The 98,016-nt window shown below is 72.2% G+C and carries 71 protein-coding genes, 1 tRNA gene and 1 riboswitch; of the genes, 54 read left to right on the forward strand and 18 right to left on the reverse strand.

All coding sequences use genetic code 11. The features are described from left to right. Nucleotides 1-112: 112 nt before the first annotated feature. The 4 genes from ABZX65_RS29945 to ABZX65_RS29960 form a co-directional block, all read right to left on the reverse strand. Nucleotides 113-2,842, reverse strand: coding sequence for an SUKH-4 family immunity protein (locus ABZX65_RS29945; protein WP_355346838.1), 2,730 nt, complete (start codon nt 2,840-2,842; stop codon nt 113-115). Between the two features lie 8 nt (nt 2,843-2,850). Further along, on the reverse strand, nt 2,851-3,864 hold the full coding sequence (locus tag ABZX65_RS29950) for an HNH endonuclease (protein WP_355346841.1): 1,014 nt from the start codon (nt 3,862-3,864) through the stop codon (nt 2,851-2,853). A gap of 217 nt (nt 3,865-4,081) precedes the next feature. Further along, entirely contained in the window at nt 4,082-4,885 is an 804-nt protein-coding gene (locus ABZX65_RS29955; RefSeq protein ID WP_355346844.1) for a hypothetical protein, read from the reverse strand. Nucleotides 4,886-5,061: 176 nt separating this feature from the next. Beyond that, nucleotides 5,062-5,823, reverse strand: a complete 762-nt coding sequence (locus ABZX65_RS29960) for a hypothetical protein (protein WP_355346847.1) — start codon at nt 5,821-5,823, stop codon at nt 5,062-5,064. Between the two features lie 426 nt (nt 5,824-6,249). Between ABZX65_RS29960 and ABZX65_RS29965 the strand changes: the two genes are divergently transcribed. The 7 genes from ABZX65_RS29965 to ABZX65_RS29995 all read left to right on the forward strand — a co-directional run bounded on the left by ABZX65_RS29965 (nt 6,250) and on the right by ABZX65_RS29995 (nt 17,177). Beyond that, on the forward strand, nt 6,250-6,759 hold the full coding sequence (locus ABZX65_RS29965) for a YwqJ-related putative deaminase (protein ID WP_355346850.1): 510 nt from the start codon (nt 6,250-6,252) through the stop codon (nt 6,757-6,759). Further along, complete coding sequence (locus tag ABZX65_RS29970) at nt 6,756-7,253, forward strand: SUKH-3 domain-containing protein (RefSeq protein WP_355346853.1); 498 nt, start codon at nt 6,756-6,758, stop codon at nt 7,251-7,253. Before ABZX65_RS29965 ends, ABZX65_RS29970 begins: the two co-directional genes overlap by 4 nt. Nucleotides 7,254-7,723: 470 nt before the next feature. Then, nucleotides 7,724-8,512 (forward strand): ABC transporter ATP-binding protein, encoded by a 789-nt coding sequence (locus tag ABZX65_RS29975; protein WP_188285264.1) that lies wholly within the window; start codon nt 7,724-7,726, stop codon nt 8,510-8,512. Continuing rightward, a complete protein-coding gene (locus tag ABZX65_RS29980; protein ID WP_355346857.1) occupies nt 8,509-11,076 on the forward strand; it encodes an FtsX-like permease family protein in 2,568 nt (855 codons plus the stop codon). Before ABZX65_RS29975 ends, ABZX65_RS29980 begins: the two co-directional genes overlap by 4 nt. Nucleotides 11,077-11,338: 262 nt before the next feature. After that, nucleotides 11,339-14,878, forward strand: a complete 3,540-nt coding sequence (gene mfd, locus ABZX65_RS29985; protein WP_355346860.1) for a transcription-repair coupling factor — start codon at nt 11,339-11,341, stop codon at nt 14,876-14,878. A gap of 121 nt (nt 14,879-14,999) precedes the next feature. After that, nucleotides 15,000-16,094, forward strand: coding sequence for a glycoside hydrolase family 19 protein (locus tag ABZX65_RS29990; protein ID WP_355346863.1), 1,095 nt, complete (start codon nt 15,000-15,002; stop codon nt 16,092-16,094). A 174-nt stretch (nt 16,095-16,268) separates the two neighbouring features. After that, on the forward strand, nt 16,269-17,177 hold the full coding sequence (locus tag ABZX65_RS29995) for a hypothetical protein (RefSeq protein WP_355346866.1): 909 nt from the start codon (nt 16,269-16,271) through the stop codon (nt 17,175-17,177). Between the two features lie 31 nt (nt 17,178-17,208). On the opposite strand, the gene ABZX65_RS30000 is transcribed toward ABZX65_RS29995, so the two are convergent. Then, nucleotides 17,209-18,891 (reverse strand): DUF2079 domain-containing protein, encoded by a 1,683-nt coding sequence (locus ABZX65_RS30000; protein WP_355346869.1) that lies wholly within the window; start codon nt 18,889-18,891, stop codon nt 17,209-17,211. A gap of 260 nt (nt 18,892-19,151) precedes the next feature. On the opposite strand from ABZX65_RS30000, the gene ABZX65_RS30005 reads away from it, so the two are divergent. The 3 genes from ABZX65_RS30005 (at nt 19,152) to ABZX65_RS30015 (ending at nt 32,077) form a co-directional block, all read left to right on the forward strand. After that, nucleotides 19,152-19,724, forward strand: a complete 573-nt coding sequence (locus tag ABZX65_RS30005; protein WP_355346872.1) for a hypothetical protein — start codon at nt 19,152-19,154, stop codon at nt 19,722-19,724. 279 nt (nt 19,725-20,003) lie between these two features. Beyond that, complete coding sequence (locus tag ABZX65_RS30010) at nt 20,004-30,875, forward strand: LamG-like jellyroll fold domain-containing protein (protein ID WP_355346875.1); 10,872 nt, start codon at nt 20,004-20,006, stop codon at nt 30,873-30,875. A gap of 953 nt (nt 30,876-31,828) precedes the next feature. Further along, entirely contained in the window at nt 31,829-32,077 is a 249-nt protein-coding gene (locus ABZX65_RS30015) for a hypothetical protein (protein ID WP_355346878.1), read from the forward strand. 181 nt (nt 32,078-32,258) lie between these two features. On the opposite strand, the gene ABZX65_RS30020 is transcribed toward ABZX65_RS30015, so the two are convergent. Continuing rightward, on the reverse strand, nt 32,259-33,020 hold the full coding sequence (locus ABZX65_RS30020; protein ID WP_355346881.1) for an SMI1/KNR4 family protein: 762 nt from the start codon (nt 33,018-33,020) through the stop codon (nt 32,259-32,261). A gap of 445 nt (nt 33,021-33,465) precedes the next feature. On the opposite strand from ABZX65_RS30020, the gene ABZX65_RS30025 reads away from it, so the two are divergent. The 14 genes from ABZX65_RS30025 to ABZX65_RS30090 all read left to right on the forward strand — a co-directional run bounded on the left by ABZX65_RS30025 (nt 33,466) and on the right by ABZX65_RS30090 (nt 47,378). Beyond that, a complete protein-coding gene (locus ABZX65_RS30025; protein WP_355346884.1) occupies nt 33,466-34,083 on the forward strand; it encodes a hypothetical protein in 618 nt (205 codons plus the stop codon). A 204-nt stretch (nt 34,084-34,287) separates the two neighbouring features. After that, nucleotides 34,288-34,845: a hypothetical protein gene (locus ABZX65_RS30030; protein ID WP_355346887.1), complete on the forward strand. Its 558-nt coding sequence runs from the start codon at nt 34,288-34,290 to the stop codon at nt 34,843-34,845. A gap of 99 nt (nt 34,846-34,944) precedes the next feature. Then, nucleotides 34,945-35,727, forward strand: a complete 783-nt coding sequence (locus ABZX65_RS30035; protein ID WP_355346890.1) for an HNH endonuclease family protein — start codon at nt 34,945-34,947, stop codon at nt 35,725-35,727. A gap of 466 nt (nt 35,728-36,193) precedes the next feature. Then, entirely contained in the window at nt 36,194-36,955 is a 762-nt protein-coding gene (locus ABZX65_RS30040) for a glycoside hydrolase domain-containing protein (RefSeq protein WP_355347025.1), read from the forward strand. 181 nt (nt 36,956-37,136) lie between these two features. Further along, nucleotides 37,137-37,805 (forward strand): SurA N-terminal domain-containing protein, encoded by a 669-nt coding sequence (locus tag ABZX65_RS30045; RefSeq protein ID WP_355346893.1) that lies wholly within the window; start codon nt 37,137-37,139, stop codon nt 37,803-37,805. A gap of 72 nt (nt 37,806-37,877) precedes the next feature. Next, nucleotides 37,878-38,951: a nucleoside triphosphate pyrophosphohydrolase gene (locus ABZX65_RS30050; protein WP_355346896.1), complete on the forward strand. Its 1,074-nt coding sequence runs from the start codon at nt 37,878-37,880 to the stop codon at nt 38,949-38,951. A 5-nt stretch (nt 38,952-38,956) separates the two neighbouring features. Then, nucleotides 38,957-39,667 (forward strand): endonuclease V, encoded by a 711-nt coding sequence (locus tag ABZX65_RS30055; protein WP_355346899.1) that lies wholly within the window; start codon nt 38,957-38,959, stop codon nt 39,665-39,667. Between the two features lie 102 nt (nt 39,668-39,769). Next, nucleotides 39,770-41,074: a cytochrome P450 gene (locus ABZX65_RS30060; protein WP_355346902.1), complete on the forward strand. Its 1,305-nt coding sequence runs from the start codon at nt 39,770-39,772 to the stop codon at nt 41,072-41,074. A 297-nt stretch (nt 41,075-41,371) separates the two neighbouring features. Beyond that, the gene (locus tag ABZX65_RS30065) at nt 41,372-42,424 is read left to right on the forward strand and encodes a transglycosylase family protein (RefSeq protein ID WP_355346905.1); all 1,053 of its coding nucleotides are present in this window, start codon (nt 41,372-41,374) and stop codon (nt 42,422-42,424) included. A 305-nt stretch (nt 42,425-42,729) separates the two neighbouring features. Next, nucleotides 42,730-42,913: riboswitch (cyclic di-AMP (ydaO/yuaA leader) on the forward strand. A gap of 3 nt (nt 42,914-42,916) precedes the next feature. Continuing rightward, nucleotides 42,917-43,645 (forward strand): transglycosylase family protein, encoded by a 729-nt coding sequence (locus tag ABZX65_RS30070; protein ID WP_355346908.1) that lies wholly within the window; start codon nt 42,917-42,919, stop codon nt 43,643-43,645. 168 nt (nt 43,646-43,813) lie between these two features. Further along, the gene (gene eno / locus ABZX65_RS30075) at nt 43,814-45,094 is read left to right on the forward strand and encodes a phosphopyruvate hydratase (protein ID WP_355346911.1); all 1,281 of its coding nucleotides are present in this window, start codon (nt 43,814-43,816) and stop codon (nt 45,092-45,094) included. A 138-nt stretch (nt 45,095-45,232) separates the two neighbouring features. Further along, nucleotides 45,233-45,727 (forward strand): septum formation initiator family protein, encoded by a 495-nt coding sequence (locus tag ABZX65_RS30080; protein WP_355346914.1) that lies wholly within the window; start codon nt 45,233-45,235, stop codon nt 45,725-45,727. A gap of 41 nt (nt 45,728-45,768) precedes the next feature. Beyond that, nucleotides 45,769-46,371, forward strand: a complete 603-nt coding sequence (locus ABZX65_RS30085) for a DUF501 domain-containing protein (RefSeq protein ID WP_355346917.1) — start codon at nt 45,769-45,771, stop codon at nt 46,369-46,371. After that, nucleotides 46,368-47,378, forward strand: a complete 1,011-nt coding sequence (locus tag ABZX65_RS30090; RefSeq protein ID WP_355346920.1) for a Ppx/GppA phosphatase family protein — start codon at nt 46,368-46,370, stop codon at nt 47,376-47,378. Before ABZX65_RS30085 ends, ABZX65_RS30090 begins: the two co-directional genes overlap by 4 nt. Here the strand turns inward: ABZX65_RS30090 and ABZX65_RS30095 are convergent. Continuing rightward, nucleotides 47,375-48,142 carry a class I SAM-dependent methyltransferase gene (locus ABZX65_RS30095; protein WP_355346923.1) on the reverse strand — a complete coding sequence of 256 codons (768 nt, stop codon included), beginning with the start codon at nt 48,140-48,142 and terminating at the stop codon, nt 47,375-47,377. The genes ABZX65_RS30090 and ABZX65_RS30095 overlap by 4 nt on opposite strands. 442 nt (nt 48,143-48,584) lie before the next feature. Between ABZX65_RS30095 and ABZX65_RS30100 the strand changes: the two genes are divergently transcribed. From ABZX65_RS30100 to ABZX65_RS30115, 4 genes are all read left to right on the forward strand, one after another. Further along, nucleotides 48,585-51,326: an NACHT domain-containing protein gene (locus ABZX65_RS30100; RefSeq protein WP_355346926.1), complete on the forward strand. Its 2,742-nt coding sequence runs from the start codon at nt 48,585-48,587 to the stop codon at nt 51,324-51,326. Between the two features lie 333 nt (nt 51,327-51,659). Then, a complete protein-coding gene (locus ABZX65_RS30105; RefSeq protein WP_355346929.1) occupies nt 51,660-53,048 on the forward strand; it encodes an NAD(P)/FAD-dependent oxidoreductase in 1,389 nt (462 codons plus the stop codon). Between the two features lie 311 nt (nt 53,049-53,359). Beyond that, a complete protein-coding gene (locus tag ABZX65_RS30110) occupies nt 53,360-54,679 on the forward strand; it encodes a cyclopropane-fatty-acyl-phospholipid synthase family protein (protein WP_355346932.1) in 1,320 nt (439 codons plus the stop codon). A gap of 274 nt (nt 54,680-54,953) precedes the next feature. After that, nucleotides 54,954-55,039 (forward strand) — tRNA-Leu (locus tag ABZX65_RS30115). Between the two features lie 408 nt (nt 55,040-55,447). Here the strand turns inward: ABZX65_RS30115 and ABZX65_RS30120 are convergent. Then, nucleotides 55,448-56,317: a bifunctional DNA primase/polymerase gene (locus tag ABZX65_RS30120; protein WP_355346935.1), complete on the reverse strand. Its 870-nt coding sequence runs from the start codon at nt 56,315-56,317 to the stop codon at nt 55,448-55,450. A gap of 231 nt (nt 56,318-56,548) precedes the next feature. Here ABZX65_RS30120 and ABZX65_RS30125 point away from each other — a divergent pair, with 231 nt between their 5' ends. Beyond that, nucleotides 56,549-58,528, forward strand: coding sequence for a hypothetical protein (locus ABZX65_RS30125; RefSeq protein ID WP_355346938.1), 1,980 nt, complete (start codon nt 56,549-56,551; stop codon nt 58,526-58,528). A 106-nt stretch (nt 58,529-58,634) separates the two neighbouring features. Next, nucleotides 58,635-59,537: a Bax inhibitor-1/YccA family protein gene (locus ABZX65_RS30130; RefSeq protein WP_355346941.1), complete on the forward strand. Its 903-nt coding sequence runs from the start codon at nt 58,635-58,637 to the stop codon at nt 59,535-59,537. A 98-nt stretch (nt 59,538-59,635) separates the two neighbouring features. Here the strand turns inward: ABZX65_RS30130 and ABZX65_RS30135 are convergent, their stop codons facing one another. Continuing rightward, a complete protein-coding gene (locus ABZX65_RS30135) occupies nt 59,636-59,869 on the reverse strand; it encodes a DUF4287 domain-containing protein (RefSeq protein WP_188285479.1) in 234 nt (77 codons plus the stop codon). A gap of 122 nt (nt 59,870-59,991) precedes the next feature. Here ABZX65_RS30135 and ABZX65_RS30140 point away from each other — a divergent pair, with 122 nt between their 5' ends. After that, on the forward strand, nt 59,992-60,315 hold the full coding sequence (locus ABZX65_RS30140; protein ID WP_355346944.1) for a hypothetical protein: 324 nt from the start codon (nt 59,992-59,994) through the stop codon (nt 60,313-60,315). A gap of 64 nt (nt 60,316-60,379) precedes the next feature. On the opposite strand, the gene ABZX65_RS30145 is transcribed toward ABZX65_RS30140, so the two are convergent. The 3 genes from ABZX65_RS30145 to ABZX65_RS30155 all read right to left on the reverse strand — a co-directional run bounded on the left by ABZX65_RS30145 (nt 60,380) and on the right by ABZX65_RS30155 (nt 63,918). Next, complete coding sequence (locus ABZX65_RS30145) at nt 60,380-61,108, reverse strand: hypothetical protein (RefSeq protein ID WP_355347028.1); 729 nt, start codon at nt 61,106-61,108, stop codon at nt 60,380-60,382. 388 nt (nt 61,109-61,496) lie between these two features. Continuing rightward, nucleotides 61,497-62,726, reverse strand: coding sequence for an acetyl-CoA C-acetyltransferase (locus ABZX65_RS30150; RefSeq protein WP_355346947.1), 1,230 nt, complete (start codon nt 62,724-62,726; stop codon nt 61,497-61,499). Nucleotides 62,727-62,865: 139 nt separating this feature from the next. Further along, nucleotides 62,866-63,918: an SGNH/GDSL hydrolase family protein gene (locus ABZX65_RS30155; RefSeq protein ID WP_355346950.1), complete on the reverse strand. Its 1,053-nt coding sequence runs from the start codon at nt 63,916-63,918 to the stop codon at nt 62,866-62,868. A 256-nt stretch (nt 63,919-64,174) separates the two neighbouring features. Between ABZX65_RS30155 and ABZX65_RS30160 the strand changes: the two genes are divergently transcribed. Further along, nucleotides 64,175-65,563: a cystathionine beta-synthase gene (locus ABZX65_RS30160; RefSeq protein ID WP_355346953.1), complete on the forward strand. Its 1,389-nt coding sequence runs from the start codon at nt 64,175-64,177 to the stop codon at nt 65,561-65,563. 397 nt (nt 65,564-65,960) lie between these two features. Here ABZX65_RS30160 and ABZX65_RS30165 read toward each other — a convergent pair whose 3' ends face one another. Beyond that, on the reverse strand, nt 65,961-66,386 hold the full coding sequence (locus ABZX65_RS30165) for a hypothetical protein (RefSeq protein WP_355346956.1): 426 nt from the start codon (nt 66,384-66,386) through the stop codon (nt 65,961-65,963). 90 nt (nt 66,387-66,476) lie between these two features. Here ABZX65_RS30165 and ABZX65_RS30170 point away from each other — a divergent pair, with 90 nt between their 5' ends. From ABZX65_RS30170 to ABZX65_RS30190, 5 genes are all read left to right on the forward strand, one after another. Next, nucleotides 66,477-67,829: an AMP-binding protein gene (locus ABZX65_RS30170; RefSeq protein WP_355346959.1), complete on the forward strand. Its 1,353-nt coding sequence runs from the start codon at nt 66,477-66,479 to the stop codon at nt 67,827-67,829. Nucleotides 67,830-68,008: 179 nt separating this feature from the next. After that, entirely contained in the window at nt 68,009-70,165 is a 2,157-nt protein-coding gene (locus ABZX65_RS30175) for an MMPL family transporter (protein ID WP_355346962.1), read from the forward strand. A 300-nt stretch (nt 70,166-70,465) separates the two neighbouring features. Next, complete coding sequence (locus tag ABZX65_RS30180; RefSeq protein ID WP_355347031.1) at nt 70,466-71,293, forward strand: hypothetical protein; 828 nt, start codon at nt 70,466-70,468, stop codon at nt 71,291-71,293. Nucleotides 71,294-71,425: 132 nt separating this feature from the next. Continuing rightward, the gene (locus ABZX65_RS30185) at nt 71,426-72,292 is read left to right on the forward strand and encodes a MurR/RpiR family transcriptional regulator (protein ID WP_355347034.1); all 867 of its coding nucleotides are present in this window, start codon (nt 71,426-71,428) and stop codon (nt 72,290-72,292) included. Nucleotides 72,293-72,552: 260 nt separating this feature from the next. Then, complete coding sequence (locus tag ABZX65_RS30190; RefSeq protein WP_355346965.1) at nt 72,553-73,149, forward strand: hypothetical protein; 597 nt, start codon at nt 72,553-72,555, stop codon at nt 73,147-73,149. Nucleotides 73,150-73,418: 269 nt separating this feature from the next. Here ABZX65_RS30190 and ABZX65_RS30195 read toward each other — a convergent pair whose 3' ends face one another. Next, a complete protein-coding gene (locus tag ABZX65_RS30195; protein ID WP_355346968.1) occupies nt 73,419-74,744 on the reverse strand; it encodes a diaminopimelate decarboxylase in 1,326 nt (441 codons plus the stop codon). A gap of 173 nt (nt 74,745-74,917) precedes the next feature. Here ABZX65_RS30195 and hutU point away from each other — a divergent pair, with 173 nt between their 5' ends. From hutU to hutI, 4 genes are all read left to right on the forward strand, one after another. Then, nucleotides 74,918-76,585 (forward strand): urocanate hydratase, encoded by a 1,668-nt coding sequence (gene hutU, locus ABZX65_RS30200; protein WP_355346971.1) that lies wholly within the window; start codon nt 74,918-74,920, stop codon nt 76,583-76,585. Between the two features lie 157 nt (nt 76,586-76,742). Beyond that, complete coding sequence (locus tag ABZX65_RS30205) at nt 76,743-77,939, forward strand: allantoate amidohydrolase (RefSeq protein ID WP_355346974.1); 1,197 nt, start codon at nt 76,743-76,745, stop codon at nt 77,937-77,939. After that, nucleotides 77,930-79,270, forward strand: a complete 1,341-nt coding sequence (locus ABZX65_RS30210; RefSeq protein ID WP_355346977.1) for a formimidoylglutamate deiminase — start codon at nt 77,930-77,932, stop codon at nt 79,268-79,270. The genes ABZX65_RS30205 and ABZX65_RS30210 overlap by 10 nt, the downstream gene beginning before the upstream one ends. A gap of 128 nt (nt 79,271-79,398) precedes the next feature. After that, the gene (gene hutI, locus ABZX65_RS30215; RefSeq protein ID WP_355346980.1) at nt 79,399-80,628 is read left to right on the forward strand and encodes an imidazolonepropionase; all 1,230 of its coding nucleotides are present in this window, start codon (nt 79,399-79,401) and stop codon (nt 80,626-80,628) included. Nucleotides 80,629-80,735: 107 nt separating this feature from the next. Here hutI and ABZX65_RS30220 read toward each other — a convergent pair whose 3' ends face one another. Further along, nucleotides 80,736-81,587: an RNA polymerase sigma factor SigF gene (locus tag ABZX65_RS30220; RefSeq protein WP_355346983.1), complete on the reverse strand. Its 852-nt coding sequence runs from the start codon at nt 81,585-81,587 to the stop codon at nt 80,736-80,738. 229 nt (nt 81,588-81,816) lie between these two features. Between ABZX65_RS30220 and ABZX65_RS30225 the strand changes: the two genes are divergently transcribed. The 10 genes from ABZX65_RS30225 to ABZX65_RS30270 all read left to right on the forward strand — a co-directional run bounded on the left by ABZX65_RS30225 (nt 81,817) and on the right by ABZX65_RS30270 (nt 92,320). Next, nucleotides 81,817-82,185: an STAS domain-containing protein gene (locus tag ABZX65_RS30225; protein ID WP_355346986.1), complete on the forward strand. Its 369-nt coding sequence runs from the start codon at nt 81,817-81,819 to the stop codon at nt 82,183-82,185. Between the two features lie 141 nt (nt 82,186-82,326). Then, nucleotides 82,327-82,830, forward strand: a complete 504-nt coding sequence (locus ABZX65_RS30230; RefSeq protein WP_355346989.1) for an ATP-binding protein — start codon at nt 82,327-82,329, stop codon at nt 82,828-82,830. Nucleotides 82,831-83,192: 362 nt separating this feature from the next. Beyond that, nucleotides 83,193-83,936: a peptidase gene (locus ABZX65_RS30235; RefSeq protein ID WP_355346992.1), complete on the forward strand. Its 744-nt coding sequence runs from the start codon at nt 83,193-83,195 to the stop codon at nt 83,934-83,936. A gap of 198 nt (nt 83,937-84,134) precedes the next feature. After that, nucleotides 84,135-85,424 carry a beta-xylosidase gene (locus ABZX65_RS30240; RefSeq protein WP_355346995.1) on the forward strand — a complete coding sequence of 430 codons (1,290 nt, stop codon included), beginning with the start codon at nt 84,135-84,137 and terminating at the stop codon, nt 85,422-85,424. A gap of 144 nt (nt 85,425-85,568) precedes the next feature. Continuing rightward, nucleotides 85,569-86,876 carry a DUF916 domain-containing protein gene (locus tag ABZX65_RS30245; protein WP_355346998.1) on the forward strand — a complete coding sequence of 436 codons (1,308 nt, stop codon included), beginning with the start codon at nt 85,569-85,571 and terminating at the stop codon, nt 86,874-86,876. Between the two features lie 25 nt (nt 86,877-86,901). Beyond that, nucleotides 86,902-88,143 (forward strand): hypothetical protein, encoded by a 1,242-nt coding sequence (locus ABZX65_RS30250; RefSeq protein ID WP_355347036.1) that lies wholly within the window; start codon nt 86,902-86,904, stop codon nt 88,141-88,143. Then, the gene (locus tag ABZX65_RS30255; RefSeq protein WP_355347001.1) at nt 88,140-89,474 is read left to right on the forward strand and encodes a hypothetical protein; all 1,335 of its coding nucleotides are present in this window, start codon (nt 88,140-88,142) and stop codon (nt 89,472-89,474) included. The genes ABZX65_RS30250 and ABZX65_RS30255 overlap by 4 nt, the downstream gene beginning before the upstream one ends. A gap of 242 nt (nt 89,475-89,716) precedes the next feature. Continuing rightward, a complete protein-coding gene (locus ABZX65_RS30260; protein WP_355347039.1) occupies nt 89,717-90,091 on the forward strand; it encodes a VOC family protein in 375 nt (124 codons plus the stop codon). Nucleotides 90,092-90,364: 273 nt separating this feature from the next. After that, nucleotides 90,365-91,039, forward strand: coding sequence for a response regulator transcription factor (locus ABZX65_RS30265; protein WP_188285980.1), 675 nt, complete (start codon nt 90,365-90,367; stop codon nt 91,037-91,039). Between the two features lie 12 nt (nt 91,040-91,051). Further along, a complete protein-coding gene (locus tag ABZX65_RS30270; RefSeq protein WP_355347004.1) occupies nt 91,052-92,320 on the forward strand; it encodes an ATP-binding protein in 1,269 nt (422 codons plus the stop codon). A 77-nt stretch (nt 92,321-92,397) separates the two neighbouring features. Here ABZX65_RS30270 and ABZX65_RS30275 read toward each other — a convergent pair whose 3' ends face one another. Continuing rightward, nucleotides 92,398-92,964, reverse strand: coding sequence for a GtrA family protein (locus ABZX65_RS30275; protein ID WP_355347007.1), 567 nt, complete (start codon nt 92,962-92,964; stop codon nt 92,398-92,400). A gap of 269 nt (nt 92,965-93,233) precedes the next feature. On the opposite strand from ABZX65_RS30275, the gene ABZX65_RS30280 reads away from it, so the two are divergent. The 3 genes from ABZX65_RS30280 (at nt 93,234) to ABZX65_RS30290 (ending at nt 96,226) form a co-directional block, all read left to right on the forward strand. Further along, nucleotides 93,234-94,388, forward strand: coding sequence for a 5-(carboxyamino)imidazole ribonucleotide synthase (locus ABZX65_RS30280; protein ID WP_355347010.1), 1,155 nt, complete (start codon nt 93,234-93,236; stop codon nt 94,386-94,388). Continuing rightward, nucleotides 94,381-94,920 carry a 5-(carboxyamino)imidazole ribonucleotide mutase gene (gene purE / locus ABZX65_RS30285; protein ID WP_355347013.1) on the forward strand — a complete coding sequence of 180 codons (540 nt, stop codon included), beginning with the start codon at nt 94,381-94,383 and terminating at the stop codon, nt 94,918-94,920. The genes ABZX65_RS30280 and purE overlap by 8 nt, the downstream gene beginning before the upstream one ends. Nucleotides 94,921-95,032: 112 nt before the next feature. Next, nucleotides 95,033-96,226 carry a dipeptidase gene (locus ABZX65_RS30290; protein WP_355347016.1) on the forward strand — a complete coding sequence of 398 codons (1,194 nt, stop codon included), beginning with the start codon at nt 95,033-95,035 and terminating at the stop codon, nt 96,224-96,226. 24 nt (nt 96,227-96,250) lie between these two features. Here the strand turns inward: ABZX65_RS30290 and ABZX65_RS30295 are convergent, their stop codons facing one another. Both ABZX65_RS30295 and ABZX65_RS30300 read right to left on the reverse strand, forming a co-directional pair. Continuing rightward, entirely contained in the window at nt 96,251-97,177 is a 927-nt protein-coding gene (locus ABZX65_RS30295) for a lysylphosphatidylglycerol synthase domain-containing protein (protein ID WP_355347019.1), read from the reverse strand. A 341-nt stretch (nt 97,178-97,518) separates the two neighbouring features. Then, a complete protein-coding gene (locus ABZX65_RS30300) occupies nt 97,519-97,887 on the reverse strand; it encodes a VOC family protein (RefSeq protein ID WP_355347022.1) in 369 nt (122 codons plus the stop codon). Nucleotides 97,888-98,016 lie beyond the last annotated feature (129 nt).

Consider the following 98,016-nt stretch of genomic DNA (forward strand, 5'->3'; position numbering starts at 1 on the left):
ATGACCGCCTGGGACCTGAAGACCGGTCCGTGGATCACCCGTTACACGCCCGCGGCGCCCGGTCCCGGCCCGGCGCGGCGGTACAGCCGTCGGCCGGGCCCTCAGTGGGCCGTTACAGCAGTCCGTCCCACATCTGCTCGATGAGGACCGACCACCAGTGGTCGGGCGAGGCGATGGCCGCCGGGTCCTGCGCGGCGAGCTGCGCCTGGAAGTCCACCGTCCAGCGGCCCGCCTGATCGGGCGTCAGCCCGATCCGCAGCCGCCACATCCGGCCCAGCAGCGCCAGGCAGCGGGCGAATTCCGGCAGGCTCGAATTGACGAACTGCGGCGGCGCGGGCTGCCCGCCCGGACCGGCCTCCAACGGCACCGCCACGATGTGCGCGGTGCCGTACTGCACACAGAGCTGACGGCCGAAGTCATTGCCCATCACCAGATACGAGCCCGCGTCCGACGCCGCCTGCACGCCGCGCTGCTGGGCCAGCTCCGCCAGCGTCGGCACCGGCTGGCCCGGCTGGGCCTGCGCCCAGAAGAACGGGCCGAAGTCCACCGGCAGCCCGGCCCACACCAGGGTCTGCGCCACGATGTCGGGCACGCCCTGCCGGGACACCGCCCGCTGGTCGAAGCGGAACAGTCCCTGCGGCCCGAAGGCCGACGCCAGTTCCTGCCCGATCACGTCGAGCGGCACCGGCGGCACCCGCAGCACACTGTGCGGGTCGGGCATCGGGACCCGCTGCGGCTGCGGGCGCGCGGGCGCGCCCGCCACCTGGTGCAGCTCGCCCTGGTGCGTCAGCAGATGCTGGACGCCCTGCTGGCGGCTGGCGTGGTCCCTGCCGTACGGCGCGGTGTGGCTGATCCGCACCTGCGGCCAGGTCTCGCGGATCATCCGCGTGCAGTAACCGCCGGGCAGGTCGCACGACTCCAGCTCGGTGTGGAGTTCGAGCACCTGCTCGGGCCGCACGCCCATCGAGCGCAGCTCGTGCAGGATCTGCCACTCCGGGTGCGGAGTGCCGGGCGCCGAACGCCGGATGAGCTGCTGCTCGCTGCCGTCCTGGCCGCGGTAGCGGAGCACCGCCATGTAGCCGGGGCCGACCGTGGGCACCGCCGTCGGCTGCGGGTAGCCGTAGCCGGGCGGCGGGGGCGGGGCCATGCCGCCGCCACCGGGCGGGGGCGGCGGACCCATGGGCGCGCCGCCGGGACCCGCGAGCATCGTGGCCGCGTAGTGCGGGTCGTTGCCGCCGGGCCGGCCGGGCGCGCCGGGGCCCGAGCCGGGCGCCTGGGGTCCGGGCGGACCCGAAGGCCCTGCCAGCATCGTGGCCGCGTAGTGCGGGTCGTTGTTCCCCGCGGGCGGCGGGGGCGGCGACATGCCGGGGCCGGGCGGCGGCGGGGGCGGTCCCGTCGGACCGGTGGGTCCGGGAGGTCCGGGCGGGCCGCCGGGGCCCGCGAGCATGGTCGCCGCGTAGTGCGGGTCGTTGCCGCCGGGACGACCGGCGGCGGGCGGCGGCGGTCCCTGCGGGCTCTGACCACCCGGCGGATTCTGCGGTACGAGCTGCGTCGGGAGGTAACCGCCCGCAGGAGCGGCGGCTCCCGGCGGGGGCGGCGGCGCGTCCGGGCTGCGGACCGGACCGCCCGAGGGCGGCGGCACATGGCCGCGGGCGGCCTTCGCCGTCTCCAGGTCGGCGATGTCGGCGGCACCGCGACCGGGGCCACCGGGCGGAGGCACGGATCCGGCGCCGAGGCCGCCGGGCGGCGGCAGCGGCACCGCGGGTCCGCCGGGCGGCGGGAATTCCGAACCCCCCACGGTGTGCGGCACGCCGGGCCTGGCGGGCGGCACGGGAGCCTGCGGCTCCACGGGCGGGGCGATCCGGGTCTTGGGCAACCCGCTGCCGCTCGGCAGCAGTTCGGTGCGGGCCTGCTCGGCCTCGGGGTCCTGCGCGAGGTCCACCTGGTCGGAGCCGCTGATCGGCGGCGCGAAGACGGTCGCGGGCACCGGGACCGACTGGCCCTCGCCGCTGTCGCTGGTCGTCTTGCCCGCCCAACTGCCGCCGGGCACGGCCGGTTCCGCGGGCGCCGAGGGCGTCGCGGGCGCGTCGGCCGCCGGGGCCGGGCGCCGGTAGTCGATCCCGCCGGACGCGGCCGGTGCGACGGGAGCGCTGTCAGCGGGCGCGGGGGAGGGCGTCGAGGCACCGGACGACCCGGAGGAGGCGGGCCGCCGGTAGTCGATCCCGCCGGAGCCGGAGCCGGAGCCGGAGCCGGAGCCGGAGCCGGGCGCGGAGCCCGTACCGTCGCCCGGTCCCGAGGCGGGTCCCGAGGCCGCCGCCAGGCCGTACCCGCCGTCGGCGTCGGCCGCCGGGGCACGGTCGGCCGGGGCGCCGTCGGACCCGGGGGCGGCGGCGTGCCACGCGGGAGCGTCGGCGCCCGCGCCCGCGGCGATACCGGCACCGTTGGTCCGGCTCGACCGGCGGTTGTCGGGGATGCCCATCTTGTCGGCCGCGTCCTGGAGCCACTGCGGCGGGCTCAACAGGAAGGACGTGGCCTCCAGGTCGATGCGTTGCGGCGGGTCGGGCACCGCGTCGTTCGGCACCGGGCCGTACTCCTCCTCGTAACGCCTGATGAGTTCGCCGACGGGCAGGCCGGGCCACAAGGTGGCCTCGCCGCTGTCCTTGGCTATGACGACGCGGACGTCGCCGCCGTCGCCCGCGGACGGGCCGCCCTCGCGCGGCTCCGACCAGACGACGAAGCCGAGGTCGAATTCGCGGACCCGGATCTCCCGGGCCTCGTACGCGGGGACGTCGCCGTTGATCCAGCGCTCCGCCCGCTCCTGGGCCTGCGCGAAAGTGACCATGTCCGGCCTCATCCCTCCACCGGGACGGCGCTGGCGAAGCCCCCGTCCACCATCAGGTTCGCGACGGTCTCCAATTCCGGCGGATTGCCCGCGAGCCGGAGCAGGAACGCGTCGAGTGACTCACCGCAGGGCAGCAGCAGTTCGGCGACCCGGTCGGCGGGGGCGGCCCAGCGGTCGCCGTCGCGGACGTCGTCGTACGCGCAGAACCAGACCGAGCCGGTCCGCTCGCCCTTGACCTTGACCGCGAGCAGGCCGCCCTGGAGGTAGGAGATCGCCAGGAAGTCCTTGGTCAGGTGGTCGCGCAGGCACTTGTTCACGTACACCAGGTCGTTGACCGCGGCGTCGTCGCGGACGGTGAAGAACGGCTGGTCGATCAGCAGGCCGAGGTCCGGGTCGAGCGCGACGCCGCTCGGGGCGCAGCCGCCCGCCGCCTTCAGGAAGGTGCGGTAGCCGCCGGGCAGCCGGTAGCCCAGCTCCTCCTCGACGTCACGGACCTGCGACTCGGTGACCGCGACCGGGTCCTTCGGCAGTCCGAAGTGCACCGGGCGGGTCTCCTGGAGCGGCCGGGTGCCGCGCTTGGCGTGGTCGGCGGAGGAGGCGGCGAGGCCCCCGTGGTGCCGCAGCAGCGCCTTGACCTCGACCGGTATCAGCTCCATCCGGCGGGTCCCGATGACGTGGTGCCAGGTCCAGCCGTGCGGGGTCGCGACGGGGGAGAGGCTGCCCCACAGCTCGTGGCCCGAGGCGTGCAGCGCCGCGTTCGCCGACACGTAGTCGGTCAGCCGCAGCTCGTCTATCCCGAAGCCCTCGGGGGGCTCGGCGATCTCCGCCACCGCCCGCGCGTACGGCGCGAAGTCCGGAATCCCGTTGTCGTCCACCCAGACACCCTGGGGATGGCGGGCGGCGCGTACCGGGTCGGGAAAATGCACGACCTGTCCGGCGTAGGCCGCGTTCGGCGGCGGCACGATACGTCCCCCGGCCCGCGGACCGGGAGGTGCGCCCAGCCCTTGCCGACCTGTCGTCATGGCGGTTGCCCCCTGCTGCGTCTGGCTGATGACCACAGCCTAGGGCCTCACCACCAGGGCAGAGCCAGGGCCTGTGGATAACTTGCCTGATCCGCCTGCCGCCGGGCCCGCGTCGGCAGCCGCCGATTCCGCGTCGACTCCGCCTCGACTCCGCGTCGGCGGCTGTCGGCCCCCGCGTCGGCCCCGCGTCGGCAGCCGCCGGGCTCAGCCGCCAGGCTCAGTCGCCGGTCGCCGCCGCCCGCAGCTTCTCCGCCTGCTTCAGCGCGATCGCCGCCCGCAGCGTCGCCGTCTTGTGGTCGGCGCGCACCGTCTCGTACGCGGCCGTGGCGCCGCCGGACCTGACCACGGTGACCAGGACGACGCCCGCCGCGCCGCGCGCGGTGTCGGCGATCGTGTACGCCACCTCCTGGTCGCCCAGCGCGGGCCGGCCCGCGGGCGGCGCCACCGGCCGGACGGTGTAGGAGGTGACCCCGCCGTCGCGGGTGGCCTTGAAGCCGCGGCAGGTCTTCAGCGCCGTGGTCAGCTCGTCCAGCACGGTCTCGGCGGTGCCGGGAGCGTAGGAGGCGATCACCTCCAGGCTGATCGCCTTCGCGTTCTTGTCCTTGTCCGCGGTGTCGGTGACCATCGCGCCGGTGTACACCTGCCGCGTGTGCTTGGGCCGGCTGCTCCACTGGTCGGCGACCGGCTGGCAGGCCGCGTTGTCGACCGTCGTGGCCGGGCCGAGGAGCTGCGTCTTGCTGCCCGCGGGCAGCACCTGGACGTGGGGGACGTCGGAGGACGTGAGCAGCGCGGAGGTGAGCTTGGCCGTCGACACCGCGCCGGACGCGCGGACCGGGCCCGGCTCCTTCTTCGCCTTGTCGTCGCCGCCCCCGCCGCCCCCGCAGGCCGCGGTCAGCGCGAGCACCGGCACCAGGGCGGTGGCCGCCAGTACGGCGGTCCGCGTGTGCGGGCCGCCGCGTCGCAGGTCAGCGGCCGACTCCCGGCTACCGGTCAGTAGGCGACTGCGTGCACGTATCGGCATCTGGTGTTCCCCTGTGTTGTGTCCGTCCCCGGGATCGCACGGGCGACGGTCCGTTGCCGCGCGACTTTACGGCACCAGGGGCGCGATTTCGCCTGTGGGGCCGCTCACAAAGAGGCGCGCGAAAGCGGCCCCGGGGTGTGCCCCGAGACGGTCCCCGCAGGCCCTTCAGCGGACGGTCACTTCGCCTGCGCCGCCTTCAGCTTCTCGCTCTGCTTGCGCGCGACGTCGATGGGCAGGGTGCCCGCGCCGCCCGCCGACTTCACCGACAGGTACGCGGTGATGGTGTCGCCGGTCCGCACGACGCTCACCAGGGCCGCGCCGGACTTCTTGTCCGCGGTGTCGGCCATCACATAGGAGACGGCCTCGTCACCGGTCGGCACCGCGGGGCCCTTGGCGATGGTGAACGGCGTCTTGGTGCCGGTGTTGTCCGTCGCGGTGAAGCTCTTGCAGGTGCCCAGCGCCGTCTTCACCGACTCGATGACCTTCTCGGCGTCACCGGGCGCGTGACTGGCGACCAGCATCTGGTTGATCGCGTCGGGGGTGGCGCTCGACGTCGTCTTCGCGAAGGCCGCGCCGACGAACGCCTTGCGCGGGATCTTCGGCTTGCTGCTGGTGATGTCGGCGAGCGGCTGGCACGCGGGCTTGTCCGCGGTGAGCGTGGAGGTGTCGGCGGAGTCGTCGGTCTGCGAGACCTGGATCGTCCAGCCGGGCACGTCGGCCTCGGCGATCAGCGCCTTGGTGAGCTGCGCCTTGGTGAGCGCCGAGCCGTCCGACGGACTGTCGGCGCCGCTCGTCGGAGCGGAGGCCGAGGCGGAGCCCGTGGCCTTGCCGCCCTTGCCGTCGGCGTCCTTGGAGCCGTCGGACGAGCCGGAGCAGGCCGCGGCGAGGACGAGGGCGGGGAGCACGGCGGCGGCCAGGCGGAGCCGGGTCTTGCGCATGGGGGGTCACGTTCCCTGATCGGCGGCAGCGGGTCCGCGGGCGCGGACCGACTGCCGATACTCCCGCCATGTCGGGCGCGCGTCCATGCCGCGCCGAAGCTGTGTCGCGGCTGTGCGTGCCTGACGCCCCCGCGGGGCGCGCCCCCGCCGCCGACATGTGTTCGGGTAGCGCCGGCCGGGGACCGGCCGTCACCCTGCGTCGACCGTCCGCGCCCGTACGACGATCGCCCGCGACCGTATGGCGGCCGGTTTTGTGCACATGCTGTGCCCGCGCTGCCGACGCTCCGTCACACGACGGTGACATGGCCCACACACGATGGGCGCGGTGCCGCGTCCGGCTTCCCGTCGCATGGCCTGTTTGGCACTCTGAACGACATACGGGGGATCGCCCGCCCAGGCGGGCGGATGGAGGGACGCACACAGATCATGACAAGTCAGACCCAGGCGGCGGGGGCCGCCGATCCGCGCTTGAGCTGGAGCGGTTCGGACGATCCGGTGGGCCCGCCGGTGCTGCGGCACCGCAGGGACGGCATCATGCCCGCGGTCGCCGCGGCGCTGCTGATCCGCGACGACGTGCTGACCTGCACCGGTGCCAAAGGCGAGCAACCGCCCGTACTGCACCCGATCGTTCAGGACTTCCTGGACGCGCTGCCGGTCGCGCAGCGGGAACGGTTCGCCGGGCGCTGTCCCGAACCGGTGCTCATTTCACGCCACTTGACGGCAGTCGAGGCAAACCGGGGCAAGCGTGCGTCCCGCAAGCCGCTCACCCAGGGTGAGGCCCGCAAGGCGCTGCGCGGGGCGAAGCTCACCTCGCGGCGCATCCGGGAGGACGGCGACCCGACGCACGGCGCGTACGCCCCGCCCTGCCGCTCGTGCGCGCCGCTGCTGTCGCACCTGGGGGTCAAGCCGGTGGATCCGGCGGCCGAAGGAGTATGAGCATCCCGATGGCGGGCACCACCCGTTTCCCGGTCGGCGTCGACGCCGCGCTGCGCGCCGCGGGCTGGCGGCCGGGGCGCTGGGACATCAAGCAGGCCGAGTTCTGGGCGGACCGGCTGCGGGCGTACGAGTCGCCGGGCGGCCACCGGCACGCCGTCTTCCCCGCCGCGGTCGAGGCGTGGGCGGAGTTCGGCGGCCTGCTGATCCCCGGCGCCTCGGGTCCCGGCCGGCAGATCGCCCCCACGGCCATCGCCGTCGACCCGCTGCGCGGCCTGCACCTGGCGCGGACCTTCGGCGATCTCGGCCGCGCCCTGGAGACCGACATCAGCCCGCTCGGCGAGGAGCCCGCGTCCGGCGCGCTGCTCGCGATCGACGCCGAGGGCCGCGTCTACACCGTCGACCACACCGGCGACTGGTACGTGGGCCCCGACATCGACCGCGCGCTGACCGCCCTGATCGGCGGCGTACGCCCGGTGCGCCTCACGATGCACTGACCTTCGCCGGGTTGAGCCGCAATGCACTGACCTTCGCCGGGTTGAGCCGCGAAGCACTGACCTTCGCCGGGTTGAGCCCCGAAAGACCGGCTCACGGCGAACCCGTCCACGACGGACCGCCCGCGTCCGCGGCCGTGGACGCGGGCGTCCCCCGGGCCATGACGACCCCTCAACTCCCGTACGTGTAAAGGACACCTTCGCGCGGTCGCGGCGACGTCCCCGACACGGGGATGAGCCTCAGGTAGCAGACCCCTAGGGGGAGGTACCTACTTTTGGTGGCCATCGGTTCGTACCGGCGGATGACGATCCCGGGCCGTCCGTTCCATACGGTCATGAGGCGGGGTGGGGATAGCCCCACCCACAAGACGGAGACCTCCCCCATCGTGCCGGGGGACGGCGCTCCGACAAGCTGAGCACACCGGCTCAACAGGGCCTGGTCAGGGCCCGCATCGACCTCACAGGAGATTCACGTGACAACGGCAGTGACGATTCCCAAGTCCGGGGGCAGCGGAGAGCGTCCGGCCGTTGCCGCAGCAGGCCGAGCGGTGACGAAGGCGTACGGCAGCGGCGAGACGCGCGTCCTGGCGCTCGACGCGGTGGACGTCGACATCGCGCGCGGCCGGTTCACCGCGATCATGGGCCCCTCGGGCTCCGGCAAGTCCACGCTGATGCACTGCCTGGCCGGGCTGGACACCGTGTCCGAGGGCCGGATCTGGATCGGCGACACCGAGATCACCACCCTCAAGGACAAGAAGCTCACCCAGCTCCGCCGGGACAAGATCGGCTTCATCTTCCAGTCCTTCAACCTGCTGCCGACGCTCAACGCGGCGGAGAACATCACGCTGCCCATGGACATCGCGGGCCGCAAGGTGGACCGCGACTGGTTCGACCGGGTGGTGGAGACCGTCGGTCTCGCCGGGCGCCTCAAGCACCGCCCCACGCAGCTCTCCGGCGGTCAGCAGCAGCGCGTCGCGGTCGCCCGCGCCCTCGCCGCCCGTCCCGAGATCATCTTCGGTGACGAGCCGACCGGAAACCTCGACTCCCGCGCCGGCGCCGAAGTCCTCGGCTTCCTGCGCAAGTCGGTGGACGAACTGGGCCAGACCATCGTGATGGTCACCCACGACCCGGTCGCCGCCTCCTACTCCGACCGCGTGCTGTACCTGGCGGACGGCCGGATCGTCGACGAGATGCAGAACCCGACCGCCGACGGCGTCCTGGAGCGCATGAAGTCCTTCGACGGTCGCGGGAGGACCTCGTGACCGTCCTGAAGACATCGGTGCGCAACTTCCTCGCGCACAAGGGACGCATGGCGCTGTCCGCCGTCGCCGTCCTGCTCTCGGTGGCGTTCGTGTGCGGCACGCTCGTGTTCACCGACACCATGACCGCCACCTTCGACAAGCTCTTCGGCTCCACCGCCTCCGACGTCACCATCAGCGCCAAGAAGGTCGACGACGCGCAGGAGACCGGACGGCCCGACACCGTGCCCGCCTCGCTCCAGCAGACCCTGCTCAAGGTGCCGGGCGTCGCCAAGTCCTACCCCGACGTCACCAGCGACCAGGTGACGGTCGCCGACGCGAACAACAAGAGCATCAGCCCGACCAGCGGCGCCCCGACCATCGTCAGCAACTGGGACCCGACCGAGACCAAGGCCGTCGAGCTGTCCTCGGGCAACACCCCGCGCGGGCCCACCGACGCGGTGATCGACGCCGACACCGCCGACAAGCACCACCTGAAGATCGGCGACACGCTGCGGGTCATCGCCGCCCCCGGCGACTTCCACGTCACGATCTCCGGCATCGTCACCTTCAAGACCACCAACCCCGGCGCGGCCGTCATCTACATCGAGACCGCCACCGCCCAGGCCAAGCTGCTCGGTGACAGCCACGCGTACACCGGCTACGGCCTGACCGCCGCCAAGGGCGTCACCGACGACCGCCTCAAGGCGGACGTCACGACGGCCATCGGCGCGGGCAAGTACACCGTCGACACCGCCGCCGAGACCAAGAAGAAGGACAAGGACGACGTCGGCAGCTTCCTGAACTTCATGAAGTACGCGATGCTCGGCTTCGCGGGCATCTCGGTCCTGGTCGGCATCTTCCTCATCGTCAACACCTTCTCCATGCTGGTCGCCCAGCGCACCCGCGAGATCGGCCTGATGCGGGCCCTCGGCTCCAGCCGCAAGCAGGTCAACCGGTCGGTGCTGGTCGAGGCGGTGCTGCTCGGCGTCGTCGGCTCGGTGCTCGGCATCGGCGGCGGCATCGGCCTGGCCATCGCCCTGATGAAGCTCATGGGCCAGGCGGGCATGAAGCTCGACACCTCCGAGCTGACCATCAAGGCCACCACCCCGATCGTCGGCCTGGCCATCGGCGTCATCGTCACCGTGATCTCCGCCTACATCCCGGCCCGCAGGGCCGGACGGATCTCCCCGATGGCGGCGCTGCGCGACGCGGGCACCCCCACCGACGCGAAGTCCGGCCGGATCCGCGCCGCGATCGGCGTCCTGGTCTGCGCGATCGGCGCCGTGGCACTGGTCGGCGCGGGACAGTCGGACAAGGCGTCCTCCGGCGGCGGACTGCTGGGGCTGGGCGTGCTGTTCAGCCTGGTCGGCTTCGTGATCATCGGCCCGCTGCTGGCCGGTGTGATCGTACGAGCGGTCAGCGCGGTCATCCTGCGGTTCTTCGGACCGATGGGCCGCCTCGCGGAGCGCAACGCGCTGCGCAACCCGCGCCGTACCGGTGCCACCGCCTCCGCGCTGATGATCGGCCTCGCGCTGGTCGCCGGCATGTCGGTGGTCGGCTCGTCCATGGTGGCCTCCGCCGACGACCAGCTCGACAAGTCGGTCGGCGCGGACTTCATCCTCCAGCCCGACGGCGGCCAGCCGCTGACCCCCGCCCTGGTGGCGGCGATCAAGTCGGCCTCCCACATGGAGCACTTCACCGAGTACGCGGGCGTCAACGCCAAGGTCACGCTGCCCGACGGCAAGACGGTCACCAAGCAGTTCAGCGCGGTCAGCCCGACCTACGCCGACGACCTGCGGCTCAAGACGGTCAAGGGCGATCTGAAGGACGCGTACGCGAAGAACGGCATGTCCGTCAACGAGGCGTACGCCAAGGACCACCACATCAAGATCGGTGACGAGCTGCCGGTGACGATGATCGGCGGCACGCCGACCAAGCTCCGCGTCAACGTCATCACCAGCGACGACACCACGGTCGACCACGGCGCCTGGTACACCAACCTGGCCACCGCCAAGCAGTACCTCCCGGCGGACAAGCAGCCGCTCGACCAGATCATGTTCGCCAAGGCCGTCGACGGCCAGGCCAAGGAGGCGGGCGCCTCGCTCACCGCGGCCGTCAAGGACTACCCGCAGCTCAAGGTCCGCGACCAGTCCGACTTCAAGGACCTCATCCACAAGCAGGTCAACCAGCTCCTGTACATGATCTACGGGCTGCTCGGCCTCGCGATCATCGTCGCCATCCTGGGCGTGGTGAACACCCTCGCCCTGTCGGTGGTCGAGCGCACCCGGGAGATCGGCCTGATGCGGGCGATCGGCACCTCCCGGCGCCAGCTGCGCCGGATGATCCGCCTCGAATCGGTGGTCATCGCGCTCTTCGGCGCGCTGGTCGGCCTCGGTCTCGGCCTCGGCTGGGGCACCACGGGACAGAAGGTGCTGGCCTCCCAGGGGCTCGGCGTCCTCCAGATCCCGTGGACGACGATCATCCTGGTCTTCATCGGCTCCGCGGTCGTCGGCCTGCTGGCCGCGCTGCTCCCGGCCTTCCGGGCGGGGCGGATGAACGTACTGAACGCGATCGCCACGGACTGACGCCGCCGGTCGCACCGGCCGGTGGCGCAGGTCACCACAGACGCGGCCCCGGAAGCGCAACCCCCCGCGCTCCGGGGCCGCCCGCGCGTCCCGCACCCCGGTCCGCCCCCCGCCGGGCGTCCCCGCCCACGGGCTCCGCGGCCCCGCGCCTCACGCGATGGCCTGTGGCTGTCGGCGGTACGTCGTACGCTGGAGGTACCCCCGGCCCGTGACACGTGTCGGGTGCTTCGCGTTGCCTCTGCCCCGGGACGGAAAACCCCTCATGAGTCTGAACGGTCTGGTCGACGTCGTCGTCGAGGACGCCGCCCTCGCGGAAGCGGTGGAGGCCGCCGCCTCCGGCGCCCGGCCGATGGTGGACCTGGTGGGGCCGCCCGCCGCGCGTCCGCTGGCCATCGCGGCGCTCGCGGCCCGCGCGCACCGCACCGTACTGGCGGTCACGGCGACCGGCCGCGAGGCGGAGGACCTGGCCGCCGCGCTGCGCACCCTGCTGCCGCCGGACGCCGTCGCCGAGTACCCGGCGTGGGAGACGCTGCCGCACGAGCGGCTGTCCCCGCGCAGCGACACCGTCGGCCGCCGCCTGGCCGTCCTGCGCCGCCTGGCGCACCCGCGGGCCGACGACGCGGCGACCGGACCCGTACAGGTCGTGGTCGCCCCCATCAGGTCCGTGCTGCAACCGCAGGTCAAGGGCCTGGGCGACCTGGAGCCCGTCGCCTTGCGGACCGGGCAGAGCGCCGACCTGGGCACCGTCACCGAGGGCCTGGCGGCAGCCGCGTACTCCCGCGTCGAGCTGGTCGAGAAGCGCGGCGAATTCGCGGTGCGCGGCGGCATCCTCGACGTCTTCCCGCCGACCGAGGAGCACCCGCTGCGGGTGGAGTTCTGGGGCGACGACGTCGAGGAGATCCGCTACTTCAAGGTCGCCGACCAGCGCTCCCTCGAAGTCGCCGAGCACGGCCTGTGGGCGCCGCCCTGCCGCGAGCTGCTCCTCACCGACCAGGTGAAGGAGCGGGCCGCGGCGCTGTCGGTCGCCCACCCCGAGCTGCACGAACTGCTGGACAAGATCGCCGAGGGCATCGCGGTGGAGGGCATGGAGTCCCTGGCCCCGGTGCTGGTCGACGACATGGAGCTGCTGCTCGACGTGCTCCCGGCGGGCAGCATGGCCGTGGTGTGCGACCCGGAGCGGGTCCGTACCCGCGCCGCCGACCTGGTGGCGACCTCCCGCGAATTCCTGGAGGCGTCCTGGGCGGCGTCGGCCGGCGGCGGCGAGGCGCCGATCGACCTGGGCGCGGCCTCGCTGTGGTCGATCGCCGACGTCCGCGACCGGGCCCGCGAGCTGGGCGTCCCCTGGTGGTCGGTGAGCCCCTTCGCGGCCGACGAGGCCGACGACCTGGCCGCCGACACCCTCAAGCTGGGCATGCACGCGCCCGAGCTGTACCGCGGCGACACCGCCCGCGCGCTCGCCGACACCAAGGGCTGGCTGGCCGACGGCTGGCGCACCGTCTACGTCACCGAGGGCCAGGGCCCGGCCGCCCGCGTGGTGGAGGTGCTGGGCGGCGAGGGCATCGCGGCCCGCCTCGACATCGAGCTGGCCGACCTCGCGGCGTCCGTGGTCCACGTGGCGACCGGCTCCATCGAGCACGGCTTCATCGACCCGGCGCTCAAGCTCGCGGTGCTCACCGAGACCGACCTGTCGGGGCAGCGCTCGTCCACCAAGGACATGGGCCGGATGCCGTCCCGGCGGCGCAAGACCATCGACCCGCTCACCCTCCAGGCGGGCGACTACATCGTGCACGAGCAGCACGGCGTCGGCCGCTATGTGGAGATGGTGCAGCGCACCGTGCAGGGCGCCACCCGCGAGTACCTGCTGGTCGAGTACGCGCCCGCCAAGCGCGGCCAGCCGGGCGACCGGCTCTTCGTCCCCACCGACCAGCTCGAACAGGTCACCAAGTACGTCGGCGGCGAGGCCCCCTCGCTGCACCGGCTCGGCGGCGCGGACTGGACGAAGACCAAGGCGCGGGCGAAGAAGGCGGTCAAGGAGATCGCCGCCGACCTGATCAAGCTGTACTCGGCGCGGATGGCCGCCCCCGGCTACACCTTCGGGCCCGACACCCCCTGGCAGCGCGAGCTGGAGGACGCCTTCCCGTACGCGGAGACGCCCGACCAGCTCACCACGATCGCCGAGGTCAAGGAGGACATGGAGAAGTCCGTCCCCATGGACCGGCTGATCTGCGGCGACGTCGGCTACGGCAAGACCGAGATCGCCGTGAGGGCGGCCTTCAAGGCCGTGCAGGACGGCAAGCAGGTCGCCGTGCTGGTGCCGACCACGCTGCTGGTGCAGCAGCACATGGGCACCTTCGCCGAGCGGTACGCGCAGTTCCCGGTCAAGGTGCGGGCGCTGTCGCGGTTCCAGACCGACAGCGAGGCCAAGGCCACCATCGAGGGGCTGCGGGACGGCACCGTGGACCTGGTGATCGGCACCCACCGGCTCTTCTCCTCCGAGACGAAGTTCAAGGACCTGGGCCTGGTCATCGTCGACGAGGAGCAGCGCTTCGGCGTCGAGCACAAGGAGCAGCTCAAGAAGCTGCGGGCCAACGTGGACGTGCTGACCATGTCCGCCACCCCGATCCCGCGCACCCTGGAGATGGCGGTCACCGGCATCCGCGAGATGTCCACCATCACCACCCCGCCGGAGGAGCGGCACCCGGTGCTGACCTTCGTCGGCCCGTACGAGGAGCGGCAGATCGGCGCCGCGATCCGGCGTGAACTGCTGCGCGAGGGCCAGGTCTTCTACATCCACAACCGGGTGGAGTCGATCGACCGGGCGGCGGCGCGGCTGCGCGCCATCGTGCCGGAGGCGCGGATCGCCACCGCGCACGGGCAGATGGGGGAATCGCAGCTCGAACAGGTCGTGGTCGACTTCTGGGAGAAGCGGTTCGACGTGCTGGTGTCCACCACGATCGTGGAGTCGGGCATCGACATCGCCAACGCCAACACCCTGATCGTGGAGCGCGGCGACACCTTCGGGCTCAGCCAGCTCCACCAGTTGCGCGGGCGCGTCGGCCGCTCGCGCGAACGCGGCTACGCGTATTTCCTGTACCCGCCGGAGAAGCCGCTGACCGAGACCGCGCACGAGCGGCTCGCCACCATCGCCCAGCACACCGAGATGGGCGCGGGCATGTACGTCGCCATGAAGGACCTGGAGATCCGCGGCGCGGGCAATCTGCTGGGCGGCGAGCAGTCCGGGCACATCGCGGGCGTCGGATTCGACCTGTACGTACGGATGGTGGGCGAGGCCGTCGCCGACTACCGCTCGGCGCTGGAGAGCGGCGGCGAGCCGGAGGAGACGCTGCTCGACGTCAAGATCGAACTGCCGGTGGACGCGCACGTCCCGCACGACTACGCGCCGGGCGAGCGGCTGCGGCTCCAGGCGTACCGGGCCATCGCAGCGGCCAACACGGCCGAGGACATCGCGGCGGTCCGCGAGGAGCTGACCGACCGCTACGGCAAGCTGCCGGAGCCGGTGGAGAATCTGCTGCTGGTGGCGGGGCTGCGGATGCTGGCCCGCAAGGTCGGCGTCAGCGACATCACCCTCCAGGGCGTCAACGTCCGCTTCGGCCCGGTGGAGTTGCGCGAGTCGCAGGAGCTGCGGCTGAACCGGCTCTACCCGCGCACGGTGCTCAAGCACGCGACGAAGCAGATCCTCGTCCCGCGTCCGACGACGGCGCGGATCGGCGGCAAGCCGGTGGTGGGCCGCGAACTGCTGGAGTGGACGGCGGAGTTCCTGACGACGGTGCTGGACAACTAGGGCTGTTCCAGCCGGTTTCCCACCGCCCGGCGGACGTTCAATGGTCTGGACCTTGACAGGTCCAGACCATTCCGCTTGAGTCTGTCCCGACCCCACTCGAACCCCCACAAGGAGTGGTCACGTGTCGAGACAACGGCTCATAGCGTTCCTCACCGCACTCGCGGTCGCGATAGGAATCGCCATCCTCGTACCGCTGGCGTCCACCGCCTCCGCCGCGGGCTGCTCCACCGCGTGGAACTCGTCGTCGGTGTACACCGGCGGCATGGGCGCGTCGTACAACAGCCACAACTGGCTGGCGAAGTGGTGGACCCAGGGCGAGACGCCCGGCGCCGCCGACGTCTGGTCGGACCAGGGCGCCTGTACCGGCGGTTCGGGCGGCACCGGCGGCACCACGGGCGGCACCGGCGGGACCTGCAACTACCCGGCGTGGGTCCAGGGCCACAACTACGTCGCCGGTGACATCGTCAAGTACAGCAACGGCAACTACTACAAGGCCTCCCACGACAACCCGGGCTACGACCCCACCATCAGCACCTGGTACTGGGACCCGTTCGGCTGCAACGGCGGCGGTACGACCACCCCGCCCGGCAACCCGAGCGGATTCGTCGTCACCGAGGCCCAGTTCAACCAGATGTTCCCGAACCGGAACTCCTTCTACACCTACAGCGGCCTGACCGCGGCGCTCAGCGCGTACCCCGGTTTCGCGAACACCGGCAGCGACACGGTGAAGAAGCAGGAGGCCGCGGCCTTCCTCGCCAACGTCAGCCACGAGACCGGCGGCCTCGTCTACATCGTCGAGCAGAACACCGCGAACTACTCGCACTACTGCGACACGAGCCAGTCCTACGGCTGCCCGGCCGGACAGTCCGCGTACTACGGCCGCGGGCCGATCCAGTTGAGCTGGAACTTCAACTACAAGGCCGCGGGCGACGCGCTCGGCATCGACCTGCTGCACAACCCCAACCTGGTGCAGACCGACTCGGCCGTCGCCTGGAAGACCGGCCTGTGGTACTGGAACACCCAGACCGGCCCCGGCACCATGACCCCGCACAACGCCATGGTCAACGGCGCCGGATTCGGTGAGACCATCCGCAGCATCAACGGCAGCATCGAGTGCAACGGCGGCAACCCCGCGCAGGTGCAGAGCCGGGTCAACTCCTACCAGAGCTTCGTCTCGATCCTCGGAGTCCCGGCGGGCAACAACCTGAGCTGCTGACCCGGCGTCGTCCCACGGACGCACGCAAGGCCGTACGCACGCAAGGCCGTACACACGCAAGGCCGTACACAGGTAAGGCCGTACGCGGGTAAGGCCGTACGCGCCCAGCCCGTACGCACGCTTCATCCGACGCGCCCCGCTCACCACGAGCGGGGCGCGTTAGTGTGAGCGGCTGTGACGATCACCGGAGCGGGGACGAACGTACGGCCGCTGGCGGCGGGACAGCGCGCGCGGCTGCTGGTCGGGGACATCGACGGCGGCGAGCCGCGCCTGGTGTACGAGACGGCGGACAGCGCGCTGGAGGCGCCGAACTGGTCGCCGGACGGCCGCTGGCTGGTCTTCAACCAGGACGGGCTGCTGCTGCGGATCGCCCCCGGCGGCGGGGCGCCCGAGGTCATCGACACCGGCGGCATCACGGACGCCAACAACGACCATGTGCTCTCGCCGGACGGCGGCACGGTCTATCTGTCGGCGGGCGACGGGCACATCCACGCCGTGCCGTTCGAGGGCGGACCCGCGCGCCGGGTCACCAACGACCGCGGCCCCGGACCCTTCCGGCACTTCCTGCACGGCGTCTCGCCCGACGGCCGCACGCTGGCGTACGTGGGCGTCGAGCCGTACGGCGGCGACGAGTGGGGCTACCGCAACATCTTCACCGTCCCCGCGGCCGGCGGCCCCGACACCCGGCTGACGGACTCTCCCGCGCCCGCGGACGGCCCGGAGTTCAGCCCCGACGGCGCCTGGATCTACTTCAACTCCGAGCACGGCGCGACCGTCCCCGGCCACGCCCAGCTCTTCCGGATGCGGCCGGACGGCACCGAGTTGACGCGGCTCACCTCGGACGCGCGCGTCAACTGGTTCCCGCACCTGTCACCCGATGGACGACACGTCCTCTACATCAGCTTCCCGCCCGGCACCGAGGGGCACCCGGCCGACCGCGACGTCGTCCTGCGCGTCATGGACCCGGACGGCGGCGCCCCGCGTGACGTCCTGGCCTTCCCCGGCGGCCAGGGCAGCCTCAACGTCAACAGCTGGGCCCCGGACAGCCGCCGCTTCGCCTACGTCGACTACCCGACGGCCTGAGCCGGTCCCGCTGCGCCCGACGCGTCCGGCCCTAGCCGTTCGGCGGGCTCGTCCGGTGCATGATCACATAGCCCTCGGCGTTGACGATCTGCTGATATTCGGCGTTCGGGTGGAGCTGCTTGGCGTAGGTGAGCGGATCGGGCACCCAGCCGGAGGAGTTGTCGATCACGATGTAGTCCGGGCTGATGCCCTGCGTGTCGCCGACCCAGTACACCGTGGTCCGGTGGACGAGACGGCTGATCGGCCCGACGTTCGCCTCCACCGAGGAGCCGCTGGGCACCGTTTCGAGCAGCTTCTCCACGGCCTTGGTGTGCGCGTCGACCTTGTAGGTGTCGGAGTGGCTGAGCGAGGCCAGCGGCATCGTCAAGGTGAGCGCCAGCGCGGCGCCCGCCGCCGCCGCGGGCAGCCCCGAGGCGTAGGAGCGCAGCCAGGGCCGCGGGCTCCTGCGGGAGAGCGCCGCCGCGTCCACGAGGGCGAGGAAGACCACCGGCATCAGCACCGCGCTGTAGTGCCAGTCGGTGCCCCAGTAGTGGTCGTCGTGCGAGATGAACCGCCAGCCGATGGTCGGCAGCGCGGCCAGCAGCAGCGGCGAACGCAGCGCCAGCAGGCCGGTGGTCGGCAGCAGAATCCACAGCAGGGTGTGCACGGCGGTGCCGAACGGGATGTGCCCCGGCATCGGCGCCCCGTTGCCGTTCAGCTTGTTCCAGTAGTCGTATCCGCCCGCGCTGTTGAACGCCGGGATGATCACCGCGAAGGCGAGCGCGGAGGCCAGCACCCCGAGGCTGACCAGCCCCAGCGCGTACGGCCCGTACCGCATGCCGTCGCTGAGCCGCGACGGCTCCTCGGCCCGCGTCCCGCTCCCGTCGGCCTCCGGGGCCTCCGGGGCCTCGCCGCCGTCGGCGCGCGGCGCCGGGACGACGTCCTCGCCCCGCGCGGCCCCGGACCCGCCGACGGCCCCGGACCCGCCGACCGCTCCCGCCCCTGACGGCGCCCCGGACATGGCCTCGGACCCGGCGTCCGGCTCGGTCTCCTTGCGAGTGCGCAGCCACACGATCGCGCCGATCGCGGCGGCCGTGACGCCCATGTCCTCCTTGACGAAGATCAGCGGGAGCGCCCACCACATCGCCGGCGCCCACTTCCTGCGCAGCACCGCCTCCAGCGAGAACGCCAGCAGCGGCATCGCGAAGGCGATCTCGTGGAAGTCGAACTCGACCGCCCGCTGCACGCCCCACGACAGCCCGTACGCCACGCCGACGGCCAGTCCGCGCCCGCGGCCCAGCAGATGGGCGGCGCCCCGGGTCACGGGCACGATCGACAGCGCGAACAGCAGCGCCTGCGCGACCAGCAGCGTCACCGGGCTCGGGAACACCCGGTAGAAGGGGGCGATCAGGGCGGTGATCGGACTGAAGTGGTCACCGAGGATGTTGAAGCCGGGGCCCTTGAGGTCGGCGACCGGCGCGTGGAAGTGCGCGTAGGAGCCGACCGCCTGCTCGAAGATGCCCAGGTCCCACGACATCGTGAGCATCCGCCGGTAGCGGGTGACCGACAGCGCGAGGAACGCCGCGAAGAAGACGGTGGCCAGCAGATACGGGTCGACGCGCGGCCCGATGCCGCCGAGCCTGAAGCCGGTCGTCGGCGCGTCGTCGACCGTGGTGCCGCCGGGCGCGGCGGCTCTGGTGTCCTGCGCCGGTATGACGGCCTCGGCCCTGTCCATCGTCGGTCCTCCCGCGGAAGCTGGGTCGGGGTCTGCCGGAAAAGATACGGGACGCGGCTGTGCCGGGGGCACTCCTGAACCCGCCATCCCCACTCACCTCCGCCACTCGCGTCCCGGCACCACGGGCCCGCCGCTCCTGGCGGACCGGCGCGGCCCCGCGGTGTCCGTCCCGTATGCACCGTTATGCGGTGCTTCACCGCGAGAAAGATACCCCTCGGCCGCCGCTGTCCCGGCGGCCCGCGCCGCATATGCTGCCCGCCGTGAAAACGTGGACGAACGCGCATCGGCTCTGGATACTCCTCGCGGGCGCCGCGGCCGTGGCGGTGGCCGCCACCGTGACCGCCCTGGTCCTGACGTCCTCCGGCCCCGGCAAGGAGCGGGCCCTGCCGCCGGCCCGGGCGCGTACGTACACCGACCAGCAGGCGTGTCTGCTCACCGGGGAGCGCGGTCTGGCGGACCCGGCGGCGGCGCCGGTGTGGGCGGGGATGCGGGACGCCTCGGCCGGGACGCACGCGAAGGTCAGCTATCTGGCGATGGCGGGGGAGCAGAGCGCGGCGGCGGCCGGGCCCTATCTGGCGACCCTGGCCGACCGCAAGTGCACGGTCGTCCTGACGGTCGGCGCGGGCCCCGACGGCGCGGTCCCGGCGGCGGGACCGAAGTTCCCCGGCACGCGCTTCGTCGTCGTGGGGGAGAAGGCCGTGGGGAAGAAGGCGGGCGGTACGGGCGGTACGGCTGACGCGCCCGGTGCGAATGTCACCGCCGTGCCCGGGGGCTCCGCCGCGAGCACGCGCAAGGCGGTCGAGGCCGCCGTGACCGACGCGCTGCGTCACTGAGGCGTCGCTGAGACGTCGCTGAGGCGTCGTTGAGGGGGTCCGCCGGGAGGCCCGCGCGGGCTTGACCTCTCTTGCCCAAAAGCAGGGCGAAAGGCGGACCAAACCCCTCCATCGTAAAGATCGTTCCCGGAACGAACCGGGACAGGGGTCACAAGTCGCCGCGCTTGATGATGTACAGGCAAAGAGTGTCCCCGGATCGTCCCCACGATCTATCCGCGGGTGAGGAAAACGGTCACGATCGGCAAGTTTTCTGTGTCGATCCTGTCAGGAGCCTGTGCCGTGCGCGCATCCTTCGCCCGTCGTTCGTCCCGGAGAACAACCCTCCGTCGCCGGTGGCTGCGTGCCACCGCGATGCTGTCGCTGATCGCGCTGGCACTCGTGCTGACCACGGAGCAGGCGGCGGCGGACGGGGCGACCCTGCCCGCGCTGTCGATGCCCAGCCTCGCCTCGCTCACCGCGTGGCTGAAGCACCCCCACTGGGGGCGCGTGCCGCAGCAGGAGAGCGGCACCGCCGCCGGGCACAGCCACCGGGCGACCGCGGACTCCACCCGCGCGCACGTCGGCGCGGGGCACAGGCCCGGCAAGGCGCCCGGCGAACTCGACGCCTACCACCCGTTCCGCAAGGCGTCCACGTCCGGCCGCAGTGGTGTCGTCGGCGGCTACTCCGCCCGCACCAGCAAGCGGAACGCGGCGAAGTCGACCGACACCGTCACGGTGTTCGACAACGCGGACGGCACGCACACCCGCCGCGTGTCGCAGACGCCGGTCAACTACCGGGACGCGCACGGCGCCTGGCAGCCGATCGACACCAGCGTGCACCGCCGGGCCGACGGCCGCCTCCACGAGGCGGCCAACTCCCTCGGCGTCGACTTCGCGCCGCGCTCCTCCGCGCCGGACCTCGCCACCTTGCGCACCGACGCCGCGCACTCCGTCGCGTACGGCCTGTCCGGCGCGGCCGACGTCACCGCCGCCGTGTCGGGCGACCGGGTCACGTACCCGGACGCCCTGCCGCGCACCGACCTGGTCGTCGCCCCGTCCGCGACCGGCGTCAAGGAAGCCGTCGTCCTGCACGCGGCGAGCGCCGCCAACTCCTGGCTCTTCCCGCTCAGGCTCCAGGGCCTGACCCCCGTCCAGGTCAAGGACGGCTCGGTCGAACTGCGCGACGCCGCGGGCAAGGTGACCGCCCGGATACCGCGCGCCTACGCCTACGACTCCAAGGTCGACCGCCGCTCCGGCGAGCCGACGACGACCTACGCGGTCGACTACCGGCTGGTCGCCGACCACGGCGGCACCGCCCTGAAGGTCACCCTCGACCCGGCGTGGCTGCACGACCCCGCGCGGGTCTTCCCCGTCACCGTCGACCCCAGCATCGTCGACGGCTGGACCACCACCTACGCCGAGTCCGGCAACCCCGCGGGCGACCACTCCTTCGAGCAGACCGTCAAGATCGGCTCGTACGACTCCGGCACGCACTCCGCCAACACCTTCGTCAACCACTGGTACGGCGGCTGGGACGGCTCCAAGGTCACCGTGACCGCCGCGTCGCTGCACCTGTTCGAGACCTGGGCCTCCACCTGCACCGCCGAGCGCTTCGACGTCGCGCTGATCACCGCGCCGTGGACCCCGACCGGCGTCACCACCTACCCCGGCCCCTCGCACGGCGCGTCCATCGGCAACCTCACGCCCAGCGTCCCCATCGCCTGCGCCAACACCGCCGCCGACCCCACCAAGGGGAACGCGGTGGAGGTGCCGCTCACCACCGCCTCCATCCAGGGCTGGATGAACGGCACCACCCCCGACTACGGCCTCGCGGTCTACGCGGCCACCACCGACGCCCTGCACTGGAAGCAGTTCGGCTCCTTCGCCGACGCGGGCAAGGGCCCGTACATCGACGTCACGTACACCGGCACCACCCCGCCGCAGGTCTACCAGCAGTACCCCAACGACAACGAGGTGGAGTACACCACCACCCCCCAACTGACCGCCTGGTCCGGCGGCGCCAACTCGCAGGCGAACACCACCACCAAGTACGACTTCCAGATCTACGACAACACCAACACCAAGGTCGTCGACTCCGGACTGCTCACCACCGGCTCCTGGACGGTCCCGGCGGGCAAGCTCAAGTGGGGCCAGAGCTACTCCTGGACGGTGCAGTCGCAGGACGCGGGGCTGTACTCCGGCGCCACCTGGTACCAGATGGCGATCCAGGTCCCGCAGCCGCTGATCACCTCGGGGCTGTCCCAGAACAGCAGCGACCACGGCTACGACCCGTCGATCGGCAACTACACCACCTCCGACACCGACGCGACCGTCTCCACCGTCGGACCGAGCCTCGACGTCGACCGCGACTACAACTCCCGTGACCCGCGCTGGACCGGGGCGTTCGGCGCGGGCTGGTCGAGCATCTTCGACGCCCGCGCCACCGAGCAGTACAACCCGGCGGGCGCCGTCGTCTCCAACGTCGTCACCTACCCGGACGGCTCCCAGGTCGGCTTCGGCAAGAACGGCGACGGCAGCTACTCGCCGCCCGCGGGCCGCTTCGCCACCTTCAAGGCCGTCACCGGCGGCTACACGCTGACCGACAAGAACGCCACCGTCTACGCCTTCACCCAGTCGCTGGGCTCCGGCGCGTACGGCATCACCTCGGTCACCGACGCCAACGGCCGCGCCGTCACCTTCACCTGGACCAGCGGCCACGTCACCACCATGACCTCGGTGACCTCCGCCCGCGCCCTGCACCTGACCTGGCAGACACCCACCGGCGCGAGCGCCGCGCACGTCGCCACCGTCGTCACCGACCCGGTCACCGCGGCCGACCCGAACTCCGCGCAGACCTGGACGTACGGCTACACCAACGACCAGCTCACGAAGGTCTGTTCGCCGATCTCCAGCACGCAGTGCACCGCGTACAACTACACCGCGGGATCGCAGTACCAGAACGCCGCGCTCGACCTCGACCCGCGGGCGGTGTGGCCGATGTCCGAGGCGTCGGGCACCGTCGGCAAGGACGCGGTCCTCGCCAACCAGGGCACCAAGAACCTCGCGTACAGCGGCGTCACCTACGGCCAGGCGGGCCCGCTCACCGGGTCGGCCGCCACCGCCATCGGGTTCAACGGCACCAGCTCGTACGCCACGCTCCCGTTCGACATGGGCAACAACACCGACTCCGGCGCCCTGTCGCTGTGGTTCAAGACCTCCGCCGGGCCCGGCGTGCTCTACTCCTACGCCTCGCAGCCGGTCACCGCGGGCGACTCGCCCGGCGGCTACACCCCGGCCGCCTACGTCGGCACCGACGGCAAGCTGAAGGCCGAATTCTGGTACAGCGGCGGCATCGCGCCGATCAGCACCACCGCCTCGGTCGCCGACGGCAAGTGGCACCACATGGTGCTGTCCGCCGCAGGCAACAGCCAGACGCTCTTCCTGGACGGCGCCAAGGTCGGCTCGGTGTCCGGCTCGATCTCCATCCAGCCCGGCATCGCCTTCGGCAAGAACCAGCCGTACAACACCCTGGGCGCGGGCTTCCTCGGCGGGGCCTGGCCCGACCAGCCGCACTCCAGCACCACCGACAAGACCGGCTACGCCACGTACTTCAACGGCGCGATCGCCGACGCCGCCTGGTACGACCGCCCGCTGGTCGCCGCCGACGCGAGCGCGCTGCGCACCTACGGCACCCACGCCGCGAGCCTGCTGAGCACGGTCACCCGGCCGTCCGCCAAGACGTACCACGCCATGACGTACGACCCGGCGACCACGGCGCTGACCCAGCTCACCGACGAGAACGGCGGCGTCTGGAAGCTCGGCGCGCCGACCGTCACCGGCTCCAGCCAGACCTACCGCGGCGCGGTGCTCGGCGGCGCGCCCGCCACGTACTTCCGGCTGGGCGAACCCGCGGGCGCCACCACGGCGCTGGACGAGACGCGCGGCGGGACCGGTACGTACAACGCGGTGACGCTCGGCGCGACCGGGCCGTTCAGCGACCAGAAGGCCGCCACGTTCAACGGGACCAGCTCCTGGGTGAAGGTGCCCGACACCGTGACCGGGGACACCGCGGCCTCGGCCGAACTGTGGTTCAGCACCACCCACGGCGGCGCGATCCTGCTCAACACGCAGAGCGCCGCGATCGGTTCGACCGTCTCCTCCACGACACCGCAACTGTGGATCGGCAGCGACGGCAAGCTCTACGGCGGCTTCTACACCACGTCCGGCTCGGTGCAGATGGGCACCACGGGCACCGTCACCGACGGCAAGTGGCACCATGTGCTGCTCAGCGCCGGAGCCACCAGCCAGACCCTGTACCTCGACGGCGCGCAGGCCGCGACCAAGACGGCCACGGCCGCGCTGTCCAACAGCGCCAGGACCACCGCCTACATCGGCGCGGGCACCACCGGCTCCGGCTGGACCGGCCTGACCAACGGCACCGTCGCCTACTTCAACGGCACGCTCGCCGACGTCGCCACCTACCGCACCGCGCTGACCGCGCAGGACGCCGAGAGCCACTTCCAGGCGGGCAAGAACTCCACCGGCCTGCTGCCGGTGGAGACCGTCAAGGTCACCTCCCCGGCGAACAAGGTGACGACGTACACCTACGACGTCGTCAACAACGAACGCCAGCTCACCGAGACCGACGGCCTCGGCAACAGGACCAGCTTCGGCTACGACACCGGCGGCTACGAGCACACGGTCACCGACCCCAACGGCGCGATGACCGTCACCGGCCACGACGTCCGCGGCAACGTCGTCTCCTCGACCACCTGCCAGAATCAGGCGGCCAAGGTCTGCTCCACCGAGTACTACACGTACTTCCCCGACGACACGACGGAACAGCTCACCACCGCCGACCCGCGCAACGACGTGCTGCTCACCGAGCGGGACGGCCGCTCCTCCTCGGCGACCGACCCCACGTACCTGACCTCGTACACCTACGACGCGTTCGGCGACGAGACCGCGGTGACCGGACCGCCGGTCGCGGGCTTCCCCAACGGGCGCGCCTCGACCACCGTGTTCAGCGACGGCACCGCCACCTACCCCGCCGCCGACAGCGGGAACGTGCCCAAGGGCCTGCCGGTGCGGTCGGTCTCGCCCGGCGGAGCGGTCAACTCCGTGTCCTACTTCCACAACGGCGACGTGGCCTCCTCCACCGACGCGGTGGGCCTGGTCACCAGCTACACCTACGACGGCCTCGGGCAGGTGCTCACCAAGAAGGCCGTCTCCGACACCTACCCCGCAGGTCTGACCACGTCCTACACGTACGACAAGGCCGGGCAGATCACCGAGGAGGACGACCCGCAGCTCACCGACCGGGTCACCGGCGCCACCCACGCGGCGGCCACCACCACGGTCTTCGACGCCGACGGCGACATCACCTCGCAGACGGTCAAGGACCTCAGCGGCGGCGACGCGCCCCGGACCGAGACCCAGACCTACGACGCGTACGACCACGTCCTCACCCAGACCGACGCCAACGCCAACGCGGGCGGCGCCAACGGCGGGACGACGACGTACACGTACGACACGTCGGGCAACAAGACGCAGGAAGTGTCCAAGTCGGGCACGGTCACCAACTACACGTACGACGACAACGGGCACCTGCTGACCCAGACGCTCCAGTACACCGGCGACCCGGTCAGCCCGCAGGCCGCCACCACGCTGACGGAGTCCTCGCGGGCGTACGACCCGGCGGGCCGGCTGGCGTCGGTGACCGACTCGATGGGCGCCACGACGTCGTACACCTACACCGACAACGGCCTGGCGGTCACCGCGAGCAAGAAGAGCGCCGACGGCACGGCCTCGACGGTGCTCCAGACCACCACGTACGACGCGGCCGGGAACCAGTTGTCGCAGACCACCGACAACGGGCAGACGGTCGTCAACTTCACGGTGGACGCGGCCTCCAGGACCACGAGCACCACCGTGGACCCGACCGGCGTCGACCGGGTGACCAGCGTGTCCTTCACGCCGGACGACCAGGTCGCCACCCAGAACGAGCACGACTCCTCGGGCTTCGACCGCACCACCTCCTCCACCTACGACGCGGCGGGCAACACCCTGACCGAGACGCTGCACGGCGACGCCTCGGGACACCCCTCCGCCTGGTGGAAGCTCGACCAGACCACCGGCTCCACCGTCACCGACACCTCGGGCAGCGGCTACACCGGCGCCGCCTCGGGCGTCACCTGGGGCGGCGACGCGGCGACCTTCGCGGGCACCTCCGGCCAGCAGATCGCCACCAACGGCCCGGTGCTCAACACCGCCGGGTCCTACACGGTCTCCGCCTGGGTCAACATGGCGTCGCTGCCGACCCACAACGCGACGATCGTCGCCCAGGGCGGCACCACGGCCAGCGCCTTCTACCTCCAGTACAACTACGCGCACACCAGCGCGCCGCTGTGGAGCATGGAGCAGACCAGCGCCGACACGGCCGCGCCGACCTTCCCGTCCGCGTACTCCACCGCCGTGCCCAAGACCAACACCTGGACGCACGTGGTCGGCGTGTACAACGTCGCCAACGGCGCCAGCCAGATCTACGTCAACGGCGCGCTGTCCGGCAGCGGCACCAACACCGCGCCGTGGTCCGCGAACGGCCCGCTGACCATCGGCGCGGGCAAGTACAACGGGGCGCCGACCGACTTCCTGCCCGGCGCGGTCTCCAACGTGCAGGTCTACCCGCGCGCGCTGACCGGCACCGAGGTCAACACGCTGTACGGCAACGGCCGTACCGGCGGCACCGTCGGTTCCTCCACCGAGCAGACCACCCGCTACACGTACGACAAGCGCGGGCTGCCGAAGTCGATGACCGACGCGGACAACTTCACCACCGACTACTCCTACGACGAGGCGGGGAATCTGGCGGTCACCACCGCACCCGCCGTCCAGGTCGAGACCGGCGGCGGCCAGCCGGTCACCCAACGGCCGGTCACCACCAGCGGATTCGACACCTTCGGCGAGGCCGTCGAAGAGGTCGATCCGACCGGCAACCAGACCACCACGGTCTACGACGCCAACGGCAACAAGGTCTCCGAGACCCTGCCGCCGTACACCCCGGCGGGCGCGTCCGCCCCGCTGGCGGCCACGTCGACCTGGTCGTACGACTCCGACGGCAACCAGATCTCCTCCACCACGCCGGGCGGGAAGACCACCGGCTTCCTGTACGACCAGCTCGGCGACCTCGCGCAGGTCACCGAGCCGGACGGCACCAAGCTGCACACCACGTACGACACCAACGGCGACCAACTGTCGGTGACGGACGGCACCGGGGCCGTCACCCAGGCCACCTGGGACTACCTCGGCCGGCAGGTCACCGCGACCACGCTGGAGCGCTTCCCCTCCAACCGGGTGCTGACCACCACCAACTCGTACGCGGTGACCACCGGGAATCCGTACGGCGCGAATCTGGCGTCGACCACGACGCCCGCCGGGGTCACCACCACCTACGGGTACGACCGGGCCAGCGAGGTCACCTCGGTCACCGACGGCGCGGGCAACACCACGAAGTACACGTACGACTTCATGGGGAACCGGCAGAAGACGATCCAGCCGGACAACACCTGGACCGAGACCGACTTCGACGTCGCGGGCAACCCGACGCTGAGCACCCAGTACGACGCCGCCAACACGCAGCTCAGGCAGACCCACCAGGTCTACGACGGCGTCGGCAACCTCACCGCCTCCACGGACGCGAACGGCAACACCAGCCACTTCACGTACGACGCGGCGGGCACCGTCACCCAGGAGATCCAGCCGGTCACCGCGACCACCTCGATCACCACGTCCTTCGGGTACGACGCGGCGGGCAACAGGACCCGGTTCACCGACGGCCGCAACAACTCCTGGCTGTACGGATACACCCCGTGGGGCCAGCAGGAGACGGTGAAGCAGCCGGCCACCGCCCAGTACGGCTCGGCGGCCGACTCCACGACCACCAACGTCTACGACCTCGACGGGCAGTTGGTCTCCAGCACGCTGCCCGGCGGCGTCACCCACACGATGACGTACGACCAGCTCGGCAATCTGAAGACCGCCTCGGGACAGGGCGCCGACGCCGCCACCGCGACCCGCAGCTTCACCTACGACCACGACAACCAGGTGACCGCCGCCGACACCGCGGAGGCGGGCACCACCGGCGCCAAGGACCACCAGGCCGCCACCCACGAGACGTTCAGCTACGACGACCGCGGCGACCTGACGTCGGCGGGCGGCTCCGGCGGCTCGTCCAACTTCACCTACAACGACGACGGTTCACCGCTGACCCGCTCGGACGCGGCCGGCACCACCTCCTACGGATACGACACCGCGGGCCGGCTGTCCACGCTCAACGACGCGGCCTCCGGCACCGCGCTCACCTACGGCTACAACACGCTGAACCAGACCGCGTCGGTCAAGTACGGCGCGAGCGGCCAGACCCGCACCTTCACGTACAACACCGCGCACGACCTCACCGGCGACACCCTGACGCAGGGCGCCAGCACACTGTCGGCCATCACCTACGGCTACGACAGGAACGGCAACCTGACGTCGAAGAACACCGTCGGGGTCGCGGGCGCCTCCAACAATGTCTACACCTACGACCAGGCCGACCGCCTCAGCTCGTGGAACAACGGCACGGCCACCACGAACTACTCCTACGACGACTCCGGCAACCGCACCCGCGTCGGCGCCGACGTCTACACCTACGACGCCCGCGACCAGCTCACCTCGGACGGCGTCCACAGCTACGCGTACTCCGCGCGCGGCACCATGACCTCGGACACCTCCACCGCCAACGGCCAAGTCGCCTACTCCACCGACGCGTACAACAACCAGATCACCGCGGGCACGCACTCGTACACGCTCGACGCGTCGGGCCGGAACATCACCGACGCCAACTCGGCCGACCAGTCCTCGCGCGCCTTCCAGTACTCGGGCGCCGACAACACCATCGCCGCGGACGGCAACTACAGCTATACGTACGATCCCGGCGGCTCGCTGATCGGCATCAACGGCGGCACCGCGCCGGGCACCGGCCAACTGGCCCTGACCGACAGCCACGACGACGTCATCGGGAACTTCGCGCCGGGGGCGACCACCCTGGCCGGTTCCACGACGTACGACCCGATGGGCAAGGTCACCGCCAACAACGGGCTCATCGGCCACCTCGGCTTCCAGTCCGGCTGGACGGAGGCCGACACCGGCAAGGTCGGCACCGCGTCACGCTGGTACAACCCGGCGACCGGCACCTTCATGAACAAGGACTCCGCGTCCGTCAACCCGGTGCCGAACGAGGCGGCGGCCAACCCCTTCGCGTACGTCGGCGACAACCCGCTCGACGGCACCGACCCCTCGGGCAACTGGGGCCTGGGCAGCGTCTGGCACGCGGCGAGCCACGCCGTCAGCCACGCGGTGAGCAGCACCTACCACGCGGCCACCTCGTACGCCTCCAGCAGTTGGAGCTCCTTCAACTTCTACGCCTCGTACGCCTATTACCACTACACGCCGCCGATCGTGCACAAGGTCGTGCACGCCGCCAAGCGCGTGGTGAAGAGGGTCGTCCACCACGTGCGGGACGTCTACCGCGCCACCGTCCGCTACACCCGCCGCGTCTACCACTACGCGGCGCGCAAGGTGAAACGCGTCGTCCACGCCGCCGTGCACGCCGTCCACTCGGCCTACCACGCGGTCAAGAAGGTCGCGAAACGCGTGGTCCACGCGGTGAAGAAGACCGCCAAGGCGGTGGCGAAGGCATCCAGAACCGCGTATCACGCCACCGTCAAGGCCGTGAAGACCGCGGCCACCTACGCCAAGCACCATGCGGCGGCCATCACGTCCTTCGTGGTCTCCACCGCCGTCTTCATGGGCTGCGAGGCGGTCACGGCGGGCGTCGGCTCCATCGGCTGCGCGGCGGTCGCGGGCGCGGCCGGGTCACTGGTCGAGCAGGGCTTCAAGTGCGCCGAGGCGGGCGGCGCGGCGTGCAGCGCGGGCGCCTTCGCGACCTCCGCCGTGACGGGCGCCGTCGCGGGCGCGATCGGCGGGGCGCTCGGGTCGCTGGGCGGCAAGGTGCTCAGCAAGTTCGCCCCCAAGGCGATGGAGGCCGTCGGCGGGCTGTTCGGCAAGGGCGCCACCGAGGCCGAGGAGGCGGCGGCGGGCGACGCCACCCAGACCGCGGCGCGCCAGGGCGAGTCGGGCGCCGCCAAGTCGGCCACCGACAGCGGGACCTGCCACAGCTTCACGGCCGGCTCCCGTGTCCTCATGGCGGGCGGCGGCACCAAGGCCATCGACCGGATCAAGGTGGGCGACTCCGTCGTCAACTCGGTGCCGGGTGCCTCCGGCACGCAGAGCCACAAGGTCACCGCGGTGATCGTGACGACGACGGACCACGATTTCGTGGACGTCGGGGTGAAGCCGGTCGCGGCCAACGCCGTGACGTCCGCCGCGAAGAAGGTGGTCCGGCGCGCGGCCCTCGGCCTCGCGGCCTCCGCGGCGGTCCTGGGCGCCCTGGGCGCGACCCACCACGCGGCCGACTCCCACCCGGCCACGGCCCCGGTGGCGGCGGTCTCCCCGGCCGCCCCGACGCCGGCGAACGGCCACCTCACCACCACCTTCCACCACCCCTTCTACGACGAGACCCAGTCCGCCTTCGTCGAGGCCAAGGACCTCCACCAGGGCGACCTCCTCCAAACCCCCACCGGCACCGCCCAGATCACCACCGTCCGCCTCTTCCACGCCCACACCACCACATACGACCTGACGATCGGCGACCTCCACACCTACTACGTGGAGGCCGGCGCCACGCCGGTCCTGGTCCACAACTGCAATGAAAAGCTCGCTGACCTCCCGGTCCATGAGAGGCCGACGCGTTTTTATGCGAAGGCGAGTGAGATGTTGGACCGCATCCAGGGGAACCCTGCGACTCGCGAGCAGATGTATGGCAGCGCCGATGCAGGGCATGGCGGTGTGACTTCGCTGAGTAATGCCGACCTGATCCGATTCGGCGGGCCGAATGGGCGTGAACCCATTACCGGGTTCAGGGATTTCGCTCCTGGGGATGATATAAATCTTCCCGGATCCCGGCTGCATATCGCTGACGGGAATAACAGAACCGAGGAAATAAGGAACCGCGTTCTGGATGGGCGGATGCACCCGGATACACTCATTGAAATGATGATTGGAGGGAACTAGTGGAGGCGTGGGCTGTCCGACTGGAGTCCTCCGTACGCTTCACGGCGTACGTGCTGCGTGGGGATGGTGAGCTTCCCGAGAGGACCTGGGTATGCCTGCGGTCCCCTGAGTCACTGCCGCCGGTGTCCTGGCTCGGTTGTTGGAGCACTCAGGAGAGGGTCGATGCTGGCCAGGTGGGACAAGTGCTGGACGCCATCCAGCAATCGATTGAGGAGCCCGTGGCTGTTGGTCCTTATGGGCCAATAGTCAGAGCTTCGATCTACTTCGATTCTTGGGATTCTTGGGGAGGTGGGTCTCCGCGTCCGATTGTTGGGTTCCGGCCGTGGGAATCCAATCCGAGAGGGATCGAAGAAATAGGAATTAAATCTCTCGACTTCTCGCACGGAGGCGTGCGGGTCGAGGTTTGAGATGCCTTGCTGGGACGATTCCCTGTAGGGATTTCTGAGGAATTACACTGCTGCCCCCACCGGAGAATCCGGTGGGGGCAGCAGTGGTCTGGGAGGGGGTTTGACGGCAGCGCTGACGGCAACGTCAGCGGACGATCAGGCTCCAGCACTTCATAGAACAGCGCGAGGGGCCGTACCTGGGCTGAACCGTATGATGGCAGTAGTTGAAGGCAACAACCACGGTTTTCCCGCAAACCACGGACGTCAGCGGAACGCAAAACGCACGCTGACCAGAGACGCTTGGCTCTTATACCTATTCGCGGGGCGCTTCGCTACTTTGGTGATCGAGTCCCTTCCATCAATGGCAACCTTATCGAGGATAATCGGGCCACTTTCATGCGCTCACGGGTCAAGGCATGCCAGCGGAAGAGGCAATCTTCACGCATGACCGGGGAAATTGGCTACGAGAAACGGCTTCGGTGCGCTACGGTCTCTTGAACGTGTTTGGCGAGCCAGGGGCACGCTCCACGGTCGAGCCAATCTTTACGAGACCTCAGGGGTGCAAGGGTGTCCATCGATGACTGGGTCGCAGAGGCAGGCCGCATGCAGCGGGAAGGGGCATTGATTATCGACATCGCTGCCTTTCTTCGGGCGTTCGGGGAGAATGGCGGAAGGAAGATTAACGCGGCATCCGCTCTCGGCAAAGAGTATGGCTGGTCAGTAAAAATGAAGCTTGAATTGCTGAGCTGGACCGAAGGTGGCACCACGGACCAAGAGCTGATATCCCTTGTTCCGTCCTGGTTTCCTGGCGGCTAATTTAATCTCAATTATCCCACTGGGTCGGACCGCGTCGTGGAGAAGACCTTTGCCCTGCTCCACCACTTCAAAGGACTTGCTGTTCGGTGGGAACGCCGCACCGAACTTCACGACGCCTTCGGATCTCTGGCCCGCAGCCCCATCTGCTGGAGACGTCTTAACAGACCCGCATCATGACGCTTCAGAAGGGCAGCGGCTCGGCGTCCAGCGGCTCGGCGTATCCCAGGGCCCACCGGCCGGGGACGGTCTCGCAGATCGCCTCCAGGTCGCCCATGGTCCGGCCCCGGACGTGCAGCCAACTGTGGGCGCCCAAGCCATCCTGGCGCAGCAGCTTTCCCGGGGCGGAGAACCAACGCACTGGAAAGTCCTCCGGCCCTGTCCACATCGGATAATCGGGCAGCGCGACCCGCTGGAAGCGGTCAGGCACCGTCCCAAGCAGGTCCGCCGGCAGCTCGCACGCGTTGTACAGCCGACCTCCGCTGCCGAACAGTGCCTCGCTCAGTACGAGCTCGACGCAGGCCAGAGACACCCGGTCCAAGAACGGCACCCAGCTGTGCCGCGCCTGGACGAATACCGGCGGATCGTCTTGCTCAAGGTCGCGCAGGCGCACGCCCCAGAAGGCGCAGCCCTGGTTTTCGCTACGGAAGACGAGGACACCGCCGCACTCGTCATGCACGAACATCTCGGCGGGCGGCAGCAGCGGATCCTGGTTGGCGATCAGGCCGGACCGCCTACCCAGGAGCGTGTAGACCTCGCGCAGCGCGGCCGGCAGGGAGCAGCCGAGCGTCGCCTCGGCTTGCGCCAGTTCCGCTGCCGGCGTGCCGTCATCCTCGGTCAACGGTTCGTCCCAAGCAGCGGCGAAGCCGCGGACAAAGGCCCACGCCCGCCCCCGGTCGGTGACTCCGCCGTAGAGAGCCTGGGCCACGTCGAACACGCCGGTCATGCCGCGAACCGTACCGGAAGCACGCGGCGCATCACCCAGAGACGATCGGGCCGCCAGCGAGAGCAGCCCTACCGGGCGGGTCCGAAGTCCTGGTAGAGCACCGAGGCAAGCATGAAGCCGACGGACACTACGACCTGACCGCACTCGCCAAGATCGTGTGACGAATTCTAAGCGGTCAGAGCACTAGCGCGACTCCGTTGCCTGCTTGCGGTCCTGGGGGATTTCACAGGTTGCATCAACCACGAGGTGTGAACGTGACAGTGGAGGTGAACCCGTGAGCGCGGTGGATGCGGCGACCGTCAAGCGGGTTGCCAAGGACTGGGCGGCTCGGTACCCAGGGTTCGATGTCGGATGGTGATCGTGTGACGAGCGCTCAAGGACGGAATTCGTTGTCGGTGCCGGGAGGACCGGGTAGGTGGGCGGAACGGTGAGTCGGTCGGACGGGTTGAGTAACGAAGGGCTGTCGGCGCAGGTCGCGGCCATGGGGCGGGGGCAGCGCTGCCAGGCGGCGTATTTCGCCCTGCGGCGACTGCGGGGGCCGTTGGTCGGTATGGCGATGCCCGAGGAGTGGGGAGTGGACCCGGCGGCGCTCGGGGAACTGCTCCGGGCCGGGGCGGACGTGGCGGACGGCGGGAGCGGTGCGGAGTTCGCCCGGGCGGTCGCCGCGTTGACCGCCGCCCCGCTGTTCGAGTCGGAGATCGAGCCGGAATTCGCCGAGAGCTTCCAACTGGAAGCTCTCAACGGCTGGTTGATGCTCGCGGACGCCCTCGGCGAGATGAGCGAAGCCGACACCGAGCGCATCATCGACCTCGCGCGCGCGATGGCGGTCTACCTCGACGACTACAGGGCGGGATCGCTCACCGAGATCGACCAACGGGTCTACGGTCCAGGGCACTTCGGCGCACGGAACCTCGCCGTCGAGGCCGAATGTCACGACGCCGTTCTCGCCGCCCCGGCCGGTGCGGATCTCCTGAGGTCCCCTGTCGGCCGACGCCTTGAGGCCGCCTGTGATGAGTACAGCGGCCAACTGACCGCTGTCCTGCGGGTGTTCGCGGCGCGATGACGCGCGGAGACGGAGGACCCGTCCTGCCGGAACGACTTTCTTCGTTCATGTGACGACCCGGAGGAAGAGCGGTCTGCTTGGCTGGCGAGGAGCGCCGGAGGCAGACCGGCGACCTGGCTCCCGTATGAGAGCCGTACGGGAGGGGGAAGCGTGGGACCGGGACGGTACAGGAGTCGGCGCGGAGGTATGTGCGGAGATTCCGGGATGTCATCGAGTGAAGGTCGGGGGGCGGAGGCGGTGACGGGGGAGTTCGCGCGGAGCGCGACGCGGGAGCAGGCGGCGGTGTTCGGGGCGGCCTGTGCCGAGCGGGCGGCGGCGATCTTGTTCTGGGTGGTGGCCGGGGACGGGCGTACGGCGGATCTGGAGGCGTACGCAGCGGAGTTGGAGGCGCTGTGGACGCCCGGAACGCTGACGGAGGGGCGCGGGCGCATCGAGGGGATGCGGGAACTGGTCGAGGGCGACGGGGCGTCGGGGGCGCGGGCGTTCGCGTATCAGGGGGCGGTGGCGCTGCACACGGCCATGGGCGCGGAGCCGGTCCTCGGGTGCTCGTCGGTCCTGCGTGACATGGCGTTCCGGCTCGGGCGGCGCTGCGGCGCCGATCTGCTGACCGGGGAGGACGAGACACAGCGGCGGGACATCGCCGACCTGACGTCAGGGGCGGCGGACGGCGCGATCCGCGAGAGGTCACGGGAGGCGGGGCGGCGCTGGCTGGCCCTGGCGGCCGGTCAATTCGGCGGGCGGCCTGGGGAGACGGGGAGATGAGGACGACGTAAGTGGGGCACGCCGGGGCAGGCGTGATTGTGTAGGGGCAGGGGGGGCGGTGCCGTTGCGTCCCCGGACGACGACCTCCGAGGTGCGTACATGGACAGACGGATATCCCGGCGCCTCGCCTGCGCCGCGACCCTGCTCGCGGTGATCGGCGTGGCGGGGTGCAAGGACACGACGCTCGGCGCCGACCCGACGGGCAGCGCGAACCCGTCGGGAGCGGCGGGCCCCGCGGCCGGCAACGGGCGGGCGGTGAGCCCGCTGGACAACCCGGACGGGACGAAGGCCGGTCTGGCCGCGATCACCTCGGACGCCGACAAGAAGAAGGCGCGCGACCTGATCGCCAAGGTGAAGACCAAGGGCCGCGGCCCCAAGACGGGTTACTCGCGGGCGCAGTTCGGCGCCGCGTGGATGGACTCCGCGCCCTCCGTCCCCTTCGCGCACAACGGCTGCGACACGCGTAACGACCTGCTCAAGCGGGACGGCGACGACGTCCACTACAAGGGCACGTCCAAGTGCGTGATCGCGACGATGACGCTCAACGACCCGTACACCGGCCGGGTCATCAAGTGGACGAAGACCAAGGCCACCACGGTCCAGATCGACCACGTGATGCCGCTGTCGTACGACTGGCAGATGGGCGCGGCGCACTGGAGCAAGGACAAGCGGGAGTCGATCGCCAACGACCCGCTCAACCTCATCCCGGTCGACGGCCCGTCCAACGGCTCGAAGAGCGACTCGGGACCGGCATCCTGGCTGCCGCCGAACAAGCAGATCCGGTGCTCGTACGCGGTCCGGGTCGCACAGGTCTCGATCAAGTACCAACTGCCGGTGACCAGCGCGGACAAGGACACGATGCTCGCGCAGTGCGGAGGGTGACGCCGGGGGGCCGCGGTGTGATTGTCAACGGCGCGCGGCCCCGCCATACTTTGCTGGCCGCGCGCACCGCGATCACTCCGATCGCCTCTGGTGGATCGCGCCGCCCGAGCCCCCAGAGGACCCCGTGTCGAACAGCCGTCGCCTGCCCAAGCCGATGCGGTACCGCGTCATCGCGACAGTCGCCGCAGTGATCGTCGTCGGGGGCGGCGGCGCACTCGCCGTGGGCGCCACGTCCGGCGGCGGTACGGGCGGGTCGGCGGCGGCCGGCCAGGCCGCCAACCGGTCCGCCGACGCGAACGCCCCGCAGGGCGCGACGAGCACCCTCAACGCACCGAACGGCGCCAAGAACGCGGCCCCGAAGGGCTCCCCGGCCGGCACCCCGAGCGGCAGCCCCTCCGCGTCGCACGCCCCGGCCGCCGCCCAGACGGCCAAGCCCGGCAACCCGGTCGCCTCGGTCCCCGGCTCCCTGCCGTCCGTACCCCGCCAGACCCGCCGTCCGGCCGCGCCGTTCAGCGGCTTCGTCCGCACCTTCACCGGCCTCGCCTTCGACACCTGCACCGCGCCCAGCGCGAGCAAGATGGCGTCCTGGAAGAGCGGTTCGCCCTACGGCGCCGCCGCGGTCTACATCGGCGGCGCCAACCGCGGCTGCGCACAACCCCAGTTGACGTCCTCGTGGGTGACGACCGTCAGCGCGGCGGGCTGGAAGCTCATCCCGATCTACGTCGGCGCGCAGCCGCCCTGCCAGACCGGCAACAGCCCCGAACGGCTCACGGTAGCCAACGCGGCCACGCTCGGCGCGCGCGACGGCGCCGACGCGGTGACGAAGGCCGCGGCCCTCGGTATGCGCCCGGCCAGCGCGCTCTACCTCGACATGGAGCCGTACGCCGTCTCCGACACCTCGTGCAACAACGCCGTCCTCACCTACGTCCAGGCGTGGGACCGGGCGCTGCACACCGGCGGTTACCTAGCGGGCTTCTACGGCTTCAGCTCGTCCAGCGCCGCTGCCGTGGCGGCGGCCAAGGCGACCATGGACGACATGCCGGACGCCTTCTGGTACGCCAAGTACGACGGCGTCAACAGCACCACCTCCGGCTTCCCGTTCGCCGCGAATCTGTGGACCGGGCACCGGCGCGGGCACCAGTTCCTGGTCAACTCCAAGGAGACCTACGGCGGCGTCACGCTGACCGTGGACCGCGACGCCTGGGACGCCCCGGTCGCCGTCGTCTGACGGCGGGGCGGTGAGGGTGGCGGGGACAAAGGCGCCAGGGCCCACCGGGTGCGCGGCGGCCCGGCCGCGAGGCGTACTCTCCCCCGCGAGGAGAGCCGTTTGCGCCGAGTGCTGGAAATCGGCGGGCCCCGGTCCATATCCTCGTACTCGATCATCGCTTCAGTACCGCTAGGTCGTTCCCATGCCGGGAGGCACCATGGTCCGCCGCCGCACCGCCGTCTCGATCGCCGCAGCCGCGCTGCTGGCGGCATCGCCCGCCCTCACCGCGTGCGGTTCGGGACCCGCGCACCCGGGGGCCGCGGCGGTGGTCGGGGACCAGAAGATCTCGATCGCCACGCTCCAGCACGAGGTCGACCAGGTGCGCGACGCGCAGAGCAAGTCGCCGCAGGCGGCGCAGCTCATCGGGCAGAGCGGCAAGCTGCCGCAGCAGACGCTGAGCATGCTGGTGCAGAACAAGGTGATCGACAAGGCCGTGTCCGACGCCGGGCTCTCGGTCAGCACCGCCGAGGTGCAGCAGTCGCACGCGCAGGCGTTGCAGCAGTTCGGCGGCGACGAGAGCCAGTTCGAGGCGGCGCTGCTCCAGCAGTACGACATCGTGCCGTCCGGCATCGACACCTTCCTGCGGACCAACATCGCCGTCGGCAAGCTGATCCAGAGCCTCGGCTTCCAGCCCGGCAGCGACACCGGGAACGCGGCGGCCATCGCCGTCATCTCCAAGACCGCGAAGTCGCTCGGCGTGGACGTCAACCCGCGCTACGGCACCTGGGACGCCAAGAAGGCCATCGTCGGCGCCACCAACGAGCCGTGGGTCGTGACCAAGACGGCGACCCCGGCGGACCCGAGCGCGTAAGCGGACCCGGCCGCGCGGTCCGTGCAGCGGCCGCCCGCAGGGCATGTCGGTGGTCCGGGGTACGTTCGAGGGGTGAACGACGTAGACGACGCGAACGCGCCCGGGCGGCTGGTGCTGCTCACGACCAGCCACCGGGTCGCGCCGGGACAGCTCTCCTGGCCCGCCTGGCAGACGCTGCGCGAGGCCGACCTCGTGGTCTGCGCCGACCCCGAGCATCCGCAGCTCCCGTATCTGCGCGAGGCGGGGGTACGGGTCGAGCTGGCGACGCCCGGCGGGCGCGAGCTGGTGGACGCGACGGCGGGCGGCCGTACGGTCGTCTATCTGCCGCCCGGCGGCGGCGCGGGCGACCCGGCCGTCACCGACGAACTGGCCAGGCTCGGCGGCTCGGGACGGGTCGCCATGCCCGACCTGGAGCTGCTGCCCGGCTCGTACGACCTGCCCGGCGCCCGGCTGCTCGACCTCGTCCAGGTGATGGACCGGATCAGGGCCGAGTGCCCGTGGAGCAGCCTGCGGACGCACGAGGACCTGGCGAAGTACGGCATCGAGGAGATGTACGAGCTGGTCGAGGCGATCGAGGAGGGGGACCGCGCGGCGGTGCGCGAGGAGCTGGGCGACGTCCTGCTCCAGGTCGTCTTCCACGCGGCCATCGCGGAGGGCGACCCCGAGGAGCCGTTCGGCATCGACGACGTGGCCGGGGGACTGGTGGACAAGCTCGTCCACCGGCACCCGCACATCTTCGGCGACGAGGTCGCCGAGACCCCCGAGCAGGTGCGGGCGAACTGGATCCGCCTCAAGGGCGTCGAGAAGTCCCGCGACTCGGTCACCGACGGCGTGCCCCTCGCCTCGCCCGCCCTCGCCCTGGCCGCCAAGCTCGCGGGCCGAGCCCGGGAGGCCGGCCTCCCGCTCCCGGCCGACGGCACCCCGGCCGACGACACCCCCGGCCCTGGCACCCCCGCCCCCGGCGCCCCCGCCACCGACGAGACCGCCCTCGGTGACCACCTCCTCGCCGAGGCCGCCGCCGCCCAGGCCGCGGGCCTCGACCCGGAAGCCGCCCTGCGCCACGCGGCCCGCCGCTACCGCGACGCGATCCGTACGGCGGAGCGGACCCGGACCGCCGAGCCACCCCGTACGACCGAGGCGGGCTAGCCCCGATGCGCGTCGACGTGCCGCACGCGTGGCCGGCCGACGAGGCGGAGGCGCTGGCGCTCCAGGACCGGCTGCGCCCGCTGGCCGACCACCGCGGCCCCGGACCGGCCGCGCCCCGCCTGGTCGCCGGGCTCGACGTCGCCTACGCGGGCGACGGACGCGGCACCGGGGACCTCGTCGCGGCGGCCGTGGTGGTCATCGACACCGCGACGCTCGACGTGGTCGAGCGCGCCACGGCCACCGCGACCACGACCTTCCCGTACGTGCCCGGACTCTTCGCCTTCCGCGAACTGCCCGTCCTCGTCGAGGCGTTGCGCACCCTGCGGGCCACCCCCGACCTGCTGCTCTGCGACGGCCACGGCCTGTCCCACCCGCGCCGCTTCGGCCTCGCCTGCCACCTGGGCGTGCTCACCGGCCTGCCGACCGCCGGAGTCGCCAAGACCCCGTTCGTCGGCCGCTACGACCCCGACGCCCTCGCCCCGGAGCGCGGCGCGTACGCCGACCTCCTCGACGGCGGCGAAACCGTCGGCCGCGCCCTGCGCACCCGGACCGGCGTCAAGCCCGTCTACGTCTCCACCGGCCACGGCATCGACCTCGCCACCGCCTGCGCCCACACCCTGACCCTCGCCCCCGCCTACCGCCTCCCCGAAACCACCCGCCAGTCCGACCGCCTGAGCCGCGTCGCCCTGGCGTCCACAACCTCAGAGAGCCTCTGACGCCCCCGCCCCCGCCCCCGCCCCCGCCCCCCCCGCCCCCGCCCCCGCAACGGCCAGGTCCCGGTGAGCCGGGAACGCGGCCGGGCCGGATAGCGTCGGCGCATGACCGACCCCACCACCGACCCCACCGCCGACTCGCCCACCGGCCCCACCCCCGCCCCCACCGACGGCGGCCCCACCCTCTTCACGTGGGAATTCGCCACCGACCCCTACCCCGCCTACACCTGGCTGCGGGAGCACGCGCCGGTGCGGCGGACGACGTTGCCCAGCGGGGTGGAGGCGTGGCTGGTGACGCGGTACGCGGACGCGCGGGAGGCGCTGGCGGAGGGGCGGCTGAGCAAGAATCCGGTGCATCACGCGGAGTCGGCGGGGGCGAAGGGGAAGACCGGGATTCCGGGGGAGCGCAGCGCGGATCTGATGACGCATCTGCTGAACATCGATCCGCCGGACCACACGCGGCTGCGCCGCCTGGTGTCGAAGGCGTTCACCCCGCGCAGGGTCGCGGAGTTCGGGCCGCGGGTGCAGGAGCTGACGGACCGTTTCATCGACGGCTTCGCGGCGAGCGGCGAGGCGGACCTCATCCACGACTTCGCCTTCCCGCTGCCGATCTACGCGATCTGCGACCTGCTGGGCGTGCCGCCGCAGGACCAGGACGACTTCCGGGACTGGGCGGGGATGATGATCCGGCACGGCGGCGGCCCGCGCGGCGGAGTGGCGCGGTCGGTGAAGCGGATGCGCGCGTATCTGGTCGAGCTGATCCACCGTAAGAGAGAAGACCCGGGCGAGGACCTGATCTCCGGTCTGATCCGGGCGAGCGACCACGGCGAGCACCTGACCGAGAACGAGGCCGCCGCCATGGCCTTCATCCTGCTCTTCGCCGGTTTTGAGACGACTGTCAACCTCATCGGCAACGGGGTGCACACCTTGCTCCGCCACCCGGAGCAGCGCGCCCGCCTCCAGGAGTCGCTGGCCGCGGGCGAGACCGGCCTGCTGGAGACCGCGGTGGAGGAACTGCTGCGCTACGACGGCCCGGTGGAGCTGGCCACCTGGCGTTACGCGACCGGCGACCTGAGCCTCGGCGGTCAGTCGATCGCGGCGGGCGACCCCGTACTGGTGGTACTCGCGGCGGCCGATCGCGACCCCGCGCGCTTCAACGCGCCCGATACCGTCGATCTGGCCCGGCGTGACAATCCCCACCTCGGTTACGGCCACGGCATCCACTACTGCCTGGGCGCGCCGCTGGCCCGGCTGGAAGCCAGGACGGCGCTCGCGTCCCTTCTCACCCGCCTCCCCGACCTGCGGCTGGCGGCGGATCCGGCCGAATTGCGCTGGCGCGGCGGACTGATCATGCGCGGACTGCGTACGCTGCCGGTGTCGTTCACCGCCGAGGCCGCACAACAGAAGTGACGGCGCGTCACGGTCGTGATCGCGACGTGATGATCGCTACACCGACTTGTGATCCGTTGGCCAACACCGCTACGTTCTGCGGTCAACGCGAGAAGCGCGGTCGCTCGTACGGGCACGGTGCGTACGGACGGCCACCTCTCGCGGACGGCTCGCGCCAGACGCGGCGGACGTCACGGAAGCGGAAGCGGAAACAGCAGCAACAGCACCAGCAACGTCGGCGGGCTCCGGCCCGCTCCCCGCCGCCGTCACGTCACGCACCGCGCTCCGGCGCGTAAGGCTTACGAGAAAGGCGACCGCATGCTCTCGTCCGGGAACGGCCGGCACCGCCGACCGCGACAGGCCCCGGCGGCCATGGTGACCGTCGCGGCGACCGGCGCGGGGATCGCACTCCCGCTCCTCGGCGCGGGGGCCGCGCACGCCGCGGACTCCAGCACGTGGGACAAAGTCGCGATATGCGAGACCGGCGGCCTGTGGAGCGCCGACCCGAGCAACGGCTTCTACGGCGGCCTGGCGATCACCCAGGACACCTGGAACGCCTACGGCGGCCAGGCGTACGCGCCACGCCCCGACCTCGCGTCCAGGACGGAACAGATCGCCGTCGCCGAGCGGATGCTCGCCGACCTCGGGCCGAACGCCTGGCCCGGCTGCGAGGACGGTACGGGGCTGCTGGACGCCGTGACGCCGCCCGTGGCGGGCGGCACGCCCGCGGCCACCCCCACCACCCCGGCGCCGTCCGCCTCGACCCCGCCCTCCGGCGACGCCACGACCGGCGGCTCCGGCGGCACCGGGGGCTCGAACACCGACCCGTCGCTGCCGACGATCATCCCGACCGCGCCGGGGACGGACACGCCCACCGGGCCCGCCGACGGCTCGACGGTCACCCCGGTGACGCCCACGGCGCCCACCGCCCCCGTCACCCCCACGTCGCCCGGTGACGGCTCGCGGACCACTCCGGGCTCGCCCACCGCCGACGCGCCCGCGACGCCCGGCACGGGCCGCCACGCGAAGCCGTACGTGCCCACCGACGCCGAGCTGGCCGCGGCCGACCAGGCGACCCGTACGGAGCTGACCGCCGTCACGGACGCGGACGCGGGCGCGGACAGCGGTACGGACACCGGCAAGGGCTCGGACGACGGCAGCACCGGAGCCACCGGCGCCAGCGACACCGGACACAGCGCCGACGGCGGCCACGACTACACCGTCGCGTACGGCGACTCGCTCGCCGGTATCGCCTCCAGCCACCACGTCCAGGGCGGCTGGAGCGGTCTCTACGACGCCAACCGGCAGGTGATCGGCCAGGACCCGAACCTCATCAAACCGGGTCAGATCCTGACACTTGACCTCGGCTGAGGGCTCCGCGTCTTCCTGACCGTCCGTCACGGCCGCGGGGGCAAACCGGACGAACCGTACGACGTCCTCCGCGGCCCGTGTGACAAGCCTCTCGCCCGCCCCTGTGACCGCCCGCTCGCAGAGCGCTGAAACCGGCCCCTGTGACCTGCGATTCTCTGAACCCGCCCTGGGGGCGGGAGCGGTGCGCGGGCGGAACGCGGATGTTTGTCCTTTCCGGCGCCTGTGCTTAGCGTCGTCATCGCTCGCCACAGCGGGCCCCGCCGGTCAGGAACGCCGAGTCCTGCCGCCGACCGACGGGAACAGTCGACGCGAAAGCGCCGTAGGCAGGAGCGGGGGACCCAAGGTCTTTCGCCGGTCACGTTCGTACGGCACGCAGCCTGCGGAACGCACCGGCTCGGGGTTAAGCACGGAATCCGCGGTCGCGGATCCGGCCGGGCAACTCACGCCCGAACCCGACAGCTCACCTCGCAGGCGTCGGTGAGGACACGAACCATGGCTAAGCACCGCCGTACGTCCAAGCTCGTCCGCATCGCCGCGCTCGCCGGTGTCACCGGCACCGCGATCGCCGTACCGCTCCTCGGAGCCACCTCCGCCTCCGCCGCCTCCGTCTCCACGTGGGACGCCGTCGCCCAGTGCGAGTCCGGCGGCAACTGGTCCATCAACACCGGCAACGGCTACTACGGTGGCCTCCAGTTCTCGCAGTCGAGCTGGGAGGCCGCGGGCGGCACCCAGTACGCCGCGCGCGCCGACCTGGCCACCAAGGACCAGCAGATCGCCACCGCCGAGAAGCTGCTCGCCATGCAGGGCCCGGGTGCCTGGGCCTGCGCCGGCGCCGGCAACCTGACCTCGGGCGGCTCCGCGGCGAACGTCGACACCTCGTCGCCGTCGTCGTCCTCCTCCTCGTCGTCGTCTTCCAGCTCTTCCAGCTCCTCCGGCTCCAGCAGCTCAGACTCCTCGAACACCGGCTCCTCCGACAGCTCCTCGCAGCCGTCGCAGCAGCAGAGCACCCCGGCCCCGGCCGAGACCTCCGCGCCGGTCACCCACCACAAGAGCCACGGCAAGGGCAACGGCGAGTACACCGTCGTCTCCGGCGACTCGCTCTCCAAGATCGCCACCGCGCACCACGTCTCCGGCGGCTGGCAGCACCTGTTCGACCTGAACAAGGACATCGTGCAGGACGCCAACCTGATCTACCCGGGCCAGCACCTGCACCTGGGCTGAGGCCACGGGATGTGATCCCCGGCCGGGCACGTACTCTCCCCCGAGCGTGCCCGGCCGGGGCCTTTTTCCGTCTCAGGGTCCGGGCTCGGTACCGGGCGCGACACCGAAGACGGTTAGGCTCAGGTCGAAAAAGACAGAGACATCTCAGAAGGACTGAAGGAGACACTCGTGCCGTCCATCGACGTCGTCGTAGCCCGGGAAATCCTCGACTCGCGAGGCAACCCCACCGTCGAGGTCGAGGTCGGCCTCGACGACGGCAGCACCGGCCGCGCGGCGGTCCCGTCCGGCGCCTCCACCGGCGCATTCGAGGCCCTCGAACTCCGCGACGGCGACAAGAACCGCTACCAGGGCAAGGGCGTCGAAAAGGCCGTCCTCGCCGTCATCGAGCAGATCGGCCCGGAGCTGGTCGGCTACGACGCCACCGAGCAGCGGCTGATCGACCAGGCGATGTTCGACCTGGACGCCACGCCCGACAAGTCCTCGCTCGGCGCCAACGCGATCCTCGGCGTCTCGCTCGCCGTGGCGCACGCCGCCTCCGAGGCGTCCGACCTGCCGCTCTTCCGCTACCTGGGCGGCCCGAACGCGCATGTGCTGCCCGTGCCGATGATGAACATCCTCAACGGCGGCTCGCACGCGGACTCCAACGTCGACATCCAGGAGTTCATGATCGCCCCCGTCGGCGCGGAGTCCTTCTCCGAGGCGCTGCGCTGGGGCGCCGAGGTCTACCACACGCTCAAGGGCGTGCTGAAGACCAAGGGCCTGTCCACCGGCCTCGGCGACGAGGGCGGTTTCGCGCCGAATCTCGGCTCGAACCGCGAGGCGCTCGACCTGATCATCGAGGCCATCAAGCAGGCCGGGTACGCGCCCGGCCAGGACATCGCGCTCGCGCTGGACGTCGCCGCCTCCGAGTTCTACAAGGACGGCAAGTACCAGTTCGAGGGCAAGGAGCGCTCGGCCGCCGAGATGACCGAGTACTACGAGGACCTGGTCGCCTCCTACCCGCTGGTCTCCATCGAGGACCCGCTGTTCGAGGACGACTGGGCGGGCTGGAAGGTCCTCACCGAGAAGCTCGGCAGCAAGGTGCAGATCGTCGGCGACGACCTGTTCGTCACCAACCCCGAGCGCCTGCAGAAGGGCATCGACAACGACACGGCGAACGCGCTGCTGGTGAAGGTCAACCAGATCGGCTCGCTCACCGAGACGCTGGACGCCGTCGAGCTGGCCCAGCGCAACGGCTACAAGTGCATGATGTCGCACCGCTCCGGCGAGACCGAGGACGTCACCATCGCCGACCTGGCCGTCGCCACCAACTGCGGCCAGATCAAGACCGGCGCCCCGGCCCGCTCCGAGCGCGTCGCCAAGTACAACCAGCTCTTGCGGATCGAGGAGATCCTGGACGACGCCGCCGTGTACGCGGGTCGCTCGGCGTTCCCCCGCTTCAAGCACTGAGCCGTCCGTTTCCGGGCCCCGGCCTCCGTACGTCCCCGCACCCGGTCCCGTACCGTGGGCGGGGACGTACTGGCGTGCGCGCCCGTACGGCAGCGTGTGGACGCGACGGCGTGCGAGGACGGCGAGGGGAGACACGGCGTGGGGGCGGATCGGTTCTCCACCTCGGCCCGGCTGAAGGCCATCGGCCAGGAGGCGCAGGCCCGGGTGTACCGGGCGGCGGCCAAGCGGCGCCCGCCGCGGCGCAACAAGCTCACCGGCCGCGCGGCGCTGCTCGCCCTGGTGCTGTGCGCCCTGGTCGTGGCGCTCGCCTACCCGACACGGCAGTACATCGCCCAGCGCTCCGACATCGCCGACCAGCGCCGCGAGGCCCAGAAGGCCCGCCAGCGGGTCGAGGAGCTCCGCGAGGAGAAGGCGCGCTGGCAGGACCCGCAGTACGTACGGACGCAGGCCCGCGAGCACCTGCACTTCGTCCTGCCCGGCGAGACCGGCTACAACGTGGCGGCGCCGGCCCCGACCGGGGACGCCGCCGCCGACCACCGGACGACGAACGAGGCCGCCGCACACCGCCCCTGGTACGACAATCTGTGGGACAGCCTCGACCACGCCGACGCCGCCGCCGCGCCCCGGCACTGACCCCTCGCTTCCCGCGTACCGCCCCCGACCTAGAACGGCCCATGACGAAGCACCCCGAGCCCACCGCCCCCACCCCGCCCACCGACGCGGACGTCGCCGCGTTCACGGCGCAGCTCGGCCGCCCGCCGCGCGGCCTGCGCGCGATCGCGCACCGCTGCCCCTGCGGCAACCCGGACGTGGTCGAGACCCAGCCCCGGCTGGAGGACGGCACGCCCTTCCCGACGCTGTACTACCTGACCTGTCCGCGCGCCGCGTCCGCGATCGGCACGCTGGAGGCCGACGGCGTGATGAAGACGATGACCGCCCGGCTCGCCGAGGACGAGGAACTGGCCGCGGCCTACCGCGCGGCCCACGAGGACTACATCGCGCGGCGCGACGCCATCGAGGTCCTGGAGGGCTTTCCCAGCGCGGGCGGCATGCCGGACCGCGTCAAGTGCCTGCACGTGCTCGTCGGCCACTCCCTGGCCGCGGGCCCCGGCGTGAACCCGCTCGGCGACGAGGCCATCGCCATGCTGCCCGAGTGGTGGGCGAAGGGCCCGTGCGTCGCCCCCGCGACGGAGACCGTAACCGGGACCGGGACCGGGACCGGAACCGCGACGGGGACCGGGACCGGGACCGCCCCCGAGACGGAGGAGTCCGCGTGACGACCGGTACGGCGACCGACGGGCCGCGGGGCACGACCGTCCGCGTGGCGGCCGTCGACTGCGGGACGAATTCGATCCGGCTGCTCGTCGCCGACGTCGACCCCGCGACCGGCGCGCTGACCGACCTCGACCGCAGGATGCGGATCGTCCGGCTCGGCCAGGGCGTGGACCGCACGGGGCGGCTGGCCCCCGAGGCGCTGGAGCGGACCTTCGCGGCCTGCCGCGAGTACGCGGAGGTGATCGCGGAGCACGGCGTTAGCGCGGACCGCGTCCGCTTCGTGGCGACCTCCGCGTCCCGCGACGCGGAGAACCGGGACGACTTCGTACGCGGAGTCGTCTCCCTCCTCGGCGTCGAGCCCGAGGTGATCAGCGGCGACCAGGAGGCCGCCTACTCCTTCACCGGCGCCACCCGCGGCCTGACCGGTGCCGAGGCCCTGGACACGCCGTATCTGGTGGTCGACATCGGCGGCGGCTCCACCGAGTTCGTCCTCGGCGACGGCACGGTCACCGCCGCCCGCTCGGTCGACATCGGCTGCGTCCGTCTGACCGAACGGCACCTGGTGGCGGACGGCGCGGTCGTCGACCCGCCGACCGGCGACCGGGTGGCCGCGATCCGCGCCGACATCGACGCCGCCCTGGACGAGGCGGCCCGCGCCGTCCCCCTCGACCGGGCCCGTACGCTCGTGGGTCTGGCCGGGTCGGTCACCACCGTCGCGGGCATCGCGCTCGGCCTGGCCGCGTACGACTCCGCCGCGATCCACCACTCCCGTATCACCGTCGAGCAGGTCGCGGAGATCACCGCCCGGCTGCTGGCCGCCACCCACGCCGAGCGCGCCGCGATCCCCGTGATGCACGAGGGCCGCGTGGACGTGATCGGCGCGGGCGCGCTGGTGCTGCTGCGGATCATGGAGCGCACGGGCGCGAAGGAGGTCGTGGTCAGCGAACACGACATCCTCGACGGGATCGCGTACGCCGTGGCGGAGTCGGCGGGCCGGGACAGGCCCTAGCCGTCTCTGCGGAACAGGGCCGTCCAGAGGAAGGGCTCCCCGAAGTGCGGGGAGTCCTTCGGCTCGGCGCGCATGCGGCGCAGTTCGACCTCGGTCAGGCCGGAGAAGATCCAGCGCAGCGACTCGGGGGTGTAGCCGAGGCCGCCGTGCAGCCGCGCGTCCCGGTAGAAGTCCGAGTCGGGCAGTTCCGAGCCCATCGCCCCCGCGGCGAAGCAGGTGAGCGCGAGATGGCCGCCGGGGGCGAGCACGCGGTCGAGCAGTGCCAGGTAGCTGATCCTGCGGTGCGGCGGCAGATGGTGGAAGCAGCCGGAGTCGCAGACCAGGTCGTACGGCCCGCTCAACGCGCCCGTGCCCGCGCCCATGCCGTCGCCGTCATCGCCCTCGCTCAGCGCGAAGGCGTCCCCTTCGTGGAAGCGGATTCCCTCCACCCCGGCCGCGCGCGCCCGCTCCCGCGCCCATCGCACGGCGGCCGGTGACAGGTCGACGGCGTCCACCTCGAAGCCGCGCCGCGCCAGCAGCACCGCGTTGCGCCCCGGCCCGCACCCCAGGTCCAACGCCCGTCCCGGCCGCACCACCTCCCGGTCCAGGCAGGACACCAGGTTCTCGTCCGGCTTGTCCACGAAGAACGGCACTCCGCGTTCCCGGTCCCCGTAGAACCCGTCCCACCACCCGGCGGCCCCTGCCGTCCACCGGTCCGCGTCCCCGGCGAACAGCCCGTCCAGCAGCCTCAGTACGTCCTCCACCGACCTGATGTCCCGCTCCACGCCAGCCCCCTCTTCTCCGGTCTTCTCCGGCGTTTCCGACAGGGAGAACGCTAGGCCCATCGGGCATGAAAGCCCAGGTCAGAGCCTTTGTGGCGACCCCTTCACGCGCCGCCTGCGGGCCTGGCCCGACCCGGCTGGGGGAGTCCGCCGGGGGGCCGCCCGCACGTCCCCGGCGGCACCGCGGAAGCCCGGCGAAGGGCCTCCCGGGGCGAGCGCCGGCACACTTTCTCAGCTGAATTCCGTCCGCGCGGCTGCCGCCGCCGTCTCGATGACCGTCACGATGTCCTTCCCCTTCTTCTCTGTGTACGTGACGAGTTGAGCCGGAGCGCGGACACCGCCTCCAGCACGCGGGAAGATGCTGGACAGTGTTGGACAGGGTTGGACGGGGTTGGACGGGGTCGGGCAGGGCTGGACAGGGTTGGGCAGACCGGAACGGCGGGGCATGGATCAGTCGGAGGACCTGTCGGCGGCGGCCGACTTCGCGGTGTGGCTGGCACGATTACGGGCCCACGCGGGCGACCCGTCGCTGGCCGTCCTGGCCCGGCTGACCGGCGCCGTACCGCGCGGCCGCCCCGTACCCAAGTCCACGCTGGGCCGGGCGTTGCAGGGCGAGAGCCTGCCCTCGGTTGACGACGCCGTCTCGATCGCGGTGGCCTGCGTCCTCCACGAGGGCGGCGGCCGGGAGCGCGCGGAGGCCGTCCGGCGCGAGTGCCGCGAGCGGTGGGTGCGGGCCAAGTCGGCCGAGCGGGAAGCGACGTTGACGGCGAAGGCCGCGGCGGACGGGGAACCGGCGCCGTCGGCCGCGGCCGTACGCACCGCGGCCGAGCAGGCGTTCCTCGCCAAGTACCACCCGTGCGTGGAGACGTTGCTGGACACGATGGAGCTGTTCGGTGTGACACTGCGCCGTTCGGACTTCCGCTACCGGATGAGCACGTCGTACATCAGCCTCACCGTCCAGGGCGAGGGCAGCGCCCAGCGCGTGCAGGAGGCGATCCACGCCGCCAAGCGGGTGCTGATCAGGGGAGACGCCGGTTCCGGCAAGACCACGCTGCTCAAGTGGCTTGCCGTGGGGGCCATTCGGGGCGATCTGCCGGAGCCGATGGGCCGGTGGAACGGCGCGACGCCGTTCTTCCTCCCGCTGCGGCACTTCGCCGAACGGCCGCTGCCCGCCCCCGAGGACTTCCTGACCTACGCGGCCAGGACGCTCGCCGACGTCGCGCCGGACGGCTTCGTCCGGGACGCGCTGGACTCCGCGCACAGCCTGGTGCTGATCGACGGCGTGGACGAACTGCCCGCGAGCCGCCGCGACGAAGTCCGCGACTGGCTGCGCGAGTTGACCAGCGGATACCCGGACTGCCGGTATGTCGTCACCTCGCGGCAGGCGGCGGTGACCGAACGCTGGCTCGCCCCGATGGGCTTCGCCTCCTTCGAACTGGCCCCGATGAGTCCGTCGGACCAGAACCAGTTCATCGAGCACTGGCACACCACCATGCGTTCCACCGCCGAGGACGCGGAGGAACGGGCGCGCCTGACGACGTACGAGCACGCTCTCGTGCGCAGCCTGTCCGAGCGGCGCGAGCTGCGCAGACTCGGCGGGAACCCGCTGCTGTGCGCCCTGCTCTGCGCGCTGCACTGGGACCGGGACATGCAGCTTCCCGACGACCGGGTCAAGGTGTACGACGCGGCGCTGGAGATGCTGCTGGTCCGCCGCGACCAGCAGCGGAACATCGCGGTGGAGGGCCCGCGGCTGCGCAGCGGAGTCCAGGAGATGCTGCTGCGCAGGCTCGCGTACTGGATGATCCGCAACGACCTGACCGAGATCTCCTTCGCCCAGCTCACCGGGCGGGTGGCCGCGTACCTCGCGGACTCGGCGCAGTACCCCGAGGAATCCGCCGCCGTGGCCCGCCAACTGCTGGAGCGGTCGGGGCTGTTGCGCGCCCCGGCGCACGACTCGGTGGACTTCGTGCACCGCACCTTCCAGGAGTACCTGGCGGCGGACCAGCTGCTCAACGACGGCGATCTGGCCCTGCTGATCAAGCACGCGCACGAGGACCAGTGGCAGGACGTCGTGGTGATGGTGTCCGGGCGGGCGCGGGACTCCGAGCGCGATCACCTGATCAAGTCCCTGTTGAAACGGGCCCGTCGGGACAAGGCCCACCGGCTGCGGCTGACCGTTCTCGCCGTGGACTGCGTCGGCGACGGCACCGCGATCGACCCGCGCGTCGTCGACGAGGCGAGACGGCGGGCGGCGGAGCTGATCCCCCCGCAGAATCCGGCGCAGGCCGCGGCGCTGGCGAACCTCGGCGAGGTGGTGCTCGATCAGATGCCCGGCCCCCGGCCCGAGTTGGCGCCCGGCGTGGTGCGGGCGATCCTGGAGACCTGCCGCCTGGTCGGCGGGCCCTCCGCCATGCGGCTGCTGGCCCGTTTCGCCGCGGTCCCCGACCTGGAGACCGAGCGGCGGCTGGTCGGCATGTGGCCCGACTTCGACACGGCGGAGTTCGCCCATGTCGTGCTCTCCGAACTGTCCTGGCTCGGGCCCCTGACGGTGGGGCCGCACGAGTTGCCCCATCTCCACCGGCTGACCGGCGTCACGGACCTCACGGTCGACGGCGCCGCCGACAGCTACGCGGTCGTCCGGCGGCTGCGGAATCTGCGCTCACTGCGTCTGGTCGACCCCGAGCCGGGCCTGTCCGGCCTCGAGTTGCCCCCCGCCCTGCTGGTGCTGTCGCTCGACGGTTCCGTCCGGCACGACCGGTTCCCGGCGCCGACGGCGCCGGGCGTCCAGGAGCTGTGGTTCGACGACTGCGCCTGTCCCGACTGCGGCCTGAGCGCGTGGCGCATGGCGGGGCTGTGGCCCGCCGAAGCGCGGCGCGCGGTATGGCTGCTGTCGGTGCGGGCCGCCCCGGCCACGCTCGATCCGCGGCTGCTGGCGGAGCGCTTTCCGGGGCTGTCCGTCCTCGCGGTCAGGTCCGACATGGTGTTCGGTGTCGGCGAGGTCGCGGACTACCTCAAACGGCTCCGCGAGTGCTTCCCCGCGCTGACCGAATTCCGGCTCTACTCCCACGGCGACGACGGGCTCGACCAGCAGCTTCAGGAGGCCGGCTTCCTGCACTGGACCCATACGATGGAGGCCGCGCCGGGGACCCGGACGACCCACGTCTTCACCCGCACGGGGGCCGGATGACCCGGCCGGAGGACCCTCCTCCGGAAAAGCTTTGTGAAACTCTTCACATGAAGTTCCCGCCCCGCGGCCCAAATTTTCCAAGGTGACCGCGTGTCAAACCCCCTGAATCCTTGGCGGGAGAGTGTTTCGGCGGTGTGACGGGCGTCGGAACGACGGATGAGCGGTGATCGATCAGCGCTGCTCAGAGGCGGTGGCCGGAGCGGGCGGTGCGGAGGAGTCCGCGCAGGTCAGATAGGCCCTGGTCATGAAGCCGGGCAGGATAGCACAGGGTGTCCAGTACCTTGTGAAGGGGCTCACGAGCACCCCCCTGGGACGTGCTGAATACTTGTCGCCATGAGCACCACGGAGCGTCCACGGATCCTCGTAGTAGGCGGCGGTTACGTCGGCCTGTACGCGGCGCGTCGCATCATGAAGAAGATGCGGTACGGCGAGGCGACCGTCACAGTCGTCGACCCGCGCTCGTACATGACGTACCAGCCCTTCCTTCCTGAGACTGCCGCCGGCAGCATCTCCCCGCGGCATGTCGTCGTCCCGCTGCGACGCGTCCTGCCCGGGGCCGAGGTGCTCACCGGCCGGGTCGTCGACATCGACCAGGACCGCAAGGTCGCCTCGGTCGAGCCGCTCGTGGGCGAGTCCTACGAGCTGCCGTTCGACTACCTGATCATCGCGCTCGGCGCGGTCTCCCGTACCTTCCCGATTCCCGGCCTGGCCGAGAACGGTATCGGGATGAAGGGCGTGGAGGAGGCGATCGGCCTGCGCAACCACGTCCTGGAGCAGCTCGACAAGGCCGACTCCACGACCGACGAGGACATCCGCCGCAAGGCGCTGACCTTCGTGTTCGTCGGCGGCGGCTTCGCGGGTGCGGAGACCATCGGCGAGGTCGAGGACATGGCCCGCGACGCGGCCAAGTACTACCCGAACGTGAAGCGCGAGGACATGCGCTTCATCCTGGTGGACGCGGCGGACAAGATCCTCCCCGAGGTCGGCCCGCAGCTCGGCACGTGGGGCCTGGAGCACCTGCGCGAGCGCGGCATCGAGGTCTACCTCAGCACGTCGATGAAGTCCTGCGTCGACAAGCACGTGGTGCTCGCCAACGGCCTGGAGGTCGACGCCTCCACCATCGTGTGGACGGCCGGTGTGAAGCCCAACCCGGCGCTCGCCCGCTTCGGTCTGCCGCTGGGCCCGCGCGGTCACGTGGACACCGCCCCCACCCTCCAGGTGCAGGGCAGCGACTACATCTGGGCCGCGGGCGACAACGCCCAGATCCCCGACCTCGCCGCGGGCGAGGGCGCCTGGTGCCCGCCGAACGCCCAGCACGCGCTCCGCCAGGCGAAGGTGCTCGGCGACAACGTGGTCTCCGGAATGCGCGGCTTCCCGCAGCAGGAGTACAAGCACGCGAACAAGGGCGCCGTCGCCGGTCTCGGCCTGCACAAGGGCGTCGCGATGATCGTCTTCGGCAAGGCCAAGATCAAGGTCAAGGGCCGGCTGGCCTGGTACATGCACCGTGGCTACCACGGCATGGCCGTGCCGACCTGGAACCGCAAGATCCGGGTCTTCGCCGACTGGACGCTCGGCATGTTCCTCAAGCGCGAGGTCGTCTCGCTCGGCGCGATCGAGAACCCGCGCGAGGAGTTCTACGAGGCCGCCCGCCCCGCTCCGGTTCCGGCCGCGGCGGTGCCGGCTCCCGCCGAGAAGACGGCGGAACCCGCCAAGGCGTCCTGACGCGCCGCGGCGCGCGCGCCGCACCCGCTGCACCGTCCGAAGGGCGCCCGCCATCCGTGGTGCGGGCGCCCTTCGGCGTACCCGGCGCCGTTTCCGGGACCTGCCCGCGCGGCCTGCCCCCGAGCCGCCGGACGTCCCGCCGAGAGCCGGTCGGGCGGCGCCTCGCCGCCCGTCCCGCGCACTCGCGCGGCGTCCTCCGCTTCCGCCGCGCGGCGCCCGCGCCGCCGCCGGTGAGCGGCCCGGAAAAAATGCATGTATCCGCAACGTAGATTCGTCAGCGGAGACTGTCTTTCAGTCGTACGCTCGGAAGCATGGCTGACGCGGCTCACAGAATCGTCGAACTCGCCGACCACGCCCTCTCGACTCCGTTCCCGTTGCGCGTGCGCGCCTGGGACGGCAGCGAGGCCGGGCCGCCCGGCGCCCCCGTCCTCGTCATCCGGCGCCGCCGCGCGCTGCGCCGACTGCTGTGGAAGCCCGGCGAGCTGGGCCTGGCCCGCGCCTATGTCTCCGGCGACCTCGATGTCGACGGCGACTTCTACGAGGCGCTCGGCCTGCTGTCCGGGCTGTTCTGGGAGCGCGAGGAAGGGCCCGCGCAGAGTACGGCCGCCGCCGTGCGCCGTACCGCGGGCGTCCTGCGCGACCCGGCGAACTACCGCGTCGCCCGCGCGGCCCTCGCGCTGGCCGGGCCCGGGCTGCCGCCCCCGCCGCCGCCCGAGGAGGTCCGCCGCCGTACCGGCATCGCCCACAGCAGGCCCCGCGACAAGGCGGCCATCGCCCACCACTACGACGTGGGCAACGACTTCTACTCGCTGGTCCTCGGCCCCTCGATGGTCTACTCCTGCGCGGTGTGGGAGGGCGAGAAGACCACGCTGGAGGAGGCGCAGTCCGCCAAACTCGACCTGGTCTGCCGCAAGCTGGGCCTTCGGCCGGGGATGCGGCTGCTGGACGTCGGCTGCGGCTGGGGGTCGATGGTGCTGCACGCCGTCGAGCACTACGGCGTCCACGCGACCGGCGTCACGCTCTCCACCGAGCAGGCCGCCTTCGCCCGCAAGCGGATCGCCGAGGCCGGGCTCACCGACCGTATCGACATCCGCGTCCAGGACTACCGGGACGTCAAGGACGGCCCCTACGACGCGATCTCGTCCATCGGCATGGCCGAGCACGTCGGCAGCGAGCGCTACCGCGAGTACGCTCAGGCGCTGTACGGACTGCTGCGGCCGGGCGGGCGGCTGCTCAACCACCAGATCGCGCGCCGCCCGCTGCGCGACGAGGAGTCGTACCGCATCGACGAGTTCATCGACCGGTACGTCTTCCCCGACGGGGAGCTGGCGCCGGTCGGGTCGACGGTGGCCCGGCTGGAGGAGGCCGGGTTCGAGGTGCGGGACGTCGAGGCGCTGCGCGAGCACTACGGGCGCACGCTGCGCGCCTGGGTGCGCAATCTGGAGGACGCCTGGGGCGCCGCCGCGCGGGCCACGTCGGCCGGGCGCGCCCGGGTCTGGCGGCTCTACATGGCGGCCTCCGCGCTGGCCTTCGAGCGCAACCGGATCGGGGTCAACCAGGTCCTCGCGGTGCGCACCGCCCCCGACGGCGACCCCGGCATGCCCGCGACCCGCACGGCGTGGCTGAGCTGAGCCCGGTTGCGTTGAGTCCGGTTGGGTTTGGGTGGTGCTGAGGTGAGTTGAGCGGGCCCGGCTGAGCGCGGAGGGCGAGATCCGGTCGCGGAGAGCGATTTCGCGTCACTTGTGCGTGGCGACTGATACTGCTGTGAACGGTGCCTGTTCAGCCCAAGAACCCTGGAACTCGTACTAACACCCCGTCAGTAACCCCTAAAATAAGACAACATGGCCGGTTGGGCGCCCTGTTCGGGATCTCCAACCCCGATACGCTTTTCACTGCGCCTCGCCGGCCCGGATGGTGGAACGCAGACACGGCGAGCTTAAACCTCGCTGCCCCTCGGGGGCGTGCCGGTTCAAGTCCGGCTCCGGGCACCACCGCCCTCACCGGCGGTGACCCCGCTCCACCCAGAGGACCGCCCGGTGGGCACCGTGCCAGCACGGTGCCCCCACGCCCCCCGGAGCCGACGGGCGCTGCCCCCCCCGCGTGAGGCGGGCCTCAGCGGATGCGGCCGCGGCGGCCGGTGACGGCCAGGGCTATGGCGATGACTATGGCGGCGATGACCGCGGCGACGATCAGGATGTGCAGCATGCGGGCCCCCATGGTGTGAGCTGGTGTACACGTCATGCCCGGGAAGGCCGGTGCGTACCCCGGTCGCGGGCAGCCGGTCGGCAGCCGTACGACCCGACCGGTGCGAGGTCCGCACCCCGCGCCGGGGTGCCGGAGGGCAGATGGAGCCGCCGGGGTGCCGGGGCGTCGGGGTGTCGGGGTGCCTCGTTCCGGGGTTACGGGTGCGGGGAGGTACGCGGGCGGGCCGCCGAGGCCACCGTTGCCGCCGCCTCGCGCTCGCTCAGCCCGGTGTGCACCGCCGCCGTCACCAGCGCCGGTGCCAGCGCTTCGCCGAGACCGGCGTCGTACGCCCGGCACGCGGCCCAGAACAACCGGCCGTTGCGCTCTCCTTCGTGTGAATCCAGGACGAAGCGGACGAGCGCGGCGGCACGTTTCTCCGCGGGGTGGCGCGGCGCGGAGGCATCGCGGGGCGGCGCGACCGGCGGTGGCGGCGCGGCGAGCAGCAGCAGCGCGGACGGCGCGGGCGCCAGCGGATGGCCCGCGGTGCCCGGCGCCAGCAGATAGCGGCCCGCGACCGTACGCGAGCCGGGGCCGACCACGTAACCGCCCTCGCCGCGCACGTCGATGCCCGGCGCCAGGCGGCCCGCCGAGTTGGGGACCTGCGTCGGCGCGGTCAGCCACAGGTGGCGTCCGCCGCTGGGGGTGAGCACCGTGACCGTGTCGGGCACGGCGAAGCCGTGGGCGGCGGCCAGGGCGGTGAGCGCCGCGACGCCGTCGGCGCCGTGCTTGACGTCGAGGTCGAGGCCGATCAGATGGTGCGGCGCCCGGCCGCAGGCGATCCCGTACCCCGTCGCCCAGGGCGCGGCGGCGAACAGGGAGCGAATCCGGGCCGGGTCGGTGCTCGCGTCGTACACACCGTGTCCCGGACGCCCGCACGCGCCCCGGCAGTCACTCGTACGGGGCTCGTCGCGGTGCGGTGAGCGGATGGCGGGCAGTTTGGTCCGGGACAGCGGGATCACCGGCAGGCCGCGCGCCGCGGTGAGCAGGGCGGCGTGCAGCGCGCGGGTGTGGTCGGGGCGTGGCATGGCCTGCTCCCTGACGTTCGAACGTGTGTTCGTCTGCACCCTCAAGTAATACCGCGCGCGGCGCCCACCGTCCACTGCGCGAGCCGGTGTGGCGGTGCGTTCCGCGTCACGCCCGTGACACCCCGGTGACCGTGTTCGACACGCGCGGGTACTACGGTCGGGCGCGGACAGGTCGTAGCTGTCCGAGTCCGGCCCCAGGCGGGCCGACGCCGCGACGGAGGGGCGGGAGAGATGGACGAACTGCACGCGGGGGACGCCGAGTTGTGCGCGGGCGGCGGTGACGAACGGCTGGCGGCCGAGGGCGAGACGGCACTGGCCCGGCTGATCATGGACGGCGGCGACCTGCCGCACGCGGCGAGCCATCTGGGCAACGCCGTCGCCATCGACCCGCTGCTCCCCGAGACCCACGAGGCGCTCACCGAACTCGCCACCCGCGCGGGCGGCCCGCGCGCCGCGCTCGACCTCTTCCCGCTCGACCACCCCTACATCGGCGCCGTCGTCTGCCGGGCGCACCTCCAGGCCGCCTGCGGCGAGTGGGCCGAGGCGGTCGGCCTGATCGCCGCCGCCGTACGCGCCGAGTACGACCGGCCGTGGTCGCACGTCGCCTGGCTCACCCAGGACCGGCTGCCCGAACTGCTGCCGCCGCAGGTCATGACGCAGGCGCTGGCCCGCGCGGTCGGCGGCGCGCTGCCCGACCCCGTGCCCGAGCACGCCCGCGACGCGCTGCGGCCCTTCTACGACCTGACCCGCGCGGTGGTCGAACGCCACCCGGACGAGGCGCAGCTCGCCGCCATCGGCTCGGGACTCGCCCGCCGCTTCGAGGACCACGACCGCGCCATCGCCTGGGCCCGGCAGGCGGGCCGGGTCCAGCCGGGACACGTGCCCAGCGTCATGCTCGGCTACGCGCTGCGCGCCGCGGGCCGCCCCGACGAGGCGCTGCGGGTCTGGGAGGAGGAGATGGCCAGGGACGACTCCGACCTCTCCTTGATGGTCGACATCGCCGAGCTGTACGCGGTCACCGGCCGCGCCGAGCAGGGCCTGGCGTGGGCCGAGCGGGCCGTCACCGCGGACCCGCGGCACCCGCAGGCCGCCCCGGCCGTGCACGGCGTCCGCTACGCCGCCGACGGCGACCCGGCCCATCTCGTCGCCCTCACCGACCACCTGCGCGAGCACCCCGACCACCCCTACGCGGGCACCGTCCTGGCCCGGCACAGCGAGTGGCAGCCGTGGCTCGGCGTGGTCGACAGCGCCACCGAGGCGACCGTCAACGTCCTGCACCAGATCCTGGAGAGCCCCGACGCGCAGGCGATCCGGTCCGGCGGCGGCGCGAAGCTGTCCGCCTCCGCGGTCGAACCGCCGAGCGCCGCCCTCGCCTTCGCCCTCGCGCTGCCCGGCGGCACGCTCGTCAACGACGCGGCGGGCGACCCCGACCCCCGGCAGCCGACCGCCGAGGTCGCCGTCCGGATCTGGCGGTACGAGGGCCTGGCCGCGCTGCCCGCCGTCGCGCCGCCGTCGCCCGAGGCCGCGGGGCTGGTCCAGGACACCGCCTCGGTGAGCTGGCCGCACCTGCCCGCCGCGTACGACCACGCGGTGCGGCTGGCCGGGCTCGGCCTCGACGACCTGCTCGGCGTCCTCGCCCACCCGCCGCAGCCGCCGGACGACGACCAGGGCCGCTTCCTGCGCGACCACCGCCCCGAGCTGTGGATTCGCGCCGTGCAGACCTTCGCCTGCCTGGGCGTGGCCCACCACCGGGCCGACGAGCCGTGGGAGGACTCCCGGCGCCGCGCGGTCCTGCTCGACCTGCTGCACGGCCCCGAGGACTGGGTCAACGAGACGGCGGCCTTCGCCATGGTGGCCACCGCCTGGGGCGACCCGGCCGTCCGCGCCGACGTCGGCCTGCGCCTGACCGAACGGATGCTGGACGCGGCGAAGGCGTACCAGACCCGCGAGGTGACCGTCCTCGGCTCGCTGTGCCGCCTGGTGCTGCTCTGCCCCTGGCTGGACGACACCTATACGAGCCTCGCCCGTGACCTGCTGGCCGCCGTCCGCCGCTCGGACGCACACGCCGAGCAAGGCGAACGAGCCGAACGAGCCGAACACAGTGAACAGGGCGAGCAAGGCGAACAAGCGGAAGCCGTGCGGGAAACGGCCGCGGAAACCGCCGCCGCGGGTCCGCCCCGCCGCGGACTCTTCCGGCGCCGACGTGACTGAGGGTCCGTCCTGGGGGAAGATCCTCCTCCAGGCGTAGCTCGGCTTTTTGCCAAGCCATTACTCTTGACGCAAGCGGAGCCGCAGCACGCGGTCTTGGAGGAGTGAAATGAGGAGCAGCAACCCGGTCTTCTCCCGGCGGGGATTCACCCGCGGGGACTCGTACGCCGGATTCGGTGCGCAGGGCGCCCAGGGTGCCCGGCAGCAGGGCGGAAACCCTTACGGGCAGCCAGCGGGGAACCCGTATGCCGCCCAGCCCCAACAGGGTGGGAACCCGTACGCGGCCGACGGGCAGCCCCTCACCCCCGAGCAGATGGAGGAGATGTACGCCGGTCCCGCCGCGGGTCCGGCGCAGACCGGCCGGATGACGATCGACGACGTCGTCATGCGGACCGCGATGACGCTCGGCGTGGTCGTGCTCGGCGCGATCCTCGGCTGGTTCGCGCTGCCCGACAGCTACGGCCTGGCCATCGGCGCGGCGCTGATCGCGTTCGTGCTGGCGATGGTCCAGTCGTTCAAGCGCACCCCGATGCCGGCCCTGATCCTGGGGTACGCGATCTTCGAGGGCGTCTTCCTCGGCGTCATCAGCAACATGTACAACGAGCGGTGGCAGGGCGCGCCCGTCCAGGCCGTGCTCGGCACCATGGCGGTCTTCGCGGGCATGCTGTTCGCGTACAAGACCCGGCTGATCCGGGTCACCGCCCGCTACGCGCGGATCGGCATGGCCATCGCGGTCGGCTTCCTGCTGGCGATGGTGGTCAACCTGCTGTTCTACGCCTTCGGCAGCGGCAACGGCCTGGGCCTGACCACCGGCCCGCTGGGCATCGTCTTCTGCCTGCTGGGCATCGGCCTCGGCGCCTTCTTCCTCTCCCTGGACTTCAAGCAGGTCGAGGACGGCATCCGCTTCGGCGCCCCGCAGAACGAGTCGTGGTTCGCGGCCTTCGGCCTGACCGTCTCGCTGGTCTGGATCTACCTGGAGATCCTGCGGCTGCTCTCGATCCTGCGCGACTAGCGCACACGGTCCGCGTCATCGCGACGGGCCGCCCGGAAGCGTCGCTTCCCGGCGGCCCGTCGGTGTCTGTGGAGGGAGGGGGCGGGGCCTGGCGGGCGCTACATCAGATTACGTGCGGCCCGCCGCAGGTCGTACTCGTGGACGAGGGCCTTCGCGTGGCCGTAGGAGAGGGCGTGCTCGCTGCGCAGCCAGCTCACCTTGTCGTCGAAGCGGAAGAACGAAGGGCCGTCGGCGAGGTCTCTCAGCCAGTCGCTGACCTCGCGGCCTGTGCAGTGCGGGATGCGGTCCAGCAGATTGCGGTGGGTCTCGGCGGAGAAGTGCGTTTGGGACATCGGCGCCTCCGGTAGGTGGTCCGGTTACCCCACCGTGCCCGAGCCTTCCCCCGTTGGCAACCACCCCGGACGTGCGGATATGGGTGCGATCCCGGTCCGCGCGCGCCGGTAGGGTCACGACCATGGCCGATCGCACTCCTCTGCGCCCCTCCGTCGAACGCCTCGCGGGACGGCTGCGGGCGCTTCCGCAGCGCCGCCTCCAGGCGGGCGCGGCGGCCGAAGGGCTCGCGCTGGCACGGTGGTTGGCGCGGCAGGCGCAGGCGCTGGAGTTCCCCGGCCGGGAGCCGTACGAGCTGCCCGACGACGGCGTCTTCACCGTCGGTGATCAACTGGCCGTCGCGGGCAATGACTTGGCGGCGGCCCTGGAAGCCGACCCGGCGGGTACGGCGGAGGTGTGCGCCGCGGCCCTCCAGCGGGTGTCGGCGGCGGCGAAGGCGATCGGCTGAGCCCGTCAGGGCCGGAAACCGGCGTCCCGCTGTGGAGCGGGTCCGGCCCTGGAGCGAGTCCGCCTCAGAGCGAGGCCACGACCCGGTCGGCCAGTACGTACACGCTCTCGTCGCCGTACGCGAAGGTGAGCGCGTACGCGCCCGCTATCGCGGAGCCGCCGCGCAGCACGGGCACCTCGCCGCGGTCGAGGGCGTCGGAGAGCTGTACCGCGGTCTCGCGGTGGCCGGGGGTCATGCACAAGGTGGTGCCGTCGGCGAAGACGTACACGTCGAGGGTGCCGAGCGGTCCGGGGCGCACGTCGGTCAGCGGGACGCGGCCGTCGGCGAGGTCGGCGAGGCGCTCGGCGGTCTGGTCCTGGGACGCGACGACCGGGGACGGCGCGTAGTCGGGACCCGAGGGGTGCGGGAAGGTGCCGGGCAGCGGCAGGGTCGCCTCCGACGCCTCGGGCTCGTGGGCCGCTTCGAGGCCGCCCGTCTCGATCCCGGCCGCCTCGAGGCCCGCGAGGTCGGCCTGCCGGGGCAGGTAGGGAAGCACCGGCGGGACCTCGTAGTCACCGGCCGCGGGACCCTCGGCGCCGGCGCCGTAGACGCCGCCGCGGAAGAAGGTGCCGTCGGTGGCGGTCTCGCGGGCCTCCTGCTCGGCCCAGAAGGCACGGGCCTCGGCCAGCTCCCGCTCCCGCTCGTCGGCGAGCGCGTCGGCGACGGCGGACCTGATGTCCCCGGCGGAGGCGCGCGGTCCGGGCACACTCAGACCGGCGAGGTCCTGACGCAGGGCGGACAGCTCGCGGCGCATGCCACGAGCGGAGAGCAGGGCGGCGGAACCCGCGGCCACGGCGATACCCGCGGCGACCAGCAGGACGGTGAAGTTGGCGCTCACTGACGTTCTCCCGACTGACGCGCGACCCGAGCAATGCCCACCGAAGCGGTGGGTGAAACTTTCCCCTCCCAACACTCTGCCGGTAAACCCCTGGCCTTTGCAGTGCGGAAAGTCACGAATTGGCCGGGTCTGTCGTCCTAGGCCATCCGGGTATGACCGTTCTGACCTGCGAAAACGCATCGCCCCCAGGAAAAATCACATCCTGGGGGCGATTTGATTGCGACTTACGTCACAACTGTGCGTTACGAAGCCGAGTGATCACGGAAGGTCACAAAATGGCCGGATGACGGGCTTCGACGGCGCGTTACGACAGCCTCTCGATGACCATCGCCATGCCCTGGCCGCCGCCGACGCACATCGTCTCCAGGCCGAACTGCTTGTCGTGGAACTGGAGGCTGTTGATGAGGGTGCCGGTGATGCGGGCGCCGGTCATGCCGAAGGGGTGGCCGACGGCGATGGCGCCCCCGTTGACGTTCAGCCGGTCCAGGTCGATGCCCAGGTCGCGGTAGGACGGGATGACCTGCGCCGCGAACGCCTCGTTGATCTCGACCAGGTCGATGTCGCCGACCGACAGACCCGCGCGCGACAGCGCCTGCCGGGACGCCTCGACCGGGCCGTAGCCCATGATCTCGGGGGAGAGTCCGGACACGCCGGTGGAGACCACGCGGGCCAGCGGCGTGATGCCCAGCTCGCGCGCCTTGGTGTCGGACATCACGACCAGCGCGGCGGCGCCGTCGTTGAGCGGGCAGCAGTTGCCCGCGGTGACCGTGCCGTCGGGGCGGAAGACCGGCTTGAGGCCCCGTACGCCCTCCAGCGTCACCCCGGCCCGCGGACCGTCGTCCTTGGACACCACGGTGCCGTCGGGCAGCGTGACGGGCGTGATCTCGCGCTCCCAGAAGCCGTTCTTCAGCGCTTCCTCGGCCAGATTCTGCGACCGCACGCCGAACTCGTCCTGGTCCTCCCGGGTGATCCCCTTGAGCTGGGCCAGATTCTCGGCCGTCTGCCCCATCGCGATGTACGCGTCCGGCACCGCGCCGTCCTCACGCGGGTCGTGCCAGTCGCCCAGCTCGGCGCTGCCCTGCTCGGCGCGCTGCTGGGTACGGGCCCTGGCCTCGTCGAAGACCGGGTTCATCGTGTCGGGCAGGCTGTCGGAGTTGCCCTTCGCGAACCGCGAGACCATCTCGACGCCGGCCGAGACGAAGACGTCGCCCTCGCCGGCCTTGATGGCGTGCAGCGCCATCCGCGTGGTCTGGAGCGACGAGGAGCAGTAGCGGGTGACCGTACAGCCCGGCAGGTGGTCCATGCCCATCCGCACGGCCACGATCCGGCCCATGTTGAAGCCCTGCTCGCCGCCGGGCAGACCGCAGCCCAGCATCAGGTCGTCGATCTGGCGCGGGTCGAGCTGCGGGACCTTGTCCAGCGCGGTCCTGATGATCGTGGCGGCCAGGTCGTCGGGACGCAGCTCCTTCAGCGACCCCTTGAAGGCGCGCCCGATGGGCGAACGGGCGGCAGAGACGATGACGGCTTCTGGCATCGCGACACTCCTCGTCGAGGCTGCGGGATTCTCGGGACTCCTGGGGAAGCTACCGCCACGTAGCGCAGCGAGTCATCAGAGACCGCCTGTGATGCGGGCCTCTTTCTGAGCGCTTGCTTACCCCGCTCCGTGGCTGGTCCTACCCGGCTCCGCCCGTTCCCACCCCTTCGGCCGCCGCCTCCGGGTGCCGCTCGTCCTCCGCCGGCAGTCCGCGCCGCCTGCGCCGCTTGATCAGCGCCCAGCGCCCGCGGGGACCGGACACCGCGCCCCGCGCCGCCGTGACCTCCGTACCGCCCTCGGAGGCCGCCTCGGCCGCCGCCTGGGCCACCGGCAGGAAGCCCTCGCCGCGGCGCGCGTCCGGCCGCTCGTCGTCGGTGTCCGGCCACAGCCCCAGTGCCGCGCACAACGTCGGCAGTACGGCCATGGCGGCCGTCGCGTAGCCCTCCGCCGACGGGTGGAAGTTGTCGGGGCCGAACAGCTCGCGCGGCCTGGCCTCGAACTCCGGGCCGAGCAGCGCGCCCAGCGACACCGTACGGCCGCCCAGGCCCACCACCGCGATGGTCTGCGCGGCGGCGAGCTGGCGGCTCATCCGGCGGGCCAGATAGCGCAGCGGCTGGTAGACCGGCTCGACCGAGCCCAGGTCGGGACAGGTGCCCACGACCACCTCGCACTCCGCCTCGCGCAGCCGCCGTACCGCGTCCGACAGCAGCCGGACCGAGGTGGCCAGCGGCATCCGGTGCGTCACGTCGTTGGCGCCGATCATGATCACCACGACCTCGGGCACCGGAGCGCCCGACTCCAGCAGCAGCGTCACCTGACGGGCCAGGTCGTCCGACTGCGCGCCGGGCAGCGCCACGTTCACCAACTGCACCGGCCGCTCGGCGACCGCGGCGAGCCCGGAGGCCAGCAGCGCGCCCGGCGTCTCCCTGGCCCGGCGCACGCCCTGACCCGCCGCCGTGGAATCACCCAGGAAGCCCAATCGCAGCGGCGTCTCGCCGGTCCGGTGCGCGAACGCGGAGCCGTACCTCCCGTCCGCCCGCGGCGCGACCGCGCCGGATCCGCCGACCATCCGCTTGGCCAGCCGCGCCTCGGTCAGCAGCACCCCGATCGCGGCCCCGCCCAGCAGGCTGATGCCGCCGCCTCCGAACGCCGCCGCCGTCGCGATCCGCCGTGCCACCCTCGCCCTCGACATCGAGCCGGTCACCTCCCACTGACTCCACCGGCCTACTGCGTGTACGCACGCGTATCGGTCCTGGTTACTTGGTACATGAACCTGGTGCCCCGTCAGGGACCATCAGCAACGTCAACGCTGTCCGCGTCGTCCACGTTTCGCCCGCGGTTCGCTTCCCCCGTCCTGGACCTGCCCGCCAGGTACCGCCAGCCAGACGAGACCTTGCGGACACGCCCTAGGCTTGGCCCCACCATCACGGAGAACCCGGAGACATACGGTGCAGTTTCACGACTCGATGATCAGCCTCGTGGGCAATACCCCGCTGGTGAGGCTCAACAGCGTGACCGAGGGGATCCAGGCGACCGTCCTGGCCAAGGTCGAATACTTCAACCCCGGCGGTTCGGTGAAGGACCGCATCGCGCTGCGCATGATCGAGGCCGCGGAACGCAGCGGCGATCTCAAGCCCGGCGGCACCATCGTGGAGCCCACCTCGGGCAACACCGGCGTGGGCCTGGCCATCGTCGCGCAGCAGAAGGGCTACCACTGCGTCTTCGTCTGCCCCGACAAGGTCTCCACCGACAAGATCAACGTCATGCGGGCGTACGGCGCCGAGGTCGTCGTCTGCCCGACGGCCGTCGACCCCAGCCACCCGGACTCGTACTACAACGTGTCCGACCGGCTGGTCCGCGAGACGCCCAACGCGTGGAAGCCGGACCAGTACAGCAACCCGAACAACCCGCTGTCGCACTACCACTCCACCGGCCCCGAGCTGTGGGAGCAGACCGAGGGGCGGATCACCCACTTCGTCGCGGGCGTCGGCACCGGCGGCACCATCTCCGGCACCGGGCGCTATCTGAAGGACGCCAGCGAAGGCCGCGTCCAGGTGGTCGGCGCCGACCCCGAGGGTTCGGTCTACAGCGGCGGCTCCGGGCGGCCCTACCTGGTCGAGGGCGTCGGCGAGGACTTCTGGCCGACCGCGTACGACCGTGAGGTGGCCGACGAGATCGTCGCCGTCTCCGACAAGGACTCCTTCCAGATGACGCGCCGCCTGGCCAAGGAGGAGGGCCTGCTGGTCGGCGGCTCCTGCGGGATGGCGGTCGTCGCCGCGCTGGAGGTCGCCAAGCGGCTCGGCCCCGACGACGTGGTCGTCGTCCTGCTGCCGGACAGCGGGCGCGGCTACCTCTCCAAGATCTTCAGCGACGAGTGGATGAGCTCGCACGGCTTCCTCGACGAGAGCGGCGGCAACCAGCGGATCGCCGACGTCCTCGCGCACAAGGACGGCGGGCTGCCGCAGCTCGTCCACATGCACCCGGACGAGACGGTCGGCCAGGCCATCGAGGTGCTGCGCGAGTACGGCGTCTCGCAGATGCCCGTCGTCAAGCCCGGCGCCGGGCACCCGGACGTGATGGCCGCCGAGGTGATCGGCTCCGTCGTGGAACGCGACCTGCTGCACGCGCTGTTCACCAAGCGGGCCACGCTGGAGGACCCGCTGGACAAGCACCTGTCCGCGCCGCTGCCGCAGGTCGGCTCGGGCGAGCCGGTCGCCGATCTGATGACGGTGCTGGAGAGCGCGGACGCCGCGATCGTGCTGGTGGAGGGCAAGCCGACCGGCGTCGTGAGCAGGCAGGACCTGCTCACCTTCCTGGCCGGGCACAGCGGCGTCTGAGCCGCCGGGGGGCCGTGTGCGGCGGGTGTCCACGGCGCGGGCGGGGATTCGCGGAACTGGTACACCCGCGACACGTCCGCGCAGCACGGGCTTAACAAGCGTCCGGCACATTAGGGGATGTCGAAAGGCACGGGACACCGGCCGGTCGGCACAACTGAATGTGGCGCCAAGGACTTCCGGAGCGGCTCCCGGACTCCATGGTGACCCTTGGACGCGAGTGCTCGGCCCTGACCCAGCCCGCGTCCACCGCGGGAACCGCCGTCGTCCCGCCCTCCGGCCTTGTTCCGGGGGTGCGGCGGTTCCCGCGCTAACTCTTTCGCCGGCCCGATCGCGAGGGCGCGCCGTACGGGTGCGGGTTCTTCGGCGCGGGGCCCGGCCGGCCAGGGCCTGTCCGGCCCTAGGCCCAATCGTCCTTGTCGTCGTCGCGCTTCGAGCGCGGGACCAGGAAGCTGCTCAGGCCCTGGGCGACGTTCACGCCCACGATGCCCGCCCAGGTGATGAACAGGCCCGCCGTACCGGCGTTGACCGCGCCGATCGCGGACAGCGGGATGGCGGCGATCATCGTGAACCCGGCGAAGCCGTAGCGGGCGAAGCGCGCGCTGGGCTGCGGGGGCCCGATCGGGCGGCGGTCGGCGCGGGCGTACGACGTCTGCTGCTGCGCCAGCTCACGCCGTACGCGCTGCTCCACGCGGCTGTCGACGCGCTCTGTCACCTTCTCCATGAACGAGTCGACCAGCTCCGACTCGTACTCCGCTCCGAGATCCTTGCGTGCCTGCAAGGTGGCGGAGAGTTCCTTGTTGAGTTCCGGGTCGCGGGCGTCCATGCGGACACCGTACGGACAGCGGGGGGTGGGCGACACTGGGGTTAGCCCCCGAATGCGCCGGGGGCCAGCCGTCCGCGAGGAGATTCCCGTATGCCTTCCCCCGTGCCGCAGCCGCCCGCCGTCCCCCTGCTCACGGCGCTGTACGAGGGCCGGGACCGGGCGGACGCGCTGACCGTGGACGGCCGGTCCTGTTCGTACGAGGAACTGCTGGGCGCCGCGGGCGCGGTCGCGCGGCGGGCGGCCGGGACCGGGGCCTTCGTCGTGGAGGCGACGGCGTCGCTGGAGACGGTGGCGGCCGTGGTCGGCGGGCTGCTCGCCGGGGTGCCGGTGGTGCCGCTCGCGCCGGACGCGGGCCCGGCCGAGCGCGAGCACGTCCTGCGCGACTCCGGCGCCCGGACGCTGCCGGTGGACTTCGCCGAGCGCGCCGACTTCACCGGGACGCCCGCGCCGGGGCCGGCCCTGATCCTCTACACCTCCGGCACCACGGGCCCGCCCAAGGGCGTACTGATCTCACGGGCCGCCGTCGCCGCCGACCTGGACGCGCTGGCCGCCGCCTGGCAGTGGACCGCCGACGACACCCTGGTGCACGGCCTGCCGCTCTTCCATGTGCACGGCCTGGTCCTCGGCGTGCTCGGCGCGCTGCGCACCGGCAGCCGCCTGGTGCACACCGGACGGCCGACCCCGCAGGCGTACGCGGCGGCGGGCGGCAGCCTCTACTTCGGCGTGCCGACCGTCTGGCACCGGGTGGTGCGGGACGAGGCCGCCGCCCGCGCGCTGTCCGGGGCGCGGCTGCTGGTCTCCGGCAGCGCGCCGCTGCCCGCGCCTGTCTTCCGCGACCTGCTGGCGCTCACCGGCCAGGCCCCGGTGGAGCGGTACGGCATGACCGAGACGCTGATCACCCTGAGCGCGCGGGCCGCGGGGGAGCGGCGCCCCGGCGCGGTCGGCACCCCGCTGCCCGGCATCCGTACCCGGATCGCCGAATCCGCCGACGGCGTCGGCGAGTTGCAGCTCACCGGGCCCACCCTCTTCGACGGCTACCTCGGGCGGCCCGAGGCGACGGCGGCCTCGTACACCGCCGACGGCTGGTTCCGTACCGGCGACATCGCGAGCGTGGACGAGGACGGCACGCACCGGATCGTCGGCCGGGCCTCCACCGACCTGATCAAGTCCGGCGGTTACCGGATCGGCGCGGGCGAGGTGGAGAACGCGCTGCTCGACCACCCGGCGGTACGGGAGGCCGCCGTCGTCGGCGCGCCGCACGCGGACCTCGGCCAGCAGATCGTCGCGTACGTCGTCGCGGACGGGGTGACGGCGGCCGAACTGACGGACTACGTGGCCACCCGGCTGTCGGTCCACAAGCGGCCCAGAATGGTCCGGTTCCTGCCTGAACTGCCGCGCAACGCGATGGGGAAGCCGCAAAAGAAGTTGCTGCCGCCCGTATGAAAAAGGTACGGATACGGGGGTCGGAGTTGCCGCTTGCCGGGCGGCAAGTAGGCTCCTGGCCTATCAGTCCACCCCCTTGCACACCACCGGGCGGCCGGTACACGCCGCCCGGGTCGCCGATACCCGGGCCCCGCTCCAAAGGGTGGCGGTGATACGCCCTGCCATGGAGGCAGCACCGCATGTTCCACCGCATCGGACGCACCGTCGTCCGCCATCCCGTATGGACGATCGTCGCGTGGCTGATCGCCGCCGTCGCGATCATCGCCACCGCACCGAGTCTCCCGTCCAACAGCGACGAGAGCAGCTTCCTGCCCAGCAGTTACGAGTCGATCAAGGCGATGGACGTCCAGGAGAAGGCGTTCCCCGCCGCCTTCACCCCGGCCGCGATCGTCCTCTACCAGCGCACGGACGGCGCGGCGCTGACCGACGCCGACAAGTCGGAGATCACCAAGATCACCGACGAGCTGGGCAAGAAGAAGATCGACCAGGTCCAGAAGGTCGTCCAGGGCAGCGCGTCCAAGGACGGCAAGTACCAGACCGCGCTGGTCCAGATGAACAAGGAGACGGCCGGTCAGCCCAAACAGGCCGACGCGGCCAAGGCGCTGCGTGACGACTCCACGGCGCTCGCCAAGGGCACCGATCTGAAGGTGCAGGTCGGCGGGCAGGCGGCCCAGGCCCTCGACCAGCAGGACGCGGGCAAGACGTCGGACGCCGTGGCGCTCGTCGGCTCCCTGCTGATCATCATCATCACGCTGGCGATCATCTTCAGATCGCCGCTCATCGCGATCATGCCGCTGGTCATCCTGACCGGCGTCGTCTTCACCGTCGCCAACGCGCTGATCGCGGACGCCACCAAGATCTTCGGACTCCAGGCCAACAGCTCCATCTCGGCGCTGCTGATCGTGGTCGTCCTCGGCGTCGGCACCGACTACTTCCTCTTCCTGATGTTCCGCTACCGCGAACGGCTGCGGGCGGGTGACGAACCCAAGGAAGCGATGATCAACAGCGTCACCCGCGTCGGCGAGGCCATCGCCTCGGCGGCGGGCGCGGTCATCATCTCCTTCCTGGCGCTGGCGCTGTCCACCCTGGGCTTCCTCACCCAGCTCGGCCCGGCGCTGGCCATCCTGGTCGCCGTCACCCTGATCGCGGGCCTCACGCTCTTCCCCGCGATCTGCTCGCTGATCCCGCCGCGCGCCCTGTTCTGGCCCGGCAAGAAGTGGCAGCAGGAGCCCTCCGACGCGCGCTTCGCGGCCATCGGCCGGGTCGTCGGCCGCAGGTCCGGCATGGTGGCGATCGTCTCCGGTCTCGTCATGCTGCTGCTCGCGCTCGGCACCCTCGGCTACAAGGCGTCCTACGACCTGGCGTCCGGGTCGATCCCGAAGACCAAGGAGTCGATGGTCGTCCAGGACACCCTCCAGAAGGCGTACTCGGCCGGTGCGGCGGAGCCGACCTCGGTCTTCCTCACCAGCACCTCGAACAAGCCGCTGGGCTCGGTCGACTACACCGCGTACGCCGACAAGCTGAAGAAGGTCGACGGCGTCGCGGACGTCTCCTTCGACCAGAAGAACGACCTCAACAAGGACGGCACCACCGCGAACTTCACGGTGACCCTGAAGTACGAGTCGGCCAGCGACAAGGCGATCGCCGCGGTGGGTGATGTGCGCACGGTCGCGCACGACAACGCCCCGCCCGGCACCGAGGCCCTCGTCGGCGGCTCGTCCTCGATCTTCAAGGACATCAACGCGGCGGTGAACCACGACTACAAGACGGTCTTCCCGGTCGCCGCGATCCTCATCATGATCATCCTGGGACTGCTGCTGCGGAGCGTCGTGGCGCCCTGGTACCTCATCGCGTCCGTCGCCCTCGGCTTCGGCGCCACCCTCGGCGCGACCGTGCTCATCTTCGGCCGCGGCGACGGGCTGATCTTCCTGCTGCCGATCATCATGTATCTGTTCGTCGTCGCCATCGGCACCGACTACAACATCCTCATGATCGCCCGGTTGCGGGAGGAGGCGCAGGAAGGCCGCGAGCCACGCGAGGCCGCCAGCATGGCGCTGCGGCACGCGGGTCCGACGATCGGCGCCGCGGGATTCATCCTGGCCGCGACCTTCGCGACCCTGATGCTCTCCGGCAACGCCTTCCTGACCCAGATGGGCTTCGCCGTCGCCTTCGGCATCATCGTCGCCGCCTTCGTCATGGCCATGTTCTTCACCCCCAGCCTCACCGCCCTGATGGGGCACGCGGCCTGGTGGCCCGGCCACGCCGACCGCACCCGCGCGGCCGCACCCGGCGGTCCCGCTCCCGAGCGCGAACTGGACGAGTCCGGCCACCGCTGACCCCGCGCGGTGCGGTCCGCTCGGTCCGCACTGTTCGTCCTTTATGTCCGACTCGCTCCGGCTTCTGAAGGGGCCGGGCAGGTGTTCACCGCCTGCCCGGCCCCTTCGCCGTGCCGGTCGAGGACGCGGGTGGGTAAACCTCGCAAACCCTGACGGCGTCCTACGTCATGGTCCGCATGGGGCGGATGTCCGGCGGATAGACGCGTCTATACGCTTGTGGGCGGAGTTTGGGAGCGGGAGAGGGGGCGGTGTCGGGTGCCGGGCAAGGTCCGCGAGGGGAGTCGGGGCGCCGCGGAGCGGGTGGGGACGGCGCTGCGGGGAGCCCTGCGGCTGATCTGGCGGACCGTGCGCGGCGAGTGGCAGGGGATCGTCGTCGCGCCGGTGCGTGAGCTGCTGCGCCGCGGGCTGCCCGGACTGTCCCTGGCGTTCCTCGCCGGGCTCGGGGTGATCTTCTTCCACGGGATAGCGCAGAGCAGGGCGGGCGCGACCGTGGTGCGCGTGGTCGGCGGTGTCTACGCCGATCTGCCGCTGCCGCTGGCCCTGTTGCGTACACCGGTCTCGCTGTACGTCCCCGCGCTCGACCTGCCCGTGTGGGCGGGCATGACGCAGCTCTTCCTCGCCTTCGCGCTCGCCGAGCTGGTACTCGGGCGGGCCAGGACGCTGGTGATCGCGTACACCACGACGCTGGTCGGCACCCTGATGGCGCGCGCCATGATCGCGATGGGCACCGGCTGGTGGGGGCTCGGGCTGCCGCCCGACGCCGGGGCGATCCTCGACACCGGGCCGTCGGCCGCCGTCGTCGGGCTCTTCACGTATCTGTCGATCACGCAGCGCGCGCCCATCGTCTTCTTCTTCACCGGCGGCTCCATGGTCATGGAATCCGTCATCAAGCCGAATCTGGCGGGCCGCGAGCACCTGATCGCCATCGCCACCGCGATCGTCCTGGCCGTCGTCCACCGCCGCCACGCGCTGTCGGCCTCGCGCGTGATCCGCAGCTCCGTCGCCGAGGAGCACCCCCTCCGGGTCGAGGAGAATCCCCTCCGGGCCGAAGAGTGCCCGCACCGAACCGAGGAGCGCCCCCTGCGGGTCGAGGAGAACCGCGACCTGCCGGGCGCCCAGGCACCGTAGCCTTGCCCGGACTGCATATCGTCATGCAGAGTCTTGTCCCAGTGAATAAGAGCCGGTGGACGGGGTCACGATGGGCTGGGCGGCGAAGGTCGGGGACGGCGAAGGGCCGGTGCGGTGACGGGGAGCGACGTGGTGACGGGCGGCGACGCGGCGGCGCGGGACGCGGCGGGCGGCGCCTCGGCCCGGCTGCTGAAACTCTTCGAGGCGCACCGCCTCACGCCCACCCAGCGGCGGATCGCGCACTGCCTGGTGCGTAAGGCCGCGCAGGCGCCGTACCTGTCCAGCGTGGAGGTGGCGGAACTGGCGGGCGTCAGCCAGCCGTCGGTCACCCGTTTCGCCGTCGCCCTCGGCTTCGACGGCTACCCGGCGCTCCGCCGCCACCTGCGCGAGGTCGCGCCCGCGCCCGCGGAGCCGGAGACGGCCGCGTACAACGAGTACCAGCAGGCCGTGCACGCCGAGATCGAGAATCTGCGGCACCTCGCGGAACTGCTCGGCGACACCGGCCCCGCCACCCGCGCGGGCGCCGTACTCGCCGCGTCCCGGCCGCTCCCGGTCCTCGGCCTGCGCGCGGCCGGCGCCCAGGCCCGCGGCTTCGCGTACTTCGCCGCCAAGGTCCACCCCGACGTGCGGCTCCTCGACGAGGGCGGCACGATGCTCGCCGACCGGCTCGACGCGGCCGTGCGCGCCGGAGCCACCGCACTCCTGTGCTTCGCGCTGCCCCGCCACCCCCGCGAGGTCGTCGACGCCCTCGCCCACGCCCGCGCGGCCGGCCTGACCGTCGTCACCGTCGCCGACAGCGCCTTCGCCCCCGTCGCCGCCCACACCGACCTCCTCCTCCCCGCCGCCGTCGGCACCGGCCTCGCCTTCGACACCGCCTGCGCCCCCATGCTCCTCGGCCGCGTCCTCCTGGAGTCCATGTGCGACGCCCTCCCCGACGCCCAGGCGCGCCTGGAGGAATTCGACGCCCGGGCGGCGGCGCGGGGCGTCTTCACCGAGTAGCGCCTCGGGCGCCGTTCTGATGGCCTGGCGCCGTTCTCAGGGCCCGGTGCCGGTCTCATGGGCCCGGTGCCGTCTCATGGGTCCGGGGTCGCCCCGCCCGCGGCGAATCCGCATGATTCCGGGCCGGAAGCCGCACTTCTTAACGAAAATCTGAGAAACACTGAGTACCCTCCCCACCACTTGCTGGGTGATGCCGTGGCGAAGGACGGCAGCGAAGGAGGAGGCGCGACGTGGTGCGCGGGGCCTACACATTGGCACGGGTGGCAGTGACGGTGCGCGCGGCGGCGTGCTGGCTGTGGTGGGCGGGGGTGATCGCGGCCGTGCCGGGCACGGCGGTGACCTTCAGCCCGACGGGACGCCGGATCGGCGTCATGGCGGGCGCGGTGGCGTTCATCGTCGCCGCGGTGACCGCCTACGCGGTACGCGGCGGCCGGTACGCCGAGCGGGCGAGCGCCGCGACCAAGGCGGCGAAGAGCGTCTTCCTCCAGGACCGCAGGGTCACCGCCCGCGCCTGGCTGCGCCGCCGCAGGTGGTGGCTGCTCGCCGCCTTCGTGGTGGCCGCGGCCTCGTCGCTCGCGCTGCCCTGCGCGGGCGGCATGCTGCTCGGCGGCATCGGCGCCGGGCTGTGGGCCAAGTCCCGCAGGATCGCCCGGATCGAGCGTTCCCAGGACGCCCTGCTGTGGGTCCGCCCGGACGGCGACGGCGCCGCCTACCAGCTCACCGGGATCGCCGCGGGCGACGCGGCCCCCGGCGGCGGTCGCCGCCGCGGCCCGGTGACCGCCGCCAACCCCGTCGCGGCCTCGGCGCCGCGCCGCCGCTCCGCGCGCCCGGCCCGTCCGCGCGCCGGACGGTCCTGAGCCGAGGGAAGGCGACCGCCGGGTGGCCGCCGCCGGGCGGTCCTGACCCGAGGGATGGTGACCGTCGTGTGGGTGCCGCCGGGCGGTGCTGACCCGAGGGATGGTGACCGCCGTGTGACGGCGGTCGGCCCGGCACCGGGCGGTCCTGACCTGGGCGAAGGCAACCGCCCGGTGGCTGCCGCCGGGCGGTGCTGACCCGTGTGACGGCGGTCGGCCCCGGCACCGGGCTGCCCCTGCGCTAAGTGAAGGCGACCGCCCGGTCGTCGCCGTCAGCCCCGGCGCAAGGGCGGCAGGGCGCCGCCGCTCTCCGCCACCAGGTCGTCCAGGGTCTGGGCGGTCCTGACCTGAGCGAAGGTGACCGAGCCCGTGCTGTCCGCGGTGTAGCCGTGGACGGCGGGCCGGGGCAGCGAGTTGTACGCGAAGTGGTTCGAGAAGTAGTACGCGCCGGTGTCGAGCAGCGCGACAAAATCACCCGCGTCCAGCAGCGGCAGCGCCCGGCCCTGCGCGACCAGGTCGCCCGCGAAGCAGCACGGCCCCGCCACGTCCTGCACGACCGGCTCGCCGTCCTTCTCGCGGCCCTTCCCGTCCAGCGCCAGCACCCGTATCGGCCACGCCTCGGGGACGAAGACGGTACGGGTGGCCACCTGCGCGCCCGCGTGCGTCACCGCGATCGGCCGCCCGCCCGCGGACTTGGCGTACTCCACCCGCGCCAGCACCGTGCCGTTCTTGGCCAGCAGCGAGCGCCCGAACTCGGTGACGATGCCGTAGCGCCCGTCGAAGAGGCCGGGCACCTCGGCGCGCAGCACGCGCGCGTAGTCCGCGAAGGACGGCGCGACGTCGTCGGAGCGGAAGTTCACCGGCAGGCCGCCGCCGATGTCGAGCACGCTGACCTGCTGCCGCCCGGCCGCCGCGTTGATCCGCTCGGCCAGCTCGTACGCGGCCCGCACGCCCGCCGCCATCAGTTCGAGCGGCACACCCTGCGAACCGGTGTGGGTGTGCAGCCGGTTGAGCCAGGGGCGCTCGGCGTACGCGCGCAGCACCCATTCCTCCGCGCCCGGGTCGCGCAGCGCCACGCCGAACTTCGAGGTGGCCGTCGCGGTGCTCATCGCGCCGATCGTGCCGCCGCCCACCTGCGGGTTGACCCGCAGCCCGACGGGGGAGGCCGACTCCGCCCCGGCCAGGCGCAGCGCGTCGATTCTGGCCAGCTCCTGCGGATTGTCCGCGTTGACGGCGATGCCCAGCTCCAGCGCCTCGCGCAGCTCCGCCACGGTCTTGGCGGGGGAGTCCAGTACGGTCCGGTCGGCCGGGATGCCCGCGGCGCGCGCCAGCGCCAGCTCGCCGGGGCTGGCGACCTCCGCGCCGAGCCCGCACTCGCCGAGCAGCGCGAGCACCGGGACGAGAGAGGCGGCCTTGACGGCGAAGGTGTGGGTGACGGCCACGCCCGGCGTCGCGAAGGCGGCGTGCAGCGCCGTCGCCGAGCGTTCGATGCCGGTGACGTCCAGCAGACCGACGACCGGCTCCGCCTCGCCGACCAGTCCCTGCTCCACCGCGGCACGCAGCGCGTGCCCCCGTCGTATTCCCAGTTCATCCGTCATGACATCCATCCCACCACCTCCCCGCCCGCGCCCGCCAACCCGGCTCAAGGAGTGGTCGCGCCGATCCCACCGGGGCCGCGCGACCGCACCTTGTTGACTAGAGCTATTCAGCTAGTCAGGATGTGAATGGATGCACCCACACCGGGTGCGCCGACGACGAGGAGGCCGCACCGATGACGGGACCGAGGCCGGTACGCGCACCGCGCGGTACGGAACTGAGCGCGCTGGGCTGGCAGCAGGAAGCCGCGCTGCGCATGTTGCAGAACAACCTCGACCCGGAGGTCGCCGAGCACCCCGACAAGCTCGTCGTCTACGGCGGCACCGGCAAGGCCGCCCGCGACTGGAACTCCTTCGACGCCATGGTCCGCACCCTGCGCGGCCTCAAGCAGGACGAGACGATGCTCGTCCAGTCCGGCCGCCCGGTCGGCGTCATGCAGACCCACGAGTGGGCGCCGCGCGTCCTCATCGCCAACTCCAACCTCGTCGGCGACTGGGCGAACTGGGAGGAATTCCGCCGCCTCGAAGCCCTGGGCCTGACCATGTACGGCCAGATGACCGCCGGCTCGTGGATCTACATCGGCACCCAGGGCATCCTCCAGGGCACCTACGAGACCTTCGCCGCCGTCGCCGCCAAGCGCTTCGGCGGCTCGCTCGCCGGGACCATCACCCTCACCGCCGGACTCGGCGGGATGGGCGGCGCCCAGCCGCTGGCCGTCACCATGAACGGCGGCGTCGTGCTCTGTATCGACGTCGACCCGCGCGCCATCGAGCGCCGTATCGAGCACCGCTACCTCGACGTGAAGGCCGACTCGCTGGAGCACGCGCTGCGGCTGGCCACCGAGGCCCGCGACGCCCGCCGCCCGCTGTCCATCGGCGTCCTCGGCAACGCCGCCGAACTGGTGCCCCAACTGCTCGCCATGGGCGCCCCCATCGACATCGTCACCGACCAGACCTCCGCCCACGACCCGCTCGCGTACCTCCCGCTCGGCATCGACTTCTCCGACATGGCCGCCTACGCGGCCGAGAAGCCCGCCGAGTTCACCCAGCGGGCCCGCGAGTCCATGGCCACGCACGTCGAGGCCATGGTCGGCTTCCAGGACGCGGGCGCCGAGGTCTTCGACTACGGCAACTCCATCCGCGGCGAGGCCCAACTCGCCGGGTACGAGCGGGCCTTCGCCTTCCCCGGCTTCGTCCCCGCCTACATCAGGCCGCTGTTCTGCGAGGGCAAGGGCCCCTTCCGCTGGGCCGCGCTGTCCGGCGAGGCGTCCGACATCCACAAGACCGACAAGGCCATCCTCGAACTCTTCCCCGAGAACGAGTCGCTGGCCCGCTGGATCCGCCTCGCGGGCGAACGCGTCCAGTTCCAGGGCCTGCCCGCCCGCATCTGCTGGCTCGGCTACGGCGAACGCGACCGCGCGGGCGAGCGCTTCAACGAGATGGTCGCCGACGGCACCCTCGCCGCCCCCGTCGTCATCGGCCGCGACCACCTCGACGCCGGTTCCGTCGCCTCCCCGTACCGCGAGACCGAGGCCATGCTCGACGGCTCCGACGCCATCGCCGACTGGCCGCTGCTCAACGCCATGGTCAACGTCGCCTCCGGCGCCTCCTGGGTCTCCATCCACCACGGCGGCGGCGTCGGTATCGGCCGCAGCATCCACGCCGGCCAGGTCACCGTCGCCGACGGCACCCCCCTCGCCGCCGAGAAGATCCGCCGCGTCCTCACCAACGACCCCGGCATGGGCGTCATCCGCCACGTCGACGCGGGCTACGACCGCGCCGACGAGGTGGCCGCCGAGCGCGGCGTGCGCGTCCCGATGCGGGAGGGCACCTCCGGTGAATGACTTCGCGCCCCCGCACAATTCACCCCCTCCGGCGTTCGAGGAGCGGGGTCCAGGGGCCGAGCCCCCCGTTCCGGGAAGGGGCGGGCCAGGGGAGAACGGGCCAGGGGAGAACGGCTCAGGGGCGAAACAGCCCGCCGCGGGCGCGTCCTTCCACGCGATGTGGCGCGACCTCCTCCCGGTCGGCCGGGACACCGGAACCGGCGGCTACCGCCGCTACGCCTGGACCCCGGCGGACACCGACTGCCGCGCCTGGTTCCGCGCCCAAGCGGAGTCCCGCGCCCTGACCTACGAGGTCGACCGCAACGGCAACCAGTGGGCCTGGCAGGGCGACCCGACGGCGGGCGACGCCGTCGTCACCGGCTCCCACCTGGACTCCGTCCCCGACGGCGGACCCTTCGACGGCCCCCTCGGCGTCATCTCCTCCTTCGCCGCCCTCGACGAACTCCGCGCCCGCGGCGCGACCCCCACCCGCCCCCTGGCCCTGGTCAACTTCACCGACGAGGAAGGCGCCCGCTTCGGCGTCGCCTGCGCCGGTTCCCGGCTGAGCGCGGGCCAGTTGACCCCGGAGCGCGCCAGGGAACTGCGCGACGCGGACGGCGTGAGCCTCGCCCGGGCCATGGAGGCGGCGGGCCAGGACCCGGAGGCGATCGGCCCCGACGCCGAACGCCTCGGCCGGATCGGCGCCTTCGTGGAACTCCACATCGAACAGGGCCGGGCCCTGGACCTGTCGGGCGACGCGGTCGGCGTCGCCTCGGCGATCTGGCCGCACGGCCGCTGGCGGTTCGACTTCACCGGCGAGGCCAACCACGCGGGCACCACCCGCCTGGAGGACCGCCGCGACCCGATGCTGACCTACGCCAACACGGTGCTGGCCGCCCGCAAGAAGGCCCGCCTCGCGGGCGCCCTCGCGACCTTCGGCAAGGTCAGCGTGGAACCCAACGGCGTCAACGCCATCGCCTCACTCGTTCGGGGCTGGCTCGACTCGCGCGCCGCGGACGAGGCCACCCTCGCCGAGGTCGTCACCGCCATCGAGCAGGCCGCGACCGAGCGCGGCGCCCGCGACGGCGTGGACGTGCGGGTCGTCCGCGAATCCTTCACCCCGGTGGTGGAATTCGCCCACGACCTGCGCGACCGCCTCACCGCGCTGCTCGGCGGCGCCGCGCCCGTACCGGTCCTTCCGACCGGCGCGGGACACGACGCGGGCATCCTGTCCGCGACCGTTCCAACCGCCATGCTGTTCGTACGCAACCCCACCGGCGTCTCGCACTCCCCGGCCGAATCGGCGGCCGAGGACGACTGCGTCGCCGGTGTGACCGCACTCGCCGACGTACTGGAAGGTCTCGCGTGCAGGTGACGTACTGGCTGGAGCACGCCTGGCTCGGCACCCATGTCGAGCCGGGCGTCGCGCTCACGGTCGCGGACGAACGCATCACCGAGGTCAGCACAGGCGTGGACGCGCCGCCCGCCGGGGCGACCGTCCTGCGCGGCCTGACCCTGCCCGGCCTGGCCAACGCCCACAGCCACGCCTTCCACCGGGCCCTGCGCGGCACCGTACAAGTCGGCTCCGGGACCTTCTGGACCTGGCGCGAGTTCATGTACGGCGTCGCGCAGAAGCTCACCCCCGACACGTACTTCGACCTCGCGCGCGCCGTCTACGCCGAGATGGCGCTGGCCGGGATCACCGCGGTCGGCGAATTCCACTACCTGCACCACCAGCCGGGCGGCACCCCGTACGACAATCCCAACGCCATGGGCGAGGCCCTGATCGCCGCCGCGGGCGCGGCCGGGATCCGGATCACGCTGCTCGACACCGTCTACCTGCACGGCGGCCTGAACCGGAACGGCTACGCGCCGCTGGCCGGACCGCAGACCCGCTTCGGCGACGGCACCGCCGACCGCTGGTACGAGCGCTGGTCGCAGCTCAAGGGCGGCGGCCACGCGACGATCGGCGCCGCGCTGCACTCGGTGCGGGCCTTCTCCGCGAGCGACGGCTACACGGCCTTCGCCCGCTGGACCGACGGCGTGCCGACGCACATCCACCTGTCCGAGCAGCCCGCGGAGAACGAGGCGTGCGTCGCGGTGCACGGCCGCACCCCGGCCCGGCTGCTCGCGGACTCCGGCTTCTGGAAGCCGACCGCCACCGCCGTGCACGCCACGCACCTCACCGGTGAGGACATCGGCCTGATCGGGCGCGCGGGCAGCACCGTCTGCATGTGCCCCACGACGGAACGCGACCTGGCCGACGGCATCGGCCCGGCGCCCCGGCTCAAGGCGGCGGGCAGCCCGCTGAGCCTGGGCAGCGACAGCCACGCCGTCATCGACCTGTTCGAGGAGGCGCGCGCCATGGAACTGAACGAACGGCTGCGCACCCGCGCCCGCGGCCACTGGACCGCGGCCCAACTGCTGCGCGCCGCCACCGAGGACGGTCACGCGAGCCTCGGCCGACCCGACGCGGGCCGCCTGGAACCGGGCTGCGCCGCGGACTTCACCACGATCGCGCTGGACTCCGTCCGCACCGCCGGACCCCTGCCCCGGCTGGGCGCGGAGACCGCCGTATTCGCGGCCACGGGCGCGGATGTGACGTCCACCGTGGTCGGCGGCCGGCAGATCGTCCGTGACGGGCGGCATCAGCTCGTCGAGGACGTGCCCGCCGCCCTGGCAGCGGCCATCGCGGCCACCCGCTGAGCCCGAGCCGGAACCCGAGCCCGAATCCGAACCCCCTCGCGGGGCGCCCACCGAGCCCGAGCCCGTCCCCGAGCCCCGGCACACCGCCCCCGCCCCCGTGCCCGCGTCCGAAGGAGAACCCCCGCGCGATGACCAGCAGCCCGGCGACCAGCAGCCCGGCGACCAGCGCCCCGAGCGGCCCGGCGCACAGCACGGCCATCACCAACATCGGCAGTCTGGTCACCAACGATCCCTCCCTCCGCACCCCGGAAAACCCCCTCGGCCTGATCCAGGACGCCGCCGTCGTCATCGAGGGCGACCGCGTCGTCTGGACCGGTACCCACAGCAAAGCACCCGCCACTGACAGTCACCACGACGCCGGGGGCCGGGCGCTGCTCCCCGGCTTCGTGGACTCCCACGCGCACCTGGTCTTCGCGGGCGACAGGACCGCCGAATTCCACGCCCGGATGTCGGGCCGCCCCTACTCCGCGGGCGGCATCCGCACCACGGTCGCGGCCACCCGCGCGGCCACCGACGACGAACTGTCGGCGAACGTCGCCCGCTACCTCGCGGAGGCGCTGCGGCAGGGCACCACGACGCAGGAGACCAAGTCCGGCTACGGCCTGACCACGCACGACGAGGCCCGCGCGCTGCGGATCGCGGCCGGTCACACTGACGAGGTGACGTACCTGGGCGCCCATGTCGTCGCCCCGGAGTTCGCCGACGACCCGGCGGCGTACGTCGCCCTGGTGACCGGCGAGATGCTGGACGCCTGCGCGCCGCACGCCCGCTGGATCGACGTCTTCTGCGAGGAGGGCGCCTTCGACGGCGACCAGGCCCGCGCGGTCCTCACCGCGGGCGCGGCCCGCGGACTGATCCCGCGCGTGCACGCCAACCAGCTCTCGTACGGCCCCGGCGTGCGCCTCGCCGTCGAGCTGGACGCGGCCTCGGCCGACCACTGCACGCATCTGACGGACGCTGACGTGGACGCGCTCGCCAGCGCGCCGCGTACGGTCGCGACGCTGTTGCCCGGCGCCGAATTCTCCACCCGGGCCGTCTACCCGGACGCCCGGCGGCTGCTGGACGCGGGCGCGACGGTGGCGCTGTCCACGGACTGCAACCCGGGCTCGTCCTTCACCAGCTCCATGGCCTTCTGCGTGGCCCTCGCGGTCCGCGACATGGGCATGACGCCCGACGAGGCCGTCCTGGCCGCCACCCTCGGCGGCGCCCGGGCGCTGCGCCGTACGGACGTCGGCTCGGTCGCGCCGGGCGCCCGCGCCGATCTGCACCTGCTGGACGCCCCCAGCCACGTCCACCTCGCCTACCGCCCGGGAGTCCCCCTGACGGCGGCGGTGTGGCAGGCCGGGAAGCGCCTCTGAAGCGCCGAGGAGCGCGCCTGAGCGCCCGGGGGAGGCTGCTTAGGGCCTGTGCGGCGGGCGGGCGTGCCAGGGGGCGAAGGGGCCGTTCGTGATCCGCCGGACAGGCCCTAGTCCTCGACCATCAGTCCGCGGCGCAGCCGCGCCAGCGTGCGCGACAGCAGCCGTGACACGTGCATCTGCGAGATGCCCAGCTCCTCGCCGATCTCGGACTGCGTGAGATTGGCGACGAAGCGGAGCGACAAGATGGTGCGGTCGCGCGGTGTGAGCCCGGCGATCAGGGGCTTGAGGGACTCGACGTACTCGATGCCCTCGAGGTCGTGGTCCTCGTAGCCGATCCGGTCGGCCAGCGCGCCCTCCGGGTCGTCCTCCGCGGGCTGGGCGTCCAGCGAACTGGCGGTGTAGGCGTTGCTCGCCGCCATGCCCTCGACGATCTCGTGCTCGGGCAGCCCGAGGCGCTCGGCGAGCTCCCGCACGGTCGGGGAGCGGTCCAGTTGCTGGGCCAGCTCGTCGCCCGCCTTGGCGAGGTCGAGCCGCAGCTCCTGGAGCCGCCGCGGCACCCGTACCGACCAGCTCGTGTCACGGAAGAAACGTTTGATCTCACCGATGATCGTCGGCATCGCGAACGTGGGGAACTCCACACCGCGGCTCAGCTCGAACCGGTCGATCGCCTTGATCAGGCCGATCGTGCCGACCTGGACGATGTCCTCCATCGGCTCGCTGCGGGTGCGGAAGCGCGAGGCGGCGAATTTCACCAGCGCCAGATTGAGTTCGACCAGGGTGTTGCGGACGTACGAGTACTCGGTGGTGCCCTCCTCCAGCGACTGGAGGCGGGCGAAGAGCGTCTTCGACAGAGCGCGGGCGTCGACCGGTCCTATACGGTCGTACGGCGGGATCTCGGGAAGTCCCTCAAGGCCCTTGAGCTGCTCGTGCGCATGATCCAGGCTCAGCCGGGGTGTCATGTGCTCCTCCCTCTCTTGAGACCTTTCGCGACCACTCGCGGCGATGGATGGAGCGGTGCCGTATCTCCACCCCTACCCCGATTCCCCGGCCGGTCGCAAATTCCCTCGAACGGGTGAGGTACGGTCCGCTGGACCGTTCCTGCCGGGCCCGCGACCTCCGACTACCGCGCCATCTGCGAAAAGCGTAGGGTCGGGGGGCGTGTCAACACGGACGCACAGAGGAGCGCACATGGACCGCGATGTGGTCGGCACGGCCGACCTGGGAAGGCTGCGTGTCGAGGTGGGACACCACGGCCGATCCGCGGTCTTCGCCCCCACGGGCGAGTTGGACCACCACACCGCTGACCTGCTGAGCGAGCCGCTCGACGCGGCTCTCGACGCGGGCACCACCCGGCTGGTGATCGACTGCTCGGGCCTGGAGTTCTGCGACTCCACGGGGCTGAACGTGTTGCTGAGCGCGCGACTGCGGGCGGACGCCGCCGGGGGGGCCGTCCATCTGGCCGCCATGCAGCCGACGGTCGCCCGCGTTTTCGAGATCACCGGGGCGGACACGGTTTTCACCGTGCACGCCACGCTGGACCAGGCGCTTCAGGAGTAGCGGGGTGCGTACGGGGGCCATGGGACGTGAGTGGCGATTTCCTGCGGGACGATGTTTGGTGGGCTCCCAGACGTGTTCCCGGAGATCGACCGGGAAGAAGACCGACGGACACCTGTTGGACATCCGTGAGGTGAGGCGCTGATGAGCACCACCCGGCCTTACGCTGCGGACGACCGCGGCTCGGATTCGGGCGAGGGTGAGTCCGACGTGTCGGCGCCCGAGCGGGCCGGTCCCGACGAACCGGTGCGGAAGCTGGCGCTGTCGGGCGAGAGCGGCATTGTTCCGCGCGCCCGTGACTTCACCCGGCAGGCACTGCGCGACTGGGGCTGGCTGCCCGCCGCGAGCGCGGACCGCAGAGCCGCCGCCGAGGACGTGCTGCTGGTCGTCTCCGAGCTGGTCACCAACGCCTGCCTGCACGCGGGCGGCCCCGACGAGCTGCGGCTGCGCCGCAACCCCAAGTCGCTGCGTCTCGAAGTTGTCGACAGCGGCCCCGGCGAGCCGTCGCCCCGTACCCCGCACCGCGCGGGCCGTCCCGGCGGCCACGGCATGTTCATCGTGCAGCGGCTCTGCCTCGACTGGGGCGTGATCCGCGAGGCCGACCGGCCGGGCAAGACGGTCTGGGCGGAACTGGCCGCACCGGCGTAACCGCGACGGCCGCCGCCCGGCGGCCACGACCGGACCCCTCCCGGTCAGGGCGACCTTTCCGTACGGTCGCGCCCGTACGCCCGCACCGGTACGCGCCCGCCCTGACGCGTTCCCGTCCGCGCACGCGTGCTTCCGTACGCCCACGCTCGCCGTCTGTACGCCCGAGCTCGCCCTCATCCGCGCACGCCTGCTCCCGTACGCCCACGCGCGCCGTCGCGCGCCTGCGGGTCCGCCTTCGCGCGCCCGGTTTCCGTCGGTGCGACGCCTCTCTTCCCTCTCCGACCTCACCGGCGTACCCTCACGCCAAATCTGATGTGCCGTCAGATCTGCCGGTGCGGGTGGCGGCGGAGGGAGATGGGCCGATGAGCAGGACCAGGGCGGGTTTCGTGGTGGCCGGGATAGCGGCGGGGGCGGTCGTCATGACCGGCGCCCCAGCCGCGCAGGCGGCCACGGTGAACGTCAACTACCACTGCAAGACGCCGATCGGCGACAAGAGCGCGGTCTCGCCGATCGACATCGCGGCCACGCCCAGCGGCTCGTCGTACCGCCTGAAGATGACCTTCCAGAAGGGCGTCTCGTCCAGTCCGATCGAGCTGGGCAAGGGGGCGATGAACCCGCACGCGACGATCCTGCTCGGCGGCGCGGACAGCGGTTCGCTCACGGTGACGGGACCGTCCAACCCGGCCCCGATCCCGGCCAACACGCCGATCAAGATCACCGATCTGTCGGGCACGTACACCCCGAAGGCGAGCGGCAAGGTCACCTTCACGCCCGGCGTGCTGACCATCCTGGCGCTGGGCACGACGACGACCTGCACGGCCGATCCCAAGCCGGGGGTGTCGCTCACCCTCACCGTCAAGGCGGCGGGCGGATCGAGCGGTTCTGGCGGGTCGAGCGCGTCCGGCGGGTCGAGCGCGTCCGGCGGTACGACGGGCTCCGGCGGCTCGTCGGGTTCCGGCGGTACGAGCGGAGGTTCGAGCGGCAACCTCGCGCAGACCGGCTCCGACGACGGCGTGGTCGCCCTCGGCACCCTCGGCGGCACGGTGCTGCTGTTCGGGGCCGGTGGCGCGCTCTGGCTGACCCGCCGCACCCGGCGCCGCGTCTGACGATCTGACGGATCGTCACATACGGTCGGCGCTCTCCATTGACTTCTCCTGACCGCCCGGCCTCAATGGCCACCGTCGGCGCGGGAAATGGGACGCCGCGTCACGAACACGGATCAAGGGGACGATATGAACGCTCATTCGCGCAGGGCGCCGGGCCGCCGAGGCCCACGAAGACCAGCCACCGTCGCGCGCCGGCTCGTGGCGGTCGTCGGTACGGCGGCGCTCGTCGTCGGCGGCGGGACGGTGCTCGCCGCCTCGGCGCACGCCAACACCCCGGTCGACTTCGCCACGCACTGCGTCCCGCCGGCCGTCGCCGGGCTGCCGCCCATCGACGGCACGTCCACCGCCACCGTCACCGTGGACGACGCGACGCCGAAGGTCGGCGACACCGTCCACGTCACCTACACGCTCAGCCGGGCCGCGGCGAGCAACCCGACCGACATCGCCCTGCCCGCCGACGTGGTCACACCGCACGCCGTCGTGGTGCTCGGCGGCGCGCAGACCGGCGCCGTCACGGTGGACGGCCCCAAGAGCAACCCGCCGATCCCCGGCAAGGGCGCCTTCCCCGCGCTGGTCATGCACGGCAGCTTCACCGCCACCGCGGCGGGCACGATCACGCTGTCGCCCGGCGACTACACCATCCACACCAGCTACATCCTGGAGCTGGACACCGTCTGCACCGTGACGAATCCGCCCGCGCCGGTCTCCGAGACGGTCACGGCGAGCGGCTCGGTGCCGACCAACAACCGTGCCATCGGGCTGAGTTCGGCGTCCGGCGACCCGGGCGCGGCGGTGAGGGTGACCGGCAGCCACTTCACCGAGGGCGCCACCGTCACCATCGCGGGCCGCTCCGGCGCCGACGGGACGGCCGACCGTACGACGGCCACCGCCGACTCCTACGGCGGCTTCACGGCGTCGCTCACCGTCAACGACCCCGCGACCACCGGGATCGTGGCGTACGAGGGCGGCGCGTACGACCCCGCGACCGCCGCCGGACCCGCCGCGTACACCGTCAATGACAACACTCCCGTACCGCCCGGCGCGCAGAAGGTCACGGCGTCGGTCGTCCCGGGCACCCTGTCGATGACGCAGGCCGGTGACACGGTCACCATGACGCCCGTCGACTTCGGCGCGGGCGGCACGTCCAGCGGCGCGCTCAGGACCGTCACCGTCACGGACTTCCGCGGCGGCTCCACCGGCTGGTCGCTCACCGGCAAGGTCAGCGACTTCACCGGCCCGGACGGGTCGCGGATCGGCGCGGACAAGCTCGGCTGGACACCCGCCTGCGCGACCGCGACGGGCAGCCCGGGCAACTGCGTGGCGGGCAGCGCCGGTTCCGTCGGCAGTACGGGAGCCACCCTGGCCTCCGCGCCCGACGCCGCGGCGACCGGCGGCGAGTTCACCGTCGACGCCGTTCTCTCACTCGATATTCCGCGGTTCAGCCCCGCCGGAACCTACTCGGGAGTCTTGACCCTGACCCTGACCTGACGCACAGTCAGATACTGCTGCCGACCGAGGGAGTTGACGAGGATGTCGTGGTCGCGAGCACGGTCGTGGTCACCGCCGCCGTCCCGGTCCCGCCCGCGCGCCGCCCGGGTCGGGGCCGACGCGCGGACGCGTACGCGGATACGCGTGCGGCCCCGTCCGCCGCTTCCGGACGTGCTCGCGGGCACACCTGCGGGGACACCCGCGGGCACACCTCGGGGCGTACTTCCTCGCGGACGGGCGCGGGCGCGGGCACGGTCCGCGGCGGCCACGGGCCTGCGCGCGCTCACCGCGACCGGGGCCGTCGTGGCGGTCGGCCTCGCCGCTCTCCTCGGTCCGGCGGCGGGACCGGCCGGCGCCGCCGACAACGGGCGCTGGTCGGTTTTCCCCGCCCCTGCCGCGGGCGCCGCCGACCCCAGTGCCACCGGCCAGGAACGGCAGTTCTTCACCCTCCAGGCCGACCCCGGCACCACCGTCAAGGACAAGGTGTCGGTCTCCAACCTCTCCACCGCGCCGATGACCTTCAGGCTCTACGGCGCCGACGCGTACAACACCCCGCGCGACGGCGGCTTCGCCGTCCGGGGCCCCGACGAGACCAACCGCGACGTCGGCACCTGGATCCGGCTCGCCAAGACCACGCTGACCGTGCCGCCGCGCACCCGCGCCGACATCCCGTTCACCCTCGCCGTCCCGGCCAACGCCTCGCCCGGCGATCACCCCGGCGCGATCGTCGCCCTGGACACCCGGACCGACGAGGGCTCGGGCAAGGTCGCGGTCGGCGTGCGCCGGGCGGTCGGCGCGCGCGTCTACCTGCGGGTCGGCGGGCCGAGCCTGGCCGCGCTCTCCGTCGAACACCTCACCGTCAGCCACGGCGACCCGCTGCTTCCCGGCACCGGCAGCACGGCCGCCACCATCCACTACACGCTGGTCAACCGCGGCAATGTCACCCTGTCGCCGCGCCTGGCCGTCAAGGCCACCGGCCTGTTCGGCCGCACCCTGCTCAACCGCCCGGCCCGCGACCTGCCCCTCGAACTCCTGCCGGGACAGCAGGTCAGCCTCACCGAGAAGTGGGCGGGCGCCCCGGCCTTCGACCGCGTCTCGGTCCGGCTGACCGTCAGCACCGCGACCGGCGGCGTCGACGAGCGCGGCACCGCCTCGTACCTCGTCGCACCCTGGCTCGCGGTGGCGCTCGTCCTGGCCGGACTCGCGGTGTCGGCCGTCTGGTACGTACGCCGCCGGCGGTCGCGGCACCCGGCGGCGGAAGCCGCTGAGGCGGCATCTGGCGCCGGGCCGGACGCGGTGCCGGACGCTTCGGATACGTACACGGGCCCCGGTCCGCGTGCGGGCACGGGCGCGGGCGGGGACACCGACACGGACACCGGCTCAGGTGCGGATACGGGCGCGGACTCCGGCCCCGGCACCGCCGTCATCGGCGCGCCGACGGGCGGGAGTTGACGTGCGGGCGACGCGAAGCGGGCTTCTGGGACGGCGGTTGGGCCTCGGGCGGCGGGCACGGCTCCGGCGGCCGGTCCTCGCCTTCGTCACCGCCCTTGTCCTGACGGCCGGTTCGGCCGTCGCGGCACCGGCAGCGCTCGGCGCGCCCGCCGACTCCGCCGTGCTCCGCGCGCCCGCCGCCGCCACGGCGCCGACCGTCGTGGCGCACCCCGGCGCGGCCCGCCCCGGCGGCGACGTCACCGTGGTCGGCGCGGGCTGGAAACCCGGCACCCTGCTGGCCATCCTGCTCTGCGGCCAGGACGCGATCGGCGGCACCAACTCCTGCGCCAACGCCTCCGGCCGGGCCGTCACCACCGACGCGGCGGGGAAGTTCAGCCGCGGGCTGCCGGTCGTGGCGCCGCCGAAGCCGTGCCCCTGCGTCATCCACGTGTCCACGGTGACCGGTGAACAGCTCACCGTGGACGCGCCGTTCACCGTCACAGGACACCCCACCGCGCCGCTGCCCGCGCGGACCGGCACCGGCAGGCTCGCCGTACTGACCGCGCGGCTGCGCGGCGGCGGCGGACTGCTCACCTGGTTCGGCGCGCCCGCGCACCGCACGCTCGTGTTCACCGTCGGCAATCTGGGCTCGGGCGCCGTCAAGGACCCGGCCTTCGACATCGGCGCCTCGCACGGCGTCTACGCACCCCGGTGGGACCGCCAGCAGTGGCACGGCACGGTCGCGCCCGGCGGGAAACAGCGGATCGGCTTCCCGGTGGAGCTGGGCTCCGGCGCGCACGGCGCGTACACCGTACAACTGCGCTACGGCGGAAAGGTGCTGGTCACCGAGGCGTGGTCGGTCGGGCGGCCGTGGGGCGTCACCCTCTTCTGGATCCTGCTCTTCCTGGTCGTCCCGGCCGCCGTCTTCCGGCTCGGGATGCTGGCGGTCGACCGGCTCAGGCCCGGCGCGGGAGCCGCCGTGCCCGGCGGGCGGCCCGCGTGGCACCCGGCGACCGTACTGGCCCACCTGCCGCTGAAGGCCGCCGTCCCGCGCGGACGCCACGCGCCGCCCGGACCGCCGCCACCGGCCTCCGCGCCCCCGCGGCCCTCGTACGCGCCGGACGCGGGCCCGCTGCCCTGGTTCACCCACGGCGCCCTGCCCGCCCTGCGCGGCTCCGTGCCGCCGCGCTCTTCCGACTCCGACTCCGGCTTCGGGTCCGGCTCCGGGCCCGGGTCCGGGTCCGACGAGAGCCCCGCCCCGAGCCCCCCTTCGAAAGGAAGCCCGTGACCATACGACGAAGCGCGTCCGCGGCCGTGGCCGCCCTGCTGCTCGGCGGCGGATCGGTGCTGATGACCGCGGGGGCCGCGCACGCCGCGGAATCCGACTTCGCGACCAGGTGCGTGCCCCCGGCCGCGTCAGGACTCGGCCCCATCGACGGCACCACCAAGGCCGACATCACCGCGCCCGCCACCGCCAAGGTCGGCGACACGGTCACCGTCACCTGGAAGACCGTCCAGGCCGCCTCCAAGAACCCCGACATCATCGACCTGCCCGCCGACAAGGTGCAGCCGTCCGGCAAGGTCACACTCGGCGGCGCCCAGACCGGCACCCTCGACGTCCAGGGCCCGCGCCGGAATCCGGCCATCCCCAAGAACAGCGAAATGAAGCTCTCCGACATGACCGGCACCCTCAAGCTCACCAAGGCCGGTGACATCACCCTCTCCCCGGGCGCCTACACCATCAACGTCAGCTACCCGATCTCCACCGACACCGTCTGCACCCCCACGGCCGCCGTGCCGGTCGCCACCACGATCAAGGTGACGGAGGGGGACGCGACTTCCGGCGGTACGACGACGGGCGGCACGACAACCTCGGGCGGTACGACCACCGGAGGCACATCCGGAGGCACGTCCGGCGGCACGTCCGGTGGGACAGGCGGCGGGACGGGCGGCACCTCGTTCAAGGGGACGTCCGTGGACGTGCCGTACGCCTGCAAGACGCTGATCGGTGACAAGTCGGCCACCTCGAAGGTCGAGATCGACGCGGCGAAGGCGTCCTCCGGCTACGACCTCACCGTGAAGTTCGGCAACAGCGTGATGGACAGCCCGAGTCCGATCAGCAAGGGCATGATCACACCGAGTATCACCGTGCTGCTCAGCGGTGCCCAGACCGGCTCCCTCACGCTCACCGGCTCCCCGAACAGCACCGCCTTCGCCCAGAACGCGCCCATCACCATCGACGACATCAAGGGCCGCTTCGTGCCCGGCAAAACCGGCAAGGTCGGGCTGAGCCCCGGCACCCTCGTCATCAAACTCACCGACGGCGGCACCGCCGTCGCCACCTGCACGCCCACGAAGGCCGCCCCGGTCTCCCTCACCCTCGACACCACCGCCGCCCCCGGCGGCGGCACGACCGGCTCCACGACCACCGGCGGCGCCACCGGCTCCACGACCGGCGGTTCGAGCACGACCGGCTCCACTACGGGCGGCGACCTCGCCGCCACCGGCTCCGACGCCAACGGCCCCCTCCGCGCCCTCGGTTACGTCGCCGCCACCGCCCTCCTCCTCGGCGCCGCCGTCCTCACCTTCACCCCCTGGCGCCGCTTCCTCCGCCGCTGACCCGCGCAGGACGGCCCGCGACATCAGCCGGGCGACGGGCTGTTGTCGCGGCCCGCGGGACCACGTAGCGTCGGCCGACGTGAACCCCGGACCGGCGCTACGCCACTCACGGATCGGCCATCCGGCGGAGGACTGACCGGACAGCGGGTGCGCGGAAGGCACCCCCGCTCGGCACGCGGACCTCCCGGCGCTCGTGCGCCGCGAGTCCCTTTTCCGTGTCGAGCACCAGCGAGGCCAGCCGTATGACCGTCACGTTCAACCACACCATCGTCGCTGCGAAGGACCGCGAGGAATCGGCGCGGTTCTTCCGAGAGCTGCTGGAACTTCCCGAGGCGCCGTCCTGGGGTCCGTTCACCAACGTCCAGCTCGACGCAGGGGTGCTGCTCCAGTTCGCCGAGCCGCCGGTGGAGATCCAGATGCAGCACTACGCGTTCCTGGTCGACGACGCACTCTTCGACCGGGCCTACCGGCGGCTGTGCGACCGCGCCGTCGAGCACTGGGCCGATCCGCAGATGCGCCGCCCCGGTGAGATCAACACCGAACACGGCGGCCGGGGCGTCTACTTCAAGGACCCCGCGGGCCACGCGATCGAACTGATCACCCGCCCCTACCTCTAACCGTCCGGCCCCGGCAGCCCCGCCCCCGAAGGCTTCGGCGGCGGGGCTGCCCCCGCGTCCGGACGCCGACAGCCCGTCCGTGGCCGCTCCACCGGCACTCCGGCCGCTGCCGGGAAGCTCTCCGGCGGCACTCCGGCGGCTCTCCGGCAGCTGTCCGGCAGCCCCGCGCCAGGAGCCGCGAGCGGAGCCGTGACAGGGGGCGCGGCGGGTGGCGTGGGGCGGCTCTCCGTACCACCGCCTCCCCGGCGCCCGGTGCGGACTACCATCAAGCCCATGACCCGCGTACTTCTCGCCGAGGACGACGCATCCATCTCGGAACCGCTCGCGCGCGCACTGCGCCGAGAGGGCTACGAGGTCGAGGTGCGCGAGGACGGACCCACCGCTCTGGAGACGGCACTGCTCGGCGCCGTCGATCTGGTGGTGCTCGACCTGGGCCTGCCCGGCATGGACGGCCTCGATGTGTGCCGCAGGATCCGTACCGAGGGACACACCTTCCCGGTGCTGGTCCTCACCGCGCGGGCCGACGAGGTCGACACCGTCGTCGGCCTGGACGCCGGCGCGGACGACTACGTCACCAAGCCGTTCCGCCTGGCGGAGCTGCTGGCCCGGGTGCGGGCGCTGCTGCGCCGCGGCACCACCGAGTCCACCCAGCCCGCCACCCACGGCGTCCGGATCGACGTCGAGTCGCACCGGGCGTGGATGGGCGACGACGAGCTCCAGCTCACCGCAAAGGAGTTCGACCTGCTGCGCGTGCTCGTACGCGACGCGGGCCGGGTCGTCACGCGGGAGCAGCTCATGCGCGAGGTCTGGGACACCACCTGGTGGTCCTCGACCAAGACGCTGGACATGCACATCTCGTGGCTGCGCAAGAAGCTCGGCGACGACGCGGCCAGCCCCCGCTACATCTCCACCGTGCGCGGCGTCGGCTTCCGGTTCGAGAAGAACTGACACGCTGGCTCCATGCGCCGCCGTCTGATCTCCTCCACGCTGGCCGTGGTGCTCGTCGTGATCGCCGTCTTCGGGATCTCCCTGGTCATCGTGGAGACCCGGACGATCGAGAGCAGCGCCCAGGAGAGCGTGGACTCCGAGGCGGTGCGCCTGGTCGGCATCGTGGAGAACCGCATCCTGGCGGGGGAGAGCATCACCGCCAAGGGCCTGGACCGGCAGATCGCCGCCGACCGTTACGCGGTGGTGCAGGTGTCCGGCCACCCCGAGGTGACGCTCGGCGACAAGCCCAAGGGGCGGGTGCTGGCGTCCCGGCAGTCCGGCGGCCACGGCGAGAAGGTGCTGGTCGAGGAGCCGCGCTCCAAGGTCAGCCAGGAGATCGGCCGCACCCTGCTGGTGATCCTGGCGGTCGCGCTGCTCGCGGTGCTGGCCGCCGTGATACTGGCCGTCCTCCAGGCCCGCCGGCTGGTCAGCCCGCTCACCGATCTCGCCGAGACCGCCGAGCGGCTCGGCTCCGGCGACCCGCGCCCCCGGCACCGCCGCTACGGCGTCCCGGAACTGGACCGGATCGCCGACGTCCTGGACGCCAGCGCCGACCGGATCGGCCGGATGCTCACCGCGGAACGACGGCTCGCGGCCGACGCCTCCCACCAGCTCCGTACGCCGCTGACCGCGCTGTCCATGCGGCTGGAGGAGATCGTGGCGACCGCCGACGACCAAGAGGCGGTCAAGGAGGAGGCGACGATCGCGCTCGGCCAGGTCGAGCGGCTCACCGACGTCGTGCAGCGGCTGCTGACCAACGCCCGCGACCCGCGCAGCGGCTCCGCCGTCGACTTCGACCTCGACGAGGTGATCAAGCAGCAGGTCGAGGAGTGGCGGCCCGCGTACCAGAACGAGAACCGGACCATCGCGCGCTCCGGCACCCGGGGGCTGCGCGCGGTCGGCACCCCCGGCGCGGTCGCGCAGGTGCTCGCCACGCTGATCGAGAACTCGCTGATGCACGGCGCGGGCACCGTCACCCTGCACACCCGCGTCACCGGCAACCAGGCCGTCGTGGAGGTCACCGACGACGGGCAGGGCGTGCCGCCGGACCTCGGCGGGCGGGTCTTCGAGCGGACGGTCAGCGGGCGCAACTCCACCGGGCTCGGCCTCGCGGTCGCCCGCGACCTGGCGGAGGCGGACGGCGGACGGCTGGAACTGCTCCAGCAGCGGCCCCCGGTCTTCGCGCTCTTCCTGTCCCGCGAGATCCCGTCGCCGCCGCCCCGCGCGGACGTCGTGAGCTGAGGACGCCGTGAGCTGAGGCGGCCGGAAGAGAAGCGGCCGGAAGAGAAGCGGCCCGGTCGAGCGGGACGAGAAGCCGCTCAGTTGAAGCGGTCGTCTTCCCTGGCCGCCGCGGCCTGCCGGGCCCTGACAGCGGCGCTGGCGGTCGCACCGGACGCCTTCGGCCCCTTGCCGTCGGCCAGGAACGCCTCGGCCTGCTCCACGGCCTCGCGCGCGGGCAGCGCCCGGAAGACCCAGGTCCGGTAGGACCAGAAGCGGAAGAGCGTGGCCACGCCGATGCCGACGAATTTGAAGATGTTGGCCTGGAGCGAGCTGTCCCAGCCGAAGCCGTACACCGCCGTGTAGAGCACGCCGTTCTCGATCACCAGGCCGATGGCGCTGAAGAAGAGAAAGAGGCTGAGCTCCTTCGTGCGGCCCGCCTTGTCGCGGTCACGGTAGGTGAAGTACCGGAAGCCCACGTAGTTGAAGGCGATGGACACCACGGTCGCCAGGATGCTGGCCCGTACGGTCTGGAGCTCGGTGCTGTGCCGCACCAGGTTGAACACCCCGATGTTGACCAGCACACCGGCGGCGCCGACGACCCCGAACTTCGCGATCTCGCGGTACAACAGCCGCAGTCGGGAACGCAGCTCTCGCAGTCCGCTCATGGTGATCGCTCGGCCCTGTCTGTGGAAGGTGGGGGGCGGGTGCCGTCATGGGTGGGAACGGGGTGGAATCCGCTGAGAAACCGGGTGACGAGGGGGCACGGTCGGTGTCCCTGCGTGTCGCCCCGTGTCTCCGTGTTGTCTCCACCACATGTTAACCGTGCCGTACGGAGCTACGTCGATCGGAGCCGGTCATTCGTGTCCCCGCGTGGCGGATACCCTGGTGGCACCCCCTACGAGTACCAGCCCGCGCACCTCCGGCAGGAAAAAACGTGACATTCCCGGTAGTCGGCATGATCGGCGGCGGCCAGCTCGCCCGCATGACCCACGAGGCGGGCATCCCGCTCGGCGTCAGGTTCAGGATTCTCAGCGACACCCCTCAGGACTCGGCGGCCCAGGTGGTCGCCGACGTGACCGTGGGTGACTACCGGGACCTCGCGACCCTGCGGGCCTTCGCCCAGGGGTGCGACGTGCTGACCTTTGACCACGAGCACGTACCGGCCGAGCACCTGCGCGCCCTGGAGGCGGACGGCGTCGTCGTACGCCCGGGGCCCGACGCGCTGGTGCACGCCCAGGACAAGGGCGTCATGCGCGCCCGCCTCGCCGAGATCGGCGTGCCCTGCCCGGTCAACCGCATCGTCACCGACCCCGCCGACGTCACCCGGTTCGCCCAGGAGCAGGCCGGGGGCTACCCCGTGGTCCTGAAGACCGTGCGCGGCGGCTACGACGGCAAGGGCGTGTGGATCGCCCGCTCCGAGGCCGACGCCGCCGAGCCCTTCCGCGCGGGCGTCCCGGTGCTCGCCGAGGAGAAGGTGGACTTCGTACGGGAGCTGGCGGCCAATGTCGTCAGGTCGCCGCACGGCCAGGCCGTCGCGTACCCGGTCGTGGAGTCCGTCCAGGTCGACGGGGTGTGCGACACCGTGATCGCGCCCGCGCCCGGCCTGTCCGACGCCCTGTCCGCGCGGGCCCAGCAGCTCGCGCTGACCGTCGCGCGCGAGCTGGGCGTGGTCGGCCACCTCGCCGTGGAGCTGTTCGAGACCCGCGCGGCCGACGGCAGCTCCGCCATCCTGGTGAACGAGCTGGCGATGCGCCCGCACAACAGCGGCCACTGGACCATGGACGGCGCCGTCACCTCGCAGTTCGCCAACCACCTGCGCGCCGTCCTCGACCTGCCGCTCGGCGACCCGCGCCCGCGCGCCCGCTGGACGGTCATGGCCAACGTGCTCGGCGGCGACTTCCCCGACATGTACGCGGCCTACCTGCACTGCATGGCCCGCGACCCGGGTCTGAAGATCCACATGTACGGCAAGGACGTGAAGCCCGGCCGTAAGGTCGGCCACGTCAACACCTACGGCGACGACCTGGCGGACGTGCGCGAGCGCGCCCGGCACGCGGCCGACTATCTGCGAGGAACGATCGATGAGTAACCCCGCCGCTTCCGCCGGGAGCCCGCTGGTCGGCGTCGTGATGGGCTCGGACTCCGACTGGGAGGTCATGGAGGCCGCCGCGCAGATCCTCGACGAGTTCGAGGTGCCCTACGAGGTCGACGTGGTCTCCGCGCACCGCATGCCGCACGAGATGATCGCGTACGGCGAGCAGGCCGACGGCCGCGGCCTGAAGACCATCATCGCGGGCGCGGGCGGCGCCGCCCACCTGCCCGGCATGCTCGCCTCCGTCACTCCGCTGCCGGTCATCGGCGTGCCCGTGCCGCTGAAGTACCTCGACGGCATGGACTCGCTGCTGTCCATCGTCCAGATGCCCGCGGGCGTCCCGGTCGCCACCGTCTCGGTCGCGGGCGCCCGCAACGCCGGGCTGCTCGCCATCCGCATCCTCGCCGCCCACGACCCCGAACTCCTCACCCGGATGCGGGAGTTCCAGCAGTCGCTCAACGAGCAGGCGACGGAGAAGGGCAAGCGGCTGCGCGCGAAGGCGAAGGGCGCGGGCGGCTTCGGCTTCTGACCCGCAAGGCGCGTAAGCCCGTAGGCCCGTAGCCCCGCAAGGCCCGCAAGGGCCGCCGCCCTCGGCTCCCGGCCGTCGACGCCAACACCCGCTCCCCACCCGGAGGTACGACGTGGACCACCTGACGCACGCCCGCGAACTGCTCGCCGCCCACCCCGTGGTGGACGGGCACAACGACCTGCCGTGGGCGCTGCGCGAGCAGGTGGCGTACGACCTCGACCGGCTCGACATCGCCGCCGACCAGAGCGACCGGCTGCACACCGACATCCCGCGGCTGCGGGCGGGCGGCGTCGGCGCGCAGTTCTGGTCGGTGTACGTGTCGGTGGAGCTGACCGGCGGCGAGGCCGTCACCGCGACGCTCGAACAGATCGACGTCGTACGGCGGTTGGCCGACCGCTACCCGGCCGACCTGCGGCTCGCGCTGACCGCCGACGACATGGAGACCGCCCGTACCGAGGGCAGGATCGCCTCCCTGATGGGCGCCGAGGGCGGCCACTCCATCGACTGCTCGCTGGGGACGCTGCGCGGCCTGTACGACCTCGGCGTCCGCTACATGACGCTCACGCACAACGACAACACCCCGTGGGCGGACTCGGCGACCGACAAGCCCGTCGCGGGCGGTCTCACCGCCTTCGGCGAGGAGGTCGTGCGCGAGATGAACCGGCTCGGGATGCTGGTGGACCTCTCCCACGTCTCGCCCGACACCATGCGCGCCGCGCTGCGGGTCGCCGAGGCCCCGGTGCTCTTCTCGCACTCCTCGTCCCGCGCCGTCTGCGACCACGTGCGCAACATCCCCGACGACGTACTGGCCGCGCTGCCCGCCAACGGCGGTGTCGCGATGGCGACCTTCGTGCCCAAGTTCATCCTGCCCGCCGCCATCGAGTGGACCGCGGCGGCCGACGAGAACATGCGCGCCCACGGCCTGCACCACCTCGACACCACCCCGGACGGCATGGCCGTGCAGCGCGCGTACGAGGCCGCCCACCCGCGCCCGGTCGCCACCGCGGCCACCGTCGCCGACCACCTCGACCACATGCGGGCCGTCGCGGGCGTCGACCACATCGGCATCGGCGGCGACTACGACGGCACGGCCTTCACCCCCGACGGCCTCGCCGACGTCTCCGGCTACCCGCACCTGATCGCCGAACTGCTCACCCGCGGCTGGTCCGACCCGGACATCGCCAAGCTGACCTGGAAGAACGCGGTACGGGTGCTGCGCGAGGCCGAGTCGGCCGCCGCGGCGATCCGCGCCCGGCGCGGCCCCTCGACGGCGACGATCGCGGCCCTGGACGGCCCGCGCGCCTGACCCCGTGGAGGCGAAGACGCCCGCTCAGAGCACCTTGCGCCGCACCAGCGCGCCCAGCGTCAGCGCGGCGGGCACCAGCGGCAGCCAGACCGTGACGATGCGGTAGCCGAGCACGGCGGAGGCGGCGGCGGTCGTCGAGGCGCCCGCCGCCACCAGGGCCAGGGCGAGCGCCGCGTCGACCGACCCGATCCCGCCGGGCGTCGGCACGGCCGCCGCCAGACACGTGGCGAGCAGATACGCGAGCGCGACGTGCGCGGCGGAGACCGGTATCCCCAGCGCGAGCGTGACCGCGGCGAGACCGGCGGCCTGGAGCGCGGGGAAGGCCAGCGAGCCGCCCCACAGCGCGAGCGCGCGGGACGGCCGGGTGTGCAGCGTGCGGGCGTCGGTGAGCGCCGCCGCCAGGAAGTCGCGGATCGTACGGCGCAGCGGCCGGAGCAGCGCCAGCGCGAGCGCCGCCGCGCCGAGCACGAGAACGGCCAGCAGCCCGAGGAGCAGCAGCGCGTTGCCGTCGGGCAGCAGGCCGCGCAGGTGCAGCGCGTGCGGGAAGAGCGCGAGCAGCACCAGCAGCAGCGTCACCCGGCCGACGGACTCCGCCAGCGAGTACAGCGCGAGGGCGGCCGACGAGCGGAGCAGCGGAAGCCCCTGGGTGCGCAGGAAGCGCAGATTGACCGCGCTCGCGCCGATCCCGGCGGGGGCGAGCTGTCCCGCGGCCGACGCGGCGAACTGCGTGGCCAACAGGCGGGCGGGCGGCAGCGGTTCGAGCACCGTGCCCTGCCGGGCCACGGCGTTGGCGACCCAGCCGAGGCCGGTCGCCGCGAGCGCGGCCAGCAGCCAGCCACGGTTGGCGGCCAGCAGGTCACGGCAGCCGGTCTCGATCAGCGACCAGTGCTGCGACACCCAGCCGCCGACGAGCAGCACGGGTATGAGCCCGGCGAGGGTGCGCCACGGCACCCGCGTACGCCTGCGGGCCGGTCGCCCGGCCGCTTCCCCGGCGTCCCCCTCGTCGGCGTCCCCCTCTTCCCGCCCCTCGTCCCCCTGATGTATTCGTTCTCGCTGCTCCAGTGGTGCGGCTTCCCCCGGTGGTCGTCGCAGGGATGCCCGCAGCCGCAGTGGAGTTCGGAGCATGGCCACCGCTCTCGGTCGTCCCCGCCAGTCACGCGCCTACCGGATCGTAGTACCGCGAGCAGGATGCAACGGCCGGAATACGGCCGGGCGTCGGACGGCCGATGACCAGGGGGCGGAGCGGTGACCGCGGGGCGACGGCGGCGGGGCCGCCGGGGGACGGCGGCCGTTCAGCAGGCGCAGAGGCAGAACGGGTGCCCGGCGGGGTCCGCGTACACGCGCCAGTTGCGCGCGCCGTCCAGGTCGCCCTCCAGGAGCGTCGCGCCCAGCGCGAGCACCTGCTTCTCCGCGCTGTCCATCGCGGCGCGCTCCACAGCGATGTCGAGGTGGAACTGCTGGGGGCGCTCGGGGTCGGGCCAGCGGGGCGCCCGGTGGGCCGGGGCGAGCTGGAAGGACAGGCGCTGGCCGTCCTCGCGGTTGAGGTCGACCCAGTCGTCCTCCGACGCGTCGACCGTGCCGCCGACCAGCTCGGCGTAGAAGGCGGCCAGCGCGCGCGGGTCGGGACAGTCCAGGACGACCGCGCCCAAGGTGCCGATCATGACGGATTCCTCTCGTGGTGGGCTGCCGTGCCACCGGCCGGGGGGCCGGCCGCGGGGCCCGGGTTTTCGGGTAAGCGTACAACGGGTGCCAGGAAATCGGGCTCAGCCGGGAACGGTTACATAAACAAG

The sequence above is a fragment of the Streptomyces sp. NPDC003300 genome (assembly GCF_040610915.1).
In the GTDB taxonomy this organism is placed as follows: domain Bacteria; phylum Actinomycetota; class Actinomycetes; order Streptomycetales; family Streptomycetaceae; genus Actinacidiphila.

Bases quoted from the DNA above. Each gene is read 5' to 3' on its own strand.
- ABZX65_RS30045 (WP_355346893.1), top strand. From the start codon at position 37,137: ATGCCGGGAGGCACCATGGTCCGCCGCCGCACCGCCGTCTCGATCGCC.
- ABZX65_RS30110 (WP_355346932.1), top strand. From the start codon at position 53,360: ATGGCTGACGCGGCTCACAGAATCGTCGAACTCGCCGACCACGCCCTC.
- ABZX65_RS29960 (WP_355346847.1), bottom strand. From the start codon at position 5,823: ATGCGCAAGACCCGGCTCCGCCTGGCCGCCGCCGTGCTCCCCGCCCTC.
- ABZX65_RS29945 (WP_355346838.1), bottom strand. From the start codon at position 2,842: ATGGTCACTTTCGCGCAGGCCCAGGAGCGGGCGGAGCGCTGGATCAAC.
- ABZX65_RS30235 (WP_355346992.1), top strand. From the start codon at position 83,193: ATGAGCAGGACCAGGGCGGGTTTCGTGGTGGCCGGGATAGCGGCGGGG.
- ABZX65_RS30135 (WP_188285479.1), bottom strand. From the start codon at position 59,869: ATGTCCCAAACGCACTTCTCCGCCGAGACCCACCGCAATCTGCTGGAC.
- ABZX65_RS29970 (WP_355346853.1), top strand. From the start codon at position 6,756: ATGAGCATCCCGATGGCGGGCACCACCCGTTTCCCGGTCGGCGTCGAC.
- ABZX65_RS30225 (WP_355346986.1), top strand. From the start codon at position 81,817: ATGGACCGCGATGTGGTCGGCACGGCCGACCTGGGAAGGCTGCGTGTC.
- ABZX65_RS30265 (WP_188285980.1), top strand. From the start codon at position 90,365: ATGACCCGCGTACTTCTCGCCGAGGACGACGCATCCATCTCGGAACCG.
- ABZX65_RS30230 (WP_355346989.1), top strand. From the start codon at position 82,327: ATGAGCACCACCCGGCCTTACGCTGCGGACGACCGCGGCTCGGATTCG.
- ABZX65_RS30070 (WP_355346908.1), top strand. From the start codon at position 42,917: ATGGCTAAGCACCGCCGTACGTCCAAGCTCGTCCGCATCGCCGCGCTC.
- ABZX65_RS30020 (WP_355346881.1), bottom strand. From the start codon at position 33,020: ATGACCGGCGTGTTCGACGTGGCCCAGGCTCTCTACGGCGGAGTCACC.
- ABZX65_RS29955 (WP_355346844.1), bottom strand. From the start codon at position 4,885: ATGCCGATACGTGCACGCAGTCGCCTACTGACCGGTAGCCGGGAGTCG.
- ABZX65_RS30270 (WP_355347004.1), top strand. From the start codon at position 91,052: ATGCGCCGCCGTCTGATCTCCTCCACGCTGGCCGTGGTGCTCGTCGTG.
- ABZX65_RS30150 (WP_355346947.1), bottom strand. From the start codon at position 62,726: ATGCCAGAAGCCGTCATCGTCTCTGCCGCCCGTTCGCCCATCGGGCGC.
- hutI (WP_355346980.1), top strand. From the start codon at position 79,399: ATGACCAGCAGCCCGGCGACCAGCAGCCCGGCGACCAGCGCCCCGAGC.
- ABZX65_RS30140 (WP_355346944.1), top strand. From the start codon at position 59,992: ATGGCCGATCGCACTCCTCTGCGCCCCTCCGTCGAACGCCTCGCGGGA.
- ABZX65_RS30155 (WP_355346950.1), bottom strand. From the start codon at position 63,918: ATGTCGAGGGCGAGGGTGGCACGGCGGATCGCGACGGCGGCGGCGTTC.
- mfd (WP_355346860.1), top strand. From the start codon at position 11,339: ATGAGTCTGAACGGTCTGGTCGACGTCGTCGTCGAGGACGCCGCCCTC.
- purE (WP_355347013.1), top strand. From the start codon at position 94,381: ATGAGTAACCCCGCCGCTTCCGCCGGGAGCCCGCTGGTCGGCGTCGTG.
- ABZX65_RS30205 (WP_355346974.1), top strand. From the start codon at position 76,743: ATGTGGCGCGACCTCCTCCCGGTCGGCCGGGACACCGGAACCGGCGGC.
- ABZX65_RS30120 (WP_355346935.1), bottom strand. From the start codon at position 56,317: ATGCCACGCCCCGACCACACCCGCGCGCTGCACGCCGCCCTGCTCACC.
- ABZX65_RS30030 (WP_355346887.1), top strand. From the start codon at position 34,288: ATGTCATCGAGTGAAGGTCGGGGGGCGGAGGCGGTGACGGGGGAGTTC.
- ABZX65_RS30130 (WP_355346941.1), top strand. From the start codon at position 58,635: ATGAGGAGCAGCAACCCGGTCTTCTCCCGGCGGGGATTCACCCGCGGG.
- ABZX65_RS30145 (WP_355347028.1), bottom strand. From the start codon at position 61,108: ATGCGCCGCGAGCTGTCCGCCCTGCGTCAGGACCTCGCCGGTCTGAGT.
- ABZX65_RS30175 (WP_355346962.1), top strand. From the start codon at position 68,009: ATGTTCCACCGCATCGGACGCACCGTCGTCCGCCATCCCGTATGGACG.
- ABZX65_RS30065 (WP_355346905.1), top strand. From the start codon at position 41,372: ATGCTCTCGTCCGGGAACGGCCGGCACCGCCGACCGCGACAGGCCCCG.
- ABZX65_RS30085 (WP_355346917.1), top strand. From the start codon at position 45,769: ATGACGAAGCACCCCGAGCCCACCGCCCCCACCCCGCCCACCGACGCG.
- ABZX65_RS30170 (WP_355346959.1), top strand. From the start codon at position 66,477: ATGCCTTCCCCCGTGCCGCAGCCGCCCGCCGTCCCCCTGCTCACGGCG.
- hutU (WP_355346971.1), top strand. From the start codon at position 74,918: ATGACGGGACCGAGGCCGGTACGCGCACCGCGCGGTACGGAACTGAGC.
- ABZX65_RS29950 (WP_355346841.1), bottom strand. From the start codon at position 3,864: ATGACGACAGGTCGGCAAGGGCTGGGCGCACCTCCCGGTCCGCGGGCC.
- ABZX65_RS30260 (WP_355347039.1), top strand. From the start codon at position 89,717: ATGACCGTCACGTTCAACCACACCATCGTCGCTGCGAAGGACCGCGAG.
- ABZX65_RS30105 (WP_355346929.1), top strand. From the start codon at position 51,660: ATGAGCACCACGGAGCGTCCACGGATCCTCGTAGTAGGCGGCGGTTAC.
- ABZX65_RS30000 (WP_355346869.1), bottom strand. From the start codon at position 18,891: ATGGACAGGGCCGAGGCCGTCATACCGGCGCAGGACACCAGAGCCGCC.
- ABZX65_RS30220 (WP_355346983.1), bottom strand. From the start codon at position 81,587: ATGACACCCCGGCTGAGCCTGGATCATGCGCACGAGCAGCTCAAGGGC.
- ABZX65_RS30055 (WP_355346899.1), top strand. From the start codon at position 38,957: ATGCGCGTCGACGTGCCGCACGCGTGGCCGGCCGACGAGGCGGAGGCG.
- ABZX65_RS30125 (WP_355346938.1), top strand. From the start codon at position 56,549: ATGGACGAACTGCACGCGGGGGACGCCGAGTTGTGCGCGGGCGGCGGT.
- ABZX65_RS30300 (WP_355347022.1), bottom strand. From the start codon at position 97,887: ATGATCGGCACCTTGGGCGCGGTCGTCCTGGACTGTCCCGACCCGCGC.
- ABZX65_RS30060 (WP_355346902.1), top strand. From the start codon at position 39,770: ATGACCGACCCCACCACCGACCCCACCGCCGACTCGCCCACCGGCCCC.
- ABZX65_RS29965 (WP_355346850.1), top strand. From the start codon at position 6,250: ATGACAAGTCAGACCCAGGCGGCGGGGGCCGCCGATCCGCGCTTGAGC.
- ABZX65_RS30165 (WP_355346956.1), bottom strand. From the start codon at position 66,386: ATGGACGCCCGCGACCCGGAACTCAACAAGGAACTCTCCGCCACCTTG.
- ABZX65_RS30035 (WP_355346890.1), top strand. From the start codon at position 34,945: ATGGACAGACGGATATCCCGGCGCCTCGCCTGCGCCGCGACCCTGCTC.
- ABZX65_RS30100 (WP_355346926.1), top strand. From the start codon at position 48,585: ATGGATCAGTCGGAGGACCTGTCGGCGGCGGCCGACTTCGCGGTGTGG.
- ABZX65_RS30195 (WP_355346968.1), bottom strand. From the start codon at position 74,744: ATGACGGATGAACTGGGAATACGACGGGGGCACGCGCTGCGTGCCGCG.
- ABZX65_RS30275 (WP_355347007.1), bottom strand. From the start codon at position 92,964: ATGAGCGGACTGCGAGAGCTGCGTTCCCGACTGCGGCTGTTGTACCGC.